The organism is Nocardia sp. NBC_00565 (assembly GCF_036345915.1).
Lineage (GTDB): Bacteria > Actinomycetota > Actinomycetes > Mycobacteriales > Mycobacteriaceae > Nocardia.
In genome coordinates, this window is record NZ_CP107785.1 from 5,737,805 (window position 1) to 5,853,147 (window position 115,343).

The 115,343-nt window shown below is 67.0% G+C and carries 58 protein-coding genes, 1 tRNA gene and 1 pseudogene (2 of these 60 running past the window's edge); 22 read left to right on the forward strand and 38 right to left on the reverse strand.

Annotated elements, in window-relative coordinates; translation table 11 throughout:
- The 5 genes from OG874_RS26800 to OG874_RS26820 form a co-directional block, all read right to left on the reverse strand.
- On the reverse strand, positions 1-4,686 hold the beginning of the coding sequence (locus OG874_RS26800) for a type I polyketide synthase (protein WP_330249895.1). The gene continues 11,667 nt to the left of window position 1, outside the view; the window shows 4,686 of its 16,353 coding nt (coding positions 1-4,686); its start codon is at positions 4,684-4,686; its stop codon lies beyond the left edge, outside the window.
- A 16-nt stretch (positions 4,687-4,702) separates the two neighbouring features.
- Positions 4,703-20,548: a type I polyketide synthase gene (locus tag OG874_RS26805; protein WP_330249896.1), complete on the reverse strand. Its 15,846-nt coding sequence runs from the start codon at positions 20,546-20,548 to the stop codon at positions 4,703-4,705.
- Positions 20,545-31,548: a type I polyketide synthase gene (locus OG874_RS26810; protein ID WP_330249897.1), complete on the reverse strand. Its 11,004-nt coding sequence runs from the start codon at positions 31,546-31,548 to the stop codon at positions 20,545-20,547. The genes OG874_RS26805 and OG874_RS26810 overlap by 4 nt, the downstream gene beginning before the upstream one ends.
- A gap of 52 nt (positions 31,549-31,600) precedes the next feature.
- Complete coding sequence (locus OG874_RS26815) at positions 31,601-46,492, reverse strand: SDR family NAD(P)-dependent oxidoreductase (RefSeq protein ID WP_330249898.1); 14,892 nt, start codon at positions 46,490-46,492, stop codon at positions 31,601-31,603.
- A gap of 1,690 nt (positions 46,493-48,182) precedes the next feature.
- A tRNA-Met gene (locus OG874_RS26820) sits at positions 48,183-48,256 on the reverse strand.
- Positions 48,257-48,831: 575 nt separating this feature from the next.
- On the opposite strand from OG874_RS26820, the gene OG874_RS26825 reads away from it, so the two are divergent.
- Positions 48,832-49,380, forward strand: a complete 549-nt coding sequence (locus OG874_RS26825; protein ID WP_330249899.1) for a transglycosylase family protein — start codon at positions 48,832-48,834, stop codon at positions 49,378-49,380.
- Positions 49,381-49,500: 120 nt separating this feature from the next.
- Here the strand turns inward: OG874_RS26825 and OG874_RS26830 are convergent, their stop codons facing one another.
- Positions 49,501-52,491: a UPF0182 family protein gene (locus OG874_RS26830; protein WP_330249900.1), complete on the reverse strand. Its 2,991-nt coding sequence runs from the start codon at positions 52,489-52,491 to the stop codon at positions 49,501-49,503.
- A gap of 194 nt (positions 52,492-52,685) precedes the next feature.
- Between OG874_RS26830 and OG874_RS26835 the strand changes: the two genes are divergently transcribed.
- Positions 52,686-53,276, forward strand: a complete 591-nt coding sequence (locus tag OG874_RS26835) for a PPA1309 family protein (protein WP_330249901.1) — start codon at positions 52,686-52,688, stop codon at positions 53,274-53,276.
- A gap of 3 nt (positions 53,277-53,279) precedes the next feature.
- On the opposite strand, the gene OG874_RS26840 is transcribed toward OG874_RS26835, so the two are convergent.
- On the reverse strand, positions 53,280-54,305 hold the full coding sequence (locus OG874_RS26840) for a YlbL family protein (protein ID WP_330249902.1): 1,026 nt from the start codon (positions 54,303-54,305) through the stop codon (positions 53,280-53,282).
- A gap of 128 nt (positions 54,306-54,433) precedes the next feature.
- Between OG874_RS26840 and OG874_RS26845 the strand changes: the two genes are divergently transcribed.
- From OG874_RS26845 to OG874_RS26855, 3 genes are all read left to right on the forward strand, one after another.
- Positions 54,434-55,843: a zinc-dependent metalloprotease gene (locus tag OG874_RS26845; RefSeq protein ID WP_330249903.1), complete on the forward strand. Its 1,410-nt coding sequence runs from the start codon at positions 54,434-54,436 to the stop codon at positions 55,841-55,843.
- Between the two features lie 88 nt (positions 55,844-55,931).
- Positions 55,932-56,795: a hypothetical protein gene (locus tag OG874_RS26850; protein WP_330249904.1), complete on the forward strand. Its 864-nt coding sequence runs from the start codon at positions 55,932-55,934 to the stop codon at positions 56,793-56,795.
- A gap of 116 nt (positions 56,796-56,911) precedes the next feature.
- Positions 56,912-58,255 (forward strand): ABC1 kinase family protein, encoded by a 1,344-nt coding sequence (locus OG874_RS26855; protein ID WP_330249905.1) that lies wholly within the window; start codon positions 56,912-56,914, stop codon positions 58,253-58,255.
- 190 nt (positions 58,256-58,445) lie between these two features.
- Here OG874_RS26855 and OG874_RS26860 read toward each other — a convergent pair whose 3' ends face one another.
- The 5 genes from OG874_RS26860 to OG874_RS26880 form a co-directional block, all read right to left on the reverse strand.
- On the reverse strand, positions 58,446-58,730 hold the full coding sequence (locus tag OG874_RS26860) for a WhiB family transcriptional regulator (protein ID WP_330257420.1): 285 nt from the start codon (positions 58,728-58,730) through the stop codon (positions 58,446-58,448).
- A 184-nt stretch (positions 58,731-58,914) separates the two neighbouring features.
- On the reverse strand, positions 58,915-59,256 hold the full coding sequence (locus OG874_RS26865; protein ID WP_330249906.1) for a hypothetical protein: 342 nt from the start codon (positions 59,254-59,256) through the stop codon (positions 58,915-58,917).
- Between the two features lie 110 nt (positions 59,257-59,366).
- Entirely contained in the window at positions 59,367-61,553 is a 2,187-nt protein-coding gene (locus OG874_RS26870) for an ATP-dependent DNA helicase UvrD2 (protein ID WP_330257421.1), read from the reverse strand.
- 104 nt (positions 61,554-61,657) lie between these two features.
- A complete protein-coding gene (locus tag OG874_RS26875; protein ID WP_330249907.1) occupies positions 61,658-62,131 on the reverse strand; it encodes a MarR family winged helix-turn-helix transcriptional regulator in 474 nt (157 codons plus the stop codon).
- Positions 62,124-62,618 carry an EVE domain-containing protein gene (locus tag OG874_RS26880; protein ID WP_330249908.1) on the reverse strand — a complete coding sequence of 165 codons (495 nt, stop codon included), beginning with the start codon at positions 62,616-62,618 and terminating at the stop codon, positions 62,124-62,126. Before OG874_RS26880 ends, OG874_RS26875 begins: the two co-directional genes overlap by 8 nt.
- A gap of 106 nt (positions 62,619-62,724) precedes the next feature.
- Between OG874_RS26880 and OG874_RS26885 the strand changes: the two genes are divergently transcribed.
- Complete coding sequence (locus OG874_RS26885; protein ID WP_330257422.1) at positions 62,725-62,955, forward strand: mycoredoxin; 231 nt, start codon at positions 62,725-62,727, stop codon at positions 62,953-62,955.
- A gap of 63 nt (positions 62,956-63,018) precedes the next feature.
- On the opposite strand, the gene nudC is transcribed toward OG874_RS26885, so the two are convergent.
- From nudC to OG874_RS26905, 4 genes are all read right to left on the reverse strand, one after another.
- On the reverse strand, positions 63,019-63,927 hold the full coding sequence (gene nudC, locus OG874_RS26890; protein ID WP_330249909.1) for an NAD(+) diphosphatase: 909 nt from the start codon (positions 63,925-63,927) through the stop codon (positions 63,019-63,021).
- A gap of 47 nt (positions 63,928-63,974) precedes the next feature.
- On the reverse strand, positions 63,975-65,030 hold the full coding sequence (locus OG874_RS26895; protein WP_442943427.1) for a potassium channel family protein: 1,056 nt from the start codon (positions 65,028-65,030) through the stop codon (positions 63,975-63,977).
- Positions 65,031-65,181: 151 nt separating this feature from the next.
- Entirely contained in the window at positions 65,182-69,606 is a 4,425-nt protein-coding gene (locus OG874_RS26900; RefSeq protein ID WP_442943112.1) for an ATP-dependent helicase, read from the reverse strand.
- Positions 69,603-73,643 (reverse strand): PD-(D/E)XK nuclease family protein, encoded by a 4,041-nt coding sequence (locus tag OG874_RS26905; RefSeq protein ID WP_442943113.1) that lies wholly within the window; start codon positions 73,641-73,643, stop codon positions 69,603-69,605. Before OG874_RS26905 ends, OG874_RS26900 begins: the two co-directional genes overlap by 4 nt.
- 94 nt (positions 73,644-73,737) lie before the next feature.
- Between OG874_RS26905 and OG874_RS26910 the strand changes: the two genes are divergently transcribed.
- The 4 genes from OG874_RS26910 to OG874_RS26925 all read left to right on the forward strand — a co-directional run bounded on the left by OG874_RS26910 (position 73,738) and on the right by OG874_RS26925 (position 77,569).
- Positions 73,738-74,523 carry an alpha/beta fold hydrolase gene (locus tag OG874_RS26910; RefSeq protein WP_330257424.1) on the forward strand — a complete coding sequence of 262 codons (786 nt, stop codon included), beginning with the start codon at positions 73,738-73,740 and terminating at the stop codon, positions 74,521-74,523.
- A gap of 5 nt (positions 74,524-74,528) precedes the next feature.
- The gene (locus OG874_RS26915; protein WP_330249912.1) at positions 74,529-74,825 is read left to right on the forward strand and encodes an MGMT family protein; all 297 of its coding nucleotides are present in this window, start codon (positions 74,529-74,531) and stop codon (positions 74,823-74,825) included.
- 39 nt (positions 74,826-74,864) lie between these two features.
- Positions 74,865-75,614: a VOC family protein gene (locus OG874_RS26920; RefSeq protein ID WP_330249913.1), complete on the forward strand. Its 750-nt coding sequence runs from the start codon at positions 74,865-74,867 to the stop codon at positions 75,612-75,614.
- Positions 75,615-75,772: 158 nt separating this feature from the next.
- Positions 75,773-77,569, forward strand: coding sequence for an NTP transferase domain-containing protein (locus OG874_RS26925; protein ID WP_330249914.1), 1,797 nt, complete (start codon positions 75,773-75,775; stop codon positions 77,567-77,569).
- Positions 77,570-77,621: 52 nt separating this feature from the next.
- Here OG874_RS26925 and OG874_RS26930 read toward each other — a convergent pair whose 3' ends face one another.
- The 5 genes from OG874_RS26930 to OG874_RS26950 form a co-directional block, all read right to left on the reverse strand.
- Positions 77,622-77,834, reverse strand: coding sequence for a hypothetical protein (locus OG874_RS26930; RefSeq protein WP_330249915.1), 213 nt, complete (start codon positions 77,832-77,834; stop codon positions 77,622-77,624).
- Between the two features lie 274 nt (positions 77,835-78,108).
- The gene (locus tag OG874_RS26935) at positions 78,109-79,836 is read right to left on the reverse strand and encodes a dipeptide ABC transporter ATP-binding protein (protein ID WP_442943114.1); all 1,728 of its coding nucleotides are present in this window, start codon (positions 79,834-79,836) and stop codon (positions 78,109-78,111) included.
- Positions 79,833-80,726 carry an ABC transporter permease gene (locus OG874_RS26940; RefSeq protein WP_442943428.1) on the reverse strand — a complete coding sequence of 298 codons (894 nt, stop codon included), beginning with the start codon at positions 80,724-80,726 and terminating at the stop codon, positions 79,833-79,835. Before OG874_RS26940 ends, OG874_RS26935 begins: the two co-directional genes overlap by 4 nt.
- A 26-nt stretch (positions 80,727-80,752) precedes the next feature.
- Complete coding sequence (locus tag OG874_RS26945) at positions 80,753-81,709, reverse strand: ABC transporter permease (protein ID WP_330249916.1); 957 nt, start codon at positions 81,707-81,709, stop codon at positions 80,753-80,755.
- A complete protein-coding gene (locus OG874_RS26950) occupies positions 81,706-83,292 on the reverse strand; it encodes an ABC transporter substrate-binding protein (protein ID WP_330249917.1) in 1,587 nt (528 codons plus the stop codon). The genes OG874_RS26945 and OG874_RS26950 overlap by 4 nt, the downstream gene beginning before the upstream one ends.
- A gap of 285 nt (positions 83,293-83,577) precedes the next feature.
- Here OG874_RS26950 and OG874_RS26955 point away from each other — a divergent pair, with 285 nt between their 5' ends.
- Both OG874_RS26955 and mtnA read left to right on the forward strand, forming a co-directional pair.
- Positions 83,578-85,890: an arylsulfatase gene (locus OG874_RS26955; RefSeq protein ID WP_330249918.1), complete on the forward strand. Its 2,313-nt coding sequence runs from the start codon at positions 83,578-83,580 to the stop codon at positions 85,888-85,890.
- A gap of 98 nt (positions 85,891-85,988) precedes the next feature.
- Positions 85,989-87,710, forward strand: coding sequence for an S-methyl-5-thioribose-1-phosphate isomerase (gene mtnA, locus OG874_RS26960; protein ID WP_330249919.1), 1,722 nt, complete (start codon positions 85,989-85,991; stop codon positions 87,708-87,710).
- 34 nt (positions 87,711-87,744) lie between these two features.
- Here mtnA and OG874_RS26965 read toward each other — a convergent pair whose 3' ends face one another.
- Positions 87,745-88,926: an RNA-guided endonuclease InsQ/TnpB family protein gene (locus tag OG874_RS26965; protein WP_330249920.1), complete on the reverse strand. Its 1,182-nt coding sequence runs from the start codon at positions 88,924-88,926 to the stop codon at positions 87,745-87,747.
- Positions 88,927-89,006: 80 nt separating this feature from the next.
- Between OG874_RS26965 and OG874_RS26970 the strand changes: the two genes are divergently transcribed.
- The gene (locus tag OG874_RS26970; RefSeq protein WP_330257427.1) at positions 89,007-89,582 is read left to right on the forward strand and encodes a 1,2-dihydroxy-3-keto-5-methylthiopentene dioxygenase; all 576 of its coding nucleotides are present in this window, start codon (positions 89,007-89,009) and stop codon (positions 89,580-89,582) included.
- Positions 89,579-90,262 carry an acireductone synthase gene (gene mtnC / locus OG874_RS26975; RefSeq protein ID WP_330249921.1) on the forward strand — a complete coding sequence of 228 codons (684 nt, stop codon included), beginning with the start codon at positions 89,579-89,581 and terminating at the stop codon, positions 90,260-90,262. Before OG874_RS26970 ends, mtnC begins: the two co-directional genes overlap by 4 nt.
- Here mtnC and OG874_RS26980 read toward each other — a convergent pair.
- Positions 90,236-90,385 (reverse strand): hypothetical protein, encoded by a 150-nt coding sequence (locus OG874_RS26980; protein WP_330249922.1) that lies wholly within the window; start codon positions 90,383-90,385, stop codon positions 90,236-90,238. The genes mtnC and OG874_RS26980 overlap by 27 nt on opposite strands.
- Before the next feature lie 437 nt (positions 90,386-90,822).
- Here OG874_RS26980 and OG874_RS26985 point away from each other — a divergent pair, with 437 nt between their 5' ends.
- The 4 genes from OG874_RS26985 to narI all read left to right on the forward strand — a co-directional run bounded on the left by OG874_RS26985 (position 90,823) and on the right by narI (position 97,832).
- On the forward strand, positions 90,823-94,602 hold the full coding sequence (locus tag OG874_RS26985) for a nitrate reductase subunit alpha (RefSeq protein ID WP_442943115.1): 3,780 nt from the start codon (positions 90,823-90,825) through the stop codon (positions 94,600-94,602).
- Positions 94,603-94,667: 65 nt separating this feature from the next.
- Positions 94,668-96,386 carry a nitrate reductase subunit beta gene (gene narH / locus OG874_RS26990; RefSeq protein WP_330249923.1) on the forward strand — a complete coding sequence of 573 codons (1,719 nt, stop codon included), beginning with the start codon at positions 94,668-94,670 and terminating at the stop codon, positions 96,384-96,386.
- A gap of 28 nt (positions 96,387-96,414) precedes the next feature.
- Positions 96,415-97,095 (forward strand): nitrate reductase molybdenum cofactor assembly chaperone, encoded by a 681-nt coding sequence (narJ, locus tag OG874_RS26995; RefSeq protein WP_330249924.1) that lies wholly within the window; start codon positions 96,415-96,417, stop codon positions 97,093-97,095.
- On the forward strand, positions 97,092-97,832 hold the full coding sequence (gene narI, locus OG874_RS27000) for a respiratory nitrate reductase subunit gamma (RefSeq protein ID WP_330249925.1): 741 nt from the start codon (positions 97,092-97,094) through the stop codon (positions 97,830-97,832). Before narJ ends, narI begins: the two co-directional genes overlap by 4 nt.
- A gap of 134 nt (positions 97,833-97,966) precedes the next feature.
- On the opposite strand, the gene OG874_RS27005 is transcribed toward narI, so the two are convergent.
- From OG874_RS27005 to OG874_RS27015, 3 genes are all read right to left on the reverse strand, one after another.
- Positions 97,967-98,419 carry a VOC family protein gene (locus OG874_RS27005; protein ID WP_330249926.1) on the reverse strand — a complete coding sequence of 151 codons (453 nt, stop codon included), beginning with the start codon at positions 98,417-98,419 and terminating at the stop codon, positions 97,967-97,969.
- A 105-nt stretch (positions 98,420-98,524) separates the two neighbouring features.
- Positions 98,525-98,941 (reverse strand): pyridoxamine 5'-phosphate oxidase family protein, encoded by a 417-nt coding sequence (locus tag OG874_RS27010; RefSeq protein ID WP_330249927.1) that lies wholly within the window; start codon positions 98,939-98,941, stop codon positions 98,525-98,527.
- A gap of 108 nt (positions 98,942-99,049) precedes the next feature.
- Complete coding sequence (locus OG874_RS27015; protein WP_330249928.1) at positions 99,050-99,499, reverse strand: cupin domain-containing protein; 450 nt, start codon at positions 99,497-99,499, stop codon at positions 99,050-99,052.
- 116 nt (positions 99,500-99,615) lie between these two features.
- Between OG874_RS27015 and OG874_RS27020 the strand changes: the two genes are divergently transcribed.
- Positions 99,616-101,316, forward strand: a complete 1,701-nt coding sequence (locus OG874_RS27020) for a metallophosphoesterase (RefSeq protein WP_330249929.1) — start codon at positions 99,616-99,618, stop codon at positions 101,314-101,316.
- Positions 101,317-101,323: 7 nt separating this feature from the next.
- Here the strand turns inward: OG874_RS27020 and OG874_RS27025 are convergent, their stop codons facing one another.
- The 3 genes from OG874_RS27025 to OG874_RS27035 all read right to left on the reverse strand — a co-directional run bounded on the left by OG874_RS27025 (position 101,324) and on the right by OG874_RS27035 (position 103,844).
- Positions 101,324-101,665, reverse strand: coding sequence for a TfoX/Sxy family protein (locus OG874_RS27025; protein WP_330249930.1), 342 nt, complete (start codon positions 101,663-101,665; stop codon positions 101,324-101,326).
- A 60-nt stretch (positions 101,666-101,725) separates the two neighbouring features.
- Positions 101,726-102,712 (reverse strand): alpha/beta hydrolase, encoded by a 987-nt coding sequence (locus OG874_RS27030; RefSeq protein WP_330249931.1) that lies wholly within the window; start codon positions 102,710-102,712, stop codon positions 101,726-101,728.
- Positions 102,713-102,932: 220 nt separating this feature from the next.
- A complete protein-coding gene (locus OG874_RS27035; protein WP_330249932.1) occupies positions 102,933-103,844 on the reverse strand; it encodes an NAD-dependent epimerase in 912 nt (303 codons plus the stop codon).
- Between the two features lie 129 nt (positions 103,845-103,973).
- On the opposite strand from OG874_RS27035, the gene OG874_RS27040 reads away from it, so the two are divergent.
- Positions 103,974-104,924 carry a GlxA family transcriptional regulator gene (locus OG874_RS27040; protein WP_330249933.1) on the forward strand — a complete coding sequence of 317 codons (951 nt, stop codon included), beginning with the start codon at positions 103,974-103,976 and terminating at the stop codon, positions 104,922-104,924.
- Positions 104,925-104,954: 30 nt separating this feature from the next.
- Here OG874_RS27040 and OG874_RS27045 read toward each other — a convergent pair whose 3' ends face one another.
- Together OG874_RS27045 and OG874_RS27050 are read right to left on the reverse strand one after the other, a co-directional pair.
- Entirely contained in the window at positions 104,955-105,362 is a 408-nt protein-coding gene (locus OG874_RS27045) for a type II toxin-antitoxin system VapC family toxin (protein ID WP_330249934.1), read from the reverse strand.
- Positions 105,353-105,616: a type II toxin-antitoxin system Phd/YefM family antitoxin gene (locus OG874_RS27050; RefSeq protein ID WP_330249935.1), complete on the reverse strand. Its 264-nt coding sequence runs from the start codon at positions 105,614-105,616 to the stop codon at positions 105,353-105,355. Before OG874_RS27050 ends, OG874_RS27045 begins: the two co-directional genes overlap by 10 nt.
- Before the next feature lie 62 nt (positions 105,617-105,678).
- Here OG874_RS27050 and OG874_RS27055 point away from each other — a divergent pair, with 62 nt between their 5' ends.
- On the forward strand, positions 105,679-105,801 hold the full coding sequence (locus OG874_RS27055; protein WP_330249936.1) for a hypothetical protein: 123 nt from the start codon (positions 105,679-105,681) through the stop codon (positions 105,799-105,801).
- 899 nt (positions 105,802-106,700) lie between these two features.
- Here the strand turns inward: OG874_RS27055 and cutA are convergent.
- From cutA to OG874_RS27085, 7 genes and pseudogenes are all read right to left on the reverse strand, one after another.
- A pseudogene (gene cutA, locus OG874_RS44880) lies at positions 106,701-106,931 on the reverse strand (divalent cation tolerance protein CutA); the annotation flags it as partial.
- Positions 106,932-107,117: 186 nt separating this feature from the next.
- Complete coding sequence (locus OG874_RS27060; protein ID WP_330249937.1) at positions 107,118-107,957, reverse strand: sirohydrochlorin chelatase; 840 nt, start codon at positions 107,955-107,957, stop codon at positions 107,118-107,120.
- Complete coding sequence (locus tag OG874_RS27065; RefSeq protein WP_330249938.1) at positions 107,954-109,183, reverse strand: uroporphyrinogen-III synthase; 1,230 nt, start codon at positions 109,181-109,183, stop codon at positions 107,954-107,956. The genes OG874_RS27060 and OG874_RS27065 overlap by 4 nt, the downstream gene beginning before the upstream one ends.
- Positions 109,180-109,587, reverse strand: a complete 408-nt coding sequence (nirD, locus tag OG874_RS27070) for a nitrite reductase small subunit NirD (RefSeq protein ID WP_330249939.1) — start codon at positions 109,585-109,587, stop codon at positions 109,180-109,182. Before nirD ends, OG874_RS27065 begins: the two co-directional genes overlap by 4 nt.
- Positions 109,588-109,651: 64 nt before the next feature.
- Complete coding sequence (nirB, locus tag OG874_RS27075; RefSeq protein WP_330249940.1) at positions 109,652-112,201, reverse strand: nitrite reductase large subunit NirB; 2,550 nt, start codon at positions 112,199-112,201, stop codon at positions 109,652-109,654.
- A 26-nt stretch (positions 112,202-112,227) separates the two neighbouring features.
- A complete protein-coding gene (locus OG874_RS27080; RefSeq protein WP_330249941.1) occupies positions 112,228-113,703 on the reverse strand; it encodes a nitrate/nitrite transporter in 1,476 nt (491 codons plus the stop codon).
- A gap of 260 nt (positions 113,704-113,963) precedes the next feature.
- Entirely contained in the window at positions 113,964-115,226 is a 1,263-nt protein-coding gene (locus OG874_RS27085; protein ID WP_330249942.1) for an MFS transporter, read from the reverse strand.
- Positions 115,227-115,291: 65 nt separating this feature from the next.
- Between OG874_RS27085 and OG874_RS27090 the strand changes: the two genes are divergently transcribed.
- Positions 115,292-115,343, forward strand: the start of a protein-coding gene (locus OG874_RS27090; RefSeq protein WP_330249943.1) for a FadR/GntR family transcriptional regulator. Its footprint extends 620 nt past the window's final position; 52 of the gene's 672 nt are visible here — the first part of the coding sequence; the start codon lies at positions 115,292-115,294; the stop codon falls past the right edge of the window.

Genomic DNA, 115,343 nt, shown 5'->3' on the forward strand with positions numbered 1-115,343 from the left:
GAGGGCGTCGAGGAAGACATTCGCCGCGGCGTAGTTGGCTTGACCGGCGGCCAGAACCAGCCCACCCGCGGAAGACACCAACACGAACAACGACAACGAGTGATCGCGGGTGAGTTCGTGCAGATGCCACGCCGCATCGACCTTGGGCCGGAACACATGATCGATCCGGTCCGGCGTGATCGACTCGATCACGCCGTTATCGGCGGTTCCTGCCGCATGCACCACACCCACCAGCGGACGCTGGGCCGGGATGGTATCCAGCAGTGCCGCCAGTGCGTCCCGATCGGACACATCGCACGCGGCAATGGTGACCTCGGCACCGAGCTCGACCAACTCCGCACGCAGTTCTGCAGCGCCAGGAGCATCGAGGCCACGGCGAGAGGTCAGAAGTAGATGGCCCACACCGTGTTCGGTCACAAGATGGCGAGCGATCACCGCGCCCAGACCACCGGTACCACCGGTAATCAGCACGGTGCCAGGCTCGGACAGCCGAACGATCGCGCCGGGTGCGTGACGGGTCAAGCGTGGCACGAACACGCTCGTACCCCGCAGCGCAGCCTCCGGCTCCGCCGCAGCAGCCGCTGCCACGGTCGCGACAGAGACCGGGTCACGGTCCTGATCCAGGTCGTCCTGATCGAGGTCGAGAAGCTGGAATCGCCCCGGGTGTTCAGCCTGCGCGGCACGCAGCAGCCCCCACACCGGCGCCTGATCCAGGCGCACCTGCTCGGAGTCGGCAGTGGTCACCGCTTGTCTGGTCAGCACAACCAAACGCGAACCGGCGAAACGAGTTTCAGCCGCCCAACGCTGGACGGTGTCGAGGACCTCGGCTACGACCTGCCGCGCGGCCTGCGGCGGCGGACCGTCGTGGCGGGAGCACTCGAGCAACACGATGTCAGGAACAACCGAATCGGGAGTCGCATCGAGATCGATGATCAACGCCGCGAGATCGCGATAGTGCCGCACTCCAGCAGAGCTCTGGTCCCCACCGAGCACCGCCACGCGGTGCGGCTCGACACTCACCGACGACGACAACGAAACAGCGACCCAATCGACACCGAACAAGGCCTGCGCTACCCGGTCGGCGCCCAGACGCTCGGCCGACACCGGCCGCGTAACCAGAGCGCCTACCGACAGCACCGGCCGGCCCTGCTCATCGGCCATCTGCACGGCGAATCTGTTGCCTTGCAGCACGATACGAACCCGCACCGCGGCGGCACCGGCCGAATGCAGCACCACCCTGTTCCAGGTGAACGGCAGCGCCGGGAAGCCCTCGCCACCGCCGCGAAGACCGTGAACTATCCCGGCATGCAAGGCCGAGTCGAACAATGCCGGGTGGATCCCGAAATCCTCGGCTTCCCGCGCATCGCTCAGAGCGACCTCGGCGAACAACTCATCGCCGCGTTGCCACGCCGCCTGCAAACCCTGGAAGAACGGGCCGTACCCGTACCCGACATCGAGCAGCTCGTCATAAACCCCATCGATGTCCAGCCGTTGCGCACCGGCCGGAGGCCAGGAAGTGAGGTCGAAATCAGCCACCACCTCGCCCGGGGCGAGAACACCCTCGGCGTGGAGAACCCACGGCCCCTCGCTCGCCTGCCGGGAATGGACACTCAACCGTCGACGACCAGCCTCATCGGCGGCGGCCACCACGACCTGTACCGAGACACTGCCGTCGGACGGCAAGGTCAACGGGGTGTGCAGAACGAGCTCGTCCACCACAGGGCAGCCCAGCAGACCACCGACGTAACCGGCCAGCTCGACAAACCCGGTGCCCGGCAGCAACACGGTGCCGAGCACGCTGTGGTCGGCCAGCCATTCCACCGAGTCCACCGACCAACGGCCCGTGAAACTCACTCCACCCGAATCCGGGTGCGGCACAATCGCACCCAGCAACGGATGATCCACCACATCCAGCCCTACAGCGGTGACCCCACCCAGCTCAACTCCCAGCCACGACTGGGCCAGCATCTGCCTGGCATCGAGCCAGAACCGCACGTGTTGGAAAGCGTAGGTGGGCAAGTCGATTCGCTGGGCTCCGGTGCCGGCGTAGCAACCGGCCCAGTCCACCTCGGCGCCGGAGACGAACAACCCGGCCACCCCACCCAACACCGTGGACGGATCGGCATGGCCTCGACGCGCCAGCGCCACCACCGCCGCAGTCGCGGCCGCCGCCCTGTCGTCGAGGGTCTGGGCGACCATCGGGGTCAGTACCGCATCGGGCCCGACCTCGGCGAACCGGGACACACCCATACTTGCCATCGCGGCGACCGCATCGGCGAACCGCACCGTGTCACGGACCTGACCGACCCAATACGACGGATCACGCATCTCATCGGTGACGCGGGCACCAGTCACCGTGGACACCAACGGGAGGCTCGGCCGAGCGAACGCCAAACCCTCTATCGCCGAAGCGAATTCGGCTAGCATCGGCTCCATCAGCACCGAATGGAAAGCGTGTGAGACCCGCAATCGATGCGTGCGCCAACCACGCTCGATACATGCCTCGACGACAGCGGCGACATCGTCCTCGACACCCGAGAGCACCACCGACGACGGACCGTTGACCGCCGCGACCGACACCCCACCAACCAGCAACGGCAGCACATCGGCCTCCGACGCACCGACAGCCACCATCGACCCACCCGTCGGCAGCGCCTGCATCAACCTGCCCCGCGCGGCCACCAGCACACACGCATCCGCCAGCGACAACACGCCCGCCACATGGGCAGCAGCGACCTCACCGATCGAATGACCCGCCACGGCATCCGCACGGACACCCCAGGACTCGAGCAGCCGGAACAACGCCACCTCGAACGCGAACAACCCCGCCTGCGCGAACACCGTCCGATCCACCAGGTCATCGCTCGCGAATGCCGCGCTCAGCGAAACCGGTTGTGCCAGTAGCGGATCCAACTCAGCGACGATCGCGTCGAAATGCTGGGCGAACACCGGGAACGCATTGCGTAGCTCGGCGGCCATACCGGCCCACTGTGCACCCTGACCGGAGAACACCAGACCCGTCGAGCCCGCCACCACACGACCGGACACCACACCCGGAACGGTTTCGGCGCGACCCAGCGCCCGCACTCCCGCGAGCAGACCATCACGACCCTCGGCTACGACCACAGCACGATGCTCGAAAACACTGCGTGTGGACGCCAGCGAGAAACCGATATCGGCCGGGTCCGCGTCGTGATCGTCCACATGTGACGCCAGGCGGACAGCCTGACCCGCAAGAGCCTCACCACTACGCGCCGAAACCACCCACGGCAGCAACCCACCGGCCGGAGCGGGCTCGACCACCGGCAGCGCAGCCTGCTCCGCCACCGCAGCCGGTGCTTGTTCGACGATGACGTGTGCGTTGGTGCCACTGATACCGAACGACGACACACCGGCACGTCGCGGCCGATCTGTCACCGGCCACGGCACCGGCTCGGTCAGCAACCGCACATGCCCGTCGGACCAGTCGACCTTGGTGCTGGGCTGATCCACATGCAGCGTCCGCGGCAGCACGCCGCGCCGCATCGCCATCACCATCTTGATGACACCGCCCACGCCCGCTGCGGCCTGGGCGTGACCGATATTGGATTTCAACGACCCCAGCCACAGTGGACGATCCGGATCTCGGTCTTGGCCGTAGGTGGCGAGCAGCGCTTGGGCTTCGATCGGGTCGCCGAGGGTGGTGCCGGTGCCGTGGGCCTCGACGGCGTCGACCTCGACCGGTGTGATTCCCGCATTCGCCAGCGCCTGCCGGATGACCCGCCGCTGGGAGGGACCGTTGGGCGCGGTCAAACCATTCGAGGCACCATCCTGATTCACCGCCGAACCGGCGATCACAGCGAGAATCTGATGACCGTTGCGTTGGGCGTCGGACAACCGCTCCAACACCAATACACCGGCACCTTCGGACCAGCCGACACCGTCGGCCGCGTCGGCGAAGGACTTGCACCGACCGTCCGGCGACAGCCCCCGCTGCCGGCTGAATTCCACAAACGTTTCCGGCGAAGCCATCACCGCCACACCACCGGCCAACGCCAGATCACACTCACCCGACCGCAATGACGCCGCGGCCGAATGCATCGCGACCAGCGACGACGAACATGCCGTATCCACGGTGACCGACGGCCCTTCCAGGCCGAACACATACGACACTCGACCCGAAGCGATAGATCCTGAGTTCGCATTGGCCGGATAGTCGTGGTACATCATGCCGACCCATACACCGGTCCGGCTTCCCCGCAGCGAACCAGGATCGACACCGGCGCGCTCGAACGCCTCCCACGAGGTCTCCAACAACAGAAATTGTTGCGGATCCATCATCGCGGCTTCGTTGGGGCTGATCCCGAAGAACGCAGGATCGAACTCGCCCGCAGAATGCAGGAAGCCACCTTCGCGGGTGTAAGTGGTGTTCGGTGTTTCGCCGGTTCGATCGTAAAGACGATCGGTATCCCAACCTCGATTTATCGGGAACTCCGACGTCGCGTCGGTCCCATCCGAGACCAACTTCCAGAGGTCCTCAGCAGAGCTGACACCACCCGGGTACCGACACGCCATACCCACGATCGCAATAGGTTCGCGAAGGGCTGCGTCGAGCTTGCGGTTGCGGGCACGCAACCGCTCGGTCTCTTTGAGTGAGACACGTAGCGCCTGGGCGAGCTTCTGAGTATTATCGTCGGGCTTCGTCATTGTTGTTCTAGCTCCGTCAGTCTTCGGATGAGTTGTTCAAAGCCATGTCGATCAGGTCATCGATATCGAGCTCGTCGATCGATTCATCCGTGATGCCGTGATCAATCTCGCCGTGGCTTTCCTGTCCTTGTGCGAGCTTCATGAGTGCATCCAGCAGACCCGCGTCGCGGAGACGGGTGAGAGGGATTGTTTCGAGGGCTCTGCGAATATCGTTTTCTGAAAGGTCTGTCGACCGGCCGGGGTTGTCGTGATCGGTGAACTCGTCGGCCAGGTATTCGGCCAGAGCCTGTGGCGTCGGATAGTCGAACACCAGAGTCGCCGGCAACCGCAGGCCCGTAACGGCTTTGAGGGCGTTGCGGAACTCGATAGCGGTGATCGAATCGAAGCCCAGCTCGTTGAAGGCCCTATCGGCGGCGATCGCATTCGCGTTCTGATGACCCAGAACCGCCGCGACCTGACCACGGACGATCTCGACGAGCACACCGAACCGCTCATTGTCGGGAGTGGCGGCCAAACGCGCACGGAGTGCCGCGGGTGCGCCCGAGGCTGTCTTGCGGCGAGCCGGGGCCAGGCCGGAAATCAGGGCCGCGGCGAACCCCGCGCTGCGGAGGCCATCCAGATCGAGACGAGCGAGGATGGGTGCCGCCGCGCCGATATCGGTAACGGCGTCGAACAGCGCGAGACCCTGTTCCTCGGACAGCGGCAGCATGCCCGAACGAGACATGCGGTACCGGTCGACATCGCTGAGCTCTGCGGCCATACCACCGCTCATGTCCCAAAGACCCCACGCAAGAGACTGCCCGGAGCGCCCGGATGCCCTGCGGTGCACCGCCAAAGCGTCCAAGCAGGCGTTAGCCGCGGCGTAGTTGCCCTGGCCCGGATTGCCGAACGCACCGGCCGCCGAACTGAACAGCACGAACGCCTTCAACGGCAGATCGGCGGTCAGGTCATGCAGGTGCAGGGCAGCATCGACCTTGGGCCGCAACACCGTGTCCATCCGGTCCGCGGTCAGCGAAGCGATGGCACCATCGTCGAGCACACCAGCCGTATGGAACACACCGGCGAGTGGACGGCCCGCAGGCACACCGGCCAATACCTCGGCGAGCGCGCCACGATCAGTGACATCACCGGAGACGAACTCGACTTCGGCACCGAGTTGCTGCAACTGCGTCCGCAATTCGGCAGCGCCGGGAGCGGATTCACCGCGTCGGCTCAGCAACAGCAAGTGACGGACACCGCGGGCATTCACCAGGTGCCTGGCGAACAGCCCACCGAGGTATCCGCTGGCACCGGTGATCAGAACCGTCTCGTCCGGACCGAAAGCCGGACTCGCAGCGGTCGCTGGAGTCGAGGCGGTTCGGACGAGTCGCGCATTGTGTACCTGTCCGCCGCGCACGGCCGCCTGCGGTTCCTCGGAAGCCAGAATCCCGCCGAGCAGCCCGTCGAGTTCGGAATCGGTGTCGATCAATACGATTCGGCCAGGGCTTTCCGCCTGCGCGGAACGAACCAGACCACTCACCGCAGCACCGGCCAGGTTCGTAATGTCTTCCCCGGCGACAGATACCGCACCACTGGTCCGAACCACCAGCACCGACTCACCGAACCGCTGATCGGCAATCCAGGACTGGAGCACCTGCAGCACACCGTGCGTCGCGGCACGAACGGTGGCGGGATCATTACCCGCCGGGCAGTCCAACACCACTGCGGCCGGAACCTCGGCACCGAGATCCGCCCACGACACTGCGCCGATCTCATTGTCGGACACCGAGATCGGTGTCCAATCGACCTGGAACAACGCCTTGTCGACCGTGGACGCGCCGGCCGTGAGCTGCGCGGGATCAATTGGCCGGGAGGCCAGACGCCGCACCGTCGCCACCGGAGCACCGGTCGGGTCCGCGAGATCCACAGCCACCGCATGCTCGCCGACGGGGGCGAGCCGAACGCGCACTGCGTTGGCTTGCGCCGCGTGCACCGTGACACCGGACCACTCGAACGGCAATGCGAGTCCGGTTTCCGCCGCCGACATGTAGCCGCCCGAGCGCAGCGCATGCAGAGCGGCATCGAGCAGCGCCGGATGAATCCCGAAACCCTTGGCTTCCTGCGGATCCGGTAGCGCGACCTCGGCGAACAATTCCTCGCCGCGCTGCCACGCCGCCTGGAGACCCTGGAAGTGGGGTCCGTACCCGTACCCGGCATCGAGCAGTTCGTCATAGATACCGTCGATGCCCAGCGGCTGCGCACCGGCCGGGGGCCACGAGGCGAAGTCGACAGCAGCCACCACTTCACCCGGCGCGAGCGCGCCTTCGGCGTTCAGCCGCCACGACGTCGCCGAATCGACCTCTCCATCAGGGCAGGAGAAGATCCGCACCGCGCGACGATCCGTCTCGTCCTCGGCGCCGACCACAATGCGCACCGCGACCCCGCCGGACTCCGGCAGCACCAGCGGAGCCCGCAGGATCAACTCGTCCAGGCTCGAACAGCCGACCTGCTCCCCGGCATGCATGGCGAGCTCGACCAATCCGGTGCCCGGGAACAATACGGTGCCCATCACCCGGTGATCGGCCAACCAAGGATGTGTCTGCACCGACAGGCGACCGGTCAGGATGACCGCACTGGAGTCCGGTTGTGACACCACCGCCGAAATCAGCGGGTGTCCGGTAGCGACGAGACCCATCGACCGGGCATCACCACTATTGGCGGATCCCTCGAGCATCCAGTAACGCCGACGCTGGAAAGCGTAGGTGGGCAAGTCGATTCGCTGGGCTCCGGTACCGGCGTACAGACCGGCCCAGTCGAGGTCGGCACCGGAGACGAACAACCTGGCGACCCCACCCAACACCGTGGACGGATCGGCCTGGTTTCGACGCGCCAGCGCCACCACCGCAGCGGCCGCGCCCGCGCTCACCTGCTCGTCATCGAGCGTCTGGGCGATCATCGGGGTCAGCACCGCATCGGGCCCGACCTCGGCGAACCGGGACACACCCATACCCGCCAGCGCGACGACAGCATCGGCGAACCGCACCGTGTCCCGGACCTGACCCACCCAATACGACGGATCCGACATCTCGTCGGTGATACGGGCACCCGTCACCGTGGACACCAATGGGAGGTTCGGCCGAGCGAATGCCAAACCCTCGATCGCCGTGGCGAATTCGGCGAGCATCGGATCCATCAACGCCGAGTGGAAAGCGTGCGAGACCCGCAACCTGCGCGTCCGCCACCCACGCTCAGCGCACGCCTCGACCACAACGGTGACCGCGTCCTGCGCACCCGAGAGCACCACCGCCGACGGGCCATTGACCGCCGCGACCGACACCCCACCAGCCAGCAACGGCAGCACATCGGTCTCCGACGCACCGACAGCGACCATCGACCCACCCGTGGGCAACGCCTGCATCAACCTGCCCCGCGCGGCCACCAGCACACACGCATCCGCCAGCGACAACACGCCCGCCACATGGGCGGCAGCGATCTCGCCGATCGAGTGCCCGGCCACGACATCGGTTCGGAATCCCCAGGATTCGAGCAGCCGGAACAGTGCCACCTCGAAGGCGAACAACCCCGCCTGCGCGAACACGGTCTGGTCGACCTTGTCATCACTCACCAACGCTGTGCTCAGCGAAACCGGTTGTCCCAGAAGTGGATCCAATTCAGCGACGATCGCGTCGAAATGCTCGGCGAACACCGGATTCGCAGCACGCAACTCAGTAGCCATACCCGCCCACTGCGCGCCCTGCCCGGAGAACACCACACCCGTCGAACCCGACACCACCCGACCCGACACCACATTCGGTGCCTGCGCACCCGCGGCCAACGAGCGAACCCCCGCCAGCAGACCATCACGGTCGCCCGCGACGGCAACAGCCCGATGCTCGAAGACACCACGCGTCGACACCAACGAGAAACCGACATCGATCGAGTCGTGTTCGTCCACATGCGTTGCCAGGCGGGCAGCTTGCGCGGCAAGAGCCGCACCACTGCGTGCCGAGAGCAGCCACGGCAATACGGCCGGGACGGCTTCGACCACCGGCGGCACATTCACCGGAGCCCGTTCCACCACCGGCTCGGTCACCGGGGCCTGCGCCACGATGACGTGAGCATTCGTGCCACTGATACCGAAGGACGACACACCCGCACGACGCGGCCGGTCTGCTGTCGGCCACGGCACCGACTCGGTCAGCAACCGGACATGACCTTCACTCCAGTCGACCTTGGTGCTGGGCTGATCAGCATGCAGCGTCCGCGGCAGCACCCCGTGCCGCATCGCCATCACCATCTTGATCACACCGCCCACACCGGCGGCGGCCTGAGCGTGACCGATATTCGACTTCAACGACCCCAACCACAGCGGACGTTCCGAATCACGGTCCTGCCCATAGGTCGCCAACAGCGCTTGCGCCTCGATCGGATCACCGAGGCTGGTACCCGTGCCGTGGGCCTCCACCGCATCGACCTCGACCGGCGACAGCCCGGCGTTCGCCAGCGCTTGGCGGATCACCCGCTGCTGCGAGGGACCATTCGGCGCAGCGAAACCATTCGAGGCACCATCCTGATTCACCGCCGAACCGGCAAGCACCGCCAGCACCTGATGACCATTACGGCGGGCATCGGACAACCGCTCCAACACCAGGACACCGGCACCCTCGGACCAGCCGACACCATCGGCCGCATCGGCGAACGACTTGCACCGCCCATCCGGCGACAACCCCCGCTGCCGTCCGAATTCGAGGAACATATCCGGCGTCGCCATCACCGCCACACCACCGGCCAACGCCAGATCGCACTCCCCCGACCGCAGCGACTGCCCCGCCAGATGCAGGGCGACCAGCGATGACGAGCACGCGGTATCCACGGTGACCGACGGCCCTTCCAGACCGAACACATACGACACCCGACCCGAGACCAAACTGCCCGCGGCACCGCTACCTGTCCCGGTTGCTTGGGCGTAGTCGTGGTACATCAGACCGGTGAACACCCCGGTCGAGCTGCCACGCAGCACCGCCGGATCGACACCAGCGCGTTCCAGCGCCTCCCAGGAGACCTCCAACAGCAACCGCTGCTGGGGATCCATCACCGTGGCCTCATTGGGACTGATCCCGAAGAAGTCCGCGTCGAATTCGGCTGCGGAGTACAGGAATCCGCCACTGCGCGTATAGGTCTTGCCCGCCTTCCCGGGTTCGGGATCGTAGATGCCCTCGATGTCCCAGCCACGATCGACCGGCATCTCCCCGGTGGTGTCAACGCCCGAGACGACCAGATTCCACAGGTCCTCCGGCGACGCGACCCCACCTGGATAACGGCAGGCCATCGCGACCACAGCGATCGGCTCATCGTCGGCTCGGACCCGACTGACCGCGAGCTCTTCGACAGCTTCGGCGCCGGTGAGTTGCGAACCGATGAAGTCGGCGACGACTTGCGGGTTGGGATAATCGAAGATGAGCGTGGCCGGGAGTTGCAGACCGGTCGCGGTATTGAGTTTGTTGCGGAACTCGATGGCGCTCAACGAGTCGAACCCGAGCTGCTGGAAAGCCTGCTGGGGTTCAACGGCATCGCTGGAGGCGTGTCCGAGGATGCCGGCGGCAACCGACCGGACAAGGTCGACCAGAGCACTGTCGCGGTCGGAATCCGATAGGCCCGCCAGCTTCTGCAGAAACTCCTGCCCCGCCGGGGTCCGGCTCTTACGGCGCACAGGCGCTGGCGCGATCGCCCGCAGTAGGGCGGGGATCTGCTCGCCCCGAGTTCGCAGCACCGCCGGATCGACCCGCAGCGCTACCAGCTGAGCGGTATCGGTGGCGATCGCCGCATCGAACAATGCCAGACCCTCGGCCTCGGTCAGCGGCGGGAATCCCTGCCTGCGCATCCGATCGAAATCGGCCTCGGACAGCTCCGTACCAAGGCCGCTCGATCGCGCCCACATGCCGTAATCGAGCGAGGTCGCAGGCAGCCCCAACCCGTGACGATGCGCCGCGAGAGCATCCAGGAAGACATTCGCCGCAGCGTAATTGGCTTGGCCCGCGGCCAGCACCAACCCACCCGCCGAGGACACCAGCACGAACAGTGACAGCGACCGATCACGCGTGAGCTCGTGCAGATGCCACGCGGCATCTGCCTTGGGCCGGAACACATACTCGATCCGGTCCGCCGTAATCGACTCGATCACACCGTTGTCGGCGGTTCCCGCCGCATGAACCACACCCACCAGTGGATGCTCGTCGGAGATGCCGTCCAGCAGCGCTGCCAGCGCGTCCCGATCGGACACATCACACGCGGCAATCGTGACCTCAGCGCCGAGCTCGACCAACTCGTCACGCAACTCAGCGGCAGCGGGAGCGTCCAGGCCGCGCCGCGACGTCAAAAGCAGATGCTCCACACCGTGTTCGGTCACCAGATGCTTAGCGATCACGGCACCCAGACCACCGGTACCACCGGTGACCAGCACGGTCCCCGGCTCGGTCAGCCGAGCGATCGCGCCCGGTGTGTGGCGGGTCAGACGCGGCACGAGCAAGCTCGTGCCGCGCAGCGCGGCCTCCGGTTCCCCGGCAGCGGCTGCCACCGTGGTCGCGACAGCGGACAGGTCACCGTCCTGATCCAGATCGAGAAGCTGGAACCGACCCGGGTGCTCGGCCTGCGCGGCACGTAGCAGCCCCCACACCGGCGCCTGATCCAGACGGACCTGCTCGGAATCGGCAATGGCCACAGCGTTTCTAGTCACCACCACCAAACGGGAAGCGGCGAAACGGGTTTCGGCCAGCCAACCCTGAACGGTGTCGAGTACACCGGTCACGACCTGCCGTGCCGCCGCTGTCGGCGGACCGTCGTGGAGCGGGCACTCGAGCAGCACGATGTCAGGAACAACCGGCTCCTCGGCCGCATCCAGATCGGTGATCAACGCCGCGAGATCACGATGGCCGGAACCGAGTACCGCCGCCCGGCCCGGCTCGACACGCACCGCCGACGACAGCGGGGCGGTGACCCATTCCACGCCGAAGAGGGCATCCGACACCCGGTCCGCGCCCAGGCGTTCGGCCGATACGGGCCGAGACACCAGAGCACCCACCGACAGCACCGGTCGGCCCTGGTCATCGGCTATCTGCACGGCGAAGTTGTCGCCTTCGGGGACGCTCCGTACCCGCACGGCGGCAGCGCCGGCCGAGTGCATGACCACACGGTTCCAGGCGAAAGGCAGTACCGCGGAACCACTGTCGCTCCGACGACCATGAATGATCCCGGCATGCAGGGCCGAGTCGAACAACGCTGGATGGATCCCGAAACCCTCGGCCGCCCGCGGGTCCGGCAGGGCGACCTCGGCGAAAATTTCATCGCCACGCCGCCATGCCGCCTGCAATCCCTGGAAGAACGGGCCGTAGCCATACCCGAGTTCGAGCAACTCGTCATAGGCACGGTCGACAGGCAACGGTTGCGCACCTGCCGGAGGCCATGAAGTCAGATCGAAATCAGCCACCAGGTCGCCCGGGGCGAGCACGCCCTCGGCGTGCAGCGACCACGGACCCGCTGCGGCCTGTCGAGAATGGACGGTCAGTCGTCGGCGACCGGACTCGTCGGCGGCGGCCACCACGACCTGTACCGCGACACTGCCTTCGGCGGGCAACGTCAACGCAGTGTGCAGGACGAGCTCGTCCACCACCGCGCAGCCCAACAGCCCGCCGACATAGCCGGCCAGCTCGACGAATCCGGTACCCGGCAGCAACACGACACCGTGCACGCTGTGGTCGGCCAGCCATTCCACCGAGTCCACCGACCACCGGCCGGTAAAGCTCACCCCACCCGACTCCGGGTGCGGCACAACAGCACCGAGCAGGGGATGGTCCACCGCATCGAGCCCGACAGAGGTCACTGCGCCCAGTTCGGCACCGAGCCACGACTGGGCCAACATCTGCCGGGCATCGAGCCAGAAACGCTCATGCTGGAAGGCGTAGGTAGGCAAGTCGATTCGCCGAGCCCCGGCACCGGCGTAGAGACCGGCCCAGTCCACCTCGGCACCGGCCACGAACAACCCGGCCACCCCGCTCAGCAGGGTGGACACATCGGGATGGTCTCGACGCGCCAGCGCCACCACCGCAGCAGCGCCATCCACGATCTGCGCGACCATCGGGGTCAACACCGCGTCGGGGCCGACCTCGGCGAACCGGGACACGCCCAAACCACTGGCCGTGACAACCGCATCGGCGAAACGGACGGTCTCGCGGACCTGACCAACCCAGTACGCCGGATCGGTCATCTCGTCGACGACCTGGGCACCGGTCACTGTGGACACCAGCGCAATGCTGGGGCGGGTGAATTCCAAACCCTCGATCGCCGTGGCGAATTCGGCCAGCATGGGCTCCATCAACGCCGAGTGGAAAGCGTGCGAGACCCGCAAACGATGCGTGCGCCAACCACGTTCGATACACGTGTCGACAACGGCCAGGACCGCGTCTTCGACACCGGAGAGCACCACCGACGACGGACCGTTGACCGCCGCGATCGACACCTCACCAGCCAGCAACGCCACCACATCGGCTTCCGAAGCACCGACCGCGACCATCGCTCCACCGGCAGGCAGAGCCTGCATCAACCGTCCACGCGCCGCCACCAGCACACACGCATCCGCCAGCGACAACACACCCGCCACATGCGCGGCAGTAACCTCACCGATCGAGTGACCAGCCACCACATCGGCGCGGACTCCCCAGGATTCGAGCAGCCGGAACAGTGCCACCTCGAAGGCGAACAACCCCGCCTGCGCGAACACTGTCTGGTCGACCAGATCACCGTCGGACAATGCCACGCTCAACGAAACAGATTGCCCCAGAAGCGGATCCAGTTCACCGACGATCGCGTCGAAATGCTCGGCGAACATCGGATACGCAGCATGCAACTCGGCAGCCATACCCGCCCACTGCGCACCCTGACCGGAAAACACCACACCCGTCGAACCCGACACCACACGACCGGTCACCACGCCAGGAGCCTGCACTCCCGCAGCCAGCGCCCGCACACCCGCCAGCAGGTCGTCACGGCCCTCGGCCACGACAACCCCGCGATGCTCGAACACACTGCGCGTCGACGCCAATGAGAAACCGATATCAATCGGATCGTGTTCGCCCACATGCGATGTCAAACGATCAGCCTGAGCGGCAAGAGCATCGCTACTGCGTGCCGAAACCACCCACGGCAACACAGCCGGGACGGTCTGCACAACCGGCACCGGGGCAGGCGCCACCACCAGGCCCTGTTCCAGGATGACGTGAGCGTTGGTGCCGCTGATACCGAACGAGGACACACCAGCACGACGCGGCCGATCTGTCACCGGCCATGGCTGCGGCTCGGTCAACAACCGCACATGACCTGCAGACCAATCAACCTTCGTCGAGGGCTGATCGACATGCAGGGTCTGCGGCAGCAGCCCGTGCCGCATCGCCATCACCATCTTGATCACACCGCCGACACCCGCGGCGGCCTGAGTGTGACCGATATTGGACTTCAACGACCCCAACCACAGCGGTCGATCCTGGTCACGGTCCTGTCCGTAGGTGGCCAGCAGCGCCTGGGCTTCGATCGGATCACCCAAAGTGGTTCCCGTGCCGTGGGCTTCGACCGCGTCGACCTCGACCGGGGACACCCCGGCGTTGGCCAAGGCTTGGCGGATCACCCGCCGTTGCGACGGACCGTTCGGCGCGGTCAAACCATTCGACGCACCATCCTGATTCACCGCCGAACCGGCGACCACAGCGAGAATCTGGTGACCATTGCGCTGAGCGTCGGACAACCGCTCCAACACCAGCACACCGGCACCCTCGGACCAGGCGACACCATCGGCGGCATCGGCGAACGACTTACTCCGCCCGTCCGGCGAAAGCCCCCGCTGCCGACTGAACTCGACAAAAACCTCCGGCGTAGCCATCACCGCCACACCACCGGCCAAGGCCAGATCGGACTCGCCCGACCGCAAGGACTGCGCGGCCAGATGCATTGCCACCAGCGACGACGAACACGCCGTATCCACGGTGACCGACGGCCCTTCCAGGCCGAACACATACGAGACTCGACCGGAAGCGATGGATCCCGCATTCGCATTGACCGGATAGTCGTGATACATCATCCCGGTGAAGACCCCGGTCGAACTGCCACGCAGCACGGTGGGATCGACACCGGCCCGCTCCAATGCCTCCCATGAGGTCTCCAGCAACAGGAACTGCTGCGGATCCATCACCGCGGCTTCATTGGGACTGATGCCGAAGAACGCGGGATCGAACTCTCCAGCGGAGTGCAGGAATCCACCCTCACGCGTGTAGGTGGTGTGTGGTGTTTCGCCGGTGGGATCGTAGAGACGTCCGGTATCCCAGCCTCGATTCACGGGGAATTCCGACGTCGCGTCGGTCCCGTCTACGACCAGATTCCACAGAGCCTCGGGCGAATTGACACCACCCGGGTACCGGCAGGCCATGCCGACGATCACAATAGGTTCGTCGTCAACAGCTTTGACGGCAGTGACCGCGACGTCCTGTCCCGCGCCGGTGAGCTCGTCGGCGAGGTATGTGGCCAGCGCCTGTGGTGTCGGGTAGTCGAAGACCACCGCGGCCGAAAGCGACAGGCCGGTGGCGGTTTTGAGCCGGTTGCGCAGCTCGACCGCGCTCAGCGAATCGAAGCCCAGGTCCTGGAACGCGCGATCGGAATCGATCGCGGACGCACTGTCATGACCGAGCACGGCCGCGACGTGCGTGCGCACGGTATCGAGCACCGCCTGCCGCTGCCGATCGGAGTCCAGACCGGAAAGTCGTTGCTGGAGACCGGACAGCACCGCCGAGGTCGCCGCCGGGCGCCGGGCCACTGCCGGTGCCAGTTCCCGCAGCAGCGGTGGCAGCAGTCCGGCATCGGCCTGGGCGCGAATCGCGGCGGGATCGACCGCGGCGATCACCGCGTGCGCGAAACCTCGGTCGAGCACCGTATTCCAGCCCGCCAACGCCTGCTCATCCGGCATCGCGGTGAATCCGCCCCGGCTCATCCGGGCCACATCGGTCTCACCCAGGTGTCCGGTCATACCGCCCGAGCGTGCCCACGGACCCCACGCCAGTGATTGTCCGGGCAGCCCTCGGGCACGACGGTGCGCCACCAGCCCGTCGAGGAAGGTGTTCGCGGCCGCGTAGTTGGCCTGCCCTGGTCCGCCGATCGTGCCCGACACCGACGAGAAGACCACGAACGCCGCCAGATTCAGCTCCGCCGTCGCCTCGTGCAGATGCCAGGCGGCATCCACCTTGGGCGCCAGGACCGCGTCCACCCGCTGTGCGGTCAGCGACGCGATGATCCCGTCGTCGAGCACCCCCGCGGCGTGGATCACGCCGGTCAACGGCCACTGCGCGGGTACTTCGGCCAGCAACCCGGCCACCGCATCGGCATCGGTGACATCACAGGCCACCACCCGAACCTGTGCGCCCAATTGCTCCAACTCGGCGCACAGCTCCGCCACGCCCTCGGCCCGCGGACCGCTGCGACTCACCAGCAGCAACGACCGCACGCCGTGCTCGACCACCACGTGCCGGGCCACCACCGCGCCCAAACCGCCTGTACCGCCGGTGATCAGCACTGTCCCCGCGCCGAAGGCGGAAGCGTCCGCTGCAGAAGGCACAGTCGCGGGTCGGGTGAGTCGAGCGGTGTGGGTGGCACCGGCGCGCACGACCACCTGGGGTTCGCCCACGGCCAAGACGGTGGCCGCGAGTTGCTCGTCAATGTCGGTGTCCGTGTCGACCAGGACGATCCGGTCCGGATCCTCCGTCTGCGCGGTACGCACCAAGCCCCACACCGCGGCACCGGCGAGGTCGGTGAGGTCTTCATCGGCCAGCGCGACCGCGCCGCGCGTGGCGATCAGCAGGGTGCTCGAGGCGAACCGGTCCTGAGCCAGCCACGCCTGCACCATCTCGAGGATTCGCGCGACTTCGGTATGGGTGGCGGTCACCACGTCGGTGCCGGTGGTTTCGTTCCACCCGGACCCGGCCTCGACCACCACCACCGGGGGTACCGGCGACTCCGGGTCCAACCGGTCCCACCGACCCACACCCGCATCCACCACCGCGGACCTGGACGCGGTCGGCGACCACACCAGTTCCAGTACCGGATCGGCCGCGCCGCCCGCGGCGGCCGCGGCGAGCTGGAGGAGTGGCATAGGCCGGGTCGTCACCGATCCCGACAACACCGGCTGTCCCTGCGCATCGGCCACCGACACCGATACCGACGATCCGGTCGTGGTCAGACGTACGCGCAGCACCGACGCCGCGGCCGCGTGCAGCGACACCGATTCCCACGAGAACGGCAGCACGACCTGCCCGGGTGCGACCGTGAACGGTGAATCCGGCTGTCCCGCATCGCTGTCGAGCATTCCGGCCAGCAGACCCGCCTGCAGGGCAGCGTCCAGCAGTGCCGGATGGATGCCGAATCCTTCGGCTCGCACCCCGGTGTCCGTATCGACGGCGATCTCGGCGAACACCTCCGCACCGCGTCGCCACAGCGCCCGCACACCCTGGAACGCCGGACCGTAGTCGTAACCACGCGCCAGCAGCTCCGTGTACGCGCCCCCGACATCGATACCATTCGCCGCGGTCGGCGGCCATGCCGCCGGTTCGGGTTCGGGCATGCCGGCACGGATGGCCAGCAGGCCCCGCGCGTTCAGTACCCACTGTCCGTCCCGGTCGTGTTCATCGCGGGAGTAGATCGAGATCGGCCGCTGCGGCGACTCGTGTTCGGGCCCGCCGACGACGACGTGGATCTGCACACCACCGGTCGCGGGCAGCAGCAGTGGCGCCTGTAGCGTCAATTCCTCGATCACCGGGCACCCGGTCACGGCACCGGCACGCAACGCCAATTCCACGAAACCGGTGCCCGGTAACAACACCGACCCGGCCACCGCGTGGTCGGCCAGCCAGGGCTGCGTCGCCAGCGACAACCGGCCGGTCAGCAGCACGCCACCGGACTCCGGTACCGACACCACCGCGCCCAGCAACGGATGGTCCACCGCACCCAAACCCACGGATTCGATACCGGCCGTGCCTGCAGTGGGCTCCAGCCAGTAGCGACGGTGCTGGAAAGCGTAGGTGGGCAACGACACTCGCGAGACCGAGCGGGCGGCGAAGAATGCCGTCCAGTCGACATCGACACCGACCGTGTACGCGTGTGCCAAGCAGTTCACCAACTGCTCGACCTCGGCCCGCCCGCGACGTGCTCCGGCGACCACCGACGACTGCGCTTCGATATCTTCCGGCAGGCATTGCCGGGTCAGTGCCGTCAGCACCGCATCCGGACCGATTTCCAGGAATCGACGCGCGCCCGAGGCCACCAGAGTGTCCACGCCCTGAGCGAACCGAACGGCCGCCCGCACCTGCTGGACCCAGTACGCGGGTTCCAGCACTTCGGCACCGGCGATCCGGCCGGAGACATTCGATACCAGGGGAATCTGCGGGCGGTGGTAGGTGACATCCCGTGCGACGGACTCGAACTCGGCCAGCATCGGATCCATCAGGTGGGAATGGAACGCATGCGACACGGTCAACCGCGAGGTCTTCGGTCCACGCTCGGCAAACTTCTGCTGGAGTGCCTCCACCGCGTCCTCGTCGCCGGAAACCACAACGGCTTCGGGCGAATTCACCGCGGCGATGGACACTCGGTTCGCATGGTCGACGAGCGCCTCGGATACCTCGCGCTCGCTCGCCGCGATGGCCAGCATGGCGCCGCCTTCGGGCAGCTGCCCCATGAGGCGACCACGGGCGGCGACCAGCCGACACGCGTCCGGTAGCGACCACACCCCGGCGATGTACGCGGCGGCCAACTCACCGATCGAATGTCCGGCCAGGACATCGGGTGTCACACCGAACGAGTCCAGGAGTCGGCACAGCGCGACTTCGTATGCGAACAACGCGGGCTGGGTGAACTCTGTCCGATTCAGAACATCGGCGTCAGCAGGGCCACCATCGACCAACTGACCGGTGAACATCAACTGCCTGAGCGAGCCGCCCAGCAGTGGATCGAACTGCGCGCAGATCTCATCCAACGCGGCAGCGAATGCCGGGAAGGCGTCGTACAGTTCACGTCCCATCCCGACCCGCTGTGCGCCCTGCCCGGTGCACAGGAAGGCTGTCTTACGCGTAACCGCCTGCCCCGTGGCCACATTGGCGGCGCTCGCCGATCCGTGTTCGGCCAGCGCGGCCAGTCCGGCGAGCATCGTGTCCCGGTTGTCGCCCACCACCGTGCCCCGCCAGTCCAGCTGGGCGCGGGTCGTCAACAGCGAGTAGCCGATATCGTCGACGGTCAGGTCGGGGTGTGCGGTCACCCAGTGCAGCAGTTTGGCCGCCTGCGCACGCAGGCCGTCTTCGGTTTTCGCCGATACCAGCCATGGGGAGGCACCGGACACGACCGCCTTGGCACCGCGATCGGCGGCGTCGTCGGACGATTCGGCCGGGGCCTCCTCGAGGACGGGGGCTTCCTCCAGAATCACGTGAGCGTTGGTGCCGCTGGCGCCGAAGGAGGACACGCCGGCGCGACGCACCCGCTCTCCCGTCGGCCACTGTTCTGCCGTGGTGAGCAGCCGCACCGTTCCCGCCGACCAGTCCACGTGCGGGGTCGGAGCATCGACATGCAGTGTCGCGGGCAGCATTTCGTGCCGCAGCGCCTGCACCATCTTGATCACGCCGCCGACACCGGCCGCGGCGGAGGTGTGTCCGATATTCGACTTGAGCGAGCCGATGCGCAGCGGGTCTCCGTCGCGATCGCGACCGTAGGCGGCGATCAACGCCTGCGCCTCGATCGGGTCACCAAGGGTGGTGCCGGTGCCGTGCGCTTCGACCGCATCGACGTCGGCGGGCGTCAGACCGGCATTGGCGAGGGCCGCCGCGATCACCTTTTCCTGCGAAGGACCGTTCGGCGCGGTCAGCTGGCTGCTGGCGCCGTCCTGGTTGATCGCGCTGCCGCGGATGACCGCGAGGACCTGGTGGCCGTGCCGGCGTGCGTCCGACAACCGTTCGACCGCGAGCATGCCGAGGCCCTCGGAGAATCCGGTGCCGTTCGCTGCTGCCGCGAAGGCCTTGCACCGTGCGTCCGGGGACAACGCGCGCTGCCGACCGAAGGCGATCAGCAGGGTGGGGTCGGACATGACGGTGACCCCACCGACCAGGGCGAGCGAGGTCTCCCCCTGACGCAATGCCTGACAGGCGAGGTGCAGGGCGACCAATGACGACGAGCACGCTGTGTCCACCGAGATCGCCGGACCTTTGAAACCGAAGGTGAAGGCCACGCGCCCGGAGAGGACGCTGGCCGAAACACCCGGGTAGGCGTGGCCTTCCGACTCCGCGGTCAGGCCCGGCGAACCCACGCGGGGGCCGTAGTCCTGGTGGATTACGCCCGCGTACACACCGGTGTCGCTACCGCGCAGCGTCGCCGGATCGATCCCGGCGTCCTCCAGTGCTTCCCAGGCCGTTTCCAGGAACAGCCGCTGCTGCGGATCCATCGCCGCGGCCGCGCGCGGACCGATTCCGAAGAATCCCGCATCGAAATCGCCTGCGGCATCCAGGAATCCACCTTCCCGGGTGTAGATGGTCCCGGGCGCGTCGGGGTCGGTGTCGAACAGGCGCTCGAGCTCCCAGCCGCGGTCGGCCGGGAAAGGACCGACGGCGTCGGTGCCGGAAGCGACCAACTCCCACAGCTGCGCCGGAGTTTCGACACCACCCGGGTATCGACAGCTCATGCCGACGATCGCGATCGGTTCGGTGGCACGTTCTTCCAGGTGCTGGATGCGCTTGTTGGCGGTTCGGAGGTCTCCGGTGAGCTTCCGCAGATACCGGCTGAGACGTTCCTCGTTGCTGGTGCCGGGGTTGCTCATGCTGGGCCAAACTCCTCGTCGATCAGATCCAAAAGTTCACTGTCGGACTGGAATTCGAGATCGTCGTATTCACTGTCCGACCACTTGCCGCCCAGGTAGCCGCGCAGGCGCTCGTTGACGCCCCGCAATCCGGCGACGGTTTCGTCGTTGTCGGCGCCGCTCGCGATAATCCGCTCGAGCAGGGCCTCGAGCCGCGCGATGTCGTCGGGCACCGTCGATGTCGGTTGCGCGGGCGTCGTCACCACGGTCTGCGCCAGCAGGTAGTCGGCGGCGTCTCCCGCGGTGGGGTAGTCGAATACCAAGGTCGAGGGCAGCGACAGCCCCGTCGACTTCGACAACCGGTTACGGAACTCGATTCCACCCAGGGAATCGAAGCCGAGTTCGGTGAAGCCGCGTTCGGGTGCGACGTCGTCGGCCGACGCGTAACCCAGCACCGCCGCCACCTGTTCCCGCACCAACTCCAGGACGACTCCCCGCCGCTTCGCCTCCGCCACACCGTGCAGACGCTCCCCGAGCGAAGGTTCGGCACTCGATGTCGTGGCCGACCGGGCGCGCGCGCGAACGAACCCGCGCAGCACCGCCGGTACCGGACCGGTATGCGCTTCCAGGCGCAGTTTGTCGGTATCCAGCTGCAACAACGCCGACACCGGTTCGGCCGTGGTCAGCGATTCGTCGAACAACCGCAGGCCGTCGGTGCGGTCCAGCGGGGCCAGGCCCATTCGGTCCAATCGACCCATGGCACTGCGATCCAAAGCGCCGGTCATGCCGATGTCCTGCTGCCACGGACCCCAGGCGAGTGCGAGTGCCGGTAGTCCGTCAGCGCGGCGTTGCATCGCGAGGGCGTCCAGGAAGCTGTTCGCGGCAGCGTAATTCGCTTGCCCCGGTGAACCGATCATTCCGGCAATCGACGAGAACATCACGAACGCGGACAGATTCATGTCGCGAGTGAGCTCGTGCAGATACCACGCCGCCTCGGCTTTGGGAGCGAACACCCGATCGACCTGGTCACCGGTGAGCGTGTGGAACGTACCGTCGTCGAGCACGCCCGCGGTGTGCACGACACCGGTGAGTGGGTGCTCCGCGGGAATGCCCGACAGCAGATCCCGAAGCGCGTCGCGGTCGGTGACATCGCAGGCGGCGATCCGCACCTCGGCGCCGGATCGAGACAGTTCCGCCGCGAGTTCCGTTGCGCCGTCCGCACGCTCGCCACGGCGAGATACCAGCAGTAGCCGTCGCACACCGTGCGCGGTGACCAGGTGCCGGGCCAGCAGCGCGCCCAGTCCCCCGGTCCCGCCGGTGATGAGCACGGTCCCGGACCCGAACGAAACCTTCTCGGCCGCAGCGGATGTCACCGCCTCCAGCCGCGGTGCCAGGACGCGGTCGCCCCGCACTGCCACCTGCGGCTCTCCGGTCGCGATCGCGACTCGGATCGCCTCGGCCGAAATATGCTGCGCACCACCGGATTCGTCGACGTCGAGCAGCACGATCCGCTCCGGATATTCGGTCTGAGCGCTACGCAGCAGCCCCCATACCGCAGCCGATGCGGTATCCGGTGCCTCATCGGCCAGGGCCGCGGCACGTCCGGTCACCACAACGAGCTGCGACCGTGCGAATCGCTCGTCGGCCAGCCAGCCGTTCACCGTGTGCAGGGCGGCCTTCACCCGATCACTCGCGGACGGCATCGAATCATCGTGCAGCGCAGCGGCTTCGGACCAGACGATAACGTCCGGGACGGTCGGAGCCGAAGCGAGCGCCGCCAGATCCGAATACCGCTCGTCGATTCCGGCCACGTGCGCGGCTCCGAGCACGGCCGCACTCCCGGTCGGGGTGAATCCGTCGGGTATCCCGACCGCCGCCCAGCGCAACCCATACCGCGCCGCACGTCCACCCGCCAGATTGGCGCGGAACTGCTGGACGTCGTAGGAGCGCATGACCACTTCGTCGATCGAAACCACCGGAGTTCCGTCCTGGTCGACGGCCACGACACTGATCGCCTCACCGCTGCGCTGGATGGCCATCACCCGCAACGTCGTGACCTTGGACGTGGTGTGGAATTGCGTTGCGCCCCACCGGAACAAGAGTTTGCCCTCAGCGGGATTGCGCTTGTCATCGGTCCACACCAAACAGACAAGTCCGGCATGTAGCGCCATATCGAACAGCGCCGGATGCAGCTGGAACCGATCGGCCGGGATTTCCTGGTTCAGGGTGATCTCGGAGAAGATCGTGTCACCACGGCGCCACGCGGCGTCGATGCCGATGAACGAGGCACCGTATTCCAGTCCGGCGACACGCGCCACCTGGGCCGGAATCCAGTCGGGGTCCACTGGTTCGGCGTCGACCGGCGGCCACGGCTCGTTGCGCAGCATGTCCACGAGTCCGATGTCGATCAGCTGTTGACCACTCAATACACCACTGGCGTTGCGCGTCCACTCGCTGTCGGCGGCGCCGGTGAGGCGGTAGTGGAACGTGAACGATCGACGTCCCACGGGGTCCGGTTCCCGCACCAGTACTTGCAGTTCGACATCGCCCTGCGCCGGAGGGAGGATCGGCGCCTCGAGGGTGAACTCTTCGACAGCGTCGCATCCGATCCGCCGACCCGCGACCAGCAGCATCTCCATGAGCGCGGCACTCGGGACGAGCACCACACCGTAAGTGGTGTGGTCGCTGATCCATGGATGGGTGCGCAGCGAAAGCCGCCCCGTGAACAGCCACTCGTCGCGGTCGGCCACTCGCACCACATCGGTGAGCAGCGGGTGTTCCGACGCATTCCGGGGCTCCCCGAGGCCGGGTTCGAGCCAGTACCGCCGATGTTCGAAGGCATAGGTGGGCAAGGCGACTCGTGACATCCGGTCGGTGAACAGCCCATCCCAGCCGACAGCCACCCCGGCCGTGTGCGCCTGGCCGAGCATCGTGAGGAACTGCTCGACCTCGTCGTGCTCCCGGCGGGCCGCCGCGGCGACCACGGATCGAGCCTCGATATCCGCGGGCAGCGTGTGCCGCGTCATCGCCGCGAGCACCGCATCGGGTCCGACTTCGAGGAAGCGCCGCACACCCGACGCCACCAGCGTCTCGACACCGGGCGCGAAACGCACCGCGGCGCGCACCTGCGATACCCAGTAGCCGGGATCCAGGATCTCGTCACCGGCGATCCGGCCGGAGATGTTGGATACCAACGGAATCCGTGGGGCGTGGAATGTTACTCCCGCCGCCGCGGTCTCGAACTCGGCCAGCATCGGCTCCATCCGATGGGAATGGAACGCATGCGACACCCGCAGCCGGCTCGTCTTGCGATCCGACTCGGTGAACTGCCGATCGATTTCGTCGATGGCGTCCTCGTCACCCGAGACCACCACGGCCGCAGGCGCATTCACCGCTGCCAAGGACACCCGATCACCGAATCCGGCCATCGCCGCGCCGACTTCGGCCTCGGACGCGGCGATCGCGAGCATCGCGCCGCCCGCCGGCAGCGCCTCCATCAGCCGTCCTCGTGCCGCGACCAGCGCGCAGGCGTCTTCCAGTGACCACACACCGGCCACATATGCCGCGGCGAGTTCACCGATCGAGTGCCCGATCAACACATCCGGGACAACTCCGAATGACTCCAACAGCCGATACAACGCCACTTCGAACGCGAACAGCGCGGGCTGGGTCAATCGTGTCCGATCCAGAATCCCGGTCTGCGCTGACCCATTCGAGCGACCTGACAAGCAGTCGCAAGCTGACCCTTTCGAGCGACCTGACAAGCAGTCGCAAGCTGACCCGTTCGAGCGACCTGACAAGCAGTCGCTAGCGGTGACTCCCTGATCGTCGATCAGCTGTCCGGTAAACATGACTTGCTTCAGGGAACATCCGAGTAGCGGATCGAACTGGGCACACACCTCGTCCAGTGCCGCGGCGAATACCGGGAAGGCCTCGGCGAGACCCGCGCCCATACCGACCCGCTGCGCGCCCTGACCGGTGAACAGGAAGGCGGTCTTCGCGGAGCCCACCTCGCCGGAAACCACTCCGGCCGAGGAGGATCCGGCGACCAGCTTCGCCAGCCGCGCCAGCAGTTCGTCGCGATCACCACCCAGGACCGCCGCCCGCGACTCGTGCTGCGCACGGGTCGTCGCGAGCGAATACGCCACATCCGCCGGATCGGCGTCGGGGTGATCGATGAGCCACTGCTGCAGTTTCGCCGCCTGTGCCCGGAGGGCGGTCTGATTCTTGGCCGACACCAGCCAGGGCACCACCGTGCGTGGGCGGTCGGTAACCGGTGCCGAGACGACCGACCGTAGGGCGGGCGCTTCCTCGAGGATCGCGTGCGCGTTGGTGCCGCTGACACCGAACGACGACACGCCGGCTCGACGGACCCGTCCGCCGGTCGGCCACGGCTGCGCCTCGGTCAACAGCTGGACATCGCCCGAGGACCAGTCCACGTGTGGGCTCGGCTCGTCCGCATGCAGTGTCTTCGGCAGGGTTTCGTATCGCAGCGCTTGCACCATCTTGATGACGCCACCGACACCCGCCGCGGCCACGGTGTGGCCGATATTCGATTTGATCGATCCGATGCGCAGCGGTTGTTCCGCACGGTCCTGCCCATACGCCGCGATCAGCGCCTGGGCTTCGATCGGATCACCCAACGACGTCCCGGTACCGTGCGCCTCCACCGCGTCGATATCCGACGGCTCGAGCCCGGCATTCGCCAACGCCGCCGCGATCACCCGCTCCTGTGACGGACCATTCGGCGCGGTCAAGCCGTTACTCGCGCCGTCTTGATTCACCGCCGTTCCGCGCACGAGGGCGAGGACATTGTGCCCCAGTCGCCGGGCGTCGGAGAGCCGCTCGAGCACCAGCACACCGACGCCCTCGGAGAAGGCGACGCCATCGGCCGCCGCGGAGAACGCCTTGCACCGTCCATCGGGCGAGAGACCGCGCTGCCGCGCGAAATCGACGTAGAGATAAGGACTGGCCGCGACCGTCACACCGCTCGCCAGCGCCAGCGCGCTCTCCCCCTGGCGCAGCGCTTGGCAGGCCAGATGCAACGAGACCAGCGACGACGAACATGCGGTGTCCACGGTGACCGCCGGGCCTTCGAGACCGAGGACGTAGGCCACCCGTCCGGAAATCACGCTGCTCGTGGTACCGGTGAGCCGGTAGCCCTCCAGGTCACCGGCCACCCGATCGACGTAGCCCGAGTAGCCCGCTCCGGCGTACACCCCGGTGTCGCTGCCCCGCAACGACGTCGGGTCGATGCCCGCGTCCTCCAGAGCGTCCCAGGACACCTCCAACAGCAGACGTTGCTGCGGGTCCATCGCGGACGCCTCGCGTGGACCGATCCCGAAGAATCCCGGGTCGAAATCGCCTGCGTTGTAGAGGAATCCGCCGCGTCGGGTGTAGACGGTACCGGGCTTGTCCGGATTCGAATCGAACAGCCGCTCCAGATCCCAGCCCCGATCCGATGGGAAATCGCCGGTCGCGTCGGTTCCGGAGGCAACGAGATCCCACAGCTGGTCCGGTGATTCGACGCCGCCGGGGAACCGGCAGGCCATGCCCACGATCGCGATCGGCTCGTCCGCCCGGACTCGGCGGACAGCCTTCTTGACGGGTTCGCCCGCCGTCGGCTCGACGCGGGATCGCACCAGCTTCGCCACCGCCGCCGGGGTCGGATGATCGAATACCAGCGTCGACGGCAACTGCAGGCTTGTGGCCTTGCCGAGCCGGTTCCGGAATTCCACGCCACCCAGCGAATCGAAGCCGATCTCGTCGAAGCGCTGGTCCGGCCGGATGTCGGCGGCCGAATCATGCCCCAACACCGCCGCCGCCTGTGCCAGTACGACCTCCAGCACCACCTCGTTACGCCGTGCTTGCGGCACACTCGCCAACCGGGCGGCCAGCGAGCCCGCCGCCGCGGCGACCGCCGCCTGTTGCGTCGGGCGCGTCGAGCGCCGCACGAATCCGCGCAGCACCGCCGGAACCGCGTCGACCTCGGAGTCGCGACGCAGGACACTCGCGTCGAACCGGATCGGAGCCAGACGCGCATCCGAGTGGATGAGCGCCTCGTCGAAAAGGCGTGTCCCTTCAACACTTTCGAGCGGACCCAGACCCAAGCGATCCCACCGCGCGAGGGCGGCGCGGTCCAAGCCACCGGTCATACCGCTGCCCTGGTTCCACGGCCCCCACGCCAGCGATGTGGCGGCCGATCCCGCGGCCCGTCGCCGCTGCGCCAACGCGTCCAGGAAACCGTTCGCCGCGGCGTAGTTGCCCTGCCCCGACGACCCCAGCACCGTCGCGATCGACGAGAACACCACGAACGCGGACAGATTCAGCCCACGAGTCAGCTCGTCCAGATGCCAGGCCCCGTCGACCTTCGGTGCCAACACCCGATCCACCTGGTCACCGGTCAGCGACTCGACCGTGCCGTCGTCGAGAATTCCCGCGGTGTGCACGACAGCGGTCAGTCCGGCGTCGGGATCGATCGTCGCCAGCAGGTTCCGCACCGCGTCGCGGTCGGCGACATCGCACGCGACGACCCGAGCCTCGGCCCCGGCCTGCGCCAATTCGGCAACCAGCTCGGCGGCGCCGGGTGCTTCGGGTCCCCGACGCGACGTCAGTACCAGACTGCGCACACCGTGCTCGGCGACGAGATGACGGGCGAACAACGCACCCAGTCCACCCGTACCGCCCGTGATCAACACGGTCCCTTCCCCGAACGACGGCCCCATCGCCGGGTCCGCGGAGGCGGACGCGCGCACCATCCGAGGAACCAGAATCTCCTCGCCACGGACCGCGGTCTGCGGCTCGCCCGATCGCACCACCGCCGCGATACGGTCCGCATCGAGCGGCCGGGCCGGATCCTCGTCGACGAGGACGAATCGTTCCGGATGCTCCGACTGCGCACTGCGCACCAATCCCCACACCGCCGCCGCGGCCGGATCCGGAGCCTCATCGGGCAACCCCACGGCGCCTGTCGTCACCACGACCAACCGGACATCGGACAGACGTTCCTCGGCCAGCAAGGACTGCACCGTCGCCAACGCGCCGTGCACGCTTGCCCGCACCGATTCCGGACCACCGACGGCCGAACCTGCCACGATTGGCTCGGTCGCCCGCCACACCACCACACCGGGAATACCTTCGGCCACAACGACATCGGCGACCGACGCGTATTCCGTGTCTATCCCCGCCACTGCCGTGTTCCCGAGTACCGCCAGGGACGGTCGACCGACTCCCGCGGCCGACTCCGCGGTGGGCTCCCAGCGCACCTGGTACAGGCCCGCCTCGTCACCGACGAGACTGCTCCGGAATTCCTTCACGTCATATGGACGCATCACCACCGCGTCGACCGACACGATCGGGTTGCCGTCCGGATCGACAGTCGCGACCGAGACGGTCTCGGGTCCGGTCGCGACCGCAATGACCCGAAGCGACGTCACCTCGGCCGGCCACTGGCCGCCATCCGTTGCCGACCTGTGGAAACGGGCACCACCCCACCGGAACAACAACCTGCCGGTATCGGGATCGGAATCCGCATCGCGCCACAGCAAACCGGAGAACCCCGCGTGCATGACCATATCCAGCAGGGCGGGGTGCAGGTCGTGCCGTCCCAGCTCCGGCGCCGCCTCGGTGTCCAGCACGATCTCGGAGAAAACCGTGTCGTCGCGTTGCCACGCGGCACGCACACCGACGAACGCCGGACCGTACTCGAGCCCGGCGAGCTTCGCAATCCGCTCCGGAAGCCCCGCGCTGTCCACGACCTCGGTATCGACGGGCGGCCATTCCTCCTCGCGCAGCCGCGACAACAACGCCGAATCGCCATCCCACTCGGCCCCGAACGCACCGGTGGCGTTGTGGATCCATTCGGCATCTGAGGACTTGCGGAAATAGAACTCGAACGGACGCCGCCCGGACTCGTCCGCCGCCTGCACCAATACCTGCAACTCGACCTCGTCGTCGGCGGTCGGCAGAATCGGCGCTTGCAAGGTGAGCTCCTCGACCACCCCGCAACCGATCCGACGGCCCGCGACGAGAAGGAACTCGATGAACGTCGCGCTCGGCACAACCACCACGCCATGGGTCATGTGATCGGCGATCCACGGATGAGTCCGCAACGAGAACCGGCCGGTCAACAACCATTCGTCGGTACCCGCCAACCCGACCACGCCCGTCAGGATCGGATGATCCGTCGACGGCGAAGCGTCCACGGCGCCCGACAACCAGAAACGGCGATGCTGGAAGGCATAGGTAGGCAACGGAACCCGACGCGCCTCACGACCCGCGAACCACGAACGCCAGTCCACCCGCGCACCCGCGACATGAACCTGCGCCAAGGAAGTTACGAACTGCTCCACCTCATCGACCGACCGCCGCGAAGTGGCCGCCACCGACGACACCGACTCGACTTCCGGGTTCTCGGCCAGACATTGGCGAGTCATCGCGGCCAGCACCGCATCCGGTCCGATCTCCACGAACCGCCGCACACCAGCCTCGACCAGGACATCGATCCCCGGCGCGAACCGGACGGACCCTCGCACCTGCTCGACCCAGTACTCGGGATCGGTCAGCTCGGCAGCGACCACGACCGCCGAAACATTCGACACGATCGGCAACGATGGCTGCCGATACGTCAATCCTGCTGCGACAGACCGGAACTCGGCCAACATCGGATCCATCCGCGCCGAATGAAAGGCATGGCTGACCCGCAACCGGTTCGTCTTCACACCCTCGGCGGACAGCAGCCGCTCGATCTCACCGATCACATCGACGTCCCCGGACAACACCGTCGACGACGGACCGTTCACCGCCGCGATCGACACACGGTCGGCGAAATCGGCGACGATATCGACAACTCGTCCTGCACCGATCGCCACCGCGAGCATCGCGCCGCCCACCGGCAATGCGCCCATCAACCGGCCCCGGGCCGCCACCAGCGCACACGCATCCTCGAGCGACCACACCCCGGCCACATACGCCGCCGCCAACTCACCGATCGAATGCCCGATCAGCAGATCCGGTGTCACACCGAATGACTCGATCAACCGGAACAACGCCACCTCGAACGCGAACAAGGCCGGTTGGGTGAATTCGGTCCGATCCAACACACCCTCGGCGTCGGCGAACATCAGCTCCTTCAAGGACAGCGCGGAGCTCCTCGAGGGGTGGTGGTCAGGCGACGGGTGGACCCGGCCCAACAACGGATCGAACTCCGCACACACCTCGTCCAACGCGGCCGCGAACACCGGGAACGCCCGATACAGGCCCGCACCCATACCAACCCGCTGCGCACCCTGACCCGTGAACAGGAACGCCGTCCTGTCAGAACCCGCCGTCCCCTCGATCGTGCCGTGCGAACCGGCGGCCACATCAGCCAGACCGGCCAGCAGTTCGTCCCGGTCACGCCCCACGACCGCACCGCGCCGGTCCAACTGCGCCCGCGACGTCGCCGAGGAATACGCGATATCCCACACATCTACGTCGGGATCGTCGATCAACCACTGTCGCAGTCGATCCGCCTGGACACGGAGGGCTGCGTCGGACTTGGCCGATATCAACAACGCAACGATATCGGCCACCACGGTTTTCGCGGCCGGTGCCTGCTCGGCCCCGTCTGCGGACGTCACGATGACCGGATGGGCGGGCGCTTCCTCGAGTATCAGGTGGGCGTTGGTACCGCTGGCTCCGAACGACGACACCCCGGCTCGCCGGACCCGGTCCCCCACCGGCCACGACTCACTGTCCTGCAGTAGCCGCACCGTGCCCGCGGACCAATCCACATGCGGGGTGGGCGAATCCACGTGCAACGTCTTCGGCAGCACGCCGTACCGCATGGCCTGCACCATCTTGATCACGCCGCCGACCCCCGCCGCAGCCGAGGTGTGACCGATATTCGACTTCAACGACCCCAAACGCAACGGCACGCTCTCGCGCCGCGCGCCATACGCGCTGATCAGTGCCCGCGCCTCGATCGGATCCCCGAGCGTCGTGCCGGTGCCGTGCGCCTCTACCGCGTCGATCTCCGACGGGTCCAGCCCGGCGTTCGCCAACGCGGCCGCGATTACGCGTTCCTGCGACAGACCATTCGGCGCGGTCAAGCCGTTGCTCGCACCATCCTGGTTGACAGCACTGCCACGCACCACCGCCAGCACGGTGTGACCGAGCCGCTGTGCGTCCGACAACCGCTCCAACACCAACACTCCGAGCCCCTCGGAGAAACCGGTCCCGTCGGCAGCCGCCGCGAAAGCCTTACAACGCGCATCGGGCGACAACGCACGCTGACGCGCGAACGCGATCAGCAAAGACGGATCCGACATCACGGTCACCCCACCCGCCAACGCCAGCGACGTATCGCCCTGCCGCAGTGCCTGGCACGCCAGATGCAACGCCACCAGCGACGACGAACAGGCGGTATCGACCGATATGGCCGGGCCTTTGAAACCGAACGTGTACGCGATCCGACCGGACAGCACAGCGTTCGAAACACCCAGGTAGGCATGGCCTTCGGTCTCGGCGGTGATATTCGGCGAGCCGATGCGGGGACCATAGTTCTGGTGGATGACTCCGGCGAAGACGCCGGTGTCGCTGCCGCGCAACGCCATCGGGTCGATACCCGCGTCCTCCAACGCTTCCCAGGACGCCTCCAACATCAGGCGCTGCTGCGGATCCATCGCCGCGGCCTCACGCGGGCCGATCCCGAAGAAAGCCGCGTCGAACTCACCTACGGAGTCGAGGAACCCACCGTCACGGGTGTAAATGCTGCCCGGCACATCCGGATCCGGGTTGAACAGCCGTGCCAGGTCCCACTCTCGATCGGTCGGGTAATCCCCGATGGCATCTACACCGTCCGCCGTCATGCGCCACAAATCCTCGGGGGACCGCACACCCCCGGGATACCGGCAAGCCATACCGACGATCGCGATCGGTTCCCGCGACCGGTCGGTGAGCACACGTAGTTGTTGTTTGGTCTCGTAGAGCTCCTTCGCGGTCTTCTTCAGATACCGGCGTAGCTCGTCGTTGTCGGCCATCGGTGGAACTCCAGATCGTGTGTGCTCAGCTGAGGTGGTCGCGGAACGTGCTTCAACTGATTTGGTCGATGAATTCGAAAAGCTCGCGGTCGTCCGCGGTTTCGAGACTGTCGGGGTCGCCGCCCAAGTCGATTTCGCCGATGTCCTTGCCTTCGAGCTCACGCAACAGTGCGGTCAAACTGCTTGCGATAGCCGACCGGTCCACAGCCGACAGCTCGGCCGTGGCACAACTGCGCGCCAGCGACTCGATCTCGGTCGCGATACGTTGCGCGGGGTCGTCGACCGGAACGATCTCCTGCCGGATGAAACCGGCCAGCGCCTCCGGGGTGGGATAGTCGAACATCGCGGTTGCGGACAACTGCACGCCCACGGCCGATTTCAGCCGGTTGCGGAATTCCATCACGCCGAGCGAGTCGAACCCGATATCGCTGAACGGCTTGTCCGGAGGGGTCGAGTCCGCGCTGGTGTGTCCCAGAACGACCGCGGCCTGGGTGCGGATCACGTCGAGGATGAGACGTTCTTGTTCGGCTGTCGGGCGGCCGAGCAGTTGCGCCACCAAAGACGCGGAGCCCGCGGAGTGCCCATTCGACGCTGTCGGCGGCGCACTCGTCGTAGCCGCCCGGCGGTGCGAGGGCCGCGACAAGCCCTCCCGTCGCCCACCACCACCCTCAACGGTGGCGCTGCGCGCCGCAGATACATCCCGCATAACCGCGCGCAGATCCTCGGGAGCCGCCTCGCCGAGCGCGGTCCGGTCGATCCGGACCGCCACGAACGCCGACCGGCCGCCCGCCAGCGCGGCGTCGAACAGCCCCATGCCGTCCTCGTCGCCCAACGGAAGGAGACCTTCGCGCCGCAAACGGGCGATATCGGCCTCGCCGAGCGCGCTGGTCATACCGCCGCTCTGCTCCCATGGCCCCCATATCACCGACGTCGCGGGCAGACCGGTGACGTGCCGGTGTTGTGCCAACGCATCGAGGAAGACATTGGCGGCCGCATAGTTCGCCTGGCCCGGATTGCCGATCACGCCCGCGATCGAGGAGTACAGCACGAACGCCGACAGATCCAGGTCCTTGGTCGCCTCGTGCAGATTCCAGGCCGCATCGACCTTGGGCCGCAGCACCGTCGCGATCTGCTCCGGCGTCATGGTGGCGAGCAGACCGTCGGCCAGCACACCCGCCGCATGCACGACACCGGTCAACCGATGCTGCGACGGTATTGCCGCCAACACCGCGTCCAGTGCGGCTCGATCAGCCGCGTCACACGCGACCACGTCCACATGCGCACCGAGCGCGGTCAGCTCGGCGGCGAGTTCGGTCGCGCCGGGCGCTTCCGGACCACGCCTACCTGCCAACACCAGCCTGCGCACACCATGCGCGGTGATCAGGTGTCGCGCGGCCACAGCGCCCAATCCTCCGGTGCCGCCGGTGATGAGAACAGTGCCCTCGGGCCGCAACGGCACCGGCACGGTGAGCACATTCTTGCCGATATGCCGGGCCTGGCTCAGGTACCGGTAGGCGTCCGGCGTCTGCCGCAGGTCCCACGCGATGGTCGGGTACGGCGCCAGAGTCCCGGCCTCGAAAAGCTCGACCAGCGCGGTCAGAATCTCGTGCAGCCGATCCGGACCCGCCTCCATCAGCATGAAACTGTGGTAATCCACGCCCGGATGCTCGGCGGCGACCTCGACCGGATCACGCCGGTCGATCATGCCCATCTCGACGAACCGACCACCGCGCGGCAGCAGACGCAAGGACGCATCCACGAATTCGCCTGCCAGCGAATCCAATACGATGTCCACACCGCGACCGCCGGTGGCGTCGAGGAATTTCTGCTCGAAATCCAGTGTGCGCGAGTTTCCGATATCGGAGTCGTCGAACCCCAAATCGCGCAACACATTCCACTTGGGCTCACTGGCGGTGACCAACAACCGCAGGCCCAGGTGTCGCGCGAGTTGCACGGCCGCCAGGCCAACGCCACCGGTCGCCGCATGCAGTAGCAGCGTCTCACCGGGCCGCGCATCGGCCAGGTCGACAAGGCCGTAGTAGGCGGTCGCGTAGACGATGGGAATCGCCGCGGCCTGGGCGAAGGACCAGCCGCGCGGGATCGGCGCAAGCAGTCGGCGATCGACCACCGCCACCGATCCGACACCCGGGATCAACCCGAAAACCCGGTCACCGGGCGCGAATTCGGTCACATCCGGTGCGACCTGCACCACGACCCCGGCTCCCTCACCACCGATTCGCTCCGCCTTGTCGGGGTAGGTACCGAGTGCCATCAGCACATCTCGGAAGTTGAGGCCGACCGACCGCATACTCACCCGGACCTGGCCTGGTGCAAGCGGTTCCAACGCACTCGGATGGTCGCTCAGACCGAAGTTGTCCGCGGTCAACGTGCCCTTGTCACGCAGAGTCAGCGCCCATGCCGAGGCGTCTCGCGACGCGACTTCGAGCGGGTTCGCACCACCGCGATTCAGGCGCGGCGCATGCGCCTTTCCGCGCCGCACGGCCAGCTGGGGTTCGTCGCCCGAAGCCAGGGCCACGGCGGTCCGATAATCCGCCCAGTCCTCGACATCGACGAGCAGAATCCGGTCCGGGTTCTCACTCTGTGCCGTACGCAGCAGACCCCACACCGCTGCCGTGGGCAGGTCGACCGACTCGTGTGGATGTACCGCGACCGCGTGCCGGGTCACCACGACGATGCGCCGGTCCTGTGTCAGCAGCCGCTGCACCCGCACCGCGAGTTCGGTGACCCGATCCCGTACCGCCGCAGGGAGATCGCCGTCGACGGCCGTGGCGTCGAGCCGCAACACCGTCGCGTCCCGTCCCGCGATCGTCACGGTTTCACCGTCACCGTCACCGTCACCGTCATCGGCGAGGCTCCAGGTGTCGACCGCGATGAGCTCACCCGCGGGCTCGGGTAGCACGACCCAATTCACCTCGTAGCCAACGCCTTCGGTTCGACGGTGCGCCGAGCCGAGCGCATCGGCCGACAACATCCGCAGCGTCAGTGCCCCCACTTCGGCCACCGCCACGCCCGCCGGGTCGGCGAGGGCTACAGTTATCCGCTCACCCCCCGGCCCGGAGCCGGTCACGGCGGCACGCACCCGCACGGTGGTCGCGCCCGTCGCATACAGGGCGATGTTCTCCCAGGAGAACGGGACGGCGATCGCACCGGCCCGGGTGTCCGGAGCCAGCCCACCGAGCAGGATCGCGTGTAGTGCGGCATCCAACAATGCCGGATGCACACCGTATTTCGCGCCGTCGGATCGTGCGGACTCCGGCAGGACGACCTCCGCGAACACCTCACCGTCGCGCCGCCACAGGGCGGTCAGTCCGCGGAACGCCGGTCCGTACTCATAGCCGCGCTCGGCCAGATCCGCGTAGGCGTGATCGATCGCTATCGCCGTCGCACCCGCGGGCGGCCAGCTCACCAGATCGGAGTCGACCGAGAGCGTGTCCGACCCGGCGGTGACCGTCGCGACCGCGTGGCGAACCCACTGGTCCGCATCGTCGTCGCGCGAGTCCGAATCACCATCGTTGGACCGCGAGTACACCGACACTGTCCGCGCACCGGTGTCATCCGGTCCGCCCGCTACCACCCGCAACTCGACGGCCCCGGTGGCCGGTATCGGCAGGGGTGCCTCGATCACCAACTCCGCCAGTCGCGGGCATTCCACCACCGTTCCCACGTGCAGGGCCAGCTCCACGAGGGCGGCGCCGGGCAGCAATGTCACCCCGGTGACGGCATGATCGGCCAGCCACGGATGACCGGCTCGTGACAGCCTCCCGGTGAACACCACGTCCTGGGAATCCGGCAACCGCACCATCGCACCCAACAGCGGGTGCCCCGCATCGTCCAGTCCCGACTGCCACAGGTCCGGTGCGTCGACCGGCTGCGCCCAGTAGCGTCGATGCTGGAAGGCGTAGGTGGGCAACGTAATCCGATTCGTGGGACGGCCCCCATACAGCGGCGTCCAGTCAACCCCTACGCCGACGACAGCGGCCTGTGCCAGCGCGGACACGAACTGGGTCGGCTCGTCGATCGAGCGCCGGGCGGCCGCGACCACCGTTGACTTGGCCTCGGCGGCCGGAGTCTCGACAAGGCATTGCCGAGTCATCGCGGCCAGCACCGCATCCGGTCCGATCTCCACGAACCGCCGCACACCAGCCTCGACCAGAACGTCGATCCCCGACGCGAACCGGACGCACCCCCGCACCTGCTCGACCCAGTACTCGGGATCGGTCAGCTCGGCAGCGACCACGACCGCCGAAACATTCGACACGATCGGCAACGACGGCTCCCGATACGTCAATCCTTCGGCGACAGACCGGAACTCGTCGAGCATCGGCTCCATCAGCACCGAGTGGAACGCGTGGCTGACCCGTAGCCGGGAGGTCTTCACTCCCTCCCCGACAAGCCCGTCACTGATCTCGTCTATCGCGGACACTTCCCCGGACAGCACCACCGATGATGGGCCGTTCACCGCTGCCAACGACACCCGACCGCCGTACTCGGCCAGCACCTCCTCCGCCTCGGCCTCCGACACCGCGATCGCGAGCATTGCCCCGCCCGCCGGCAAGGCACCCATCAACCGACCGCGCGCCACAACCAGCGCACACGCATCCTCGAGCGACCACACCCCGGCCACATACGCCGCCGCCAACTCACCGATCGAATGCCCGATCAGCAGATCCGGTGTCACACCGAATGACTCGATCAACCGGAACAACGCCACCTCGAACGCGAACAAGGCCGGTTGGGTGAATTCGGTCCGATCCAACACACCCTCGGCGTCGGCGAACATCAGCTCCTTCAAGGACAGCGCGGAGCTCCTCGAGGGGTGGTGGTCAGGCGACGGGTGGACCCGGCCCAACAACGGATCGACCTGTGCGCACACCTCGTCGATCGCAGCCGCGAACACCGGGAACGCCTCGTACAGCCCCGCGCCCATTCCCGCCCGCTGCGCACCCTGACCCGTGAACAGGAACGCCGTCTTCCCCGAACCCGCCGTCCCCTCGATCGTGCCCGGCGAATCCGCCGCCACATCGGCCAGACCCGCCAGCAGCTCATCTCGATCCCGACCTACGACGACCGCCCGACGGTCCAGCAATGCCCGGGAGTCCACCAATGACCGTGCCACCGACCAGATCTCGACCTCCGGACGATCGGCCAACCACGCCCGCAACCGCTCGGCCTGAGCCCGCAGGCCCTCCTCCGATTTGGCCGACACCGTCCACGGCACAGCAATATCGATTCCGCCCGAATCGTGCTCGGGCACCGATGCCGCCTGGGCCGGAGCCTCCTCGATGATCACGTGCGCGTTGGTGCCACTGATCCCGAATGACGACACCCCGGCCCGGCGCACCCGGTCACCGGCCGACCACGCCTGCGCCTCGGTCAACACCTGGACCGACCCCGCCGACCAATCCACATGCGGCGATAACGCATCCACGTGCAATGTCTTCGGCAGCGTCTCGTGCCGCAGGGCCTGCACCATCTTGATCACACCGCCGACACCCGCCGCCGCCTGGCTGTGACCGATATTCGACTTGAGCGAACCAAGACGCAACGGATCGCCCGCACGATCCTGCCCGTAGGTGGCGATCAACGCCTGCGCCTCGATCGGGTCGCCCAAAGCCGTTCCCGTACCGTGCGCCTCGACCACATCCACATCCCGTGGACGCAATCCGGCATTCGCCAGCGCCGCCGCGACCACCCGCTCCTGCGACGGACCGTTCGGCGCCGTCAAACCATTGCTCGCACCGTCCTGATTGATCGCACTGCCACGCACCACCGCCAACACGTTGTGGCCCAGACGACGCGCATCCGACAGACGCTCCACCACCAGCACCGCGGCGCCCTCGGACCAGGCGACACCGTCGGCCGCGGCCGAAAACGACTTGCACCGACCGTCGCGCGCCAAACCACGCTGCCGCGAGAACTCCTGGAACACCATCGGCGTCGACATCACCGTCGCGCCACCGACCAACGCAAACGAACTCTCCCCCTGGCGCAGCGCCTGGCAGGCCAGGTGCAGCGCCACCAGCGACGACGAGCAGGCGGTATCCACCGTCATCGCCGGGCCTTCCAGACCCAGCGCATAGGCCACCCGTCCGGAAGCCACACTCCCCAGACCACCGGTGAGGACATACCCCTCGACCTCGGGCCCGGCCTTGCCGGTCACCGCCTCGTAGTCCTGGTACATCACGCCCGTGTAGACGCCGGTGTCGGTGCCGCGCAACGACGTCGGGTCGATCCCCGCATGCTCGAGCGCTTCCCAGGACACCTCCAGCAGCAACCGCTGCTGCGGATCCATCGCCGAGGCCTCACGCGGACCGATCCCGAAAAAGCCCGGATCGAAATCACCTGCGTCATAAAGGAATCCACCGCGCCGGGCATAGACCGTCCCCGGCTTGTCCGGATCCGGGTCGAACATCCGCTCCAGATCCCAGCCACGATCCGACGGGAACTCACCGGTCGCATCTCTTCCGGAAGCAACCAGATCCCATAGCGCGTCCGGCGATTCCACGCCGCCGGGGAACCGGCAGGCCATGCCAACGATCGCGATGGGTTCGTCCACGCGTGTACGGCGCGGCACCCGTGCGGTCCTGGAATCGGACGCTGTTCCCTCGATCCTGGAGTGCAGGAGGGTAGCGACCGCCGCGGCGGTGGGGTGGTCGAAGACCAGGGTGGACGGTAGCTGGACACCGGTGGCCTTCGACAACCGGTTGCGGAATTCGACGCCGCCGAGCGAGTCGAATCCCAGTGCGTCGAATCGGTCGGCCGGGTTGACGTCTTCGGCGCAACCGTGCCCCAGCACGGCCGCCGCGTGCTCCCGGACCAGGTCGAGCACCACCGCGGCGCGTTGGGCCTGCGGTACCCGGCTCAGTCGGGTGCCCAGCGAACTCGACGCGGCCGCGGTCCGGTCCGGGGTGCGGGGCAGAAAACCGCGCAGCACCGCCGGTGCCGCACCGTCGTGCGCTTCGCGCCGCAGTTGCGCCGGGTCGAACCGAATCACTGCCAGGTGCGCGGCGGCGCGGCCGGTGGCCGCATCGAACAGCCGCAGACCTTCGTCGTTCTCGAGCGAGTAGAGACCGAGCCTTTCCCAGCGAGCGACGGCGCTGCGGTCCAAGCCGCCGGCCATACCGCTTGCGGAATTCCAGGGCCCCCAGCCCAGTGCTATCGCGGACAGCCCTTCAACTCGGCGACGGTGCGCCAGCGCGTCGAGGAATGCGTTGGCTGCCGCGTAGTTGCCCTGTCCCGCCGATCCGATCGTTGCCGCGACAGACGAGAACAGCACGAAGGCCGACAGGTCACGGTCGCGAGTGAGTTCATGCAGGTGCCATGCGGCTGCGGCCTTCGAGTCGAACACTCGCCGCAGTTGCTCGGCGGTCAGGCCCGCGAGGGTGCCGTCGTCAAGGACACCCGCCGCATGGACCACACCGGTCAGCGGATGATCGGCTGCTATCGAATCGAGCAGAGAACCGACGGCATCTCGATCGCCCACATCGCAGGCCGCCACCCGGACAGCCGCACCGGCTTCGGACAGCTCGGACATCAATTCCATTGCACCGTCGGCGGTTTCGCCCCGCCTGGACACCAGCAGCAGATGGCGGACTCCGTGCGCGGCGACCAGATGTCGAGCCACCAGTGCGCCGAGGCCACCGGTGCCACCGGTGATCAGGACAGTACCGGTACCGAACAACAGCGTCGCGGAGCGACTCGATGAGGGGTGGTGGTCGGGCGACGGGTGGGCCGGCTTCGGCTCGGCCTCGCGCTCCGCTCGTGCTCTCGCCAGTCGGGGTACGAGCACCGCTCCGGCGCGCACCGCGGCCTGTGGTTCGCCCGCCGCGATCACCGCACCGACCAGCGTCGGATCATCCATGGGCGCAACGGCCGACGGATCGGTGTCGACGAGAACGAACCGGCCCGGATATTCGGATTGGGCGCTGCGTATCAGGCCCCAGACGGCCGCCGCGGCGAGATCCGGTGCCTCACCCGGCAGCGCGGCACCGTTCGCGGTCACCACGACCAGCCGAGTGTCGGCCAGACGATCCTCGGCCAGCCAAGCCTGCACCGTCGCCAGCACCATTTCCAAGTGGCCGCGAACGGCCGCCGGATCGCCGGACGCAGCGCTGTCCTCCGGATGCCAGCTCACGAAATCTGGAATCTCTTGTGCCGCAGCGAGTTCTGATGGGCTCGAACCGAGTACGGCGATCCGGTCCGCGGATACGCTCGGTGCCGCTACCGCCGCGGGCGTCCACTGGACCTCGTAGAGGTCGGCGGCATCCCCGGCCAGTGTGCCGCGCATCTGTTTCACGTCATAGGGCCGCATGACGACCGCGTCGACGGAGACCACGGGCCGTCCCGAATCGTCAATGGCCGCTATGGAAATCGTCTCCGGTCCGCGCGCCACCGCAATGACCCGCAGCGTCGTCGCCCGGACCAGCGGCTGGTGTAGCCGCGCTCCGCCCCAGCGGAACAGCAACCGGCCGGTGTCCGGATCGCTGTCCTGATCGCGCCAGAGGAGCCCGGCCAGCCCGGCGTGCAGCACCAGGTCGAGCAGAGCCGGATGCAGATCGAACCGCTCCGGCTCGGGCGCGGCCGCCGTATCCAGGGTGATCTCGGAGAAGACGGTCTCGCCCCGCCGCCATGCGGCGTCGACACCGATCAACGCCGGGCCGTATTCGAGTCCGGATCCTTCGGCGATCCGCTCGGGAATCCATGATGGGTCGAGAGTTTCGGCGTCGATCGGCGGCCAGGCCTCGTCCCGCAGCTGGTCCAGCAGCGCGTCATCGCCGTCCCACGAAGGGGCCAGTACACCGCTGGCGTTGCGCACCCATTCGCCCGCTCGGCGACCCGCCTGACGGAAGTAGAAGCTGAACTGCCGTCGCCCGGTCCGGTCCGGCTCCTGCACCGACACCTGGAGTTCGACCTCGTCGTCTTCCGACGGCGGTATCGGAGCCTCCAGGGTCAGTTCCTCGACGACGCCGCAACCTATTCCGCTGCCCGCGACGAGTAGGAATTCGACGAGGGCGGCGCTCGGCAGAACCACAGTGCCGTAGGTCATATGGTCGGCGACCCACGGGTCGGTCGGCAGCGAGAACCGGCCGGTGAAAACGAACTCGTCCTTACCGGCCACCGGCACCACACCGGTGAGCAACGGGTGGGCAAGGGCGTCGCCGGTGGCTTCGGGACGCGGCGGCAACCAGAAGCGCTGGTGTCGGAAGGCGTACGTGGGCAAGGGAACTCGTCGAATCGCCCGGCGACGCAACAGTGGCAGCCAATCCACCCGCACACCGGATGTGTGAGCGTGCGCCAACATCGTCGAGAACTGTTGGGGCTCATCGTGATCCCGGCGTGCGGCCGCGGCGACAACCGTCGCCGACTCCGCGTCCTCCGGAAGGGTCTGCCGGGTCATCGCCGCCAGCACCGCGTCGGGCCCCACTTCCAGGAACCGGCGCACACCCGAGGCGATCAACGTCTCGATCCCCGGCGCGAATCGCACCGCGGCCCGCACTTGCCGAACCCAGTAAGCAGGTTCGGTCACTTCGTCCCCGGCAAGCTGACCGGACACATTCGACACCACCGGCAGGCGTAGCCGGTGGTACGTCAACTCCTGTGCCACAGACTCGAATTCGGCCAGCATCGGCTCCATCCGATGCGAGTGGAAGGCATGGCTGACCCGCAGCCGCGACGTCTTCGCGCCACGCTCGGCGAATCGGGCCTCGATCTCGACGACCGCGTCCTCGTCACCCGAGATCACCAGAGCCGCCGGCGCGTTCACCGCGGCAACCGACACTCGGCCGGGATACCGGGCGACAACATCATTCACTTCGGTTTCGGACGCTCCGATGGCCAGCATCGCTCCGCCCTCGGGCAGCGCACCCATGAGACGGCCGCGCGCCGCCACCAACCGGCACGCGTCCGCGAGCGACCACAGGCCCGCGATGTACGCGGCGGCGACTTCTCCGATCGAATGGCCGATCAACACATTCGGGGTGACGCCGAACGACTCCAGCAAGCGATACATCGCCACCTCGAAGGCAAACAACGCGGGCTGGGTGAACTCCGTCCGATCCAGCACCGTGACACCGGTACCACCAGCGACGACGCCGTTGAACATGATCTCTTTGAGCGAGCACTCCAGCACCGGATCGAACTGGGCGCACACCGAATCCAACGCGTCCGCGAATACCGGGAACGCCGCGTACAAGCCGGCGCCCATACCGATCCGCTGTGCACCCTGACCGGTGAACAAGAATGCCGTCTGCCCCGAACCGACGACACCTCCGATGACACCGGTGCCGGTCCCCGATTCGGCAAGGCTCGCCAACCGCTCGAGCAACTCATCGCGATCGCGACCGAGTACCACGCTCCGCGAATCCAGCTGCGCCCGCGACGTCGCCAGCGCATAGGCCGCATCCGCGACGTCGATCTCCGGCCGCTCCGACAACCATGCACGCAGCCGGGCGGCCTGCGCACGCAGACCTGCCTCGCCCTTACCCGACACCAGCAATGGGGTGACCGGCACGGTGATCTCGGTGTCTTCCTCGGCAGCCGTCACCGGTGCGGCAGGTGCTTCTTCGAGGATCACATGCGCGTTGGTGCCGCTGATCCCGAACGACGACACACCCGCCCGACGCACCCGATCTCCTGCGATCCACGGTTCGGCTTCGGTCAGCAAACGCACCGCGCCCGCGGCCCAATCCACGTGCGGCGACGGCGTCTCGACGTGCAGCGTCCGCGGCAACCGCTCGTGCCGCATCGCCTGCACCATCTTGATCACACCGGCCACACCGGCGGCGGCCACGGTATGGCCGATATTCGACTTCAAGGAACCGATCCGCAACGGCTCCCGATCGCCGCGATCCTGTCCGTAGGCAGCGATCAACGCCTGTGCTTCGATCGGATCACCCAGAGTCGTGCCGGTCCCGTGCGCCTCCACAGCGTCCACATCGACCGCCGAGATCCCCGCATTGGCGAGGGCCTGCGCAATCATCCGCTCCTGCGACGGACCGTTCGGTGCGGTCAGACCATTGCTCGCGCCGTCTTGGTTCACCGCACTTCCGCGAATAACGGCCAGGATGTTGTGGCCGAGCCGCTGTGCATCCGAAAGTCGTTCCAGCACAAGAACACCCGAGCCCTCCGACCACGCCACACCGTCGGCGGCGGCCGAGAACGCCTTGCAGCGACCATCCGGTGACAGGCCGCGCTGGCGGGCGAAGTCCACGTACAGATACGGGCTGGCCGCAACGGTCACACCACCGGCGAGAACCAGCGAGCTGTCGCCCTGACGCAGCGCCTGGCACGCCAGGTGTAACGCCACCAGCGACGACGAGCACGCCGTATCCACCGTCACCGCCGGACCTTCCAGACCGAACACGTACGCGACACGGCCCGAAATGACGCTGTGCGACGTGCCGGTCAGCCGGAAACCCTCCAGGTCACCGGTCACCCGTCGCGAGTAGCCCGACGAGCAGGCACCAGCGAATACGCCGGTATCGCTGCCCCGCAACGACATCGGGTCGATACCCGCGTCCTCCAGGGCTTCCCATGATGTCTCGAGCAGTAGCCGCTGCTGCGGATCCATCGCCAACGCTTCGCGAGGGCTGATGCCGAAGAAGCCGGGGTCGAAATCGCCTGCACCGCTGAGGAATCCACCGTGGCGCGTGTAGACCGTTCCCGGTTTATCGGGATCCGGGTCGAATAGCCGGTCCAGGTCCCAACCGCGGTCGGTGGGGAATTCGCCGATCACGTCCCGGCCCGCAATCATCAGGTCCCACAGGTCCTCGGCGGACCGCACACCACCAGGGAATCGGGCACCCATGCCAACGATCGCGATCGGTTCGTCCGACATCGGGGATGGTCGGCCGGCGGAGCCGGCGGGGCGGGTTAGCTCAGCGCGCCGCGCTACCCGGTGCTTGCCTCGGTCGGTTCCGGTGACCCGTGCTCGCAGCAGTGTCACAACCGCATTCGCGGTCGGATGGTCGAAGATGAGCGTCTTCGGCAGCGGCACACCGGTGGCCCGTGTCAGTCGGTTCTGCAGCTCCACCCCACTCACGGAGTCGAGGCCGAGCTCGGTGAACGGCAGGTCGGGCTGAATTGACTGGGCCGACCCGTGGCCTAGTACGGCAGCAGCATGCTCACCGACGATATCGAGAACTACTGTGTCGCGCTGATATTCGGGGGTCGCCAGCAATTTGCGTGCCAGCGGGCCGTCGTCCCACGCTCCGGTCTGCTCCCTGCCCTCGGAAATTCGACCCTCGGAACTTTGCTCCTCGGTTGCCGCAACGACGTCGGTGACACCGGTGAAGCCACCGGAAGTGACCGGCATACCGGCCCAGAAGTTACGGCGCTGGAACGCGTATGGCGGCAGGTCTACCCGCGCCCCACCGGAGACCAACGCGCGCGGATCCACCTGCACACCGGCGCAGTAAGCCTGTGCCAGCGACGCCATGAACCGTTCCGGGCCGCCCGCACCGCGCCGCAACGATCCGACAACAGATACGCCCTCGGCTGCACCGGCCGCCTCGGCGGTCAGGCCGATACCCATCGTGAGCACCGGATGCGGACTTGCCTCGATGAATCCGGTGATACCGTCCCCGATCAGCGCCGTAACAGCATCGGCGAATCGAATCGGTTCCCGCTCCGACCGGTACCAATATTCGGCGTCCAGTTCCGCCGTATCCAACCGGTCGGCGAATACCGTGGAAAAGAACGGCACCGACCCGGATTGTGGGCGGATCGGCTCCAGTTCCTCGAGCAGCCGATCGCGGATCCGCTCGATCGCCTTCGAATGCGACGCGTAATCTATCGGAACCCGGCGGGCCCACACACCGTCGTGGGCGCAGTCGGCGAGGAAGTCCGCCATCGCCGAAACGTCACCGGATATCACACTTTGCGCCGGTCCATTCACCGCCGCCAATGACAGCCGATCCCCATACGCCGAAAGACGTTCCCGGACCGCATCCGCGCCGAGTCCGATCGAGACCATACCGCCGTGTCCGGCCAGCTCATCGGCGATCGCCCGGGACCGGAGAGCCACCACACGCGCCGCATCGGACAGCGACAGTCCACCGGCAACGTAGGCGGCGGCGATCTCGCCATGCGAATGGCCGATCACCACGTCCGGCTCCACGCCGGCCGCTCGCCACATCCGAGCCAGTGAGACCATCACCGCGAACAGCGCCGGCTGCACCACATCCACGCGGTCCAGCGAGGGCGCGTCGCCTTCGCGACGCAGTACGGCCGTCAGCGACCAGTCCACGTACGGCGCAAGCGCCGCTTCACATTCGGCGATCGATGCCGCGAACGCCCCACCCGCAGCCAGCAGTCCGAGCGCCATACCCTCCCACTGGCTGCCATTCCCCGGGAAGACGAACGCGATCCGCCGCTGCTCGGCCCGCCCGGTTGTCGGCTCGATGGCCGCCGCAGGCGCGGTCGGGTCGGCCAGGGCTGCCAAACCGGCCAGCAGCTCGTCGCGATCCCGCCCGACAACGCTTCCGCGCCAATCCATTTGGGCTCGCGTGCGCAGCAGCGAATGCGCCACATCGACCACATCCAGCTCCGGATGGCGCAGTAGCCATTCCCGCAGCCGGGCCGCTTGCGCACCGACGCCGCTCTCGCTGCGGGCCGACACCACCCACGGCACCGCACCGGCCGCGCCGTCCACCGTGGACGCGGCGGACCCGACGGCGGGCGCCTCTTCCACGATCACGTGGGCATTCGATCCGCCCATGCCGAACGACGACACAGCTGCCCTGCGCACGGTGGCCAAGGGCCAGTTCTCGGTGCCCGTCACCACCCGTAAACCCAAGTCCTGGAGTGGAATTCGCGGATTCGGTGTCTCGAAGTCGAGACTGGCCACCAGTTCTCGGTGGGTCAGACAGAGCACGGTCTTGATCAGGCCCGCGATACCGGAAGCACCTTCCAGATGCCCGATATTCGTCTTGACCGATCCTACGGCCAGCGGCGCATCCTGCGCCCGGCTCATTCCGTAGGTCTCGCCGAGCGCGGCGGCCTCCACCGGATCACCGGCGGGTGTTCCGGTGCCGTGCAATTCGACGTACTGCACCGACGGCGCCTCGACACCTGCCGCGGCCAGAGCCGAGCGGATCGCCGCCGCCTGCGCATCCCGACTCGGGGCGCTCAGCACTCGGCGTTCGTTGCCGGTGTTGACCGCACTGCCACGGATCACCGCATGAATCCGGTCGCCGTCGGCGACCGCCTGCGCCAGTGGTTTCAGCACCACCATGGCGCCACCCTCGCCGCGCACGAACTCGTCGGCCCGCGCATCGAATGCGTAGCACCCGCCAAGCGCCGACTGCGCGCCGAACTGCTCGATCCGCGCACCGCTCGTCGGCGACAGAATCAGGTTCAGCCCGCCGACCAGGGCCATGTCGCTCTCGCCGCTGCGCAGGCTCGCACATGCCAGATGAACCGCGACCAGCGAGGATGCCTGGGCGCTGTCGACCAGGATGCTCGGGCCGCTGAAACCGAAGTAGTTCGAGATGCGGTTTGCGATGATGCCGCGTTCGACACCGCATAGCGAGTGGCGGCTGACCCCCGGGCCGCCCTGGGAGGCCACGATTCCGGCGAAATCGCTGCCGGTGCAGCCGAGGAACACACCACACCGCCGGGCATCGCGTGTCGTTGCGGCCAGGCCCGCGTCCTCGAACGCCTCCCAGCTCAACTCCAATGCCAGCAGCTGCTGCGGATCGATTGCCCGCGCCTCATCAGGCGAGACCCCGAAGAAGTCCGCGTCGAACTCCCCTGCGGTATCAACGAATCCGGCCCGCTCGGTGATGCTCCCCCGTCCGGGCGGAGCTGCGCCGATCGCGGCGCGCCCCGCCCTGAGCAGCTGCCAGAAACTGTCGAGATCGGCCGCGCCCGGCATTCTGCAGGACATGCCAACGATAGCGACGTCAAACGCCGATCCGCTCACCTCTGAACATCCTTCCCCACGGCGTGCTGCAACCCGCCGTAAGCCTCTGACCAGTGTGTTTGTTGTCGGCCACCGTTGACATCCGCAATGCGAGACGGCACGAACTTCGCGACCGCACCCACCGCCGGATAGTCGAGGACGAGCGTGGCCAGCAAGTTCCGTTCTTCTACCCTGGCCAACCGGTCCCGAAACTCCACATCAACGCTTGCCAATCGCCCCGCCGGCAATGCGTTCTCGATTCGGCGTTCCCGCCGCGGCTCCTGGTCGATGGAGCTCGCTGGTCGGCCGCCGCCCCCCGCGTCATCCATCCGGATCGCGGAGCAGGTCATATCACCATCAATTCGTAGGTCTAACTAACGAGTTCACAAGTAGGTCGACTCAGACGATTCCTGCTTCGACATAGCGGATTTCGACGCGGTCGAGGCGCAGCGAAGAGGCACCGAAGGATGCGGAGCGTCTTCCACAGGCGGCCTGGGGCCCCGAGGATATGGTGCAGGCCAGGCCCAGACTGGATCTGAGCTGTGCCGCCGGGCTCAGCAGAGCAACTGATCAGCGAGCGACGCTGAAAACTGAGGCGCTACGGGGACATGCCAGAAGATTGAGGCGCGCGCAAGAGGGGGTAGTGCCCGAACGAGGTGTTTACGTAGCACCTACGTTACGGCGATGTGGATCGACACAATGATCCCTCTCGGGGTTCGAACGGTAGGACAGGAGTCACGGTTACTGCGCAGTAGGGGTCATGGTTACTGCACAGTATTTGGATGATCTTGACCTTGTCAACCAACCGATATCCCCACTGCTGAGGACGAGACGCAGGCTCGATCGAGGCGGTGATCACCAGTCGGCTCCGGCGCGCTAGCAGTGGGGATCCGATGGATCGCCGGCGTCGTTGCCGCAGTCGCTGTGCTCGACATCCCGATGTTCTCGGTGATCGATCGGCGCGAGCCGTTCGGGTGGTAGTTGCGGCCGTTCACCACGATGAGATCCTTCTGTCGGCCGACCACGAAGAGTCCGATCCGGTCCAGATCTCACCGACGCGACCTTCGGCCAGGACCTCGGAGGCCGCCGGGATCGGCGATGCGGACAGCCATCTCCGGTGCAGCCGACCACGGTACGTGTGGATGCCTCGGGCGAGGAATCCGCCACCCTGCCGGTCGACGCAAGGACTCCGCGATCCGGGGATAGCGACCGCCGGCCGGTTCCCGGGGGGCCGCCCGGTCACGAACAGTATCTACTCAGCAAACCCGTAGCACGGAAGAAACGCCGAGGGATCGAAGCCGCAGGGTACGAACCGTTCAGGACCCCGACCTCGTTCACCCGGGAGAGGGTCGACACGTTCACCCGGACTCGATCCGGGAGAGATTCAAGCGTCTTGCGGCGGAGGCGGGGCTACCTGAGATCCGGTTCTACGGTCCGAGGCGCTCCTGCGTGACCGGCGCGCTGGGATCAGCCCGAAGGTGGTCAGCGAACGAGTCGGTCACGCCGATGTGGCGTTCACCCTCGAGACCTACTCGCGCATGCCGCCGGGGATGGATCAGGATGCGGCGGTTCGCGGACCACCTCCTGGGCGATGCCGCCCTGAACCCGACGGCGGATCCAGAATCCTGAACTTGGCTGAGGTTCCCAAATTCGTTCTCATGGGGAAATGAAAAACGACCCGGAACAATGTGTTCCGGGTCGTTTTCCCTTGTAGCGGGGACAGGATTTGAACCTGCGACCTCTGGGTTATGAGCCCAGCGAGCTACCGAGCTGCTCCACCCCGCGTCGGTAAACACAACATTACACACGTCTACGCACAGAAGGCAAATCGCCTACCTTGCAGGGGGTTTGCGCTGGTCAACAGCGCGGAGCGGGGGTCACCACAGCCGCGGGTGGCGTGGCACACAGACAGTCCGAGGGCGGGCTCAGCGACCGAAGAGGGCGGCCGGAGTCGTCCCCGAGCCGATGCCGAGAAAGTCGCCGGGGGCCCCGGCAAGCAATCGAACCCGGTTGGTCAAGCGGGTTCAAACGTGACCCGTGCCACTATTTCGTAGTGATCCCGAACACATAACGTTGCTATAACAGACCGTCCAGAATCCATTCTTAAGGCATTCGCGACCTGCACAAACACTGATATACACGTTATTCGCATCATGCAATGGCGAAGTTATCAAGATGTGATCTGATGAGATTTCTTCGTTACCGTCGGTCCACGGCCCGGATCAAACGAGATGGGCTCGAACTCGAACCGCCGAACACCGGCGACCCTGTCCCGCGGTTCGAGGATCCCCGACACACCTGGGGGCAGGGATTCGGCTGATTCTTTTGCCGGGGCGGTGGACGCGGGGAGGGAAAATATCATGTCGAAGTACCGAAAGCTCAGCACCCGCGCCCTCGGCTATGTCGCCGTCACCGGCGCATTCGTTGCCGTCCCGTTCGGTCTTTCCGCCGGCACCGCCGAGGCCGCCCCCGCCCACAACTGGGATGGCGTCGCGCAGTGCGAAAGCGGTGGCAACTGGGGTATCAACACCGGAAACGGCTACTACGGCGGTCTGCAGTTCTCGCAGGGCACCTGGGCCGCCAATGGTGGCGCCGGTTCCGCCAACCACGCCAGTAAGGAAGAGCAGATCCGCGTCGCGGAGAACGTGCTCGCCACCCAGGGCGCGGGCGCCTGGCCGGTCTGCGGCCAGTACCTGCGCGCCGGTGAGTCCGAGCCGAGCCCGGCCGTCGTCGAGCCGGAGCCCGCCGCCCCCGCGCAGGCCGCCCCGGCCCCGACCACCAACGTCGATACCGCCATCGAGCGGGCCAAGGCCGCCGGTTTCGAGCTCGCCAAGCAGAACGGCCTGGAAGGCCCGTACAAGCAGCTCCTGGAGCAGAACAGCGCGCTGATCGACTCTTTCGGTCGCTGACGCACGAGCCCGAGGTCACTCGGCAACGGCGCCGAGAGTGACGTACGGTTCGTCCGACGTCGACTAGAACGGCCCCGCCACCCGGATTCGGGTGACGGGGCCGTTCTCGGTTTCAGCGGGTCAGCGCCCGGCGTCCTGGTAGGCCTTCACCGCGGCATCCAGTTCCTCCAGCGCCTTGCCGAAGTCCTGGAAGTTGCCGGACTTCATGGCATTTCGCACACTTTCGATCTTCTTGCTCAGGTCCGCGGCCGCGGCATCCTTTGCGGCGGCTCCGGTCGCGGGCGGCGGTGTGGTGCCCTGCGCCGGTGGCGTGGTGCCCTGGGTCGGCGGCGTGGTGCCGTGTTCCACCGGCGGTGCCGTACCCGGTTTCGGCCTGCTCGCCGGATCACCGCCGAACGGCGTGGCCAGCGAACCCGTCCCCGGCAACACCTGATTCAGCGCGTCGGCCAGAGTGGAGGCGAAGCCGACCTTCACACTGCCCGCCACATCGCGATAGCTCACCAGTACACGCAGTAGCTGCGGGAAGGTGGAGCTGCCCGTATTTCGTTCGTTGTAAAACGGCTCCACATAGAGGATTCCGCCGTCGGCGATCGGCAATGTCAGCAGATTGCCGTATCTGATCTTGTTCGAGTTCGACAGCAATGTTTTCTGACTGGAGACTTCGGGCGCTGTCGTCATGCTGTTCTGCGTCTGCTGCGGACCCTGTGTCTGCGCATCGGTCGGCAATTGCAAGATCGTGAATTTGCCGTAGCCGTCCGGATCCGAACGCACCGAGATATACGCGGACAGGAATTGCCGGTTGTAGCCGACCATGGCACTGGTCAAATTGAACACCGGCTTATTCGTCGCCGGATCACCGAGCAGCACATAGTACGGCGGCTGGTCGAAAGTGCCGCCCTCGGCGGTCGGATCGCTGGGCACCGACCAGAAAGCGTTGTTGGTGAAGAACTCTCGCGGATTGTCCACGTGGTACTTGGTCAGCATTTCGCGCTGCACCTTGAACATATCCTCGGGATAGCGGAAGTGCGCGCGCAACTCCGGGGAGATCTCGCTCTCTGACTTGACCGCGCCGGGGAACACACCGCGCCAGGCCTTGAGCACCGGGTCGGTGGGGTCCACCTCGTAGAGGGTCACCGTGCCGTCGTAGGCGTCGACGGTGGCCTTCACCGAGTTCCGGATATAGCTGACCTCCTTGCGCGGCAGCAGTCTTCCGGTCTTTTTGTCGATGCTGTCCTCCGTGCCCTCCAGCGAGGTGGACTGCGCGTACGGGTAGTTGTCCAGCGTGGTGTAGGCGTCGACGATCCACTGCATCCGGCCACCGACGACCGCCGGGTAGGCGTTGCCGTCGGTGGTCAGCCATGGCGCCACCTTCTGCACCCGCTCACGCGGACTGCGATTGAAGATGATCTTGGAGTCGTCACCGATGGCGGAGGAGAACAAGATATTGCGCTCGGTGTACTTCGCGGCGAAGGCCAACCGGTTGAACCAGTTGCCGATCGAGACGCCGCCCTTGCCGTTGTAGGTGAATTGCGCGGTGTCGGAGTCGTACTCGCGCGGCTGCTGGCCGCTCACGCCGCCGACGATCGCGTAATCCGGGTTGGACTGCGAGATCAGCTCGCCGTAGTAGACGCGCGGCTGGTCGACCTTGATCTGCTGCTGATCCGTCGTGTTGAACAGATCGCTGACCAGGAAGATCGGATAGCCGCTGTCGCTGCTGCCACCGGAATTGGCGTTCGGATCGTCGTACTGCGGCTTGTTGACCCGATTGGCGGGGGCGGCGACGAAACCGTTGCCGTGGGTGTAGACGGTGTGCTTGTTGATCCAGTCGGTCTGGTTGCCGCTCAGCGCGGACGGATGCAGCTCGCGCGCGGCCACGATGTAGTCCTGCACGTCGCCACTGAGGTTGTAGCGGTCGATATCCAGCGACTCCGGGAAGCCGTAGAAGTTCTTCAGCTGCTTGAGCTGCGTGAAGGTGGGCGAGAGAATATTCGGATCGAGCAGCCGAGCGTTGCCGATGGTGGCCGCGTCGACCGGGACCTCGAGCGGGCTCTTCTTACTATCCCCCTTGTAGTCCTTGTACTCGATCTTGTCCGAGGTGATGCCGAACGCCTGCCTGGTGGCGGCGATATTGCGCTGGATGTACTCGCTCTCCTTGTCCGCGGCGTTCGGGCGCACCGAGAACTGCTCGACCACCAGCGGCCACACCGCGCCGACCAGGATCGAGGACAGCACGAGCAGCGCGGCGGCCATCGCAGGCACCCGCAGATCGCGCAGCACGATTCCGGCGAAGAAGGCGATCGCGCAGATCACCGCGATGGACAACAGGATCAGCTTCGCGGGCAGCACGGCGTTGATATCGGTGTAGGAACCACCGGTGAACGTCGGCTCCTTGCGGCTGCTCGACAGCAGTTCGTAGCGATCGAACCAGTAGGCAACCGCCTTGAGCAGCACGAAGATTCCGGCGATCACGGCAAGCTGGATGCGCGCGGGCCGAGTCAGCGTGCCCTCGCGTCCGCTCAGGCGCAGACCGCCGAAGACGTAGTGCGTCACCAGGTTGGCGAAGAACGCGATGACCACCGAGACGAACAGCCAGTTCAGCACCATGCGATAGAAGGGCAGATCGAAGGCGTAGAAGCCGACGTCGAGGCCGAACTGCGGATCGGTCTGACCGAACGAGCCGCCGTTGAGGAACAGCTGCACCGTCACCCAATTCGACTGCGCCACCAGGCCCGACAGCACGCCGAGCAGCAGCGGGATGCCGACGCCGAACAGCTTGAGCCAGCTCATCACGGTGGTGCGATAGCGCGCGATCGGATCGTTCGGACCCGCCACCGGCACGAACACCGGCCTGGTTCGGTAGGCGAGCAACAGCGCCAACCAGACCACGAGACCGACGAACAGCGCGACGACGACCAACAACAGCACGCGCGTGCGCAATACGGTGAGATAGACGCTGCGGAAACCGACCTCGCCGAACCACAACCAGTTCGTATAGGTGTCGGTCAGCCGCGGTCCCAGCAGCAGCAGAGCCGCCACAATGATGGCCGCCACCAGCAGCACTCGGCTGCGTCGGGACAACGAAGGTAAGCCGGTGGGGGGCCGCATGCCCACGATGCCACTCTCCAAGGTCCGGCGACGCTCGCACTGATTACTCAGCCTTCGCGCCGCAGTCCAATGTTGCGGGTGGTCCATTGCGGACCGCTCTGGGCCCACTCTACGGAATCGGACAAGGTACAGACCCGTGGGTTGCAATTGGCCTGCGATTACCCAGACCACGGGGTTGCCAGCAGCGCCGGTTTGGTTGGATGTCCGGTGTGACCGCAGACCTGCACGCCGAACTCGTCCTGTCCCGTTCCGTCCGGGAGGTGGCGGAATTCGTCGACGCCGAGGGCTGGGACAGACCGCCGCAGATGTTCGCGCTGGTGCCCACCGCCGATCTGGTCGCGGCCGAGCCCGGGTTACTCGATCAGCTCGACCAGGGCAGCGAGCTGACTCCCATTGCGCAGGAATCGTTCCCGGAGGACATCACCGGCGGATCGATGGCGCTCGACGAATTCCTCGCGACCACCAGTTGGCCCGATGGGGTCAGCGGCTGCGTGCTCGTCCAGGAGATCGTGGTGCTCCCGCCGGATGCCGAGAGCACCCTGGACGAGGCGTTCACCCCGCTGCTCGCCGACCACGAGGCCGCCGACGCGGCCGCGCGTGCCGCCGCCGAGACGCATCCGGAACGGCGCACCGCCCGACTTTTCGCGGCGGTGCTGCGCGCGGGCACGGAGCTGTGCCTGCTGCAGGTCAAGCCCGAGGACGACGCCGATGAATTCGGCGATCTCGACCTGCGCACCTACCCGAACCTGGCGCCGAACCTCCTCGAGGCACTGCACCACACCATGGAGTGAGGCTCAGCCGCAGGAGACGGTTTCGCGTCCCGCGTTGATGTCGTTGAGGGATTGCACTGCGCCGTTGAGGTTTTCGACCTTCACCAGGCGCAGGCCATCCGGTGTGCGCTGTTTGGCCTCATTGCAGTTGGCGGCCGGGACCAGGAAGGTCTCGGCACCGGCATCGCGGGCGGCCATCATCTTGTACTGGATGCCGCCGATCGGGCCGACCTTGCCGTCCTGGTCGATGGTGCCGGTGCCCGCGACGAACTTGCCGCCGTCGAGCTCACCGGGGCTGAGCTTGTCGATGAGCGCGAGGCTGAACATGAGACCGGCCGAGGGGCCGCCGATATCGGCGAGGTTGAACGCGACCTGCAGCGGCGGGCGCGCGCCCTCGGTCGGTGTGAGACCGAGGTAGCCCTTGGCCGCGTCGTCCGGGCGTGCGGCGAGGGTGATGGTCGCGGTCTGCTCGGCGTTCTCGCGGCGGTACACCACGGTGATCTGGCTGCCCGGGGGCTGCGAGGACACCGCGGCCACCACATCCTTGGGCGTGGTGATCGGCGCGTCGTTGATGCTGACCAGTTCGTCGCCGGCCTGCAGCGTCTGCTTGGCCGGGCCGTCGTCGGAGACCTTGCGCACCAGTACCACCGTCGGCAGGCTCAGGTAGTGCAGCGCGGCCACCTCGGCGTTGCCCTCGGAGTCCTTGAAGTCCTGCTGATTGGACTTATCGATCTCCTCGCGCGGGACACCGGGCGGGTACACCTCGGCGCGCGGGACCAACCCGTGCTCACCGCTGACCCAGAGCCCGAACGCCTCGAAGATGTTCAACCCGTCGCGCACCGAGACGGTGGTCATATTCAGGTGCCCGGTCGTCGGGTCGATGTCGGCGCCGCGGACGTCGACGACTTGCTGGCCATCGACCTGGCCGAGGGTATTGAACGTAGGTCCGGGGCCGAGTGCGACGAACGGCACAGTGAGCACGCTGCCCACCGCGCCGAGCACGAGCACCGGGATCAGGGCGGCCACCAGGGTCAGGATCCGACGATTCACCTGGACCACAGTAGTGATCGCCCCCGCCGGAATACACGCATGGGCGGATATTCAGCGCCCCCGCGCGTCCACCGATTTCGCGCCGCGCGAACATCGAACCGCCATGCGACACGCGTAATGTTTGGGGTATGAGTGACGTCCCCTTCGGATTTTCGAACCGCGATGACGACGACCGCAAGCGCGGCGACGAGCCGAGCGGTGCCGGAGCGAACGATCCCTTCGGCTTGGGCGGGGCAGGCGCGGGCGGATTCGATCCGGCGCAGCTCGGACAAATGCTCACCTCGCTCGGCCAGATGCTGAGTGGCATGGGGCAGCCCGGCTCCGCGCAGTCCGGTCCGGTCAACTACGACGTGGCCAAGCGACTTGCCCGCGAGCAGCTCGGCTCGACTGTGTCACCGGTGGCCTCGGGCACCGTCAGCGCCGTGACCGATGCCGCGCACCTGGCCGAGTTATGGCTCGACGGCGCGACCACGCTGCCCGCCGGCGCGACCAAGAGCGCGGCCTGGACCGCCAACGACTGGATCGAGGAGACGCTGCCGACCTGGAAGCGGCTGTGTGATCCGGTGGCCGAGCAGATCTCCAGAATGTGGACCGCGCAACTGCCGGAGGAGGCGCGGGAGTTCGCCGGACCGATGGTCGGCATGCTCGGGCAGATGGGCGGACTGGCATTCGGCTCGCAGCTCGGGCAGGCGCTCGGGCAGCTCGCCAAGGAGGTGCTGACCTCTACCGATATCGGTCTGCCGCTGGGTCCGAGCGGAACCGCGGCGCTGCTGCCCGCGGCGATCTCGGAGTTCAGCGCCGGGCTGGAACAGCCGGAGAGCGAGATCCTGGTCTTCCTCGCGGCCCGTGAGGCCGCGCATCAGCGACTGTTCGGCCATGTGCCGTGGCTGCGCCAGCAGGTGCTCGGCGCGGTCGAGGACTATGCGCGCGGCATCAAGATGGACTTCTCCGCGCTGGAGTCGGCGGCCCAGGGCATCGACCCGATGTCGCTGACCGATCCCGCCAAGCTCGAGGAGCTCCTGTCCCAGGGCACCTTCGAACCGCAGACCACCCCGGAACAGAAACAGGCGCTGGAGCGGCTGGAGACGCTGCTCGCCCTGATCGAGGGCTGGGTGCAGGTCGTGGTCACCGACGCGGTCGGCGATCGCCTGCCCGGCGCGGGTGCGCTGGCCGAGACGCTGATCCGCCGTCGCGCCACCGGTGGTCCGGCCGAGCAGACCTTCGCGACCCTGGTCGGGTTGGAACTGCGGCCGCGCAAGCTGCGTGAGGCGGCGGCGCTGTGGCGGCGGCTCACCGTCGATACGGGCATCGACGCGCGCGACGCCATCTGGGCGCACCCGGACCTGCTGCCGGATTCCAACGACCTGGACTCCCCCGCCGGCTTCATCGATTCGGTGATCGGCGGCGGCACCAACGCATTCGACGATCCGCTGGCCCAACTGGCCGAGACCGAGGCTCGTGAGCAGGCCGAGCGCGAAAAGGGCAGGGGCGACGGCGAATCCGGCCCCAACCTCGGCAAGGACACCGACGCGTCCTGATAGTTGTCCTGTTGATAAGTACGAATCCCTGTGGATTACTGCGGGATTCGCGCTGATTCACCCGTGATGTGGTGCGCATACTGCTCGCATGACGACGGGGCGGGTATGCGGGCCGATGCTGGCGCCGCGAGTGACGGTATTGGTGCGGGCGTCCGGGGTAGTGCAGCTCGGATGGGATCCCGAGGGCGCGCTATTGCTCGATCGGACACCGTTGGACGCCGATACCGTGCTCGCGTTCCTGCGGCTACTGGATGGGATGCAGAGTCGGCCACAGGTCATCTGGCGGGCCGGGGAGTGCGGGATCGAGCCCGAGGCCGCGGCCGAGCTCTTGACCCGCATCGATGACGCGGGACTACTGCTGCATCCGAACGAACGGATGGGCCGGGTGCGTTCGGTGCGGGTGCACGGACTCGGACCACTCGCGGACGCGCTCTCGACCGGGCTGCGCGGACTCGGCCTGCGCCCGATCCGGTCACGTGGGTACACCCCCGACGGTTCGGTCCCCGACTGGCGCGGCGAACTCGTGGTGTTGACCGACACACTGGTGATCGACCCTCGGTTCACCAATGAGCTTGTGCTGCATGGGATCGCACATATGCAGGTCCGCATTCGCGATGCGAAGGGCGTGGTCGGTCCGTTCGTTGTGCCGGGCCGAACGAGCTGCCTGCGTTGCGCGCATCTGACCCGCTGCGACTACGACGCGGAGTGGCCGCACCTGGCCGCACAGTTGCTCGGCCGCGTCGGGCATGCGTCACCGGCCGCGATCGCGGCAACCGCCGCGCTGGCGCTGTACGAACTCGAGACGATCCTGGCCTGCTCGGCGCGCCGGACACCGGCCACCCTGAACACCACCCTCGAATTGGACCTCGACTCGCACCTGGTCGAGCAACGCGATTGGGCGGTACACACCGCATGTGGCTGCCATGCGATCTCCGCTGATGCGAACTCATGACCAGAGGCGATCATGTGCTGTTCCGGCCGATGAAGGTGTCGATTCTTACACTCCGCCAAGGAAGGGCATCAAGATTGGCATGGCAAATCCACGGGTTTGTCCGCCATGATGGGTACGTGTCTGAGATTGTGCGTCGTCGCTCATCCCGCAATGCCAAGTTAGCCAAGATTCCGCTCGGTATCGCTGGCCGGGCCGCCGTCGGGTTCGGCAAGAGGTTGGCCGGTGGCGACAAGTCCGAGATCAACGCCCAGTTGAACCAGAAGGCCGCCGAACAGCTGTTCACCGTGCTCGGTGAGCTCAAGGGCGGTGCGATGAAGTTCGGCCAGGCGCTGAGCGTGATGGAGGCCGCGGTTCCCGAGGAGTTCGGCGAGCACTATCGCGAGGCACTCACCAAATTGCAGGCCGCCGCGCCGCCGATGCCGGCCGAGACCGTGCATCGGGTCCTGGACCAGCAGCTGGGCACCCAGTGGCGGCAGCGGTTCCAGTCCTTCGAAGACACTCCCGCCGCGTCGGCGAGCATCGGCCAGGTGCACAAGGCGGTCTGGTCGGACGGTCGGACGGTCGCGGTGAAGGTGCAGTATCCCGGCGCGGACGAGGCGCTGCGCGCCGATCTCAAGACCCTGTCGCGGATGACCGGCCTGATCGCCTCGGTCGTTCCTGGCGCGGATGTGAAGCCGCTCCTGGCCGAGATCACCGAACGCACCGAGGAGGAGCTCGACTACCGCAATGAGGCCGCCAACCAGCGCGCCTTCGCGAAGGGCTTCGACGGGCATCCGGAGATCGTGGTGCCGAGGGTGGTGGCCAGCGCGCCGAAGGTGATCGTGACCGAATGGCTCGACGGCACCCCGGTCTCCACGATCATCAAGCTGGGCGCCGAGGATCCGGAGGGCACCCGGGCCCTGCGCAATCGCGTCGCCGCATTGATGGGCAAGTTCCACTTCTCCTCGCCGGAGACTGTCGGCCTGCTGCACGCCGATCCGCATCCCGGCAACTTCATGATGCTGCCCGACGGCAAATTGGCCGTCATCGACTTCGGCGCCTGCGCGCCCATGCCGGGCGGCTTCCCGGAGATCTTCGGGCGGATGCTCGCGCTGGAAGTCGACGAACGCTTCGACGAGCTGGTGCAGTTGATGTACGACAACGGCTGGGTGATTCCCGGCCGAACCGTCACCGATCAGGAGATCGCCGACTACCTGCGGCCGTTCACCGACCCGATCCAGACCGATTCGTTCCACTTCACCCGCAAGTGGATGCAGCGGATGGCGGGCAAGGCCTCCGATATCACCAGCACCGATATGAAGACCGCGCGCGCCCTGCAGCTGCCCGCGCAGTACGTGATGATCTTCCGGGTCCTCGGCGGCTCGGTCGGCATCCTGGCCCAGCTCGACGCGGAGCTGCCGTTCATGCAACTGGTGCGGACCTGGATGCCCGGCTTCCGCGAGGAGCGCTCGGCCAGCTGATTGATCTCGAACCGTCCGACACCCCGGCGGCCGGTCCGAACACATGTGAAAAGTATTGCCGTGGAACGCAAACGAGCCGCCCACCTGATCTCGAGGTGAGCGGCTGGTTTGCTTTCTCGTTCCTGGGCCCGGCCCGGATCCGAAGCGGCCGGGTGGGCCTCAGCGACCGGAGGGAGGGGAGCCACGGATCTCATGCCGAGATCGCGACCTTGCGCGGACGACCACGCGGGCGCTTGCGGGCGATCACGACACCCTGGTCGAAGATCTCACCGCCCCAGACACCCCACGGCTCACCCCGATCCATGGCCGCGGTCAGGCAGCCCTTTCGGATGGGGCAGGACGCGCACAGCGCCTTGGCCTGCTCCAACTGGACCGGGCTCTCGGCGAACCACAGATCGGGATCTCCGGCTCGACAAGGCAGGACCTTTGTGACCTCCCGGGGGCGGGTAGGCCGTGCCACGGTTCGGCATGTCACGTCAGTAGTGGCTTGTGGCCAGCTCTCTGCGGTGAACACGTCGTTCTCCTTCAGCTCGTTTGCAGCGGTACGTTTCGTTCGTTCCGCGAAACCGAGGCCGGTGCTGGCTGAAGGGCCGGTAAAAAAAATACTGGCCACGGTTTCGCTTCGGGCGATCCGTGGCCAGGAGGTCGGGGAGTGTTCCCTACCTAGTTCGACATCTCTGTCGAATCCTGATCACGGTCGCTGGGTGGGTGGTGCGGCGGAGGTGTGCTGCCCGCAGATCTGCCGGGGCATATCCGGCCTCAACTGCGAAGACGCCGACTTCTGCCGAATTGGCAAATGCCGGGTGCCAGCCCACGCTGGGCTTGTCCTGCGTCATGACGCACACGGGGGAATGCGTAGGCATGGATTGCGCCTGGAGCCCGAATACGTCGACGCCGGACAGACCGATCCCCTGCAAATCGAGGATCCCCCGGGAGGCCGACATGACGGGTGCAGCATTCACCGCAACGCCGATGGCGCTGGAGTTCGTGTTGTCATTCATCGTTCTGCCTCCCTCCTGTACTCGTGTCGGTAACTGTGCGCGCACCGGAATGACCTCCCGGTGCGTGATTCCCACCATATGTGTTGGCGCCGATCGCGACAACCTATTTTCTACCTGCGGTTTTGTGGGCTTGACCGCAGGCGCGAAGCCACTATCGACAGCACCTCGGCCCCGTATTGCTCGAGCTTCTTCGACCCGATTCCGGGGATCGCGGTCAGTGCGTTGTCGTCGGCGGGCAGTTGCTCGGCGATCGCGGTGAGCGTGGTGTCGGTGAAGACCACGAACTCGCGCACCCGCAGATCCTGCGCTTTTTCCGCGCGCCACGCCTTCAGCGCTTCCAGTAGCTCGGCATCCAATTCCGCCGGGCAGCGACGGCAGCGCCCGAGCATCGTGGCGTAGGTGCCGATTAACGGTTTGGCACAGACCCGGCAGGTCGGGCGCACACCGTTCGCGGCGGAGTCGGCGACCGGCGCGGCGATTCGCGAGGCGGGCGAGTCGTCGGGCACCAAGCCGTTGAGAAACCGGGAGCGGCGCCGAGTGCGCCTGCTGCCCTCGCCGCGGGCCAGCGCCCAGGACAGTTGCAGGTGTTCGCGGGCCCTGGTCACGCCGACGTAGAGCAGTCGCCGTTCCTCCTCGAGCGCGGCCTGATCGGCAACCGAGCCGTCGTCACCGAGTACGTGCGCGATCGGCAGGGTGCCGTCGGCGACACCGACGAGGAAGACCGCGTCCCACTCCAGCCCCTTCGCCGCGTGCAACGACGCGAGGGTCACCCCCTGCACGGTCGGTGGATGCCTGGCCTCGGCGCGCGCGGCCAGCTCACGCAGCAGACCGGGCAGCTCGAGGGCATCGTCCTGGTCGACCAACTCCTCGGTCAGGCGCACCAGCGCGACCAGCGATTCCCACCGCTCCCTGGCCTGCGCGCCCGCGGGTTCGGTAGTGGTGAGGCCGACCGGCGCGAGCGCGGCCCGCACCAAGGTAACCAAGGCCTTACCACCGCGGGACTGGTCGGGCAGGTCCTCGCGGGAGGCGACCTGACGCAATACGGAGACGGCTTGCCTTACCTCGGCGCGTGCGAAGAAACCCTCGCCGCCGCGGACCTGGTAAGGGATGCCTTGTTCGGTCAGCGCCTGCTCATAGGCCTCGGACTGCGCGTTGATCCGATAGAGCACCGCGATCTCGGCGGCGGGCGTGCCCGCGGCGATCAGCTTCTTGATCGATCGGGCGACCGCCGCCGCCTCGGCCGGGCCGTCGTCGAATTCGGCGAAGGTCGGCTCCGGCCCGTCGTCGCGCTGCCCGATCAGTTGCAGCCGGGTGCCCGCGATGCGCCCGCGGGCGGCGCCGATCACTCGGTTCGCCAGCGATACCACCTGCGGCGTCGACCGATAGTCGCGCTCCAGCCGGACCACCGTCGCCTCGGGAAAGCGCCGGGAGAAGTCCAGCAGAAAGCCGGGGGTGGCGCCGGTGAACGAATAGATCGTCTGGTTCGCGTCGCCGACCACGGTCAGATCGTCGCGCTCACCGAGCCAGGCATCGAGCACCCGCTGCTGTAGCGGCGTGACGTCCTGGTATTCGTCGACGACGAAACTGCGGTAGCGCCCGCGGAATTCATCGGCCACCGACGGATAGTCCTCCAGCGCGGCGGCGGTGTGCAGCAGCAGATCGTCGAAATCGAGCAGCAGGCCGTCGGGCGTCGCCTTCAACTTCTCGTAACCGCTGTAGACCGCTGCGACGCGCAGCGGGTCATACGGCGCCTCGCGGCGGTGCTTGGCCACCGCCGCCGGATAATCCTCCGGCGCGATAAGGGTGGCCTTCGCCCATTCGATCTCGGTGAGCAGATCGCGCACGGCGTCGCTGTGCGAGGACAGTCCGGCCTGGTGCGCGGCCTGCGCCACGATCGGGAATTTGCGATCGAGCAACTGCCAGGGCACATCCCCGACGATCTGCGGCCAGAAGTACTTCAGCTGCCGCAGCGCGGCCGCGTGGAACGTGCGCGCCTGCACCTGGTTGGCCTCGCCGCCGAGCCCGAGGGCGCGCAGGCGACTGCGCAGTTCCCCCGCCGCGCGCGCGGTGAACGTCACCGCGAGCACCTGGTCGGCCTTCACATGTCCGGCGGAGACCAAGTGCGCGATGCGATGGGTGATGGTTCTGGTCTTACCGGTGCCGGCGCCCGCGAGCACGCACACCGGACCCCGCGGCGCGCGGACCGCGGCGGCCTGCTCGGGGTCCAGCCCGTCTTGGACATCAGCCAGCGCTGGGCGGACGGGCTCGCTGATACTGGTTGCCGACACGACACACATCATGGCAGTGCCCGCCGACAAGTCATGGCGGCGGCGCAAAATGGGCGTCGGTCCCGGCCCGCCTGAGTACCGCATCGAACATCTGATGGGCCACCTTATCTCGGTCAACCCGGCGAGTTCTTGGAGTCGCGCAGTTGTCGTAGTGCACCGGCGAATGCCTCGACGTGCGCACCGAGCGGAGCGAAGAACTCCTGGTCGCACTGCTCGACCGCGACCACGGCCCGATTCGCCAATGCTGCACCGGCTTCGGTGGGGATCAGGGCCTTGGCTCTGCGGTCGTTCGGGTGGGCGCGGCGCTCGAGCAGGCCCCTTTGCTCGAGCGCGCGCAATACCTGGGAGGTCATCATCGGGTCGGTGACGGCGTGTGCGGCCAGATCGCGCTGCATTACCGGTTCGTCGCGGCGGGCGGCCAGGTAGGTCAGTGAGGCCAGTAGGACGAATTGCACATGGGTGAGGTCGAATGCGGCCAGGGCCGCGCGCTGGGCTGCCTGCCAGCGGTTGGTCACCTGCCAGAGCAAGAGGCCCGGGCTTTCGTCGGCCTCGGCGAAGCTGCTGCGCAGACCCTTGTCCTCACTCATGTGCCTGCGCTACTGCTGATTCGCCGATCATCGTCCGCGCGATCAATGCGAAGTCGTGCGCGGTCAGTTCGATGAGTCCGCGGCGCAGCGCCATGCCCCAATTCGGCGTGCTGGTGAGATCCAATTCGGCGCGCAGTTCGTCGATCGGGATCTCTTGCGCGTCGGTGCGGTAGTCGACCGCGCGTCGCCACGGCTGGAAGCAGCCGCCGTCGTCCGGGTCCGCCTGCCAGACCGGACCGTCATCGATGGTGCCGATGGCGGTGAAGGAGCGGATCGGCGCACCGGTTCGCATCCCCTCGCGCGGTGAGTAACAGAGGAAGCCGTCACCCGGGCTCATCCGTTCGAGTGGGGTCCGCTTGCCATGGTTGACCTGGGCGATGCCGAGTTCTACACCGCGGCGTACGTGTTCTCTGGAGACCACACCCAGCCAGTACCGCCCACCCGATGTGGCGGGCGAGGTGGCCTGTGCGGTGGCGATCGTCGTCATGGATTTAGTATGCGCACATACTAAATCTTGCGCAAGTCTCAGCCGGAACAGGATCGGACCGTAAGGCGTTGCACGATCCGTGACTGACGTGACTCCCGCTCTGACGATGTACTCGACCACCTGGTGCGGCTACTGCCGCAGGCTGAAGAAGCAGCTGGACGAGTCCGGTATCAGCTATGTCGAGATCGATATCGAACAAGATCCGGCATCGGCCGAATTCGTCGGCAGCGTGAACGGCGGCAACCATGTGGTGCCGACGGTGAAGTTCGCGGACGGCTCCACGGCGACCAACCCGTCGCTGGCCGCGGTCAAGCAGACGCTGGCCACCCTCCCCTGATCGGCTCGATCGCCTGCTCCGTGCGGACCCTCGCGGCCCGCACGGAACTTTTTATGCCCTCGATCAGCTGTCGAGTTCGGCCCAGGACTCCACGATCGTGCGCGCGATGGAGATCGATCCGGGCAGCAGTAGCCGCGCGCCCTGGTTCTGCGCGGACCAGTCGCCGACGGCCAGCGCCGTGCGCACCTCGGCACGGGTGAACCAGTGGGCCTCGGCGATCTCGCCATCCGAGAAGGCAAGCGGCTGATCGGGATCCGCGATGGCGGAGAAGCCGAGCATCAGCGAGCGTGGGAACGGCCACGGCTGGCTGCCCAGGTAGGTGATGTCGCGGACATCGACCCCGACCTCCTCGAGCACCTCGCGTTCGACGCACCGCTCCAGCGACTCCCCCGCCTCGACGAATCCGGCGAGCAGCGAGAACAGCGTCTTCGGCCAGGTGTGCTGGCGCCCGAGCAACACTCGATCGCCGCCGTCGTGGATCAGGCAGATGACGGCTGGATCAATGCGCGGGAACTCCTCGTGACCGTTCTCGTCGACCCGCGACCAACCGCCCTTGGTCGCGGCCGTCGCGGTGCCGTCGACGGCATTGAATCCGGCCTTGTCATGCCAGTTCAGCAGGGCCATTGCGGCGGTGAGCAGACCAGCGGTGAGATCGTCGATGCCGCCCGCCATGGCGCGCAGATCGGTCAGCGTGCCCGCCAGGTCGGCGTCGCGCACGGCCCAGACGTGCTTGCCGCCGTTGATACCGAGGAATATCGCGGCCGGACTCGGCTCGGCGGACAGTTCAATCGCCGGCTCCAGCACCAACGCGCCGTTCTCGAAGCGGAACTGGCCACGCTTGTTGACTCGGAGTAGTTCGGCGTCGGCCCAGCCCTCCTTCAGCGCCTGTTCGTCGGCCCGGATCTCCTCGGCCCGGTCGAGCACTGAACGCGAAAGCAGCGGAACGCTATTGAGCTGGAATCCTGAGGCCACGGTTCGAGACTATCGCGCCGCCGCGAACACCAGTCGTCGCGGCAGTGTTACCTGCCCACGTGCCGGATGTACAACAGTTTGTCGGTCGGCTCCAGCGCGTCCACCTCGGCCTCACCCACCCGGATCAGCACACCGCCGCGCACCACGCCCAGCACGATATCGCCGAGATGTCGTGGCGAGCCGCCGACCTCGGCGGGTTCCACTTCGCGTTCGGCGACCGCAAAGCCCTGGTCGGGGGTCAGCAGATCCTCGATCATCTCGACCACGGTCGGCGTGGTGGTGGCGATGCCCAGCAACCGGCCCGCGGTCTCGGAGGAGACCACCACCGAATCCGCGCCGGACTGGCGCAGCAGGTGGGTGTTCTCGGCCTCCCGGATGGCCACCACGATCTTGGCGCTCTTGTTCAGTTCACGCGCCGTGAGACTCACCAGGACGGCGGTGTCGTCCCGGTTGGCGGCGACCACGACCGCGGCCGCCCGCTGCACACCGGCCAGCCGGAGCACATCGGACCGGGTGGCCGAACCGTGCACCGTCACCAGGCCGGCGTTCGCGGCCGCCTCCAGCGCGACGGCATCGGTGTCGACCACGACGATATCGGCGGCCTGCACGCCATCGCCGAGCATCGCGTCGACCGCCGTACGGCCTTTGGTCCCATAACCGACGACCACGGTGTGATCACGCATGCTGCGCCTCCAACGCTGAATCTTGAATGCCTGCCGGGAACGCTCGGTGAGTACGCCGATGGTGGTACCGACGAGCACGATGAGGAAGAGAATGCGCAGCGGGGTGATGATGACGATATTGGCGAGCCGGGCCTCGGGCGTCACCGGCGCGATATCGCCGTAGCCGGTGGTCGACAGCGAGACCGTCGCGTAGTAGAAGGCGTCCAGGAACGACAGCTCGTCACCGGAGTTGTCGTGGTACCCATCGCGACCGAGGAACACCACCAGCGCCGCGGCGAACAGCAGGCCGATTGCGAAGAGCACCCGGCGCACCAGCGAAGTCCATGGGCTGGTCGCTATTTCGGGGATGCGCAGCACGCCGACCAGCGCGAAATCCGGACGACTCGACAAACCGACACTGCGCGCCCGATCACCGAACACCGGACTCACCCACCCCCACGCTCGCCGAAATCTCGGCGCTCACCGAGTCGGTCAACTCCGGCGCTTCTTGTCCCTCCGGCACGCACGGCAGCCTACCGGGTCAGCCGAGCATTGCCCGCGCCCGACGCGAACACCCGATGAATGTATGGGTTCAGTCCGGCGCGGACGCGCTCGTCGGCGCGGCATTCCTGATCAGCTCGGCCAATTCGTCCGGGCCGGGCAGTGCGGCGGGCGCGATGGTGCGCCCGGTGCGCACGTAATGGAATGCGGCGCCGATGCGTTCGAGCATCTCGGCCTCGGTGCCGTGGTCGCGGGCCGCCATCAGCCGAGCCCAAGCCAGCCGGTATACGGCCAGCTGCATGGCGACCGCGGGTTCGTCGGCGGGCGCGGGCTCGGCGCCGGTCTTCCAGTCGACCACAATCCAACCGCCGCCGGGTTCGGCGAAGACCGCGTCCATCCGGCCGCGAATCACCGTGCCCGCGATGGAGGTCTCGAACGGGATCTCCACCTCGAGCGGGCTGCGATTGGCCCACGGCGAGTTGAGGAACGACTCCTGCATGGTGACCAGTTCGGTGTCCGGGCCTGCGTCGGCGGCAGTGCTGTCGGCGGCGCCGGGCAGTGCGTCGAAGCCGAGCAGCCGGTCGGTGGCGAACCAGCGCTGCACCCAGGCGTGGAAGGCGGTGCCGCGGCGGGCCAGCGGATTCGGCGGGAACGGCAGTGGGCGGCGCAGGCGGGCCGCGAGTTTGGTTGGGTCGGCACGCATTTCGACCAAGGCCGTAGCGGCGATCTGGCCGGGGAGTTCGACGTCCTGGGTGATCGCCTGGGTGGCTTCGAATTCGGCGAGGAGGGCGTCGACGTCGGCGGACCAGCCGTCGGGGTCGTCGGGGTTGGCGGCTGGGGTGGTGGTGTCGGTATGGGGGATCCCGGGTTCGGCTGGGGCGGTGAGGTCGTCTGGGGGGGGCTCGAATTCGTCGGCGTACGGCGCGAAATCATCGGAGTACGGGGGGAAGTCGTCACCGTAAGGTTGGACGGCGTCGGCGTATGGCGCGACGTGTTCCGCGTGCGACGCGACGTGCTCGGCGTACGGCGCAACATGTTCGGCGTGCGACGCGACGTGTTCGGCGTACGGCGCGACGTGCTCGGCGTACGGCGCAACATGTTCGGCGTGCGACGCAACGTGCTCGGCGTACGGCGCGACGTGCTCGGCGTACGGCGCGACGTACTCGGCGCGCGACGCGAAGTCGCCTGGGGGCGGCGGGAAGTCGTCCCGGTCGTACGGATCCGGGGCGCTGTTGACAGATGATTCGCCGGGATCCCCGAATGATGCGGGCGGGTCGAGATAGTCGGGCAGGGGAACATCGGCGTAGGGGTCGTCGGGTAGCGCGATGGCGCCGAGATCGTCGGGCGCGGAGTTCGGGGCGGCAAAGTTGTCGGTGGGCGGGTCTACAGTCATTGCCATGTCGATGTCACGGAGGGCGCTGGACGCGAAATCGACTGAGGCAGTCGGGTTATCGAAGACCGCGTGGTGCAATGCGGTGATGCCTGCGGCGGATTGTGCCGTGAGTTCGGCGAGGGCGGCGTGGACGAGAGAAGCGCCCTGTTCGATGGGGGCGCGGCGGTTGCCGAGGGGGTCGCGGGGCCATTCGGCGGTTGCGGGGTTGTCGGTGAACGGGTTTACCGCGTCGACGTCGGGGGCGTCGTCCCAGCGGTCGATGGTGACCGCGCCGTTCGCGGGGCTGTCGGGGGCTTCGCTGGCGTGTTTGAGTTCCAGGAGGAAGTCGGAGGGCCCCTTGGGTGCGGTGCCGGTTTCGGCCCAGTGGTGGGCGCAGACGAGCAGGACCCGTTCGGTTCTGGTGAGGGCCACATAGAACAGGCGGCGGTCTTCATCGATGCGACGGCGGTCCAGGGATTCCTTATGGGACTTGATCGCTCGCTCCAGGTCGGCGCGGTCGTAGAGATCCGAGAGGTCGAGCACGGGGACACCCTCGGCGGCATCGTCCTGTCTGCGGTCACCGCGTAGGGACGTGGGGAGTTCGGCGAGTGCGCCGAGCCAGGTGCCCGAGGCCGCGCCGGACGGGAAAACGCCGCGGGCCACGTGCGGAACGGCGACGATCTCCCACTCCAAGCCCTTGGCGGCGTGCACGGTCAGCACCTGGACGCGGTCCCTGGCGACCTCGACTTCACCCGGTTCCAAACCGTTCTCGACGGATTCGGCGGCGGCGAGGAAGGCGAGCAGGCCGCCGAGCGACGCGCCGGAATCGCTGGCGTATCCGGCGACCACCTCGGCGAAGGCGTCCAGATGTTCGCGTCCGGCACCGGCGCCGACCAGTGCGCGGCGAGCCTGGGTCTCGACACCGACGCCGATGGTGCGTTCTACATCCGCGACGAGTTCGGCGAGCGGCTGGCCGCTGCGTTCGCGCAGCCCGGCAAGTTCCCGGCTGAGCGCGACAATGCGCTGGCATCCCGACTCCGAATACTGTTCGCGCGGACCGGGATCGGCGATCGCGTCGGCCAGACCCGCCTGTTCGGCCGGTTCCGGCGCCACCTCGCGCAGGGCCTCGGCGAGTGCGGTCGAATCGGCGATCTCGTTCGCCTCATTGCCGTGCAGGCGGCTGATCGACAGGTCTCGGGCACGGCGGGCGAGCGCGGCGAGGTCGGCGACGCCGATACGCCAGCGGGCGCCGGTGAGGATGCGCATGGCGGCGCTGCCTGCGCCGGGTTCGGCGACGAGCCGCAGGGTGGCGACGATATCGGCGACCTCCGGGGTGGCGAGCAGGCCGCCGAGACCGACGATCTCCACCGGAAGTCCCTGCTCGCGCAGGGCTTCCGCGAGGGGTGCGGCGTCGGCGTTGCGGCGGACCAGCACGGCCGAGGTCGGCGGTGGCTTCCCCGCCTCGCGTTTGATCGCCCATTCGGCCGCGATCCGCCCCGCTACCCAATCGCGTTCGTCGGCAACGGTTTCGGTCAACGCCAGCGCGACGACACCCGGTTCCGCATCGGGTTTCGCACGCAGCGCGTCGACCGTGACACCACCGCTATCGATCGCACTGCGCCGCAACGGTTCCGCCACCAGATTCGCCAGCGCCAGCGCCTCCGGCGGATTCCGCCAACTTGTCAGCAGCGGCAGGATCGGCGCGGGAACACCTGGGGCACTGGGAAAGTCGGTAGCGAACCTGGGGAGATTAGCGGCCGACGCCCCACGCCAGCCATAGATCGATTGCATCGGGTCACCGACAGCGGTCACCGCCAACCGCTGTACACGGTCTGCTCGGGCATCCGACCGATGCCCATGTGTCGCATCGCTTTCACTCCGTCGATCCTCGGGGTCCGTCGGCACACGTGCAGCCGAACGCTGGCCGCCACCATTCACTGCCGCCCGCTCCGCATCCGCCTGAGGGCGCTGCGTCGCATCGAGATGGCTCCGCCCGGCATCGGCATCCACCGGCTGACGTGCAGCCGAGCGCGGGGCGGCACCACTGGCTGCCATCTGCTGGGCGTCCGACGGGTTGTGCTGCGTCGAATCGCCCTCGCTGTGGTGCGTGTCGGGGGCCGTCGGGGGGAGCGAATCCGAGGCGACGGGCTTGCCGGCGGTGGACCTGGTGGAGTCGGTCTTTCGTGATCGCTTGGCGCGCGGCTGTGGGGGGGATCCGCCGAAGAGGGAGGCGAGCAGGATGCGTTGGGCGTGACCGGTGTCCTGGTATTCGTCGAGCAGGACCAGGCGGAAGCGGGCGCGTTCGGCCAGGGCGACTTCCGGATGTTCGGCGGCCAGGCGGGCGGCCAGGGACATCTGGGCGCCGAAATCGAGTGCGCCGCGGCGGCGTAGCGCTTCGGCCAGCTGCTTGACCAGCGGCAGCAGGGCGACGCGCTCGCGTTGGACCTGGACGATGTTCTGCAGAGCCTGGCTCGGTCCGCCGCGTTGGCGTGGACCCGCGGGCAGGGTGTGGACCAGCTTTTCGAGTTCGGTGTGAGCCTCGGCGAGTTGTTCGGGTTCCACCAGGTGTTCGGCGAGTTGGCCGGAGAGGGCGAGGACGGCCTCGGTGACCGAGACCGGGGTGCGGTCGGTGTCGAGGTCGCCGTCCCAGTTGCGGACCACCTGGTGGGCGAGCTGCCAGAGCTGGGTTTCGGTCAGCAGTGTCGCCGAGGGTTCCACGGGCAGCAGCAGACCGTGCTGGGTGAGCAGTCGGCCCGCGTACGAGTGGTAGGTGCTGATCTCGGGTTCGGCGCCGGAGAGCTGAGCGCGCAGTTCACCACCGGCGTCGAGTTCGCGCAGCAGCGGCGAACCGGCCAAGCGGGCCAGCCGGGTGCGGATGCGGGAGGTCAACTGCTGGGCGGCTTTTCGGGTGAAGGTCAGGCCGAGCACTTCGTCGGGCAGCACCAGGCGGTTGGCGACCATCCACACGACCCGGGCGGCCATGGTCTCGGTTTTGCCCGCGCCCGCACCGGCGACCACGAGCGTCGGTCCCGGTGGGGCCGCGATCACGGCGGCCTGCTCGTCAGTGGGCGGTGGCAGGCCGAGCGCCTCGGCGAGACGGTTCGGCGAGACGGTGGCATGCGCGTCGCCGGAAATACTGCTCACTCGTCGGTCACCTGCCTCCCGGTGTCCTGGACGGGGCAACTGCCCGCCACCGGACAGTGCCTGCAGCCATCGTTGCGCATAGCGAGGTAACTCGGCCCCTGCGTGGCGGCCGCGGCATCGTGAATCGTGCCACGCCACTTGTCGAGCGCCTCAGCATCGAGCGGGGGCTGCATGCGTTGTGTGGCCCCCTCCTTGCTGCTCGGCTTGGCGACGTAGACCAGACGCGCACCGCCGGGTTCGCCTGTGGTGGAGCCTGGTTCACCTGCAGCGGGGCCGGACTCACCTGCAGCGGGGCCGGGAACGCGCACAGCACCGCCGGACTCACCAATAGCACCGCCGGGATCGCCTGCAGGGCCGCCGAGACCGCCTGCAGCAGAGTTGAACTCGTCCGCAACGGAGACGAACCCGTCGGCGGCAGTGCCGGAATCACCCGGGCCGGACTCACCTGGACCACGAGGCGTTGCTCCGGCCGCAGAGGCGGATTCGGTATGTGCTCGATCGGATTCCGAGGTGGGGTCGCCCAGGGTGATATCGAGTGCGCCAGCGGCGGCGGCTACCTGGTAGGTCGCGAGTTGGGCGTGGTCGGCGGCGGCTTGCTTGGTGACCGGTGATTTTCCGGTCTTCACGTCGACGATCACGAAGCGGCCCTGGGCATCGCGCTCCAGGCGGTCGACTCGGCCTCGAATCCGCACGGCGCGTTCGTCTTCGGTGCGCGGGGGCAGTACGCAGTCGACCGGAACCTCGACTCCGGCCTGGGTGAGTTCGCCGCGGGTATTGTGCACCCATGCCATGAACGTTTCCAGCATGGCCTCGGTGCGACGCAGTTCCTGCCGCGAATGCCAGCCGGTGCCGGGATCGATGGCCTGCCATGCCTTGTCCAATGCCGCGCGGACCTGGGATTCGGGCACCTTGCCCGCCAGCGCCTGCACGAGCGTATGCACCAGATTGCCCTTGACGGCGTGCGGATTGTCACCGTCGGTGCCGCCATGGCGTTCCAGCGCCCAGCGCAGCGGACAGGTGCGCAGCAACTCAACGGTGGACGGGGACAGGGCGACCGCGCTGTCGTCCTCGTCCCAGAGCGACCGCGACGAGCTGAGATCCGCGGTGCCGTACCAGTCGTCGGGGTGGGTACCGGGCACGCCTGCGTGCGCGAGCCGGGCCAGCTGATGTGCGGCGCGACGCCTGCGCTCGGGTTCGGCCTCGGCATCGCAGACCACGCCGCGCAATTCGGCCACCAGCGCATGCATGACCAGCGCCCGGCCCGGATCGGCGACCGGCAGCGCGCCGGGTTCACTGTCGTCATCGTGCCCGAGCAGTTCGGCGAGGAACCGGGACGGGACCAGATCGCGTTCGCCCGATACCGATTCCACGGCGGTGACCAGCAGCGAGTGCCGGGCCCGACTGCAGGCGACGAGCAGCAGTCGACGCTCCTCCGCCATGATCGGAGCCGCCCGGCTCACCACTGCGCCCGCATCGACTATGCCCGCGGTGAGATCGACCAGATCCTCGGTCTGCAACAGGGTGCCGCGCGGGCGCGGATTGGGCCAAATACCTTCCTGCACAGCGGCAACCGCGACGACGTCCCATTCGCGGCCCGCGGACGCGTGCGCACTGAGCAGTGCGACGGCCTCCCCCGGCGCGGTCAGCGATCTGGTGTCGTGTGGAATCTCCTGCTGCAGTAGGTATTCAACGAAACCCTCGATACTCGCGCGCGGCAGCCGGTCCACATACGCGGCCGCGGCGTCGAACAATCCCACGGCGGCATCGAGGTCGCGATCGGCCTGCATACCCGCCGCCCCACCGCGTTCGGACTGCGCGACCCAGCGCCGCTCCAGCCGCGATCCGGTCCACAGCGCCCACAGCACGTCTTCGAGCCCAGCACCGCGACGCCGAGTCGTGGTGGCCCGGTCGAGCGCGTCGAACACCCGCTTCAGCGGCGCGGCCTCGACATCGGTGAGCCGCTCCATGATTCGCCGGTCCGCGCGCCCCACCAACAGATCACGCAGCACCTCCGCGGAGGATTTGTCGACATAGGCGCGCCATACGGAGCCGTCCTCGGCCTGTCCGGATGTCGATGAGTCCCGTTCGGCATCCGCGTCGCCTGGATCGGTTCGCTCAGCCTCGTCTACGCCGGAGGCGTCACCGCCCACCCCGCCATCTCGTTCGGGATCGCCAACACTGCGTTCGGCATCCTCGAGATCGGGCTCCGGACTCTCCCATTCGGAGTCTCCGCCACTCCATTCCGGCTCGATGCCATACCAATCGGCGTCGTCCGCGGTCCGTTCGGCGTCGCTGATATTCCGTTCGGCCGTCGCAACATTTCGTTCGGCGCTGTCGACGCCGGATTGTTCGGGCTCGAAGCCCGCTTCATCCGGCGGAAGACCCTCAGCGCCCCAATCGGGTTCATCATCGCGCGCGGAACCCACACGCGCCGCCTTGATCTCACTGCGTGCGGACTCCAGCACACTGCGCCGAATACCGCGCCGCAACCGCCGCAGGGTGATCTGATCAGCACCGCCGAGCGGCCCGGCCAGCAGGTCCAACGCATCCTCAGCGGTGAACATCGCCTCGGCAGCGCGCCGACGCCCGCGCTGTACCGCATCCTCCGCGAGCACCGTCCGCAGCGCGAGCAGCATCCAGGCGGCACCGCGCCGCCGAGCCAGCGGCGCGTCGAGCGCGGGCTGCTGCACCGGCACTCCGGCCGCCAGCAGCGCGCGCCGCAGCGGTGCCAGCGATAATGGCACCGAGCGGACGATCACCGCCATCCGCGACCACGGCACGCCATCGGTAAGGTGGGCGCGGCGCAAATGATCGGCGATCAAGGCGGCTTCCTTCGCCGGAGTGGCCAGCACACGCACCCGCACCTCGGTGCCGTCGTCCTTCGGCGGCACCGCATGGTTGGGCGTCGAAAAGCGTTGTGGCGCACTGCCCGGCAACTTGGCGGCGATCCGCGCGACGGCCAGTTGCACCTGCCCGCCCGATCGATGGTTGTCTCGCAGGATGATTCGCTGCCCGTCCGGCGCCGCCAGATCAGCGACGAAGCGAGCGTCCGCGCCGCGAAACGCGAAGACACCCTGATCCGGATCACCCGCGACGACCGCGGTATGCGCGGCCGTACCCATCACCTCGACGAGCAGCGCGGCCTGCGGATCCAGATGCTGGGCATCGTCGACCAGCAGGTATCTGATCCGATTCCGTTCGGCGGCAAGCAGTTCGGCGTCACCGGCGAGCGCGTCCAATGCCGCGCCGACGAGTTCGGCCGCGTCGAGCGCGGGTGCCGTCGCCTCGGGCGCCTCCACCCCGACCGACCACCGCAACAGCATCGACTGTTCGTAGCGCACCGCGAACTTGCCCGCCGCCACCCACTCCGGCCGACCGTGCTCGCGGCCGAGCCGCACCAGATCCTCGGGCCCGAGCCCACGTTCGGTGGCCCGCAGCATGAGATCACGCAACTGTTCGGCGAACCCGCCGAGCCCCAGTGCGGGCTGCAGCCGTTCGGGCCACAGCCCGTCGGCACCGGCCGCGATATCGATCAGGTCACCGCGCAGCATTTCACGCAGCACGGCATCCTGCTCGGCACCGGTCAGCAAACGCGGCGGCGGATTGCCGTGCGCGCTCGCATGTCTGCGCAGCACCGAGAACGCGTAGGAGTGCAGCGTGCGCACCAACGGCTCCCTTGTCGCACCGGGCACCCCGCCCGCCGCGCCGTCGGAACCACTCAGCCGGGCGGTGATGGCATCGCGCACCGCGCTCGCCGCCTGCTTCGAATGGGTCAGCACCAGCACCGATTCCGGATCGGCGCCCGCGGCGATGCGTTCGGCGGCCAGATCGATCAGCAGCGCGGTCTTGCCGGTCCCCGGTCCGCCGAGCAGCTGCCACGGCCGCCAGCCGGGTCGCATCGGGCCTACGGTGGCGGCGGCGTCGAACAGCGCGCGGACATCGGCACCCCAGGCACGAGCCGGGGGTGCCGCCACGTTTCGGCGAACAAGTCGCACCGCGCTATCCGATCGCACCACGCGGGCTATTGCAACAGACACCTCCGACACGCCACGCGGCGCTCCGCAGTCGACGCACTCATCGGTGAGCTCGAACACACGCCTCGGTCTGCGTTCGAATTCGATATACGTCAATATGGTTCAGGTGTCGACTCTTCATGTGCACCGGTACGGGCCTGCGGACGGGCCGAAGGTCCTGGCCCTGCACGGCGTGACCGGACACGGCAAACGCTGGGAAGACCTGGCCATCCGCCATCTGCCGGACGTCCGGATCATCGCCCCCGACCTGCGCGGACACGGCGATTCGACCTCGTTGCCGCCGTGGAACTTCGAAACCATTGTCGAGGATCTGGTCGAGGTGCTCATCGCGGAGACCGACGAGCCGGTGGTGGTCCTCGCGCATTCGTTCGGCGGCGCGTGCGCGCTACACCTGGTGCATCAGCATCCGCACCTGGTGCGCAAGCTGGTGCTGCTGGATTCGGCCGTCGCGCTGGAGCCGGAACGTTTAATGGATATCGCGCTGTCCAGCCTGGCCGCACCGGACTACGACACCATTGAGCACGCCCGCCGGGACAAGATCGCCACCGGCTGGGGCGAGGTGGAGCCGCGGCTGCTCGACGCCGAACTCGCCGAACATCTGATGCCCACCGCGGACGGCCGTGTCGGCTGGCGGATCAGCCTGCCCGCCATCAATTCCTACTGGGGTCAGCTGGCCCGCCACTATGTGCTGCCGCCCGCCGACCTGCCGACGGTCCTGGTGCAGGCCATGAAGGTGGTGCCGCCCTTCGTGACACCGGAGTTCCGGGCGGCGCTCACCGAGCATCTCGGCGCGAATCTGACCCTGCTCGAGTGGGACTGCGATCACATGGTCGCCCAGGCCCGTCCGGCCGAGACCGCGGCCCTGGTCCGATCGGTGCTGTGAGTCCGATGGCCACCACCGACGCCGAGGTCGAGCGGGTGCGCGCGCTGGTGGCGACCGTTCCGCCCGGCCGCGTGGTCACCTACGGCGATATCGCGGCGGCGGCCGGGTTGTCCACGCCGCGCACGGTCGGCTGGATCATGCGCACCGACTCCGCCGATCTGCCCTGGCACCGGGTGATCGGCGCGAGTGGCCGGCCGGCCGCTCACCTGGCCGGTCGCCAGTTGAGCTTGCTGGCCGCCGAGGGCGTACCGATCCGCGACGGACGAGTGGACCTGCGTGCGGCACGCTTTCCGCTCCCGTAAACGGCCCCGCCGCCGTCGATCGGCGGCTAACGTAGAGCTATGTCCACCCGCCTGGCGCGTGTCGTGTTCGATGCAGACCGGCCCCGGTTCGTCGCGGATTTCTGGGCCGTATTGCTGGGCTGGAGGGTGACGGTCGACCGACCCTACGAGGTCGACGTGGCGGCGCCCGATCCGGACGGCCTGGACCTGGCCCTGAGCTTCCTGCCGGCCCCCCGCGCCAAGGATGGTAAGAACCGCATCCATCTCGACCTGGCGAGCCGCTCGTACGACCATCAGCGCGTGCAGGTCGACCGCGCACTCGCACTCGGGGCACGCCGGGTCGATATCGGCCAGGGCCGGGTGCCGTGGGTGGTGCTCGCCGATCCGGAGGGGAACGAATTCTGCGTGCTGGAGCCGCGGGAGGAGTACGTGGATACCGGCGCGGTCGCGGCCATCGTGGTCGATACCCACAACCCGGTGCGGCTCGCCGAGTTCTGGTCCATGGCCTCCGGCTGGCCGGTCGCGTACGGCGGCGCGCAGGTGGCCGGGTTGCGCTCGGCGACCGGGCTCGGCTCCTGGCTGGAATTCGTCCGCACGCCCGATGTGAAGAGCGGCCGCAACCGACTCCATCTGGACCTGAGGTCCTTCCCCTCCGACGATCAGGCCGCCGAGGTGGCCCGACTACGCGCGGCGGGCGCGACCCAGGTCGACCCGAACGGTCTCGGCGGCACGCCGGGGTTGGTGCTCGCCGATCCGGAGACCAACGAATTCTGCCTGCTCCGAGCGGCCGCGTACTACTCGACGGTTTAGCGGTTGCGACGGTCCGTGGGTCGCTCGAAGCCGCCACCCTCCCGGGATCTGCGCCGCCGTCGAATTAGCATGTCCACCATGCTCGCCCCGTCGCTCAACCGCCACACCGCATCGCATCGCATCGCGATACTGCGGCCCATCGTGCCTGGCGCCTGCCGGTGACCGCCGTGGACGCGATCGTGCTCGCGGGCGGGCGAGCCAGCCGGATGGGGGGCGTCGATAAACCCGCCATCGTGATCGGCGGACGATCCATGCTCGACGCGGCGCTGGCCGCGGTGCGGCTGTGTGCACGGACCGTGGTCGTCGGACCCCATCGGTCCGGGTTGGACCCGCGGATCGTTCAGGTGCGGGAGGTGCCGCCGGGTTCGGGTCCGGTCGCCGCCGTCGGGGCCGGGCTGCGCGCGCTCGGCCCGACGGCGGCACCGCTTGTCGTAGTGCTCGCGGCGGACCTGCCGTTCCTGTCGGAATCGACACTGACAGAACTGATTCGGTACGGGAACGAATCCGGTGCGGACGCGGTTTTCGCGGCCGACGAATCCGGTCGACCGCAGTATCTGATCGGCGTGTGGCGGCGCGCCGCGCTGGCGGCCGCACTGGGGCGGCTGGACTCGCTGATCAATCAGCCGATGAAGGCATTGATTCCGGCCGATACGGTCACCGTCACCATGGCGGGCATCGCCGACTGCGATACCGAGGAACAGGTGCGGCGGGCCCGGCTCGCGTGGGATACCGGGGTGGCCGAACTCGGTGGGTCGAGCACTCGCCCGGCACCACCGCCGACCGCTGCCACCACTGCGCTGCCTCTTGATGAGGCACGAGACATCCTGCGCACCAGCCTCTCTCGGCTCACCGACTATCGGGCGGAACTGCGTTCCGTGCGCGGTGCCACCCTCGCGGCACCGCTGACCGCCGTCGCGCCGCTGCCGCGCTTCGATGTCTCCGCGATGGATGGATACGCGGTCGCCGGTGCGGGTCCATGGCGATTGCGCCGCGATATCGGCTTCGCGGGCGGTCGGCGGCCGGTCGGGCTACTGCCCGGTGAGGCGGTGCGGATCGCCACCGGCGCGCATGTGCCCGATGGCACCACCCGCGTTCTCCGTGACGAATTCGCGCGGATCGAACCGGACGACACGCTGCACCAGCGGCCGGATTCCCCGCTGCGCGACGATATCCGCCGCCACGGCGAGGACCGCGATCGCGGTGATCTCGTCGCCCCCGAGGGCACGGCGGTCACCGCGGCCCTGGTCTCCGCCGCGGCCAGCGTGGAGATCACCGAGGCGCTCGTGCGCGGCCCGGTGCGGGCCCGGATCATCATGACCGGCGACGAGATCCGCAGCACGGGACCGCTGCAAACCGGCCAGACCCGCGACTCGATCGGTCCCATTCTGCCGGATGTGCTGTCCTGGTGCGGAATTCGCGCGGTCGATCAGGTCCACCTGCGCGACACTCCGCGCGGCTTCGACGAAGTACTCGGTGCCGCCGACGATTGCGATCTGCTGGTCATCGTCGGCGCTACCGGCGGCGGCGCGGCGGATCAGCTGCGTGCTGCGATCGCGCGTGCCGAGGCTCGAATCCTGGTGCACCGCTTGGCCGTACGTCCCGGCGGCTCCACCGTTGTCGCCGAACTGGCCAACGGCACAACCATTCTCGGCCTCCCCGGAAACCCGTTCGCGGCCCTGGCCACCCTGATGACGCTGTCCCCCGCCCTGGTCGAGGGCCGGACCGGCGGCCATCCCCAGCGCCCGCTGGTCGGGCCACTGCACAACGCGAGCGCGATCTCGGGGCCCGTCACCCGCATCGTCCCGGCCCGGATCGCGCCCTACGGCGGTTGGCTCGGCGATCCACAGGTTCGCACCACCCATCTGGGCGGTCTCGTCGACCGTGACGGCCTGGTCATCGTCGCGGCCGAGGCCACCGACGACGATCTGGTCGAATTCCTGCCACTCCGGGTGTAAAGAATTGGAATTCTTCTTCCTCTGGTGATGTCCGCTCGCTACTGTGTGATGGTTAGGCGAATACAAAATCACCTTCGGAAAGGACCGAGTGGAGATGGCTGAAAAGTCGAAGAAAACGCCTAAGAAAGCACCCAGGCAGATGGATCGCCAGCAGCAACAGCAGCGCCAGGATCAGAGCCGAGCAGGCGGTGAGGAGCGCCAGCGGATGGCGAACGACCCGCAGCGCCAGGAGCGGCGAGACCCTGACCAGCGCCGAATGGGTCACAACTGATCTGAAACGGGCCGCCGGTTCCCCCAAGGGCCGGCGGCCCGGTTGTGCGTTCGACTCCCCGCTTCACCCCGCTCATCGCCGACATTATTTACGGCAATGCGTTTGGACCAATAACGCAGGACGCGTCCCTTTTTCAACGCGCTGCGCGGTTCGAATTGGGCCCGCCACCACCCGGCGAGTTGCCTTTTCTCGGGGCAAATACGAAATGGCTTTGCAGGCCGCCATCGAGGTGGCAGCAGTGTTTCCCGCGGCCACTGCGAGGTGCGGGTCAGGCCCCGATGCGGGCCAGTTCCGGGGAGGTCGCCGTGTGGGCGGCGCGGCGGGCTACGGCTGGGTCGGGGGTGGGCACTGCGTCGAGCAGGCGGCGGGTGTATTCCGCTCGGGGCGCGGCGAATACCTCGGTCACGGGGCCGGTTTCGACGACGGCACCTGCACGTAGGACCACGACGCGGTCGGCGATCTGGTGGATCACCGCGAGGTCGTGACTGATGAACAGGCAGGCGAAGCCGTACTCGGCGCGCAGGTCGGCGAACAGGTCGAGGACCTGGGCCTGGACCGAAACGTCGAGGGCACTGGTCGGTTCGTCGGCGACGAGCAGGCGTGGGGCCAGCGCGAGTGCGCGCGCCAACGCCACCCGCTGACGTTGGCCACCGGAGAGTTCGCCCGGACGGCGGGCAGCGTAATCGCGTGGTAGACGGACGGATTCGAGCAGATCACCCACCTTGGTGCGCAGCAGCGCTCCGGAGGCGACACGGTGCACCTGCAGCGGTTCGCCGATGGCGTCCTCGATGCTGCGGCGCGGATCGAGCGAGGCCGTGACGTCCTGATGCACCAGGGCGACGTTCTTGCGCAGAGCGCGCAACTCCCTGGCCGGTAGACCGGTCAGCGAAACCCCTTGCAGCTCAACCTGTCCCGCATGGGCGGCCACGAGACCGAGCGCACTGCGCCCGAGAGTGCTCTTGCCGGAACCGGATTCGCCGACCAAACCGATCACTTCGCGCAGCGCGACCGTCAGCGACACATCACGCAGCGCGCGAAAGGCTCGCCTGCCACCACGACCGCGATAGACGACGCTCAGATCGCTGACTCGCAGCACCGGCTGAGATTCCGTGGGAGCAGTGCGGGCAGTGGAATCCTCGTCGTCCCCGATCGGCCGCGTGGCCGCCGGTAGGCGCGGGACGGCGTTGAGTAGAGACCTCGTGTAGTCCTCGCGGGGATCGGCGAACAAGCCGTGTACCGGCTGTTGTTCGACGAGCTTGCCCGCGCGCATCACCACCACTCGGTCGGCGATTTCGGCGACGACGCCGAGGTTGTGGGTGATGAAAAGGATTGCGGTGTCGCGGGTTTGCTGGAGGGTGCGCAGTAGATCCAGGATCTCGGCCTGGACTGTCACGTCCAGGGCGGTGGTCGGCTCGTCGGCGATCAGCACGTCTGGTTCGCCGGATAGGGCCAGTGCGATGACCACGCGCTGTTTTTGACCGCCGGAGAGCTGGTGGGGGTACCAGTCGACGCGCCGGTCGGGCTCCGGGATGTCCACCATGGCGAGTAGTTCCACGGCGCGGGCGCGGGCCGCGGCCTTCGAGATGGGACCGTGCGCGCGCAGGGCCTGGATGAGCTGGGTGCCGACCTTCTGCACCGGATTCAGCGCGGTCTGCGGCTCCTGGAACACCACGGCGGCGCGGGTCCCGCGCAGGCCGCGCAGTCGCGACTCGGGCGCATCGACTACTTCGGTATCCGCGAGCCGGATCGACCCGGCTGCGCTCGCGCCCTCGGGCAGCAGTCCGAGCACCGCGCGGGCCGTGATCGACTTGCCCGAACCGGATTCGCCGACGAGCGCCACGACCTCGCCGCGGCGCACCTGGAAGCTGACACCGTCGACGACGGTGCGAGTGCCGAAGCGCACCACCAGATCCCGGATATCCACCAGCGTGTCGGTACGCGCTCCCGTCGCCCGACCGCCACCCCGCATGGAATCGCTACGCGATGCTTCGTTCATCCGATCCTCCTGGCCCGGCCCAACGCCTGGGCGATCAATAGGAAGCCGAGTGTCAACCCCGCCACGACGACGAGCGGACCGATCGCGAACGCGGCATTGACATCGAGATTCGAGATCGATTCGGAGATGATCGATCCCAGCGACGGGTCCGGCGGACGCACGCCGATGCCGATGAAACTCATGGCGCCCTCGACGAAAACCGCCACCGACATCGACAGTGCCAGCTGCACCGACAGCGGCTCGATAACGTTGGGCAGCACGTGTTTACGCACTATCCACCAGGTGCCCGCGCCGATCACCTCGGCGGCCTCGACATAGGGCTGTTCGCGAACCTGTAGGATCGCCGTGCGAATCTGCCTGCCGAACACCGGAATCTCCGCAGCGACGATCACCACGATCACCGCATGAATGCCCGGTCCGGTGATCGCGGCCAGCGCGATGGCGAAGATGAGCGCGGGAAATGCCAGTATGACATCGAAGACCCGCTGCGCCACCACATCCGCGACCGGATTGACGCTCGCGAGCAGCCCCGCGAACGCACCGGCCAGCGCACCGAGTGGTACGGCGACGAAGACGATGATCAGGTCGATCCGAATTCCGTACAGCACGCGCGCGAACACATCCCGATTCAAGTGATCGGTGCCGAGCCAGTGATCCCCGTTGGGTCCCAACAGGTTCGCGCCCGGGATCTGGGCGATCGGATCGTAGTGGGACAGCGCACCGGCGAAGATTCCGGCGAGCGCGATGATCACCACCAAACTCAGCCCGAACAGCCCTTGCCCGCTGCGCAATGCCGATCGCAGCGTGCCAGCGACACGATCGGTTGTCCGCGTGGCACTTTCGACAGCAGCGATATCGGGCCCACCCGTCACCCGGCCACCACCTCCCATCGAATCGTTGCGCGATGCCAACCCCATTACGGGCCGCCGATCCGGATGCGCGGATCGAGATACGCGTGTGCGATATCGGTGACCAGCTGGATCGTCACGAAAACCGCGACCGACAGCAGCAAGAGCACCTGCACCACCGGATAGTCACGCCTGCTGATCCCCTGCTCGACCAGCTGACCGATGCCCGGCCACGCGAACGCGGCCTCCACCAGCACCGCACCACCGAGTAGCTGTCCGGTCTGCAGACCGAGCGCGGTCACCATGGTGGGCAACGCATTTCGCAGTGCGCCACGGGTCACGATCTGCCAGTGCGAAATCCCCTGCGAACGCGCGGTCAGCACATAGGGCTTGCGCAGCTCGGTCCGCAGCGATTCGGTGAGGAACCGTGTCAGCGCCGCACCCACCGGCATCGCGAGGCAGATCGAGGGCAGCAGCAGATACTGCACGGCGATATCCGGTCGCGCGATGAACCCGTCCGGCGGCACACCGCCGGCGGGCAGCACCGGGAGCGCGACCGCGAAGACGAGCACCAGCAGCACACCCGTCACAAAAGTAGGCAGTGCCACCGCAACGGTGTTCGCGGCGGCTACCACCGCGTTCAACCAGCGATTCGGCCATGCCACCGACACCACGCTGAGGACCACACTCACCACCACCGCGAGCAGCAGCGCGGCACCGGTCAGCACCAGGGTGTTGGTCAGGCCCCGGCCGACAAGATCGGCGATCTGACCGCCGATGATGTAGGACCGGCCGAGGTCGAAGGTGAACAGGTCACCGAGCCAGGTCACGTACTGGGCCGGGATCGATCGGTCGAGCCCGAGCTGATGGCGGATCGCGGCGATCGTCTCCGGCGACGCGTCGGGACCGGCCAGAGTGAGGGCCGGGTCACCGGGGACCAATCGCAGCAGCAGGAAGATCAGCACCGACGCGGCGAACAGCACGAGTACCGCGGAAGGTAAGCGCCGCAATAGATATCGGGTCATGACAGGAACGCGTCGGTCAGCACCGTCTCCCGGCGCTTGGTCCAGTTCAGCCCGTGCACCTTGCGCGTGGTCGAGGCCTGCTGGTTGTACACACCGATCTCGATGAGAAATAAATTCTCCAGCAACTGGTTGCTCACGGCCTGATAGGCCTTGATCGCTTCGGCGCTGTTGCCCTGCTTCACCTTCCACGCCGCATCGGCCGCATCGACATACGCCGGGGATTCGAAGTGCGAGGAATTCTTGCGCGCGTTGAAGGGGTACGCGCTGACGGTGAGCGTCGAGGGCGTGAACTGCGCCCACGAATGCGTTGTCACCCACAGACCCGGGAACTCCGCGCCGATCAGCTTTTTCACGAAGGTGGCCGGTTCGATCGGATCGAGGGTGACGCCGATGCCGATCTCGGCCAGGTTGGCCTGCACGATCTGCGCGGTCGCCGCGGAGTACGGATAGCTGGTGTCGTAGGACAGCGACAGATTCGGCGGCGTAGTGGTCTGTGCCAGAATCTGCTTGGCCTTGGCGATATCTCGGGTGTAAGTGTTGTTCCGACTGTTGTCGAAGGCGGGCGAACTCTTGGGCCACGGCAGGCTCACCGGATAACCCGCGTTGCGGAACACCTCGGCGATGATCCGTTCCCGGTCGATGGCGTACGCGATCGCCTGGCGCACTTTGACATCCGCCAATGCCGGCTGGGCGACGTTGGCCCCGACGTAGATCTGCAATTCGGCACCGTCATAGCTGACGGTGGTGAAACCGTCGCTCTTGGCGAAGTTTTCGTTATCGCGGTAGTTCAGGCTGTGTGCGACCGCGATCTGACCGGACTTGAGCGCGTTCACCAGCGCCTGGGAATCCGGAATGATCGAGATCTCGACACGGTCCAGGTACGGCCGCTCGGGCACCCGGTATTGCTCGTTGCGCTCGAAGACCAGCAGTGAATTCGGGGTGCGCTGGGTCAGCTTGAAAGCTCCGGTGCCGATGAACTTTTCACCGGTCGATAGCTGCGCGGCGGTCTCGCTGTCCAGGATCGGCGCGGTGTCGAGCAGGTCGAAGATATTGCCGATCGGATGCGCGAACTTCAGCACGATGCGGTTCGGCGCGGTGATGTCGTATTCGGTGATCGCCGCTGCGGTGCTCTTGAGCTGGGCCGACCACTTCGGGTCCGCGTAGGTGCGCAACGAGAATTCGACATCCTTGGCGGTGAACGGTCGGCCGGTGTGGAACGTCACGTCCTCGCGCAGTTCCAGCGCCAGTGAAAGTCCGTCCTCGGCCAGCGTCCACGACTTCGCCAGCAGCGGGCCGGGTTCCAGCTTGTCGTTCGGGTAGCGGACCAGCGTCTCGTAGACGAGTCCGATGACCGCGGGCACGCTGCCGGAATTGGTGAGCAGGTTCGCCGGGATCACATCCGTCGGCACACCGACCTTCAAGGTGCCGCCGCGCACCGGCTGCGCGTCATCCTTGCCACCCGCCTTCTGCTCACTCACCGCCGACGTGCAGGCCGCCAGCGCACCGGTGCCGAGGATCGCGAAGGCGGCGATACCCGAATTGCGCAGGAAATTGCGGCGAACGAGGGCCTGGGAAGAACTCATCTGAACAAATCCTCGAGAGACATATCGGGCCCGGGGACGAGGGGAACCGATTTCGATGCGGGGACGGCATCGGCGGGGATGGAATGGATCAGCATCGGATACGCGTCAGCAACGCGACGAGCGACACGAACAGCAGGGTTCCTGGGCGCATTCTTCGTGCGCGGCGCAGGGCGGATTCGTGGGCATGATGGCGAAATTAACAGTCGCCGCCACCGCGGTCACCGGTTATACGCACCGTGCGCGAAACGCTGGCGACCTGCGCCTACGCTGGCTTTGACTGCAATGATGCCTGTTCCATCCCATGCTCGCGGCTATGCCGGATTCTCCGGTGCCATCGGGCGCACCACCGCCGATTCCACCCCCGAGTGGACCTACCCGCCCACCGCACCCGATGGCGCACCGAACATCATCGTGGTCTTGATCGATGACATGGGATACAGCGATATCGGCCCGTTCGGCTCCGAGATCGAGACGCCGACGCTGGACCGTTTGGCGGCCGGCGGTCTTCGGCTCACCAACTACCACACCACTCCGCTGTGCTCGCCCTCGCGGGCCTCGCTGCTGACCGGAATCAACGCACACCGTGCCGGTTTCGGCTTCGTCGCCAATGCCGATCCCGGCTATCCGGGTCTGCGACTGGAACTCGCCGACGATGTACTGACACTGCCGGAGATACTGCGTACCAACGGATATGCCACGTATGCGGTCGGCAAATGGCACTTGGTGCGCGACGCGACGATGAACCCTGCGGCGCACCGCGATTCCTGGCCGACCCAGCGCGGCTTCGACCGCTATTACGGCTCGTTGGAGGGACTCAACTCTTTCTACTACCCGAATCAGCTGGTGTCGGACTCCTCGGTGGTCGATATCGAGGAATATCCGCAGGGCTATTACCTCACCGACGATCTGACCGATAAGGCGATCAGCTACATCAAGGACCTGCGCGCGCACGACGCCGCCAAACCGTTCTTCCTGTACTTCGCCCACGTCGCCATGCACGGTCCACTGCAGGTCAAGCCACAGGATCTGGCCAAGTACCGCGGCCGCTACGCCGAGGGCTGGGACAAGCTGCGCCAGAACCGATTCGCCGATCAGCTCGCCGCGGGCCTGTTCCCGCCGGGCACCCAGCAGAAGCCGCGCAATACCGAACCTGGATACGAAGCGGCCGAATGGGATTCGCTCACCGCGGCCGAGCAGCGGCGCTTCGCCAGGTACATGGAGGTGTACGCGGGCATGGTCGACAGCATCGACCAGAGCCTGGGCCGCATCCTCGACACGCTCGAGCAGCTGGGCGAACTCGATAACACCATCGTGGTCTTCACCTCCGATAACGGCGGCACCGCCGAGGGCGGACCAGAGGGCACCCGAACCTATTTCGCCGAATTCGCCCACATCACCGATCCGGACTGGGTCGGCGACGTGCCGCATGATGAGGAGCTGATCGGCACCGCGAAGCTGGGCGTGCACTATCCACGCGGCTGGGGCCAGGCCTCCAATACGCCGTTCCGCTTCTACAAGGGACAGACCTTCGCGGGCGGTGTGCGCGTGCCATTCCTGCTGTCCTGGCCGAAGGGACTGCCACGCACCGAGGACGACAACGGCATCCGCCACGAGTACACCTACGTCACCGATCTCGCGCCCACACTGCTCGAGCTGGCCGGACTGCAACGGCCGAGCGTGCGCAATGGTCTGCCCGCCAAGGAATTCGATGGCATCTCCGCCGTCGAATCCCTGCGCGATCCGAGGGCGGCCGCCAAGCACACCGAGCAGTACTCCGAGATGGTCGGCAACCGCGGCTTCTACCGCGACGGCTGGAAACTGTTGTCGCTCTATGAACCCGGCACCGATATCGATGAGCCGAAGTGGCAGCTGTTCGATGTGCGCGCGGATCCGACCGAGCTGCACGACCTTTCCGAGCAGTTCCCGGAGAAGGTCGCCGAACTCGCCGGCGCCTGGGACGAATCCGCCTGGGCGAATACGGTTTTCCCGTTGGTCACCCGGCAGGATCTGGCGCGGCGACGGCCGGAAGAGGGACGCTTCTCCGCACCGGTGCGGCTGTTGCCCGGCACGCCCACCCTGGAGCGCTACCGATCGCAAAGGCTGATCGCCTACCGGGACTTCACCATCGAAGCCGAACTCGACGGCTACCGATCCGGCGACGAGGGTGTGCTCGTCGCACACGGTGATCCGCTCGGCGGCTATGTGCTCTACCTCGAGGACGGCCGAGTGGTGTTCGGGGTCAACAGCTACGGCGTCTACCACACGGTGGCGAGCGAGCCGCTGGTAACCGGCGTCCGGCGCATTACGGTGCGCGCCACGGTTCGTCCTCGGCTGCGCTCGGATTTCGTCATCGAGATCGATGGCGTGCCCGGCGCCGAGCTGCTCGACCAGGTGCAGCTGGTCGGTATGTCACCGTGGACCGGCATATCCGTCGGCGTGGACGCCCGCGGCCCGGTCGACTGGGACCTGCGCGAACGCCGCGGCACCTTCCGCTACACCGGTGATCTGCGCGCGATCACCTACACACCGGGCCCGATCCAGGTGCCGCAACAGACCATCGAGGCAGTGGAGCGCGAGGCGGAGTTCGTCGCGGAATAACCCCGCCGACACGGACGGCCGGATTTCGGCCGCCACCGGCCATCCGATACCGTTGACCAGGCACAACACCACTCCGCCCGACCCGAAGGATGCGCCTGATGGACGACAGTTCCCTGATCTGGGACGACGGTGCGCTGGTCACCATCGACCAGCGTGAACTGCCGCATGAAGTGCGCGAGCTGCGGCTCACCACGGTCGACGAGATCATCGACGCGATCAAGACGCTGGCCATCCGTGGCGCGCCCGCGATCGGCATCGCGGGTGCGTTCGGCGTGGTCATCGCCACCGCCGCGCAGACCACCGACGGTGTCGTCGACGTGGCGCGAGCCGAGGCCGAGGCCCAGCGGATCGCCGACGCCCGGCCTACCGCGGTCAATCTGGCCTGGGCAGTGCGCCGGGTGGTGACCAAGGTGCCATTGGGCGCGGACGCGGTGCTCGCCGAGACCTTGGCGATGCTGGCCGAGGACGGCCGCGTCAACCGGGCTGCCGCTACCCATGCCGCCGATCTCGTGCAGCAACTCTGCGCGGACCGGCCGCTGCGGGTACTGACCCACTGCAATACGGGTCGGCTGGCGACCAGTGCCTTCGGCACCGCGATCGGGGCGCTGCGGGTGCTGTCCGAGCGCGGGGCGATCGAGAACGTCCTGGTCGACGAGACCCGCCCGCTGCTGCAGGGCGCGCGGCTGACGGCCTGGGAGCTGGCCGAGGCGGGCATCCCGCACCGGCTCACCATCGATTCGGCTGCCTCCTGGGCGATGGCGACCGGTCAGGTCGACTGTGTGCTGGTCGGCGCGGACCGCGTGACGGCCAATGGCGATGTCGCGAACAAGATCGGCACCTACGGGCTCGCGATCGCGGCCCGCCACCACGGCATTCCGTTCATCGTGGTGGCGCCGGAGTCGACGCGGGATCCGAATATGGCGACCGGCGCGGACATCGTGGTCGAACAGCGGGCCGCCACCGAGGTGACCGGATTCGGTGGCGTCACAACGGCTCCCGTCGGCACCGAGGCCTTCAACCCGGCCTTCGATGTGACGCCCGCCGAGTTGGTGACCGCCGTGGTGACCGAACTCGGTGTGGTGCATCGCGCGGGCGACGCCACCGCCGCGGCTCCCAACGGCCAACCGGCCGAGGCCGATTCGGACGACTCCGACCGCGCCGCGATCGCGGGTACCGCGCGCGAACTCTACCGACGCGGCTGGATGCCGGGCACGGCGGGCAATATCTCGGTGCGGACCGGCGAAACCGCGGTGATCACCGGCAGCGGGCTGTCCAAGGGCGAATTGACCGCGCGCGATATGGTCACCGTCCGCATCACCGACTCCACGCCGTTGCCGAACCAACAGCGCAAACCCTCGGCGGAGACCACGATTCACACCGCGGTCTACCGCACCACCGACGCCGCGGCCGTCGTACACATCCATCCGCCGTACGCCACGAGCGTCTCGACGCGTTCCGGCTCCCCCGACGCGGTGACCACCCTGCGGATCACCGACTTCGAACTCATCAAGGGGCTGGTCGCCAAGGAACCCGACGGCAGCTATCCCCGTACCCTCGACCTCCCGGTCTTCCCCAACTGGCCCGACGTCGCGCGCATCGGCGCGGATATCGAGCGATACCTGAACGAGAATCCCACCGCGCCACCGGTATTGGGCATCGCGGGCCACGGCATCACGACCTGGGGGGACAATCTTTCCCAGGCACGTAACCGCGCCGAATGCCTCGAAGCCCTGTGTGAGCTGGTGGCCCGCACCGGTCGACGGCAGGCGTTCGCCCCGCGCAATCCGAACGAGATACTCGAGATTGGACTCACCTCTTAACGCTTCCCCTGCCTGGAGGCAGGAGATTCACAGCTCAGACCGCAACCGAACCACCCACCCGAGGGAGGTGACCCGCTTGTCTCACATCCTCAACACTGCTGTGGCCGCGTTCTGCCACAACCAGAATCACCCTGGCAGCATTGCGATCCCGACCCGCGGTAAAGCCGCAGTCGGGGCATCGGAAAGTTCTCTCGCACAGTTCCAGTCGCTTGGCTCTCGCGAAACAGTCGCTGCACGTCATCGACGTATAAGCGGGCTGAACCAACACCACCCTCCGGCCAGCCCGCACACCACGCTCGATCAACTCCCGCAACGCAGCACCGATCGCCGCATCCGCCGCTTTACGCGCCATCGTCGACTTCGCCAGGAACTTCGGCCGGAAATCCTCCACCGCGATCAACCCATGCTCGGCGACAACACGTTTGGCCCACACCCGCGAATCATGCCGGGTTTGCCGCGCCGCTTTCTTGTGCAGCTTCGCGACCTCGCGCGCGGCCCGCTGGTAACCGCCGGACTGGGGGCCACGCTTGCCGCTGCGCCGCCGCGCCATGCGGCGTTGCGCTTTCGCCAGTTCCGCGGCACACCGTTTCCGGTGCCCCAGAAAGGGGAGGTCGAACTCGGTGTCGGTGGTTGTGGCCGTGGTGCTCACACCCCAGTCGATACCGACACCCCCCTGGGCCACCGGCACGGTTTTTACCTCACGCCGCACGACGAACGAGGCATACCAATGCCCCAGACTGTCCCGGGTCACACGGACGGACGTGGGTTCGGATGGCAGTTCCCGCGACCACACGACCGGGATGGAAACCCCTTTCGGCAAAAGCAGCCTGCCGTCGCGGATGCTGAACCCGCGCACGGTGTATTCCAACGACGGCAGCGCCTTCTTACGTGGTTTGAACGTCGGCCGGCCACGTCCCTTCACCTTGAACGAATGGTCGAGGGCTTGCGCATAGGTGCGCAGCGTCTGCTGTTGCGCGACCTGCGACCCGGCCCGCAACCACGCCGTCCGGCCACGCGCTTCGGTGAGCAACTTTCCGAGCTTGCCGAAGGTGAGACGCCCACCCGACTTCTGTTGATGCACAGCCTCATTCCACAGAAACCGGCATCTATCCCACTCCGCGACCAGCGCTCGCTCGGCCTGCACGCCAGGGCGCAGTCGGTAGCTGTACCGAACCACCTCGTCCACACCCGACAACCTAACCGGCACCACCGACAAATCCTTACGACCCAACCTCTGAAAGGAGGATGGCGCTTCCTCTCGCTCGTGAACGAGGGAGTATCCGCGCCAAACACCCGATGACGCTGTTGCAGATCATGGCCGCCGACAACGCCGACAAGGTGCTGCTGCGCACCACTGACGATGCGGTGATCGGTGCCGAATTAGCCGCCCGCGGAATCACTTTCGACCACTGGCCGGTGCTGGACAACGCGGCCGAGACGGGCTCGGACGAGCTGCTGGCCGAATACGCCGACCGGGTAGCCGAACTCAATGCCTCTGGCCGCTACCAGCATATCGATATCGCCCGCATCCACCCGGACGACGCGAATCCGGAGTGGCCGCAGATCGCCAAGGGCGCGCGGGAGAAGTTTCTCAACGAGCATCGGCACGCCGAGGACGAGGTGCGGTTCTTCGCGGCCGGGCGCGGCTGCTTCTACCTGCATCTCGGTGACGAGGTCGTGGCGGCGGTGTGCGAAGGCGGCGATCTGCTCTCGGTGCCCGCGGGCACGCTGCACTGGTTCGATATGGGCACCCGCCCCGACTTCATCGCCATCCGCTTCTTCGAGGAGGCGGACGGGTGGGTCGGCGATTTCACCGGTGACCACATCAGCGAAGGTTTCCCGACCCTCGACCAACTGCTGACGGCACCGTGATCGCCGCCGTCGTCATCGATATCGAGGGCACCACCAGCCCGACCAGCGCGGTGCGCGAGGACCTGTACGGCTACACCCGCGCGCGCCTGCCCGAATGGCTGGCCGAAAACCGTACGGACGCGGCCGCTCCCATCATCGCGGCCACCCGGGAGCTCGCCGCGCGCCCCGACGCAGACACCGACGAGATCGCGGCGATCCTGCGTGACTGGCTCGGTGCCGATGTGAAGGCCGAGCCACTCAAGGCCGCCCAGGGCATCATCTGCGCCGAGGGCTTCCACAACGGCGCACTGCACGGCGAATTCTTCCCGGATGTCGCGCCCGCGCTCACCGCCTGGCATGCGGCGGGGTTGACCCTCTACATCTACTCCTCGGGATCGGTACGCAACCAACAGGATTGGTTCACCTACGCCCGCGGAGGCGAATTGGCCTCGCTCATCAGCGGCTACTTCGATCTGTCGAGTGCAGGCCCGAAACGCGAACCCGCGTCGTACGAGAAGATCGCGAGCGCGATCGGCACGCCCACCGACCGCATCCTGTTCCTGTCCGACCATCCGGACGAACTCGACGCCGCGGTCACGGCGGGGTGGTCCGTCACCGGTGTCCACCGGCCCGGCGAACCCAATCCCGCACGGCCGCCGCACCGTTGGATCGCGTCATTTGCCGAGCTGACGCTGCCCTGAGATATTCGCTTGCCGGTCCGGTATCCGGCCTCCGCCCCTGAGCGCCGCGATGATCTCCGCGGGCACCGCGACATAAGCGCCGCCGCCGGCGCCGGACTCGATGGTCGCTTCGAATCGCTGCATGAACTGAAGAATAATCGGGCGCTTGCGGCTGCAACCCGAACCGGGCGGCAAATTAATAGCGAACGGGTCGGCGGGCCCAGAAATCGTGTCACGCGGGTCCGTTCCAGCACCGCGAACGGGCGGAGAATCGGCGGCGAACGACCGCGGCCGAAGTGTTAACAAATGTAAAGCACCCGAGAACCAGCGGTTTCCAAAGTATCACCGGCAAGTCCCCGAAACACCTCCTCGGAGGTGCATTTCGGCCGGTCAGAACAGATCCGCCCTGGTCACATCGATGTCCACATCGTTTCGCGGCAATCGCGCGGTGACCGTCACGTTGCGGCGACCTCACAACGCACAATGGGCCCGCGCGCGCTGTGAGAGGATCGTTTGGACGTGCGTCGTGACCTCCTTACAGTCGGGGCAATAGCCCGATTTCTCAACTCGAAGGGGGCGCCGTGGTTAATTCGCGCACTCAGGCTTCCGCGTCCTCCGATTCGGCCGATCAGCAATCCACCGACCCGGGCGACGCACTGCTGCGCCTCGGGAAATACTTCCACCGAGGCGAGGTTTCGGCGGATCAGCGCAGCCTGCATCAGGTCGGCGGGCGCAGCGCCGACGAGTTCTACCGGGATCGCTGGTCGCACGACAAGGTGGTGCGATCCACGCACGGGGTCAACTGCACCGGCTCGTGCTCCTGGAAGATCTACGTCAAGGACGGCGTGATCACCTGGGAGTCCCAGCAGACGGACTATCCCTCGGTCGGCGCGGACAAGCCCGAATACGAGCCGCGCGGATGCCCGCGCGGTGCGTCGTTCTCCTGGTACACCTACTCCCCTGCGCGGGTGCGTTATCCGTATGTGCGCGGCGTGCTGCTCGAGCTGTACCGGGAGGCGAAGGAGCGGCTCAAGGACCCGGTGCTGGCCTGGGAATCGATTGTCGAAGATCCGGCGAAGGCCGAGCGCTACAAGTCTTCTCGCGGCAAAGGCGGGTTCGTGCGCGCGGAGTGGTGGGAGGCCGCCGAGATCGCCGCCGCCGCACACGTGCACACGATCAAGAAGTACGGGCCCGACCGGGTGGCCGGATTCTCGCCGATCCCAGCCATGTCGATGGTCAGCCATGCCGTTGGGGCACGGTTCATTTCGCTGCTCGGCGGCTCGATGCTGTCGTTCTACGACTGGTACGCCGACCTGCCGGTGGCCTCACCGCAGGTCTTCGGCGATCAGACCGATGTGCCGGAGTCGGCCGACTGGTTCGACGCGAGCTACCTCATCATGTGGGGCTCGAACGTCCCGGTGACCCGAACCCCGGACGCGCACTACATGACCGAGGCGCGGTACCGCGGCCAGAAGGTCGTCGTGGTGTCCCCCGACTACGCGGACAACACCAAATTCGCCGATGAATGGGTGCCGGCGCGACCGGGAACCGATGCGGCCCTTGCCATGTCGATGGGCCACGTGATCCTGAAGGAATTCTTCGTCGACCGCGCCACACCCCGGTTCCTCGACTACGTCAAGCGCTACACCGACCTGCCGTTCCTGGTGTGCCTCGACGATCCGCAGGGCTGGGACGCCAACGGCCAGTACCACCACGACGGTGCGCTGCCCGGCAAATTCCTCACCGCCGCCGACCTCGGCCACACCGACGAGACCGCCGAGCACAAGATGGTGCTGCTCGATGCCGCGGGTAATCCGGTGGTGCCCAACGGTTCTCTCGGACACCGCTTCACCGCGGGCGACGCGGGCAAGTGGAATCTGGACCTCGAGGGCGTCGATCCCCTACTGACGCTGCACGATCGGGCCGACCAACGCCCGGTCGCGGTGCAGCTGCCGCGATTCGACACCGATGCCGCGGGCGTGCTGGTGCGCGGTGTACCGACCATCACCATCGCGGGCAAACGGGTCACCACGGTCTTCGACCTGCTGCTCGCACAGTACGGCGTGGGCCGCGACGGGCTGCCCGGGAACTGGCCGACCGGCTACGACGACGCGTCCGAGCCCTACACCCCGGCCTGGCAGGAGACCATTACCGGCGTACCCGCCGTGCAGGCGCGACGGATCGCGCGCGAATTCGCCGATAACGCCGATAAATCCGGTGGCCGGTCGATGATCCTGATGGGCGCGGGCACCAACCACTGGTTCCACTCCGACCAGATCTACCGCTCCTTCTTCACCCTGACCCTGCTCACCGGCTGCCAAGGCGTGAACGGCGGCGGCTGGGCGCATTACGTGGGCCAGGAGAAGTGCCGACCGGTAACCGGTTGGTCGACACTGGCTTTCGGGTTGGACTGGCAGCGCCCGCCGCGCCAGATGCAGGGCACCGTGTTCTGGTACCTCAGCAACGACCAGTGGCGTTACGACCCGTTCACCGCGCAGTCCTTCGCTTCCCCCCTGGGCAACGGGAACTTCACGGGGCGCACCGCGGCCGACAATATCGCGCTGGCCAGTCGCCTCGGCTGGATGCCGAGTTATCCGACCTTCGACCGCAATCCGCTGGATCTGGCGGACGAGGCCGAGCAGGCGGGCAAGAGCGCACCCGAGCATGTCGTGGACGGGTTGAAGTCCGGGGACCTGCGTTTCGCCTGTGAGGATCCCGATGCGCCGGAGAACTTTCCGCGCTGCCTGACCGTGTGGCGGGCCAATCTGCTCGGCTCCTCCGGTAAGGGCAACGAGTACTTCCACAAACATCTGCTCGGCGCGGACTCCAATCTGCAGACCACCGATGTCGCGGGTGTGCGGCCGCAGGAGCTGGTCTGGCGCGAGGACGCGCCGACCGGGAAGCTGGATCTGCTGCTGTCACTGGACTTCCGGATGACCAGCACCACGCTGTTCTCCGATATCGTGCTGCCCGCCGCCACCTGGTACGAGAAGCACGATCTGTCCTCCACCGATATGCACCCGTTCGTGCACGCCTTCTCGCCCGCCATCTCCCCGCCGTGGGAGGCCAAGACCGACTTCGAGGCATTCCACCGGATCGCGCGCGGGTTCTCCTGGATGGCCGAGAAGCATCTCGGCAAGCGCAAGGACATCGTTGCCGTACCGCTGCAACATGATTCGCCCGATGCGCTGGCGCAGGCGGGCGGCCGGGTGCTCGACTGGAAAGCCGGTGAGTGCGAACCGATTCCGGGCAAGACCATGCCGAAGCTGGTCGTGGTGGAGCGGGACTACCCCAAGCTCGCGGAGAAGATGGCCGCGCTCGGACCGCTGATCGAGACGCTCGGCGTCACCACCAAGGGCGTCACCACCCATCCCGACCAAGAGGTGGCCTATCTCGCCGGGGTGAACGGCACCGTGGTTTCCGGCGTGGCACAGGGACGTCCGTCGCTGGCCAAGGACACCCATGCGGCCGAGGCGATCCTCGCGCTGTCGGGCACCACCAACGGCAGGCTCGCGGTCCAGGGCTTCGAGGCGCTGGAACGGCGCACCGGCACCAAACTCGCCGATCTGGCCGCCGAGCACGAGGGCAAGCGCATCACCTTCGCCGACACCCAGGCCCGGCCGGTACCGGTGATCACCTCACCGGAATGGTCGGGCAGCGAGACCGGCGGGCGGCGGTATTCGCCGTTCACCATCAATACCGAGCGACTCAAGCCCTGGCACACCCTAACCGGGCGCCAGCACTTCTACCTCGATCACGACTGGATGGCCGAACTCGGCGAGCAGCTGCCGATCTTCCGGCCGCCGCTCGATATGAGCGCGCTGTTCAGTGAGCCAGGGGTGGGGTCCGTCGGTGACAACGGCGTCACCGTTCGGTACCTGACCCCGCATTCGAAATGGTCGATCCACTCGGCCTACCAGGACAACCTGCACATGTTGACGCTCTCGCGTGGTGGACAGTCGATCTGGATGTCGGATAGGGACGCCGCGAAGATCGGTGTGGCGGACAACGATTGGATCGAGGCGGTCAACCGCAACGGTGTCGTCGTCGCACGCGCCATCGTCAGCCACCGGATGCCCGAGGGCACGGTGTTCATGTACCACGCCCAGGACCGGGCGGTGGATGTGCCGCGTATCGAGGGCGCGCCCGGCGGATTCGATTGGGGCGCACCGGATAAGCAGCCCGGCAAGGGTAAGCGCGGCGGTATCCACAACGCGCTTACCCGCATCATGATCAAGCCGTCGCATCTCATCGGCGGCTACGCGCAGCAGTCCTTCGCACTGAACTACCACGGGCCCACCGGAAATCAGCGCGACGAAGTGACGACGATTCGTCGGCGCTCGCAAGAAGTGGAGTACTGACGTGAGGGCGCGACGAAGTAACACCGTGCCGTTTGGTCGGCGCTCGCAGGAAGTGGAGTACTGACATGCGTGTCATGGCACAGATGGCCATGGTGATGAACCTGGACAAGTGTATCGGCTGCCACACCTGCAGCGTCACCTGCAAGCAGGCGTGGACCAACCGCGGTGGCACCGAGTACATGTGGTTCAACAACGTGGAAACCCGTCCCGGACAAGGCTATCCGCGGCAGTACCAGGACCAGGAGAAGTGGAAGGGTGGCTGGCGGCTGAACAAGCGCGGCAAGCTGACCCTGAAGTCCGGTTCGCGGCTGAAGCGGCTACTCAATATCTTCGCCAATCCCGACCTGCCGACGATCTCGGACTACTACGAGCCGTGGAGCTACGACTACGACAACCTGCTGTCCGCCCCCGCGATGGACACCAGCCCGGTCGCCCGGCCGAAATCATTGATCACCGGCCAGGATACGAAGATCACCTGGGGCGCCAACTGGGACGACGACCTCGGTTCCGGGCCCGAGCAGGTCGGCAAGGATCCGGTGCTGGCCAAACTCTCCGATCAGGTGAAGCTGGAGTTCGAACAGACCTTCATGTTCTACCTGCCGCGGATCTGCGAGCACTGCCTCAACCCGTCGTGCGTCGCGTCGTGCCCATCGGGTGCGATCTACAAGCGGTCCGAGGACGGCATCGTGCTCGTCGACCAGGACAAATGCCGCGGCTGGCGGCAATGCGTGAGCGGCTGCCCGTACAAGAAGATCTACTTCAACCACAAGACGGGTAAGGCGGAGAAGTGCACGTTCTGCTATCCGCGCGTGGAGGTCGGCATCCCGACGGTCTGTTCGGAGACCTGCGTCGGGCGGCTGCGCTACATCGGCGTCATGCTGTACGACGCGGATGCCGTACAGGCGGCGGCCTCGGTCACCGACACCAAGGATCTGTACCCCTCCCAGCTCGGGGTGTTCCTCAATCCGCATGATCCGCGGGTGATCGCGGAGGCCGAGCGGGCCGGGATCTCGCCGGAATGGATCGAGGCCGCGCAGAATTCGCCGGTCTACAAGCTGATCGTCGACTACCAGATCGCGCTGCCGCTGCATCCGGAATACCGCACCATGCCGATGGTTTGGTACGTGCCGCCGCTGTCGCCGGTGGTCGATGTGCTCTCCGAGACCGGGCACGACGCGGAGGACGCCGCGAATCTGTTCGGCGCGATCGACGCACTGCGCATTCCGATCGAGTACCTGGCCGAACTGTTCACCGCCGGTGAGATCGGACCAGTGCGCGCGTCACTACAACGACTGGCGGCGATGCGGTCGTTCATGCGGTCGGTGAATCTCGGTATCGAGCCGGATCCTTCGATCGCGCCGTCGGTGCGATTGGAGCCCGAGGAGATCGAGGCGATGTACCGGCTGCTCGCCATCGCGAAATACGAACACCGGTACGTGATTCCGCAAGGCGCGACTTCCCAGGCGCACGAACTAGATTCGCTCGCCACCGGGTGCAGCCTCGATACCGATGGCGGACCCGGTATGACGGCATTCGACACGATGGTCGAGAAGTTTCATCTCACCGATGCCAATGATGCCGCGCCGGAGGAGAAGTCGACGCGGGTCAACCTGTTGAACTGGGACGGGCGCAGTACCGAAGGTTTGCTGCCCGCCGCCACCAATGGCAATGGGCACGGCTCGAACGGGACCAATGGTTCGGCGAAAAACGGTGCGGTCACGAATGGTTCGACAGCGGTGACGAACGGTTCGGCAACACCGACGCCGACCGGAGCAACCCAGTGAACGCCGCCAGTCCGCTGGGAGGCGAGTGATGGCACTGCTGAAGGTGCGCCGCAGGCCGGAGCCCGTCGCTCGGGTATCCGAGCGGGATTGCCGTCTGGTGTGGCGGATAGCCGCCCTGCTGCTCGACTATCCGAGCGAGCAGATGCTGGCGACCGTCGACCAGATCGATGATGCCGCAACGCAATTGCCGGACGAGGTGGGTGCGCACCTGCTGGAATTCGTGCACCATCTGCGCGCCACCCCGCCGATCACGCTGGCCCAGCAGTACGTCGAAACCTTCGATATGCGACGGCGTTCCAGCATGCATCTGACGTTCTACGCCTACGGCGACACCCGCAAGCGCGGTATGGCACTGCTGCGTTTCAAACATGCCTACCGCCACGCCGGAGTCGAACTCGGCGACGAGGAGTTGCCCGACCACCTGCCGGTGCTGCTGGAATTCGCCGCCACGGTCGACCCGATCGGTGGTGAACGACTGCTCGGGGAGCACCTTCCGGTCATCGAACTGCTGCGACTTTCGTTGGCCGACAACGGTTCCCCGTACTCCGGGGTACTGGCCGCCGTGGTCGCCACCCTGCCCCCGCTGACCACCGCCGACCGCCGCCGGATCGCCGAACTCGCCGCGCAGGGACCGCCCGATGAGGAGGTCGGCCTCGACCCCTTCACCATGGATCCCGCCCTCCTCGACGGATCGGAAGCCCGCCGATGACCACCACCTGCTGGATGACCCTGCCGTACGTGGCCTTCACCTCGTTCCTGCTCGGCCACCTCTGGCGCTACCGCAACGACCAATTCGGCTGGACCACAAGGTCATCCCAGATCTACGAGAGCCGCCTGCTGCGCCTGGGCAGCCCGCTGTTCCACTTCGGCATGCTCGGCGTCATCGGCGGCCATGTCCTCGGCGTACTCATCCCGGAATCGTGGACCGATGCCGTCGGCATCTCCGAGCACACCTACCACCTGGTCGCGGTCGCGGCGGGTTCGGTCGCCGGACTCGCGGTCATCCTCGGCGTCGGCATCCTGCTCTACCGCCGCGTCACCGTCCCCGCCGTCCGCAAGGCCACCACCCGCAACGACCTGCTCATGTACGTACTGCTGGCCGCCGCCTTGATCACCGGCCTGCTCAACACCTGGGGCAGCAACCTGCTCTGGGGCACCTACAACTACCGCGAAACCGTATCCCCTTGGTTCCGTAGCCTTTTCACCCTCCACCCCCAACCGGACCTGATGGTCGGCACCCCCTGGACCTTCCAAGTCCACGGCCTCGTCGTCCTCACCCTGATCGCACTCTGGCCCTACACCCGCCTGGTCCATATGTTCAGCGCCCCCATCGGCTACCTGACCCGCCCCTACATCGTCTACCGCGCCAAAGAATCCAACGCCCCCGACAAACGCCGCTACGCGCGCGCCTGGGAAGCCCCCGTCACGCCCGAAACCTGGCGCTGACCACCGAGTTCGGGTCCTCTCACCCGAAGCCCCACAGCCCCGCCCTCGGAGGCGGGGCTGTGTCATTTCTCGAGAATGCGCTGATGCGGGAGCGACGTTTGCCTACATCAGGGCACGGTGATCGGATATCCGAGTCAGGCTTGGTCGTAGGCGTCCTGGAGGGATTTGAGGTCGAGTTTGGACATGGTGCGGAGGGTGGTGGCTACAGCGGCGGCTTTGGTGGGGTTTTCGCTGTTCAACAGGGGGAGGAGGGGGGCGGGGACGACCTGCCAGGAGAGACCGTGGCGGTCGGTGAGCCAGCCGCAGGGGCCGGGTTCGCCGCCGTCGACGAGGGCGTCCCAGAGCTGGTCGACCTCGGTTTGGGTGTCGACGATGACCTGGATCGAGGCGGCGTCGGTGAAGGGGTGGCCGGGGCCGCCGTTCATCAGGGTGTAGGGGTGGCCGTCGAGTTCGATGGTGACGATGAAGGCCGAGCCGTCGGGGTGGCGATTGATCTCGACGACGCGTGAGTTGGGGATCAGGGCGGTGTAGCGGTTGGCGGCTTCCTCGGCGTCGCTGTCGAACCAGAGGAAAGTGTTGACCGACATGGTGGGCTCCTTGGGTTGGATGACCTGCTCTCACCCCTAGGTCGGAGCCGATCGGACGCCTCCGACACATCTGCGCGAATTCTTCAGATTTTTTTCGAGAAGGCGTCAGACGCTCGCCAAGGCCACGAAGCGATCCGGGGTGATCGTGATGAGAACACGCACGCGATCCGGCGCACCGAGGGCTACCCCGCTACCGTACTTCTCCCAAATCCGCTGGGTCCATACACCGTCCGGGTCGATGGCCAGCTCGGCATCGCCCATGACCCGAACCTGCCGATTCGGCCGCTGCCCGTCAGCGCGCACGCCGGCCTCCCGATCGATGACCAGCCCAACCCGCGGATTGGCCCGAATCCGCCGCAGATGCGGCCGCCCGGCCCAACTGGTCAATCGAAACGCACGGTGTTCCCACAGAAACCAGATCGGCGTGACATGCGGATATCCGGCAGCGTCGATCGTCGCCAAGTGCGCGACGGTGTCGCTGGCCAGCAATCCGGCGATCTCGGCCGGACGTAACGTCCGCATCCGCCAACCCTTCGGTTCGAACTGATGTTCGATTCTACCTCGAGGGGTGCGGCGCGTGTCGGACCGATCGGGGATGGGCTGGTGGGATTGTGTGGGCGGCGAGCCGAATCAGCTCGCGCACTCGGGGGCGTCGGCGTCTTCGAACAGTGGCAGGCCGGTGGGTGGGGCGTACACGACGTCGAGAATGAGGGGATCGGGGCCGAGGTTGCGGCCGATGTGGACGTTCCAGGAGCCCTCGGGCTCGTAGATGAAATCGCCGGTGCGGTAGACGGGGGCGACGCAGTCCGGGCCGGGGTGGGTGAGGGTGCCGGAGCGGACGAAGCCGAAGACGGGGCCGTCGTGGTAATGCCAGCCGGTGGAACCGCCTGGAGCGATAGTGATTTCGCGGACGACGAGATCGGTGCCCGCGACGAAGGGCAGCAGTCCAGCGGGGATCTGGGCCTGGGCGAGGGTGACGGCGGTGATGTCGGTACCGGGGGTGGCGTTGGCGGTTGCCGCGCCGAAGACCGAACCGCCCACCACGAGCACCGCGGCGGCCCCGCGCGTAAATGGCGTCATCGCGGCAGCCTAACCAGGATGTCGGCGGCGGAAAAGGGCAGAGTTCATGAAATGTTCGCCCTCGAATCGCGTTGCCGAGTTGCCTGATCCGCCACGGGCGTACAGCATTTGATGCCATGCCGTCGAAGCCGTTGAACCCTGCGGGCGATCTACCGGATACCGGGATTCCCGCCGCCCTGTCCGCTCAGATGACGATGGCCGAACAGCATGAGTGGCACCGGAACTATCTACGCCGCCACGCGGTGTCCCGGCGCAATGTCCTGCGCGGTGCGGCGGCGGCCGCGGCGGCCGCGGCCGTTGGCACCTCCCCCTTCGGCAGGCGCGCCTATGCCGAGGACACTCAGCTCGCGGTCGGAGGTCGGCACGTCGCGTACGGGCCGAATGCGACCAGTCAGCTGCGCTTCGCTGGTCAACTCTCCCGTCCACCGGCGGGTACGAAGGTCTTCCTCGATCACGGTCCGACGCCCGCACTGGGCGCAACCATCGAGGCCGAGGTGCGCAATCTGCTGACCCAGGTGCCCGTCGCCGACGGCGGAGTCCTCGCGGCCGAACAGTTCTACGTGCACGCCCCCGTCGACGGCCTGCCCGGTCGACTGCCGCATTTCTACCGGTGGCGCACTTCCGACGGGTTCACCGGCGATATCCGCAACGCCGCACCCGCGATGCCCAGCGCGCGCACCTCGATCCTGCCGTTCCGCTTCACCATGATGGGCGACCAGGGCACCGACGACACCCCGGCGCAGCCGCAGGGCACAGTCCCCGGCGACTACGACGACAAGTACTACAAGCCCGACAACGATCCGACCGCACCGCACGCGACCAACGTGCTGCGCCAAATCGCCGCCGCCAAACCGGATTTCCACATTCTCGCCGGTGATATCGCCTACGCCGACCCGTCCGGCGCGGGCAAGCCGAACGAATTCGTCGCACACGACGCGACGCTGGCGACCGGCTTCGACAAGTACAACCCCTACGTCTGGGACGTCTATTTCGGCGCCATCGAGCTCAGCGCCGCCCAGACACCCTGGATGTTCGCCACCGGCAACCACGATATGGAAGCCACCTACGGCCAGCACGGCTACGGCGGGCATCAGGCACGGCTGGACTTTCCCGGCAACGGCCCCGCGGGCTGCCCCTCGGCGTACTCGTTCACCTACGGCAATGTCGCGGTGCTCTCGCTCGATGCCAATGACGTCAGCTATGAGATCAAGGCCAATACCGGGTATTCCGGTGGGGCACAGACGAGTTGGGTGGAACGGGCGCTCGCCGCCTATCGCGCCGATCCGGATATCGACTTCCTGGTGTGCTTCTTCCACCACTGTGCGTACTCGACCACCGACGCGCACGCCAGCGACGGCGGCGTGCGCGATGCCTGGGCGGAACTGTTCGACAGGTATCAGGTGGATCTGGTGCTGCAAGGCCACAATCACGTCTTCGAACGCACCGATCCGATCCGCGCGGGCGCCGCGACCAAGGTCGCCGGTGACAATTCGATCGTGTACCCGGCGACCGACGGCACCGTCTACTACACCGTCGGCGGCGGTGGCCGGCCCCGCTACGATTTCCAGCCCGGATCGCAGGAGTCGTTCCGCGGCCGCGAATTACCGGACACCACGGTCCCGAACAGCTATGTGTGGACCTCCTCCGGCGGCAAGCAGGATGAGGCCGCCCCCTGGTCGCGCGTGCGGTTCCGCAACTACTCGTTCCTGCGCGTCGATGTCCGCCCCGGCATCTTCGCCAGCGAAATGGATGTGGTCGCGGTGGACGAATACGGCCGGGAATTCGACAAACTCACGTTCCGCCGTCTCGCCCGCTGAGCACCGGCTACTTCTCGTGCTTCGGCGGGAGCGAGCGCGCGTAGGTCACGCAACGATCGATCCACTCGTGCAGCGCCGCATCCTCGGCGATCGCTTCGCCCTCGACGCGCAGCCAGTTGTTCATCTGCCGACCGCCCATCACCATCACCTCGACATAGTCCCGGGCGAGCAGCGCATCGCTCTCGTCCGGATCGACGCGGGCCAGCAATCCGCCCGTGCGGCTCGCTGCGACTGCCATATTGCCGCCGATCAGGAAGGCCAGACCGCCGAACATCTTCTTTTCGACCACGCCGGGTTCGGGCTCGATCAGCTCCCGGATCCGATCGGCGAGCTCCGTGTCATATGCCATACCGCATTGTCGACCTGAACACCGACAAGTTCGTGGCGAACCTCGCCTGCGCCCAAGCGCCTACACGCCGAGGGCGGCGGCGAACAGCGGCCAGGACTGGTGGACGTCGTCCTGCCAGTAGGCCCAGGCGTGGGTGCCCGCCGGGCGGAGATTCACGGTGGCGGGGATGCCGGCGGCGGCCAGTCGTTCGACGAAGGGCCGGGTGCAGCCGCCGATGACGGTCTCCATGATGCCGCCGACCAGCATGCGGTCGAGCAGGCGGACCGGGTTGCCGTCGATGCCGGTTTCGCCGAGGGCCTCGTACCGGCCCGGTGCGCCGTTGCCCGCCGAGATGTAGAGCGCCACACCCCGCAAACGGTCCACGTGCAGCATCGGATCGTGCTCGGCCCAGGCCGGGTTGTCCGGGGCGCCCCACATGTTGTCGGCGTTCGCGCCGAAGACCGCCAGCTGGGAGTGCATGTAGGCGTTGGCCGCGGCGTCGCTGGTGCGTGGACAGCCGCTGTAGGCGCCCACCGCCTGATAGAGACCGGGCGCGCCGATCGCCAGATTCAGTGCCGAGGTCGCCGACATCGACAGGCCCGCAATGGCATTGCGCCCGGTCATGCCGAAACGTGATTCCAGCAGCGGCGGCAGTTCCTTGGTCAGGAAGGTCGTCCACTTGTTGCGGCCGAGGACCGGATCGTCGCTCAGCCAATCGGTGTAGTAACTCGCGCGCCCACCGATCGGCACGATCACATTGACCGGCTTATCGGCGAAGAAGTCCGCGATATCGGTGCGCCGCATCCACGGCCCGCCCTCCTCGCCGCCGTCGACCGCATTGAGCAGATAGAGCGCGGGCGCACCGGAGCCGGGATGCGACATCCACAGCGTGATGGGCCGATTCATCGCCGCCGAATGAACCACGACCTCGAACTGCCGCCCGCCCAGCGGCCGAACGTCGAGGATCCGGGAGCCGGGATCGGCTGCGGCGGTGATGGGGATGATCGCGGCGCAGACCGCGAGCAGTAAAACCAGGCATCGGGTGAGGGAGCGCAGCGAGCGAACCATCGGCACAACGCCCAGCGAGCGTGAGGTAGCCGAGCGAGGCGGGGGCACGAGCCGGTACATGGGTGGATTCCTATCACGAGCCAGCGTGCGCCCTGGGGATTCGACAGGCGTGTTCGGCGGGCGATCAAACCGTCGTGGCTGATCGGGCACGGTATCGGCAAATTCGCGGCCGCTGCGGTGGGCGGGTGTTCGGCCTTGACGACATGTGCACGCCTGGCACTCAGGACGACGAAATCACCTCCGCGAACACATCGTCGAGCGCACTGGCCGATAGGCCGAAGGTCTCCCGGGTCGCCGAATCGTCGACGGTGAACTTCCGGTGCGACATGTGCTGGGTCTCGAACAACTCGGCCCAGAACGGATCGGTGAGGCCGAGCAGGGTCAACTCACGGTCGGTCATCACGTCGAGGCGTGGCGCCGGCGCGTCGGCCACGGTGGCGAATCGCTCGGCGGCCTCGCGCAGTGTGCTGGTGATCGTCGGGGCGAGCCAGGCTCGTCCCCAGGCGTTTTCGGCACGGGCGAGCGCGACCAATGCGGCGGCCGCGTCGCCGATCGCGGTGTAGGCATGCGGCAGGTCGAGATCCTGCGGGACCAGAGCGAGTTGGCCCGCAACGACTTTCGGCTGCACCAGCAGCGAGAACATCGATATCGCACCGGCACCGAGGAACTGGCCGGCCCTGACTTCGGTGACACGCACCCGGCCCGCGTCGTGCGCGGCCTTGGCATCGAGCCACATCTGCGCGCGCACCCGCCCCTTGGGGCCGGTGGCCGCCAACGGGGTGTCCGCGGTGAGCAACCCGTCCACCGGGCCGTAGCCGTACAGGTTGCCGAGCATCACGTAGTTCGCGCCGGACTGCGCCGCGGCCGACAGTATCGCCCCGAACAATGGCGGCACCGCCTCCGGCCAGGTGTGATAGGCGGGCATGGCCGCATTGAAGATGGTGTCGGCGCCCTCGACAAGTTCGGTGAGCGCGGGCGCGTCGACGGCATCGGCGGCGATCCGCTCGATATTCGGGTGCACCGGACCCGCGCCGCTGCGGCTGATCATCCGGACCTGATCGCCGGATTCGGCCAGCAGGACAGCGGTTGCCGAGGCGGTGCCGCCCCGGCCGACGATGACATGCGAAGGCATGCGAGTTCCCTTCTGAGACAAGGTAATCCAGACGATCGGAGGTTGTTGCCGATCGCGTGCCATCAACATTGCCGGGCGGGCGGGCGCTACACTAGTGGCCGGTTAGCCATCTATCCCAAGGATCAAGCCATGAAGACTGTGGCCGTTGTCGCCGTCGCGCCGGTGAAGCCCTTCGAACTCGCCATGCCCGGGACCATGCTCGGCACGGTGACGGTGGACGGTGAGCCGTGTTACCGGATGGTGGTGTGCACCGCCGAACCCGGCGTTGTTCCCGGTGCGCTGGGCGGCTTCGATGTCGTGGTGCCGCGCGGACTGGATGCGCTCGACGAGGCGGATACCGTCATAGTGCCGAGCACCGGCAGTCGAGGCACCGCCGATGCGGCCACTATCGCCGCACTGCGCCGAGCCGTCGATCAAGGCAAGCGCGTCACCTCGATCTGCAGCGGCGCATTCGTATTGGCCCAGGCCGGGCTGCTATCCGGTCGCACCGCGACCACGCACTGGGGACTGGCAGACGAACTCGCCGAGATGTTCCCGGAGGTGACAGTGCGCACCGACGCACTGTTCATCGAGGACGGACCGGTAACCACCGCCGCCGGTGCCGCCGCCGGAATCGACCTGTGCCTGCACCTGATTCGCACCGACTACGGCGCAACCATTGCCAATGCCGCGGCCCGCGCCGCCGTCGTAACCCCGGTACGCCCCGGCGGCCAAGCCCAATTCGTCGACTCACCACTGCCGCCCGAGAACGGGCTGACGCTCTCGGCCACCCGCACCTGGGCCCTGGAACGCCTCGACACTCCCCTATCCCTGGGCGATCTGGCCACCCACGCCCGCACCAGCGTGCGCACCCTCACCCGCCGCTTCCACGAGGAAACCGGCCTCAGCCCCCAGAAATGGCTACTGCACCAACGCATTCAGCGCGCCCGCGAACTCCTCGAATCCACCACCCTGCCGATGGACCAGGTGGCCCGCCACAGCGGCATCGGCTCCGCGGAATCCCTGCGCCAGCACATGATCCGCCACGTCGGCCTACCCCCGAGCGCCTACCGCGCCTCCTTCACCCGCAACCCGCACTGAGCCGCCTGAGCAAACCTCGGGGCGGCCCGGCTACACCTGAATAACAGTCAACTCCGGCACGACGGAAGGAAACCCGGTGTCCTGAGTGGCTACCGGCCATCCGTGTGCCATCGCAGTCGCCGCAATCCACGAATCGTTGATCTCCATCTTCGTCCCGGCCGCCTTCAGCCGCTGTCGCAGCAGCGCCCACGCCGCCACCACACGCTCATCGATGGGAATCGGTTGCAAGCGTTGCGCTGCCATCAGCGTATCCAGCCTGTGGGAACGGGACTCGTCATCGACGGACATCAGCACACCCCACCGCAATTCAGCGAAGGTGACCACGCTGACCGCCGATTCCTCCGGAAGCAGGTCGATGTCGATGCGCCGGTTGCTTTCGCGCGCGATAAATACCGATGTATCGAGCAGGCCGATGCTCATACGCTCGCTCACCGCCACGGACCTACGGTGTCGTCCGTGGTCTCGGTCAACTCATCCGCAAGCTGATCACGCAGGCCGGGATCGGCGAGCGGCAGATCAGCGAAGAATGCCCGCGTCGCCACAGTGGCTGGCCGCTCGCGGCGAGGCACCAACAGGGCGACCGGACGCTCGTTCACGGTGACTTCGAGGGTCTCACCCGCCTCGACTCGCCGCAGCACCTCACTGACGTGATTGCGCAGTTCACGCACCGAAACCCGCTCAGGATGAGACATGAATTCAGTGTAGCGTTTTTGCTACGGTGTGCTACGGCTTACTCGAATCCACCTTACTACCCATGGACCAAGTAGCCAGACACAGCGGCATCGGCAGCGCGGAATCCCTGCGCCAGCACATGATCTGCCACGTCGGCCTACCCCCGAGCGCTTACCGCGCTTCCTTCACCCGCAACCCGCACTGAGCCGCCTGACCTTCACACCCAACCTCATCATCCCGGCGAACGCTGGATGACGAGCGAAAGGGCCCGAGCGCGTCGTCTACGTCGCGGACCTTAGTCGTCGTGAGGTTCGAGCGATGGCCTTTGTATCAGTCAGAGCGAGGTCGCCACCATCAGGAGGCGGATCACACTTCGCCCACCCATCGCCGTGGATCTCGGGCCGTACGATCGTCGGCTTGGAGAAGGTGAACCCAATATCACAAAGTTGCTTCTTCGCCTCTGCGACCCACAGCCCGCCGAGACTGGCGTTCACGACAGCCCCGCTTGTGCCGGAGATCAGCAGCGCGGAGCGCGGCCACGGTGACGGACAGTCGAGAAATGTTGTAGCGCAATGGATTGCCCCCATTCTTCCTGCCTGAGCAGCCGATATCGCCCAGTACTCTCATGGCGTGATCAGTTCACTTCGTTGTCGACAACGCTGACAGGCGTGATCGTGAGGGCGTCGGCTTTGTCCAGGTCGGCGTCTGATTCGGAGACCCATCAGTCCTCGTCAACCTGCATCAGCGAGCCGTCCGCACCCAGAAATATCGGACGACTATCGAAGGGGGCACGGTCGAGTTTCTAGCGAGTGTCCTCGTGGGAAGACCGCGAGCAGCGCCCGCACCGATGGAGCGACATACATTCGGGCGGTGTGCAATTCGAACACGACCGCCGCCCTTGCACTACTCGACAAGTCGGAGCGCACCGCATCCGAAACGATCCGATACAACGGACATGCCCGCGAGATGTTGCACGCCTTGGCAAAACGCCCTCCGCCGGGAATGCGAGACTACGTCCGGCAGCTTTGTGAGCGCGTCGGCGTCGCCGTCTAGACACCGACCGCCCAGGTGCGCATTCTCGGTGAATGACTCTGCATTCGTTGCCTATTCCCGATCAGTTGTGGAGCGTTCGATCCATTCGGTGTAGGTGTCGATGCACCATTCGACCGGGGTTGCGGTCACTTCCGGGCTGTCCCACGGATGCAACTCGGCAACACGAGCTGCAAGTCGGTCACGAACAGCTGCTGAGGCGCGGAGCCTGACCCGCCATTCATTGCCTCCGCCGAGTTTGCCGAGGTGCCAGAAGACCGATGCCGCTGGGCCGGTGATCTCGGCACCGGCCGCGAGTCACTCGGCGACGGCAGTCCGCGCGATGACCGAGCGTCACTTTCGGTTGGTGTTGTGGAGAAAGCGGACTATACCTGTGCCGTTGTCATGCAGCCACACTAGGACGCGCGCTCATCTCATTTCCAAGACTGCGGCGATCGGCCGCAGTGCATAAAAAGCCTCGGCGGCAGGTTGCTACGAAGTAGAGGGCGATGACGACAGAATCTGTGCCTTGGGCGCTAGATCGCGGACGGCGGTGCGGTAGCGATCGGCGATCAGGCGGACGACTGCGGGATGCACGCCGATCGGTTCGGCCACACCGTCCGCACCCGCTTCGTGCAGGCGCTGTTGGAACAGTCCGTGTGCGAGCAGGTACGAAGCGATGAAGACGCGTTTTTCGCCTGACTCACGTAGTGCGGCAACAACTTCCGAGATACGCGGCGCTCCGGTGGCGACGTAGCCGATTCGGACCGGTGTATCCAGGCGCTCGGCCAGCATGGCCGCCGCGCGCCGAACGTCCTGGCGGGCACGGGCATCCGAGGATCCAGCGGCTGCGAAGATCACCGCGTCACCCCGTCGCCATCCGGCGGCACGTAGGCGCATGGCCATGATTCGGGTCAGCGCAGGGTCCGGTCCCATCGCGGGCGTCACCGCGACCGAGGGATGTCCGCTTGCGGCCACCTCGCGCGGCACATCCTGGTACACGTGGTATCCGGACGCGAGGAATGCCGGAACCACCACGGCGGGAATGGATTCGCCTGCGGCGTCGGTCAGATCGCGCAGCACCTCCGACGGCGACGGACCGAGCACGTCCACGAAAGCCGTACGCACCCAAGGCTGCCCGGTACTCTCCGGCTCGCGAACGACGCCGCTACAGTCGCTAACCTGAGCCGATACGGCGGAGATATCGGCGTCGCGCCCCGAAAACGCGGCGCCGAGCTCCCGTGCCACCGCCTCGGCCAGCGCGGCGATCATCTGCACACCCCGGGTGCTCCTGGTGCCGTGTGCCACCAGGACCAGGGCCGGAGCCGTCACCAGCTCCCCGCAGTCTGCACATACCTCGGCGCGCGCGCCGGAGTACCGATGCCGGATGCCGGCGCAACGGTACGCGGATAGTCATCGGCGCATTCCGCGGCGTCCAGCGCCAGTCGGTAACCCCGTTTGACCACGGTCTGAATGGCTTTCGGCGTGCCGAGCCCGGCGCGCAGCCGCGCGATCGCGGTCTCCACGGCGTGGGTGTCGTCACCGCCGCCGGGCAGCGCCGCGAGCAGATCCTCGCGAGATACCACCCGCCCCGGCTGACGTGCCAGCGAGCGCATCAACGCCATTGGCGCCGGCGCGAGCTGCCGCACCGAACCGTCGACCACCACACAGGCCCCACGCACGCTGATCGCATGCCCGGCGGCCTGAATTCGATTGGCGCGCCTCGGCAATTCCTCGGCGACGTGCCGCGCCAGCGCACCGAGCCGGGCCCGACCCGGCATCGACGTAGCCACCCCCAGCTCCTCCAGCGGAGCCGCGGTGATCGGTCCGACGCAAGCGGGCAGCACCCGGCCGCGCAGAGCGTGCAGCACACCTTCCAACAGCCCGGTTTCCTTGGCGCGCATCAACAGTGACGCCACGGCGGGCGCGCTGGTGAAGGTCACACAGTCCAGGCTGGAGGTGACGATGGCCTCGATGAGCTGATCCATCGGCCCCTGATCATCCGGCGGCACCCAGCGATACACCGGCACCGGAATGACATCGGCGCCCGCACAACGCAATACCTCACAGAAATCGGGAACCGGTTCCCATTCCGTTGTCGCACCGTGCAATTGGACCGCGATCCGCACGCCCTCCACGCCCTCGGCGAGCAGATGGTCGAGCACCTCGGCGGAGGATTCCGACGCCGGGGACCATTCCTCGCGCAGTTCGGCGGCGCGAATGGCGCCCTTGGCCTTCGGCCCGCGCGCCAGCATCCTGGTCTCGGCCAGGGTCACCCGCAGGTCTTCGGCGATGCCCCAGCCCTCGGCCGCCTCCATCCAGCCGCGGAAGCCGATGCCGGTGGTGGCGACCACGAGCTGCGGCGGATCCGCGACGATCTCGCGGGTCACCCGCTCCAGCTCGTTGTCGTCGGCCAGCGGGATGATCCGAATGGCCGGGGCCGAGACGATACCGGCGCCCCGGCGCCTGAGCAGCGTGGCGAACTCGTCGGCCCGCCTGGCCGCCGTGACCCCGACCGTGAAACCGGCCAGACAGGCGCCCGTATCGATTGTCGTCATGCCGATCCACCGTCCGTGGCGAGCTCGGCCGCGACCGGCTCATTGGAAACCGAAACGATGCCGTCGTCGACACGCACCGCGTATACCGGCAGCGCTGCCGAATCATCATCCAGGCAACGTCCGTCCAGCAACGAGAACGCCTGCTTCAGCAGCGGCGACGCCACGACGGGAATGCCGCCGCGATCACCGACGATCCCGCGCGACATCACGGCCGCGCGGCCGAACGGATCAATATTGCCCACGGCGTAGAGCATCCCGTCGGGCAATACGAACAGGGCGGCCTGACGGCCACCTTTCAGCAACACCGCAACGCCGCGGCCGGGGATCAGGTAGTCGAGTCGGCACGCCTGCGTCCACCCAATGGTGGTAGCTGCGGCGATGCCGGGGGTATCGATCACGGTCATCGGTGTCATCCTCCAAACGCCTTACCCATTGGTACCGGCGCCCTGTTTCTTGGGGGTTAAGCGGCTATTGCCCGCGTGTGGCGACCGGGACTTCCGGCATCCCGAGCAACACCGGCACCTTCCGTTCGCCGGTTTCGTCGAACGAAATGGTCGGATCGGACTCCTCCGGGGCATTGACAAACGACACGAAGCGCGAAAGCTTCTCCTCGTCGTCGAGCACCGCGGCCCACTCGTCGCGGTAGCCCGCGACATGCTGGGCCATGGCCGCCTCCAGATCCTCGGCGATGCCGAGGCTGTCCTCGCAGATGACCTGCTTGAGGTAATCGATGCCGCCCTCGAGGGCCTCCTGCCAGGGCGCGGTGCGCTGCAGCCGGTCGGCGGTGCGGACGTAGAACATCAGGTACCGGTCGATGTAGCGGATCAGCGTCTCGTCGTCGAGATCACCGGCCAGCAGCACCGCGTGCTTCGGCACGAGACCGCCGTTACCGCCGACGTACAGGTTCCAGCCGTGCTCGGTGGCGATGACGCCGACGTCCTTGCCGCGCGCCTCGGCGCATTCGCGGGCGCAACCGGAGACGGCCAGCTTCAGCTTGTGCGGCGAACGCAGTCCGCGGTATCGCTTCTCGAGCAGCACGGCCATGCCGACCGAATCCTGCTGGCCGTACCGGCACCAGGTGGATCCGACGCAGCTCTTCACGGTCCGCAGCGACTTGCCGTAGGCGTGCCCGGATTCCATGCCGACATCGACCAGGCGCTTCCAGATCAGCGGCAACTGTTCGACGCGCGCGCCGAACAGATCGATGCGCTGACCACCGGTGACCTTGACATATAGGTCGAATTCCTTGGCGATCTGGCCGATGGTGATCAGCTGATCGGGGGTGACCTCACCGCCGGGCATCCGCGGCACCACCGAGTAGGTGCCGTTCTTCTGCATATTGGCCAGGAAGTGGTCGTTGGTGTCCTGCAGCGCGGCCTGCTCGCCGTCGAGGATGTGCTCGCTCGAGGTCGAGGCCAGGATGGAGGCGACCGTCGGCTTGCAGATATCGCAGCCGGTGCCCTGGCCGTGCTTGGCGATCAGGCCGGAGAACGTGCGGATACCGGTGGCCTGGACGATCTGGAACAGCTCGGCGCGCGACTGGGCGAAGTGCTCGCAGAGCGCCTTGGACATCTCGACGCCGGACTGTTCCAACAGCTTCTTGAGCATGGGAACGCAACCGCCGCAGGATGTTCCGGCGGAGGTGCACTTCTTGATGCCCGGGACATCGCAGGCGCCGTCCGCGATGGCCCCGCAGATCGCACCCTTGGAAACGTTGTTGCAGGAACAGATCTGGGCGTCATCGGGTAGCGAGTCGGCGCCGAGTTCGGCGCCGGCCGGGGAGATCAGCGCGGCGGGTTCGGCGGGCAGCGGACGTCCGACCAGCGGACGCAGCGCCGAATACGCGGTCGCGTCGCCGACCAGGATGCCGCCGAGCAGGATCTGCGCGTCATCGGAGACAACGAGTTTCGCGTAGGTGCCCTTGGCCGCATCGTGCAGCACCACCGACAGCGCGCCCTCGGTGGTGCCGTGTGCGTCACCGAAGCTGGCCACATCGACACCGAGCAGCTTGAGCTTGGTCGACATATCCGCGCCCGGGAATTCGCCCGCGCCACCGAGCAATCGGTCCGCGACGATCTCGGCGGTGGTGTAGCCGGGTGCGACCAGGCCGTAGCAGGTGCCCTCGACGGCGGCGCATTCGCCGATCGCGAAGATATTCGGATCGGAGGTCCGCAGGCCTAGGTCGGTGATGATGCCACCGCGCGGGCCGACCTCGATGCCGCTGTCGCGGGCAATCTGGTCGCGCGGGCGGACACCGGCGGAGAAGACCACCAGACCGGCCTCGATCACCGACTCATCGGACAGCGTAATCCGCAGGCGCTCAGATGTTTTCGTATCCGCGACGGTCTCGATCGACGCGGTGCCGACACCGGTGTGCACCTGCAGTCCGAGGTCGGTGACCAGCTTCTCCAGGATCGCGCCACCGCCCTCGTCGATCTGGGCGGGCATCAGGCGGGCGTTGTACTCCACCACATGCGGTGTCATGCCGAGCAGTCGCAGCGCGTTGGCCGCCTCCAGGCCGAGCAGACCACCGCCGACGACCACACCGGCCGCGCCGGGCCCGGCCGCCTCGGCCGCCGCCCGGATGCTGTCCAGGTCGTCGATGGTCCGGTAGACGAAGCACTCCGGCAGATCATGCCCGGGAACCGGCGGCACGAAGGGGTACGACCCGGTCGCCAGCACCAGCGCGTCGTAGGCGATGGTGTCCCCCGCCGACGTGGTGACCTTGCGGGCCTCCCGGTCGATGGTCTGCGCGGCCTGGCCGAGCCGCAGCTCGACCAGTTCGTCACCGGCGTACTCGTTACCGGGCAGCGCGAGCGCGCCCGCATCCCAGGTGCCGACGTACGACGAGAGTCCGACCCGGTCGTAGGCGGGCAGCTGCTCCTCGCTGAGGATGACCACCTGCCACTGACCGGCCTCGTCCCGGGACCGCAGCGCCTCCACGAACCGGTGTCCGACCATGCCGTGGCCGACGACCACGGCGGTCTTGCGGTGGGTGGGGTCGACTGTCGAGTTCATGACTGTCCTCCGTTGATGGTTCGGCGTCAGGCTCGGGCCGACGTACTGGCGGACTGGGATTCGGTGCCCGCGGTCTCGGCCTCGAGCACCAGGGCTTCGGCCTCGACCACGACCACGGAGTCGGTGCTGCCGACCGAGCGCAAGCCGGGACGGCGCAGGAAGACCGCCCAGGTCACCACCGCGCAGACGACGTAGAAGGCCATGAAGACCCAGAATGCGGTGGTCGCCGATTTGGTCGAGGCGTAGGAGGAGCGCAGCACCAGGTTGATCGCGACGCCGCCGAGTGCACCGATCGCGCCGACGAAGCCGATGAGCGCACCGGAAGTGTTCTGCGACCAGGCCGCCTGGGTGGCCGGACTGGCGTCCAGGCTCTTGGACTTGGCGTCGAAGACCGACGGGATGATCTTGGTGACCGCGCCGTTGCCGATGCCCGACACGATGAACAGCCCGATGAACCCGACCACCAGCGCGACCATCGCCGCGCCACTGGGCACGCCGCCGCTGCGGTCGCCCGCGGTGCTCGCCACCGCGACCAGCACCGCGGCCGCGGTCATCGCGCCGAAGGTGTACATGGCGACTCGGCTGCCGCCGATCCGGTCGGCCCACTTGCCGCCGTAGGGCCGGGCCAGCGAGCCGAGCAGCGGACCGATGAACGCGATCTGCGCGGCGTGCAGCGTGGCATGCGCGACGGTGTCGCCACCGGCCTTGAAGCTGATCTGCAGCACCTGACCGAAGGCGAAGCTGTAGCCGATGAACGAACCGAAGGTGCCGATGTACAGGAAGGCGATCGCCCAGGACTGCGGCACCTTGAGCGCCGTGATCATGTAGGACAGATCAGCCTTCTGGTTCTTCAGGTTGTCCATGTACAGCGCCGCGCCGACACCGGCCAGTGCGACTAGCACGAGGTAGATCGCGCAGATCACCGAGGCGTAGCCGTTGCCGAGGGTCGCGATGACCAGCAAGCCGACCAGCTGGATGACGGGCACGCCGATATTGCCGCCGCCCGCGTTCAAACCGAGCGCCCAACCCTTCAGCCGCTGCGGGTAGAACGCATTGATATTGGTCATCGAGGAGGCGAAGTTGCCGCCGCCGAAACCGGCGAATGCCGCGACGATCAGGAAGGTCGTGTACGAGGTGCCCGGCTGGTTGATGAAGTACAGCGTGAGCAGCGTCGGAATGAGCAGCAGCGCCGCACTGAAGATGGTCCAGTTACGGCCGCCGAAGCGGGCCGTCGCGACGGTGTACGGAATCCGCAGAATCGCACCGACCAGAGTCGGCATGGCGACCAGGAAGAACTTGCCCGCCGGATCGATCCCGAACTTGTCGGTGGGCATGAACAGCACCATGACCGACCAGATGGACCACACCGAGAACCCGACGTGCTCGGCGAAGACCGACCAGATCAGATTCCGCTTGGCGACGTCTTTGCCACCGGCCTCCCAGGCCGCGACATCTTCGGCATCCCAATGCTCGATGTTGTGGTTACGCGTCAGCGTGCTCAACAGGGGCCTCCCAAAATCGGTTAGCCCCACGGTAGGAAACGGGTATTGCCGAAATGCTGCCCCAAATGACCGTCAAATCAACGGTTGCTCACGATTCCCCAAGATCCGGGGTGAGTTTCAATGGAATGTTTCGCGCATGTGACACAACGGTTTCCGCGCGTCACAAACAGCCGACTTGTCAATCAGCAGTCGGTGAGATGTGACGCGCACAGCATGCTCGACCCCGCACACCCGCGCAACTCGAGCGGTGAGATTTCGAGCTATTTATTCCAGGTGTCCTCGAGCATGCGCGGCTTGCATGCCTGCCAGGCCCCCGCCAGCATCACCAGGACGGCGACGACGAGCATCGCGAACGGCGCGGCCCAGCCGTCGGTGACGGAGTGCAGCATGCCGAACAGCAGCGGACCGGCACAGGCGACCGCGTACCCGACACCCTGCGCGAAGCCTGACAGCGCGGCCGAGCCATGCGGAGTCCTGGTACGCAAATTGATCAGCGTGAGCGCCATCGGGAAGGTGCTCGGACCGAGGCCGAGTAGCACCACCCACAGCAGCGGCGCGCTCATCGGCGCGATCAGCAGTCCGGCGAACGCGGTGAAATAGAAGACGGCGCAACCGACCACGAACGGAAAAGGATTGCGAAAGCGCGCGACGACCGTCGGTGCGGTAAACGCCGACACCAGCCCGACCAGCGCGAACAGACCGACCATCGTGCCACCGAAGGCGGCGCTCGCGCCCGCCTCGGACAGGATCTTCGGCAGCCAGGTGAATATCGCGTAGGTGGTCAGCGAGGTCATGCCGAACATGCCGGCCATGCCCCAGGCCATCGGCGAACGCCACACCTTGCCCTCGGGCTCCGCGCTCTTCGCGGGCAGGCCGGTAGTGTCCACCCGATCGCGGCCCCGCCGGTCCCGCAGCACACCGAACCACGGCAGCGCCGCGGCGAAGCCGAGCACCGCCCACAGGCCCAGCGAGATCCGCCACCCGTGCGCCTGCGCGACCGGCACCGCGATGAGCGCGGGCACCACGGTGCCGAGCTGGACCATGGTGATGTACAGCGAGCTGACCACCGCCAGCCGGTCCGGGAAGTACCGCTTGACCAGCGGCGGGATCACCACATTGCCGATGCCCATACCGCCGAGGGCCAGCGCGGAGAAGATGAGCAGCTCACCCGTGCCGCCGACCACGGCGCGGATCAGCATGCCGAGCCCGGCCAGCAACATCGCGACCAGCGCCGTGCGTTCCAGTCCGAGCCTGCGGACGAACAGCGGGGTGAGTAGACCCGAGACCGCGAACATGGCGGTCGGGATCATGCCGAAGACGCCGACAACAGCCGTCGAGTAACCGATATCGGCGCCGATGCGCTCGGCCAGCGGAGAGAACGCGGTGACAGCGACCCGGAGGGTGAGCGCGGACATCACAATGGCGGCGAGGACGAGCAGTCGCCCTTCGGCCAGCGCGCGTTTACGCCGCTCGACCCGGACATATTCCGGACGAGTCGTGGTTTCCGGGAGAGTTGCAGTCACCGCGAAATCATAGGATGACCCCATGATAGGAGGCAAGGATTTGTGATGGGCGGTACTCTGTTGCCGTGCAACCCGTCCGGCGGACCAGCCTCATTGCCCAGGTGACCGAGCAGCTGC

Excerpts from the sequence above, each read along its gene's own strand:
- OG874_RS26805 (WP_330249896.1), bottom strand. The coding sequence starts at position 20,548 with ATGAGCAACCCCGGCACCAGCAACGAGGAACGTCTCAGCCGGTATCTG.
- OG874_RS26810 (WP_330249897.1), bottom strand. The coding sequence starts at position 31,548 with ATGGCCGACAACGACGAGCTACGCCGGTATCTGAAGAAGACCGCGAAG.
- OG874_RS26825 (WP_330249899.1), top strand. The coding sequence starts at position 48,832 with ATGTCGAAGTACCGAAAGCTCAGCACCCGCGCCCTCGGCTATGTCGCC.
- OG874_RS26835 (WP_330249901.1), top strand. The coding sequence starts at position 52,686 with ATGTCCGGTGTGACCGCAGACCTGCACGCCGAACTCGTCCTGTCCCGT.
- OG874_RS26845 (WP_330249903.1), top strand. The coding sequence starts at position 54,434 with ATGAGTGACGTCCCCTTCGGATTTTCGAACCGCGATGACGACGACCGC.
- OG874_RS26850 (WP_330249904.1), top strand. The coding sequence starts at position 55,932 with ATGACGACGGGGCGGGTATGCGGGCCGATGCTGGCGCCGCGAGTGACG.
- OG874_RS26865 (WP_330249906.1), bottom strand. The coding sequence starts at position 59,256 with ATGAATGACAACACGAACTCCAGCGCCATCGGCGTTGCGGTGAATGCT.
- OG874_RS26870 (WP_330257421.1), bottom strand. The coding sequence starts at position 61,553 with ATGTGTGTCGTGTCGGCAACCAGTATCAGCGAGCCCGTCCGCCCAGCG.
- OG874_RS26875 (WP_330249907.1), bottom strand. The coding sequence starts at position 62,131 with ATGAGTGAGGACAAGGGTCTGCGCAGCAGCTTCGCCGAGGCCGACGAA.
- OG874_RS26880 (WP_330249908.1), bottom strand. The coding sequence starts at position 62,618 with ATGACGACGATCGCCACCGCACAGGCCACCTCGCCCGCCACATCGGGT.
- OG874_RS26885 (WP_330257422.1), top strand. The coding sequence starts at position 62,725 with ATGTACTCGACCACCTGGTGCGGCTACTGCCGCAGGCTGAAGAAGCAG.
- OG874_RS26910 (WP_330257424.1), top strand. The coding sequence starts at position 73,738 with ATGGTTCAGGTGTCGACTCTTCATGTGCACCGGTACGGGCCTGCGGAC.
- OG874_RS26915 (WP_330249912.1), top strand. The coding sequence starts at position 74,529 with ATGGCCACCACCGACGCCGAGGTCGAGCGGGTGCGCGCGCTGGTGGCG.
- OG874_RS26920 (WP_330249913.1), top strand. The coding sequence starts at position 74,865 with ATGTCCACCCGCCTGGCGCGTGTCGTGTTCGATGCAGACCGGCCCCGG.
- OG874_RS26935 (WP_442943114.1), bottom strand. The coding sequence starts at position 79,836 with ATGAACGAAGCATCGCGTAGCGATTCCATGCGGGGTGGCGGTCGGGCG.
- OG874_RS26940 (WP_442943428.1), bottom strand. The coding sequence starts at position 80,726 with ATGGGAGGTGGTGGCCGGGTGACGGGTGGGCCCGATATCGCTGCTGTC.
- OG874_RS26945 (WP_330249916.1), bottom strand. The coding sequence starts at position 81,709 with ATGACCCGATATCTATTGCGGCGCTTACCTTCCGCGGTACTCGTGCTG.
- OG874_RS26950 (WP_330249917.1), bottom strand. The coding sequence starts at position 83,292 with ATGAGTTCTTCCCAGGCCCTCGTTCGCCGCAATTTCCTGCGCAATTCG.
- OG874_RS26955 (WP_330249918.1), top strand. The coding sequence starts at position 83,578 with ATGCCTGTTCCATCCCATGCTCGCGGCTATGCCGGATTCTCCGGTGCC.
- mtnA (WP_330249919.1), top strand. The coding sequence starts at position 85,989 with ATGGACGACAGTTCCCTGATCTGGGACGACGGTGCGCTGGTCACCATC.
- OG874_RS26970 (WP_330257427.1), top strand. The coding sequence starts at position 89,007 with ATGACGCTGTTGCAGATCATGGCCGCCGACAACGCCGACAAGGTGCTG.
- OG874_RS26980 (WP_330249922.1), bottom strand. The coding sequence starts at position 90,385 with ATGCAGCGATTCGAAGCGACCATCGAGTCCGGCGCCGGCGGCGGCGCT.
- narH (WP_330249923.1), top strand. The coding sequence starts at position 94,668 with ATGCGTGTCATGGCACAGATGGCCATGGTGATGAACCTGGACAAGTGT.
- narJ (WP_330249924.1), top strand. The coding sequence starts at position 96,415 with ATGGCACTGCTGAAGGTGCGCCGCAGGCCGGAGCCCGTCGCTCGGGTA.
- narI (WP_330249925.1), top strand. The coding sequence starts at position 97,092 with ATGACCACCACCTGCTGGATGACCCTGCCGTACGTGGCCTTCACCTCG.
- OG874_RS27005 (WP_330249926.1), bottom strand. The coding sequence starts at position 98,419 with ATGTCGGTCAACACTTTCCTCTGGTTCGACAGCGACGCCGAGGAAGCC.
- OG874_RS27010 (WP_330249927.1), bottom strand. The coding sequence starts at position 98,941 with ATGCGGACGTTACGTCCGGCCGAGATCGCCGGATTGCTGGCCAGCGAC.
- OG874_RS27015 (WP_330249928.1), bottom strand. The coding sequence starts at position 99,499 with ATGACGCCATTTACGCGCGGGGCCGCCGCGGTGCTCGTGGTGGGCGGT.
- OG874_RS27020 (WP_330249929.1), top strand. The coding sequence starts at position 99,616 with ATGCCGTCGAAGCCGTTGAACCCTGCGGGCGATCTACCGGATACCGGG.
- OG874_RS27025 (WP_330249930.1), bottom strand. The coding sequence starts at position 101,665 with ATGGCATATGACACGGAGCTCGCCGATCGGATCCGGGAGCTGATCGAG.
- OG874_RS27030 (WP_330249931.1), bottom strand. The coding sequence starts at position 102,712 with ATGGTTCGCTCGCTGCGCTCCCTCACCCGATGCCTGGTTTTACTGCTC.
- OG874_RS27035 (WP_330249932.1), bottom strand. The coding sequence starts at position 103,844 with ATGCCTTCGCATGTCATCGTCGGCCGGGGCGGCACCGCCTCGGCAACC.
- OG874_RS27040 (WP_330249933.1), top strand. The coding sequence starts at position 103,974 with ATGAAGACTGTGGCCGTTGTCGCCGTCGCGCCGGTGAAGCCCTTCGAA.
- OG874_RS27050 (WP_330249935.1), bottom strand. The coding sequence starts at position 105,616 with ATGTCTCATCCTGAGCGGGTTTCGGTGCGTGAACTGCGCAATCACGTC.
- OG874_RS27055 (WP_330249936.1), top strand. The coding sequence starts at position 105,679 with ATGGACCAAGTAGCCAGACACAGCGGCATCGGCAGCGCGGAATCCCTG.
- OG874_RS27065 (WP_330249938.1), bottom strand. The coding sequence starts at position 109,183 with ATGACGACAATCGATACGGGCGCCTGTCTGGCCGGTTTCACGGTCGGG.
- nirD (WP_330249939.1), bottom strand. The coding sequence starts at position 109,587 with ATGACCGTGATCGATACCCCCGGCATCGCCGCAGCTACCACCATTGGG.
- nirB (WP_330249940.1), bottom strand. The coding sequence starts at position 112,201 with ATGAACTCGACAGTCGACCCCACCCACCGCAAGACCGCCGTGGTCGTC.